Genomic DNA, 115,343 nt, shown 5'->3' with positions numbered 1-115,343 from the left:
TGATGCCACCTGTCGGGTGGATCGGGTTGTTCATGGCGCGCAACACCTTGCCATCCGGGTCCGGCGGCGCGATGTGTGCGAGATTCTCGGCCATGGTCTTGCCGGTGACCGTCAGGCAGTCGCCGTGCAGCAGGCCCGCGTCCAGGAGCGCGCGCATCACCACGGGCACGCCACCGATCTCGTCGACGTCCTTCATCACGTGACGGCCGAAGGGCTTCACGTCGGCCAGGTGCGGAACCTTGTGGCCGATGCGGGTGAAGTCATCCAGGGACAGCGGCACCTCTGCCTCACGGGCGATGGCCAGCAGGTGCAAAACCGCATTGGTGGACCCGCCGAACGCCATCACCACGGCGATGGCGTTCTCGAAGGCCTCCTTGGTGAGGATGTCGCGCGCGGTTATCCCGCGGCGCAACATCTCGACGACGGCCTCCCCGGACTTGCGTGCGTACTCCTCGCGACGCTTGTCGATGGCGACGGGAGAAGCACTGCCCGGCAACGACATGCCGAGTGCCTCGGCGGCGCTGGCCATGGTGTTGGCGGTGTACATACCGCCACAGGCTCCTTCGCCCGGACAGATGGCGCGTTCGATGATGTCGACGTCCTCACGCGACATCAGACCGCGTGCGCACGCACCGACCGCCTCGAAGGCGTCGATGATGGTGACTTCCTTTTCGGTGCCGTCGGTCAGCTTGGCCTTGCCGGGCATGATCGAACCGTTGTAGAAGAACACCGAGGCCAGGTCCAGACGCGCCGCGGCCATGAGCATCCCGGGGATGGACTTGTCGCATCCGGCCAGCAGCACGGAGCCGTCCAGCCGCTCCGCCTGCATCACGGTCTCGACACTGTCGGCGATGACCTCGCGGGACACCAGCGAGAAGTGCATGCCCTCGTGGCCCATCGAGATGCCGTCGGACACCGAGATGGTGCCGAACTCCAGCGGATAACCTCCGGCCGCGTGCACACCCTCCTTGACCGACTGGGCCAGGCGCTGCAGCGACATGTTGCACGGGGTGATCTCGTTCCACGACGAACCGACGCCAATCTGTGGCTTCACCCAGTCGTCGTCGCCCATGCCTACGGCGCGCAGCATCCCGCGGGCGGCAGTCTTCTCCAGACCATCGGTGACGTCGCGACTACGCGGCTTGATATCAGGTGCGTCGTGGGCTGACATGCGCCTAAGTATCCCCGGCGGCTACTTAGCCGGTCAAAGGGGATTCGCTCTTCGCGCCAGCAGCTCATCGCTGCGGATTCCGCCTCCGGAAGCCGAGCAAAGTGGCAGCATGACCGCCATGCCATTCATGCCGGTCAGCGACTCGATGTTTCTCATCGGGGAGACGCGGGAACATCCCTTCCACGTCGGCGGCCTACAGCTGTTCAAACCGCCCGTTGATGCAGGCCCGGATTATGCCGAGGTGTTCTACGAACAGCTGATGTCCACCACCGAGGTGTCGTCGGACTTCCGCAAACGACCCGGGCAGCCGCTGGCGGTGATGGGCAACCTCACCTGGATCATCGACGACGAGATCGACTGGGAGTACCACGTGCGCCGTTCGGCGCTGCCGCGCCCGGCACGGGTGCGTGAACTGCTGACCGTCACCTCACGGTGGCACAGCTCCCCGCTGGACCGGCACCGGCCGCTATGGGAAATGCATGTGGTGGAAGGGCTTTCGGACGGGCGTCTGGCTGTCTACACGAAGATGCACCACGCCGTCATCGACGGTGTCGGTGCCTTGCGCATGATGATGCGCTCGCTCTCCGATGATCCCGATGCGCGTGACTGCCAGGCCGTGTGGGCCCCGGCCAAGCGGCGCGCGAAGAGCAGCATCGTGAGCACCACCAACACCTCGGCGCTGGACCTCGTCAAGGGAGCCGCCGGCGCCGTGCGGCAGGTTGTGTCGATTCCGCCCGGTCTGCTCAAGTACGGACGCCACGCGCTGTCGGACCCACAGCTCGTCAGGCCGTTGTCGGCCCCGCACACCATGCTGAATGTCTCGATCGGAGGCGCCCGGCGCTTCGCGGCGCAAACCTGGTCGATGACACGGATCAAGGAGGCGGGCAAAGCCCTGGGGGGAACCGTCAACGATGTGGTGCTGGCCATGTGCGCCGGTGCGTTGCGCACGTATCTGGAGGAGCAGAACGCGCTACCCGACAAGCCGCTCATCGCGATGTGCCCGGTGTCGATCCGGGCCGAGGGGGACCAGAACGCGGGGAACTCGATCACCGCGCTGCTGGCCAACCTGGCGACCGACAAGCCCGATCCGCTGGAGCGGTTCAGTGCGATCCGCGACTCGGTGCAGGCCGCCAAGTCGGTGCTCTCGGAGATGACACCCATGCAGCGGATGCTGGTTGGCGCGCTCAATGGAGCTCCTGCGCTGAGCGGCGCCGTCCCGGGTTTGGTGGACCGGGCGGCTCCCGCATTCAACGTGATCATTTCTAATGTCCCGGGCCCCCGCACCGATATGTTCTGGAACGGGTTCGAGATGGACGGGTGCTACCCGGCGTCGATTCCGATCGACGGAGTGGCGTTGAACATCACGTGCACCAGCAGCGGGTCGGCGATGCACTTCGGATTGACCGGGTGCCGCACCAGCGTGCCGCATCTGCAGCGGATTTTGACCCATCTAGAGGAGGCGCTGACCCAGCTGGAGGAGTCCGTCGTTTAGCGCGTTGTACCCGCGAGGGGTATACCCTCTCGCGATCTCGTACCCTACGGGGGTATCTGAGCTACGATAGTGGCATGCGAAACCGAACTCGGACTGCGATCCTCGCCGGCGCTGCTGCTGCGGTGCTGATTCTGTCGGCGTGTAGCTCGGACAAAAAGGGTGATGAGACGAAGTCCGAGCATTCAGGTCATTCCGGCATGCCGGGCATGACGACGACGCTCGATACCAACCCCGCGACGGCTCCGTCCGATCACAACGACGCTGATGTGACGTTTGCCCAACAGATGATCATGCATCACCAGCAGGCCGTCGAGATGTCGAAGTTGACCGAGGGGCGCACCGCCAACCCGGCGGTACTGGAGCTCGCGAACAACATTCAGACGGCACAGCAGCCCGAGATCGACACCTTCACCGAGTGGCTCACCAGCTGGGGTCAGCCGCTCATGCCGGAGGGGCATGACCCCGCCGGACACATGCCTGGCATGGTGGACACGCCGGTATTGGACCGGATGAAGACCCTCAACGGCGAGGTTTTCGACCAGCTGTGGCTGCAGTCGATGATCGCTCACCATCAGGGTGCCGTCGCCATGTCGAATGCGGAACTCTCCGGAGGCCAGTACCCTTCGGCAAAGCAGTTGGCGCAAAAGATCATCGATAATCAGCAGCCTGAGATCGACACGATGCAAGGCCTCCTCAAGGGATAAATGGACATGAGCACCAAGACTTCGACTCCACACGGTTACTCGCTGAAAAAGGATGACTACGCCAAGCGGCTCCTGCGTATCGAGGGGCAGGTGCGTGGCATCGCCAAGATGATCGACGAGGACAAGTACTGCATCGACGTGCTGACCCAGATCAGCGCCGCGCAGAGCGCGCTGCGCTCGGTCGCGCTTGGGCTCCTCGACGAGCACCTCGGTCACTGCGTCTCCAATGCCGTTGCCTCTGGCGGCGCCGACGCCGACGAGAAACTGGCCGAGGCCTCCGCGGCGATTGCCCGGCTGGTTCGCAGCTAGGAGCCGAGCGCGGCAACCACCATCTGCCGCAGCACCGCTCGCGTCTGAGTGGGCGCTGATCGACCGGCGCTGTAGGGCGTGGAGTTCATCAGGCCGAATGCGGCATGCGCCTTGATGCGCGCATCCGACTCGTCGAGCTCGCCATCGATCTGGCAGAGCACCTGGACCCAGGCTTCCACGTACCGGCGCTGATATTGGCGCACCTGACGCCGCGCGTTTTCCGGTAGCGAGTCAAGATCGCGGTCCTGCACCCGGATCAGATCGCTCTCGTTGAGCGCGAAGTCGAGGTGGAAATCGATGAGACCCGAGAGTGCCTCTGACGCTCCGGCTGCCGCCTCGACGACGTCGGTTCCCCCGGCGAGAAGCCGGCGGCTCACGTCGGTGAGCAGGTCCACCAGCAGGGCTTCCTTGTTGGGGAAGTGCCGGTATATCGCCGGGCCGCTAATCCCCACGGCCGAGCCGAGATCTTCCAGGCGCACCCGCGCATATCCGCGCATGGCCACCAGCCGGGCCGCGGCCTGCAGCAGCTGATCCCGGCGATCGGCTTTGGCACGTTCGCGTTTGTTCGGGGTTTCCGACTCGGGTACCAGGTTGGTCATCACACCTCCTCGGCGGCGCGCTCTAGACAAATCAGTTAATGGAGATTATCTTAATTCAAGTTAATCCTCATTAACTGAAACTTCAGACTTCGGAGCTGGGTATGACTCTGGTTGGTGAGCAGAACAGGGCCGAGCATGCCCGACTGGTCGGCGAGCTGCGGGAGCGGCTCGCACGCGCCGCGCTCGGCGGCAGTGAACAGTCCCGGCAGCGGCATGTGGACCGCGGCAAGCTCCTGCCGCGCGACCGCGTCGAGGCGCTGCTCGACCCGGGCAGCCCGTTCCTGGAGCTATCACCACTGGCGGCGAACGGCATGTACGACGACGATGCGCCCGGAGCCAGCATGATCGCCGGCATCGGCCGCGTCTCGGGGCGCGAATGCGTGATTGCCGCCAACGATGCGACGGTCAAGGGCGGCACGTACTACCCGATGACGGTCAAGAAGCATCTGCGCGCCCAGGAAATCGCACTGCAGAACCGGCTCCCCTGTATCTACCTGGTGGACTCCGGTGGCGCCTTCCTGCCCAAGCAAGACGAGGTGTTCCCGGATCGCGAGCACTTCGGCAGGATCTTCTACAACCAGGCCACCATGAGCGCCAAGGGAGTTCCGCAGATCGCGGCGGTGCTGGGTAGTTGCACCGCCGGTGGCGCGTACGTGCCGGCGATGAGCGACGAAGCCGTCATCGTGCGCAAGCAGGGCACGATCTTCTTGGGTGGCCCGCCGCTGGTGAAGGCCGCCACGGGTGAGGTGGTGACCGCCGAGGAGCTCGGCGGCGGCGACCTGCATTCGCGTACCTCGGGTGTGACCGATCATCTGGCAGCCGATGACAAGGATGCATTGCGGATCGTGCGCCGCATCGTGTCGACGCTAGCGCCCAAGGTCGAGGCGCCCTGGCCGATCACCGAAACAATTGCCCCAGAGCGCGATCCGGGCACCCTGTACGACGTGGTGCCCACCGATCCGCGCATCCCCTACGACGTCCACGAGGTGATTGTGCGGCTCGTGGACGGCGGCACCTTCACCGAGTTCAAGGCGGAGTACGGAAAATCGCTCGTGACGGGAACCGCACGGCTGCACGGACACCCGGTCGGAATCATCGCGAACAACGGGGTGCTGTTCGCCGAAAGTGCCATGAAGGCTGCGCATTTCATCGAACTGTGCGATCAGCGACGCATACCGCTGGTGTTTCTGCAGAACATCTCCGGATTCATGGTGGGCCGCGATTACGAGGCCGCCGGCATCGCCAAGCACGGGGCGAAGATGGTCACCGCCGTCGCGTGTGCGCGCGTGCCCAAGCTGACGGTGGTCATCGGTGGCTCCTACGGGGCCGGCAACTACTCGATGTGCGGGCGCGCGTACTCGCCGCGGTTCCTGTGGATGTGGCCAAATGCACGCATCTCGGTGATGGGCGGTGAGCAGGCCGCCTCGGTGCTTGCGACGGTGCGCGCCGATCAAAGCGCGGCGTCGGGCAAGGAGTTCACCGAGGACGAGCAGGAAGCGTTCAAGGCGCCCATACGCGAACAGTATGAACGGCAAGGTAATCCGTACTACTCGACAGCGCGGCTGTGGGACGACGGCGTGATCGACCCTGCCGACACGCGCACAGTGCTCGGGCTGGCGCTCGGAATCTGCGCCAACGCACCACTTGAACCCGTTTCCTACGGCGTCTTCCGGATGTGACAGTGATGTGGGGGTACTCCCCCGCGAGCGGGAGGTGCCCCCACCCGCTTGCGGGAGCCGTTTACACGAAAAACAGAAGGTGCGGCCAGTGATTCGTTCAGTGCTTATCGCCAACCGCGGTGAGATCGCGGTACGCATCGCATCCACGTTGCGGACCATGGGGATTCGATCGATCGCCGTCTACACCGACGGGGACACCGATCATCTCGGTGCCTGCGACACCGCGGTGTACCTCGGCGCGGAATCCGCGGGCTACCTCGACATCGACGCGATCATCAGCGCCGCCAAACAGGCCGGCGCCGACGCTGTCCATCCCGGATACGGATTTGTCTCGGAGAACGCCGATTTTGTTCGCGCGTGTCAGTCGGCGGGCATCGTCTTCGTCGGGCCGCCCGCCGAAGCGATGGACGCCATGGGCGACAAGATCAGAGCCAAGGACACCGTTGCCGCGGCCGGCGAGCCGGTTGTGCCGGGCAGCGTCGGTGCACTCTCGGATGAAGAGCTGGTTGTCACCGCCGAGAAAATCGGGACCCCGCTGATCATCAAGCCGTCCGCTGGCGGCGGTGGCAAGGGCATGCGCGTGGTGCACGATCTGAAGCAGATGCCCGACGCGCTGATCGCATCCCGGCGCGAGGCCACCGCGATCTTCGGCGACAACACCTTGCTCGTCGAGCGTTATCTGGCCCGCCCCAGGCATATTGAGGTTCAGGTCTTCGGTGATACCCACGGCAATGTGGTGCACCTGGGCGAGCGTGAGTGCAGTCTGCAGCGGCGGCACCAGAAGGTGATCGAAGAAGCACCCTCACCACTGTTGACCGCGCAGCTGCGGGCTGCGATGGGCGAGACCGCATGCCAGATCGCGCGCAGCGTTGGATATTTCGGCGCCGGAACCGTCGAGTTCATTCTGGACAGCGATGCTCCCGAGTCCTACTACTTCATGGAGATGAACACGCGGCTTCAGGTGGAGCATCCGGTCACCGAGATGGTGACGGGGATCGACCTGGTGCAGTGGCAGATCCTGGTCGCGGCCGGTGAACGCCTCCCGTTGACGCAAGAACAGATCTCGCTCAGCGGCCATGCGATAGAAGCGCGGGTGTACGCCGAAGACCCGGCCCGTGAGTTCCTTCCGACCGGAGGAACGGTTGCGCTGGCGCGTTTTTCGAGTAGTGCGCGCACGGACACGGCATTGTCGACTGGTTCGGTGGTGGGTTCGCGGTTCGACCCGATGCTGGCCAAGGTCATTGTGCACGCGCACGACCGCGCCACCGCACTGGCCGACGCCGACCGGGCCCTTGCCCACACCCAGGTACTCGGTGTGGGTACCAATATCGACTTCTTGCGCGCGCTGGTCACGAATCCCGTCGTGATATCCGGAGACATCGACACGGCGCTGCTCGACAAGATCGCGTCCGAATATCGTCCGCCCGTCGTTCCGCATTGGGTGTGGGTGGCTGCGGCGGCCCTGCTGGACGGCGAGTCGGAATCCGGAACATTGTGGAACAGCAAGTCCGGGTGGCGTATTGGGGAACACGCGCCGCGTTCGTACCGGCTGCGCATCGGAGAGACCATCGAACTGGTCCAGCTCTGGGGTGACCCGGTGGCCGAGGTCAGCATCGGAGACGGCGAGCGCACTTCTGCCCGGGCGCATCGCGCCCCGGGGCAGGTGAGTGTCGAATTCGCCGGCCAGCTGTACCGCGCGAACGCCGCACAGGCCGGCAGCGCGGCGTGGATCGCCACCGAAGAAGGAACCTGGCACGCCGATATCGCGCCGGAACCCCGGTTGCGGCACCACGACGGTGAAGACGAGGACGGCGAGATCCGGAGCTCGATGCCCGGGCTCGTGCGGGTGGTGTCGGTGAACACGGGTGCCGTTGTCGAGCGCGACGCCCCGGTGGTGGTGGTCGAGGCCATGAAGATGGAACACACCCTGCGCGCCCCGATCACCGGAACCGTGACCGTCGCGGTGGCCGTCGGCGACCAAGTGGCCGTCGACCAACTCCTGGCTACCATCCACCCCGTTATCAACCCCGAGGAGGGGAAGGCATGACATTCAGCACCGCGGAACTGCCCGACGAGTACGAGTCGCTACGTAAAACCGTTGAAGAATTTGCGAATTCGGTGGTCGCGCCGGTGGCCGCCCATCATGACGCCACCAAGACCTTTCCTTATGCGGTGGTGGCGCAGATGGGTGAGATGGGGCTGTTCGGTCTGCCCTTCCCCGAGGAGTACGGCGGAATGGGTGGTGACTACTTCGCGCTGTGCCTGACGCTGGAAGAACTGGCCCGGGTGGACCAGAGCGTGGCCATCACCCTCGAGGCTGCCGTGTCCCTGGGTGCCATGCCTATCTACCGATTCGGGAACGAGGAGCAGAAGCAGCGCTGGCTTCCGGCGCTTGCCTCCGGAAAATCCTTGGCCGCCTTCGGCTTGACCGAACCCGGTGGTGGCACCGACATCCCCGGGTCGATTCGTACCCGGGCCGTCGAGGATGACGGCAGCTGGGTCATCAACGGCTCCAAGGCATTCATCACCAATTCCGGAACCGATATCACCGCGGTGGTGGGTGTTGCGGCAGTGACCGGACGTTCGGCGGACGGATCGCCAGAGATCTCGGTCATTCACGTACCTTCAGGTGCACCGGGATTCACCGTCGAGCCCGGGTACGACAAGGTCGGTTGGAATGCCTCGGACACTCATCCGCTGAGCTTCGACGATGTGCGGGTGCCCTACGAGAATCTGCTGGGTGAGCGTGGCCGCGGTTACGCCGGATTCTTGCGGATCCTCGATGAGGGGCGAATCGCCATCGCGGCATTGGCAACCGGTGCCGCACAGGGATGCGTCGACGAAAGCCTGCGGTACGCCAGCAGCCGTCCGGCCTTCGGTAGCGCGATCATCGACTATCAGTCGGTGTCGTTCAAGATCGCCCGGATGCAGGCGCGCGCGCACACGGCCCGGCTGGCCTACTACCACGCTGCCGCCCTGCTGCTGGCCGGAAAGCCGTTCAAGACCGAGGCTTCGATTGCCAAGCTGGTGGCCAGCGAGGCGGCGATGGACAACGCGCGGGATGCCACCCAGATCTTCGGGGGAGCGGGATTCATGAACGAGTCACCGGTCGCTCGTCAGTATCGCGACAGCAAGATCCTCGAGATCGGCGAGGGCACGAGCGAGGTGCAGCTGATGCTCATCGCCCGCGCGTTGAGCCGGTAGCCTGTCGGAGTACTTAGCTGGCTAGGTGAGCTGGGCTTCCGCGACGGTCGCCCAGCGCGCTGAGTCACATCAGGTACCCCCACGGGGTTATGAATGTGACCTTTTCTAATCAACGGCGATAAGGCCTGGTCAAGACGTATTTTCTTGAGCCGGTGAAACATCGTGTTGCCTGGTGGCGACGAACCCTATGACACACTGGATGTGTCGCGTCTACAGGAGTGAGCATGCTTGTCTTAACTCGTTGGTCCCGGCGCGCCCTCATCAGCGGTATCTGTGTTGCAGGACTGCTGGGTGCTGGCGTGGTTCCTGCCTTCGCAGAGCCGGGTGACCCCGGCGATCCGGGTATTCAAGAACCGCCCCGCCGCCGCCGTTCGAGCTGCCGCCGCCCCGCCGCTGCCGTGGGGAGCTGCCGCCGCCACCCCACCTGACGCGCCGCCTCCCGGCGAGATTCCGCCGGCTCCGGCGCCGACCACGCCGCCTCCCGGGGCGCCCCCGACGGGCGATGTGCCGCCGCTGCCGGTGGGCCTGTTGAAGAACTCGCCCAACAATGGCGATGTCGTTGGTGTGGCTCAGCCGGTGACGATTGTCTTCGCGGCTCCGGTGACGGACAAGAAGGCCGCTGAGGCCGCCGTGAAGATCACCACGTCCAAGCCCGCGCCGGGATATTTCTACTGGTACACCGATCAGCAGCTGCGCTGGAAGCCCACCCAGTTCTGGCCCGCGAACACCGATGTGAACGTGAATGCCGGCGGAACCAAGTGGAGCTTCAAGGTCGGTGACGCCTTCGTGTCGACAGTCGACGATGCCACCTTCACGATGACGGTGACCCGCAACGGGGTTGTGGAACGCACCATGCCCATGTCAATGGGTAAGCACGACAAGAAGCACGAGACGAAGAACGGCACCTATTACGTCAGCGAGAAGTTCCAGAAGATGGTGATGGACTCGTCAACGTACGGGGTGCCGACGACCTCGCCTGAGGGCTACAAGCTCGACGTGTTCTGGGCTACCCGGTTGTCCAACTCCGGCATCTTCGTCCATGCGGCCCCATGGTCGGTGGGCGATCAGGGTAAGCGCGATGTGAGCCACGGCTGCATCAACCTGAGCACCGACAACGCCACCTGGTACTTCAACCAGTCCCACCCTGGTGATCCGGTGATCGTGAAGAACTCGCCCGGTGGCCCGTACAAGGACTACGACGGCTACGACGACTGGCAGCGCTTCTAGATTTCCTAGCGCACGAGAAAGCCCCCGGCCACTGGCCGGGGGCTTTCTCGTCGGGGGAGCTCAGCTCCAGATGCGTACGCGCTGATCGGCTTCCAGGAACAGCTCGTCCTCGGTGTTCAGCTCGAAGGCTTCGTAGAACGCGTCGATGTTGCGCACCACACCGTTGCAGCGGAATTCAGGCGGCGAGTGCGGGTCTACCGATAGACGCCGAATGGCCTCAGCCTCGCGGGCCTTTGTGCGCCATACCTGCGCCCAGCCGAAGAAGACCCGCTGTGCTCCGGTGAGTCCGTCGATGACCGGAGCCGGGTTGCCGCGCAGCGAGATCTCGTAGGCCAGTAGCGCGATCGAGAGACCGCCCAGATCGCCGATGTTCTCGCCGACGGTAAACGCACCGTTCACGTGCTGATCGGAGAGCTCGCGGGGCACAAAATCGTCGTACTGCTTGATCAACGCCGTTGTGCGCACACCGAATTCGTCGCGGTCGGTATCGGTCCACCAGTTGACCAGGTTGCCGTCGCCGTCGTATTTGGAACCCTGGTCGTCGAATCCATGGCCTATCTCGTGGCCGATGACGGCACCGATGCCACCGTAGTTGGCGGCGTCATCGGCGTCCGCATCAAAGAAGGGCGGCTGCAGAATCGCTGCGGGAAAGACGATTTCGTTCATGCCCGGGTTGTAGTAGGCGTTCACGGTCTGCGGGGTCATGAACCACTCGTCACGATCGACGGGTCCGGCCAACTTGGCCAGGCCACGGTCGCATTCGGCGGCCGTCGCGCGGCGGACATTCCCCAGCAGGTCATCGCGCCGGATGGCGATGGTCGAATAGTCACGCCACGTGGCGGGGTAGCCGATCTTCGGGGTGAACTTGTCGAGCTTCTGCAGCGCGCGTTCACGGGTCTCCGGCGTCATCCACGCCAGGTCGGTGATGCTGACCCGATAGGCCTCGCGCAGGTTATCGACGAGAACCTCCATGCGCGCCTTGGCATTCGGCGGGAAGTGGCGCTCGACATAGAGCTGGCCCACGGCCTCGCCGAGTAATGACTCGACCACCGCGACGCCGCGCTTCCAGCGGTCGCGAATCTGCTCGGTGCCGGACAACGTGCGTCCGTAGAAGTCAAAGTTCTCTGCCACCAGCGGTTCGGTGAGGTATGCCGCGCGGGCACAGATGAGCCGCCAGCTTGCCCATTGCTTCCAATCACTCAACGGCTCCGAGGCCCAGAGGCCGGCGAAGGCGGTCAGGTAGTCGGGCTGTCGCACCACCAGTTCGGTGACTTGGCCGGTGGTGGCACCCAGCCCGGAGATCCATCCGTCCCAATCGAATCCGGGGGCGGTGTGTTCCAGGTCCGCGAACCGCACCAGGTTGTAGCTCAGCTCGGCATCGCGCCGCTTCACCACGTCCCAGTGCGCTGCGGCGATCTTGGTCTCCAGCGCGAGGATCCGGTCGGCGGTATCGGCGTGGTCACCCTCGCCGTACACGAGCGTGAACATGGTGGCGATATGGGCGCGATACGCCTCGCGCGTCGCCGCGTGCTGCTCCTCCCGGTAGTAGGACTCATCGGGCAGGCCCAGGCCGGACTGGCTGATGTGCAGGAGATAGCGGGAGGAATCCTTGGCGTCGGTGTCCACGTAGCAGCCCACCCCGCTGCCGGCCCCGGCCCGCTGCAACGTACCCATGACAGCGGCCAGCGCGGTGACATCGGCTGCCGAGGTGATCCCGTCCAGCTCCTGATGAAGCGGTGCCAGGCCGACAGCTGCCACGGTCTCGATGTCCATGAAGCTCGCGAACAGGTCGCCGATCTTCTGCGCCTCGGTACCTTCGGGTGCGCCCGAGTCGGCGGCCTCCGTGATGATCCCGCGCACCTGCTCTTCGGCGCGGTCGAACAGAGTTCGGAAGGCGCCGTCGACGGCACGGTCGGCCGGAATTGAGTACTCAGCGAGCCAGCGCCCATTGACGTGGCCGAACAGGTCATCCTGCGGGCGGATGGATTCGTCACGGTGGCTCAGGTCGATACCGGATTTTGGCAGCACGGATTCTGTCGTCACCCGTCCATGGTGGCACGGGTCGCTAGGGTGAGGCCCGTGAGCAAAGAGGCCCCGGCAACCAGCCAAGGCAGCGCAGACGGACCCGTCTTCTCCCGGTACGGCGTGCTGTCGGCCGTTCTCGGCGCGATCACGGTTGTTGCTGTGGTGCTTTCGGTCTTCGTCGTTGCCGGTCATCGCAGCCAAGCGGCCCGTGACCGCTACGACTCGCGCGTGCTTGATACCGCGGTGACCTGGGTCAACACCCTGATCAACATGAAGAAGAGCAATGTCGACTCCAGCGTGCAGATGCTGCAGGACGGTACCGCTGGGCAGCTCAGCGATCATCTGGGGGAGATGCTCGCGGGCGTCGTGAAGCTCGCGCGAACGGTCGATGCCGACGCGGCGGGAGAGATCGATGCGGTGGCCATTGACAGGGTCGGCGCGAGAATTCCCGATGAGGATATCGGCCTGCCTTCCGTGGAGCGGTTGGATCGCGTCATGGTGGTGGCCACGTCGGTGACGCGTGACGCCGATGCCGCCCCGAAGGTCAATCAATGGCACCTCCGGCTTGCGGTGTCCAAGGTTGGGGACCAGTTGCTGGTCACTGGTCTGGAGCTGTTGCGATGAGCCGTAATGCAGTGCGGGTCATCATCTTTGACCTACTGGCGCCTTTGGTCACGATGCTGGCGATTGTCGAACTCGGCGTGATACTGCGCTGGCCCACCTGGTGGGTGGTGGTGTGTACGGCATCGTGTCTGCTTATCGCTCAAGGTCTGGCCGTGAACGCCTATCTGGCCCGACGTGACTCGGTGACCGTCGGCACCGACGATGACGGGCCGGCGCTGCGTACCGGAATCGTCGCACTGACCACGATTTCGGTGTTGGCGGTCGCGGTCGTGGGGTACCGGCATTGGACGGTTCCCGACCGGGAGGGGAACGCGGACCGCGCGGCGGTGACCGACGTCGTCGCGACGGTGGCCGGGGCGGTGGTGAATTTTGCCCCGGGTAGCCCGGATTCCTACGTGGGCAAGGCCACCGAGCATATGACGGAAGGGCAGAGGCAGTCCTTCACACGTGACTTCGACAGGGCCACTGCCGAGCTCAAGGCCAAGGGAATCTCGCAGCAGGGTGAGATCATCTCGGTTGGCATCGAAGCCCTGGGACCCGAAGACGCCGTGACCGCCACCCTGGTGCGACGCACGAGCGTTGCCGCGAAAGCGCAACCCGAAGAGTCGGTGCTGGCACTGCGGATGACCCTCGCCAAGCGTGATGGCCGCTGGCTCGTGGACAACATCGCACCGATCGACCGGATCGGGGCGCAGCCGCCCAGGGGCTAACGCGAACTGATACGAGCGAATTCGATTTCGGTACAGCGGTCCATGACAACCCGCAGCCCCGCATCGGTGGCCTTGTTCGCGGCGTCGATGTCGACGAGATCGAGCTGGAACCAGAGTGTGCGTGCCCCGATGTCGATGGCCTCCTGGGTGATGCCCGCCAATTCCTCGCGGCGGCGGAACACATCGACCAGGTCGGGTGTCTCCGGCAGCGCCGCAAGGCTCGGGTAGACCGTCTGGCCGTCGAGCTCGGAGAGCGTCGGATTCACCAACAAGATTCGGTAGGGACTGTGCGTGGCCAGATAGCGGTAGACGCCGTGACTCGGCCGGTCCGGATTGGCCGAAATACCAACGATGGCAACGGTCTTAGTTTCGAGCAGTATCTCGGCGATTGCCGTGTCATCGGGGGCAGTCCACACCGCGGTTCCTTCCTGCTGGCCCGTGGCACGCCGAAAACTCAAGTGACAGGCCTTGGCATGGCACGGTAGACATGGGTATGTGTCTGAGCTGACCCTACGCACCATTCAAGACGAGGACGACTACCAGTCGTACGTGAGCTTCGCGTACTCCGTGTTCCTGCAGGATCCCCAGCAGGACGAGATAGCGGCCAGCCGCAAATTCACCGAGCTGGACCGCATGATCGGATTCCACAACGGGCGCAAGTGGGTGGCGACGGCGGGTGCATACAGCCGTCACGTGGTGCTACCGGGCGGAACGGTCGCACCTGTCGCCGCCATCACCGCCGTCACGGTGGCGCCAACGCATCGGCGTCGCGGTCTGTTGACCGCGATGATGCGCCGTCAACTGGAGGACGTCCGCTCGCGCGGTGAGGCCATCGCCATGCTGTTCGCCTCGGAAGCGTTGATCTACGGCCGATTTGGTTATGGAGTCGCGACGGAAGCCGCGGAATTATCTGGCCGGGTCAAGGAGCTGTCTTTCCGGCCGGATGTGGATCTGGGCGACGGCACCCTGGAGGAAGTCGACGCCGCCACCTTCCTGGCATCGGCCCCTGCTGTGTATGACGGCGCCATCGCCGAACTGCCCGGCCAAATGTCCCGTACGCCCGAATGGTGGGCGATCTGGACGCTGGATAACGAGGAACGCCAGAAGGAGTCCGGCAAGATCCGCTTCGTCCTGCACTACGAATCCGATGGAACAGTCAGCGGATTCGCCATCTATCGGCCGAAACCGGGGTGGGGCGACGCAGGCCCCGACGCGGAGCTGCATGTGCAAGAGGTGCTGGGTGCCAACCCACGCGCCTACGCGCGGACGTGGCGCTACCTGCTGGATATGGATCTGGTGCGCAAGATCAAATATCACGGCGCATCGGTACATGAGGAGCTGCGCTACCTGGTGGCGAACCACCCTGCACTGGAATGCGCTGTGAGCGACGCGATCCACGTGCGATTGGTCGATATTGCGAAGGCGCTGTCGCAGCGGCGCTACGCCACCGAGGTGGACGTGGTGCTGGAGGTCACCGACGAATTCCTGCCAGAGAATTCGGGACGTTACCGTCTGCGCGGCAGTCTGACCGGTGCCAGCTGCGAAATCACCACGGCGGACGCCGATATCGCGTTGACCGTGCGCGATCTCGGGTCCGTCTACATGGGTGGGGTCAGCCTGCGGGCACTGGCCAGGGCAGGATTGGTCAGAGAACTTCGAACAGGTGCGGTGCAACGGGCCGCGATTGCATTCGGCTGGCCCGTCGCACCTAGTGCACCCGATGACTTCTAACTAGTTGTCGCGACCGGGACGGCCCATCGGGCCCGGGCCGTTCCATCCGTCGTCATCCCAGGTGCGGTGCCAGCCGCCGTGGTGTCCCCAGCCGCCACCGCCGCCACCGTGCGTGTGCCACCAGATGGCGCATGCGATCCGGAAGGCGATGAACAGGAACAGCAGCACCAGGCCGGTCAGCAGGGCGATCTTGCCGAGGAGCTTGGCGCGATCCGAGGATTCCTGCGCGCGGTCGTACTGGCCGGTGAGCCAGTACTGGGTGACATTCAGTGCATTGGTAAATGCGCTGAACGCCAACGGCCAGAAGAAGACAATGGAGGCCACTGCCCAGCCGACATTGGTGGGGGGAGGCTTCGGAACTCCCGCGGAGGCCGTCGGTGCGGGCGGGGGCGCGGGCGTCGAAATGGCGCCGGTAGGTTCGTCAGTTTTCGTCTCGTCGGTCATGGCACGAGGTTAGGCCGATTTCAGGCGGGCTGCCATAACGATCGGACAGCTCTCAGGGAACTGACATTGGTTACGCAGGTACCCGGATGTAACGCGATGTGCCCGGTGGCTATCCGCGGGGACGGGTGCGCCCGAACCGCCGGGCTACCCGGCGCATCCGCACCAGCATCGCGACCGTGGGGCTGGTTGTGCCTGCCAGGTACGAGGAGAGTTCGCCGCTTGAAACACCTATGCGGGAAGCAAACTCGGCCTGGCGCAGACCGGATGCCTCGAACAGCAGGTTGATCTCGTTGGCTGCTTCTCGTTGCTCGGCTTCGGCAAGGTTGTCGCGCGCCCGGGTGAGGACTTCTTGCAGCACGGTCGAAATGCCGTAGAGCTCATCGGCGCCCACGACTTCCTCAACCTGGCGTGCGGTTCGTCCGAAGGGATCGCGCTTGAGCGCGTGGACTATCGCCTGCCAATCGGAAAGGTCACCACTTTGCAGGGCGTCGAGTATCTCGGAGGTGGTCCAGTGGGTGACCGGCTTGTCGCTGCGCGCCGGCTGCTCGGCGTGAGCGGAACCGGAGCCGATGTCGCCGGAACCCGAAGGCTCATCGGGCACTTCGGGGGAGACGGCTGGAGCGTCGCTCGTGACCGTCACCTCGCATCCTCCAACATCGCAACCGCCACGGACAGGCACTGCCTGCGTACCGCGGGGCATTCCATTGCACCGTCGCCGGGCTTCGGGTCAGCGAGCCGTCGCACCAGCTGACTGGAAACCCACCTCTGATTGGACTGTACACAGTAATGCTGATCGAGACCGGCGAGGACCTTTGCCGCAGTTTGCGGTTCCATCAGCGATGCGAGCCTGGCGAACTCGGTGTAATCGCGTTCGGCGTTGCGGCGCATCAACAACAGTCCTTGCATGCGCAGTGCTTCAGCGTCGGTGGGTACGACACACTTTTGTCCCGTCGGCAGCTTTACCTGGGTGATTTCGACCGGTGTCACTCGCGAGAGGGGACCTGGCATGGCGACAGTGTCGGCATCGGATCCGTTTTTGCCGGCCTGCAGTGCCTCCAGCGCCACAGTCAAGTTGTCACGCCAGCGGTCCACGAGCACCGACTGGGCATCGGGTGCGGCGACGGTGCCGCCATCGGCGAGCCGCTTGAGCCGGGCCGCCGAGACAGCGATGGCGTGGTAGTCGATGCGCGGTTCCTCGAGTCCGGATCCCTGAAGTCGCAGGGCGCTCTCGGTATGCGGGCCCGGAAGCTCGTCGACACACGGGGTTTCGAAATCCACGGTGGGCAGTACCCGATCCAGCCACCCCGGAAGCCACCAGTTGCGCTGGTTGAACATTGCCATCAGCGCCGGTACCAGCACCAAGCGCACCACCGTCGCATCGACGGCGATGGCCACGGCGCACGCGACGCCGAGCTGGGCGACCAACGGCATTCCGGCGAAGGCAAATCCGATGAACACCGCGATCATGATCAGCGCCGCGCTGGTGATGGTGCGCGCGCTCGTGCGTACGCCAAACGAAACCGCGTCGGCGCAATCACCGGTGCGCAGATAGCGCTCGCGCACGCGTGCCAGCAGGAAAATCTCGTAATCCATGGTGAGACCGAAGGTCAGTGCGAGCGCTAACGGCGGGATGCTGCTGTCGATGTTGGCCTTGTGGAAGCCCAGGAATTCCAGCCATCCCCATTGGAAGACAATCACCAGGCTGCCGTAAGCGGCGGCGACGGAGAGCACCGTCATCACCACGCCCTTGAGCGCCAGCACCGGCGAGCGCAGCGTGGCCAGCAGCATGACGAATGCCAGGACACAGACGAAAGCGAACACTCCCAGCAGTGCGTGTTCCACCCTGTTGTCGTAGTCGAACAGCAGCGCAGTAGGCCCGCCGACGCTGATATCGGCACCCGAATTCTTGAGCGCATCGGGCACATTTGCGCGCAGCCAGCTGACGGTGTCGCGGGCGGCGTTCGCCTCGGGGTCCACCGACAGTACTGCCGAGATCAGTGCGTCATGCCCGCCCGTGGAGAAGATCGGATCGGAGACCCGCGCGATATTGGGGGCCTGCGCGATTGTCTCCTTCGCGTTCTCGAGGGCTTGCCCATGCTGAGGATCTTGCGCGTTGCCGTCGAAAGTGAGCAGTATCTGTACCGGTCCGAGCGCGCCCGGTCCCATTGCGACGGCCGCAGCGTCGATGCCCCGTCGGATCTCATGGGACGAATCGAATTGGCGCAACATGCTATTGGAGACCTGCATGTGCAGACTCGGTGCGGCCAGTGCGAGCAAGAAAATCGAAGCGCCCAGCGCGGATAGCCAGGGCCGGCGCATAACCTCTTGGGTCCACTTGCGCCAGAATGGAATTGAATGTTTGCGTAGCGGTGAGAGGCGTAGGAATCGGGACTGGTTGGCTGCGGCCTTACCGAAGATGGCGAGCAGTGCGGGCATCAGTGTGGTGGAGCTGAGAACGGCGATCGCGACGACGATGATGGCGCCGGAGGCCATCGATGCCAACGCGGGGGTTCCGATCAAGTAGATGCCGGCGAGGGCGGCGATCACAGTCAGGCCGGAGAATGTGACGGTGAGCCCGGAGGTGGCCATCGCCGCCGCGATCGCCTCCTGCCGGTTCTTCCCCGAGTTCAGCTCCTCGCGGTATCGCATGAGGATGAAAAGGGAGTAGTCCACCGCGACGGCGAGGCCGATCATGGTCACCGTCGGCAGGGCGAATACCGAGATAGTGGTGATGTTGGACAGCGCGAGGACGATCGCGACGCTCAACGCGACCGTGCACAGGCCCAGGAGCAAGGGCAAGGAGGCCGCGGCCAGCGAGCCGAACGCGGCGATCAGCACGATCAGGATGACCGGGATGTTCCACTTCTCGGCCTGCTTGATATCCCCGGCGATCTGTTCGGTCATCGCGGCGCCCAGCGCACCTTGGCCGATGACATAGAGGGAGACGCGGCCACCGGCGATCTGCCCGGGCTCACCGCCGTGCACACCTATCTTCTTGCGAAGGTCCTTGGCAATGTCTGTCGCGCCGGTGTTATCGAAGCCGATCCGCAGGGTGACGACGAACGGGCGATCCGGTTGCGGCGTCAGCTGCGGGGGGATGGGCTCGACCGAGACCTGAGGGATCTGCGCCGCCACCTGCTTGAGGTAGTCGACGGCGGCAGTCATATCGGCGACGGTCGCATCGGGCCGGGGCGCGGCGACCAGCGCCAGCGGGGAGGCGCCGTGATTACGGAACCCGGTCTCCATCGCGTCATGAACCTTTAGCGACTGCGAACCGGCGACCTCGAAACCACCACCGGTGAGCTTTTCTCCATGACTGGCTACCAGGCCCGCCGCGGAGGCAATAAGAATCAGCCAGACAGCGACCGTCAACCACCTATACCTGCGAAGGTAGTCGCTGGTGCGCATCATGACTGACTGCACGATGGTTCCTGTCGTTCGGTGTGACGCACGCAGTCTCCTGTGGCGTGGTCGTGATGCTACAGCAACGCGACCAACCTCGCCCCCTGTCTATATATATCCCGGCAACCTGCGATGACACGCTTACTAACAGCCTGCCTTGGCGAAAAACCAGTGGTGGCTGGACATGCTTTTCGCGCTCCCTGGCAACGTTGCACTGAGCTGAAAATAGGATCTTGAAATTCAGAATCTGGCCGACGATAAAGAGTGGGTAACGCTCTGGTCACTACGCGCGTGCGTGTTTCGAAATGGCGCCGAATTTCGATACGTTGGCTGTAATCCCCCAACCAAGTAGGAGGAATGTCATGTCAGCCACAACCTCGCGGCGCACGGCCTACGGCTTGCTGAGCGCAGGTGTTCTCGCTGGCGGGCTCGCGATGAGCGCCCTGGCACCGATTGCCGCGGCCGAACCAATCCCCCCGGCCCCCGCCCCGGCTCCGGCGGCCCCCGTCGCACCGGCACCCGCCCCGAACGCCGCCGCACCTGCCGCGGCGACGGTGACTCCTGCCACACCCACGCCGGATGGATGCCAGGCCAGCAAGATGACCAAGACCGTCGGCAACGTGGTGCAGAACGCCGCGGGCTACCTGGAGCAGCATCCCGACGTCGATGCGGCTTTCACCGAGATCAAGGCGGCCCCGCAGGATCAGATCGCCGCGAAGACGCAGAGTTATCTGGTGTCGCGGCCCGATGTGGCCGGTTCGCTCGGTGGCATCGCCGCACCGCTCAATGACCTGCGCACCAAGTGCGGTCTGCCGCTGGACCTGGCCCAGGTGGTCAATGGTGGCGGACTGAACCCGGCCGCGATGGGCGTCAACCCCGCGCTGCTGACCGCGCTGTCGCAGAACCCGGCGGCGCAGCAGGTGGCGCAGAACCCGGCCGCGCAGGCTCTCGTGCAGAACCCGGCAGTGCAGTCCGCGATTCAGAACCAGGCACCGGCTGCCAACTTCCCGCAGGGCCCCGGTCCCGCGCCCGGACCGGCCCCGGCCCCGGCCGCTGTCGCTCCGGCTCCGGCCGGCCCGGTGGGCACAGGTCCCGCGCCCGGTCCGCGCGTCTAAGGGCGCATACGTCATTCGAGTGCGAGTCTCGCGCGGATTTCCCTGGAGATATCCGCGCGAGGCTCGCACTCGGTGTTTGAGGGGCTAGCGGGTCAAGGCTTCCGGGCCCGCCGCGGGGGCGATATCGTCATGACGATTGAGGTACCGCACAGAGAGCAGTACTGCGGCGTAACCGGCGAGGGGCACCAGCACGGCGGCGAAACCTTCCATGCAGCCAGCTTGCGGGTGCGCCGGCCGTGTATCCAAGCGCGTTGACGAGATCCTGACGGCGAGGTCTCAGCTTTTTGACGTGCGGTTCGCGATGACACGCCATCCCAGCAGAAGTAGGGCAGTCACCAGCGAGGCGACGATGACAAAGCTGAACGCCACGCCCTGGTTGCTCAGGCGGCGCAAGATCATCCCGAACAGCACCGTGCAGACCCACACCGCGATGCCGGTGTGGGCGACGGATGTCGGTCGCGACCAACCCCGGCTCAGCAGCCAACCGGCTCCGGCGCCCGACAAGAACGGCCACGCCGTCTCCCACACACCCACCAGCGTGATGCCTTCGGCGTGGCTGCGCCGGCCGATGGTGCAGAAGACCAAGACGCCGATGACATCCAGTACCAGGGAGAGCAGTACGGATGTCACCGGCGCTTGGGGTGACGAATTCTGTTGCACGCTGGGCATTCCCCGACCGTAGCGGGTGCCGTGCGGCGATCAGTTGGAGGGTGCCTCCGGGTGACCGGCTTCGATGTTGAAGGTCAGCGTGACCTTTTCACCGACCAGTCCGGCACCGCCGGTGACGCCGAAGTCGCCGCGGTTGATCTCGGTGCTGGCTTCGAAGCCGGCGACAGCGCCACCCTGCGCTCCGGGGCCGACGCCCTCCAGGGACAGGTTCAGCGAGACCGGCTGGGTGACGCCGTGCAGGGTCAGTTCACCATCGACGATGTAGTCGTCACCGTCGGCACGCACCGAGGTGGAGCGGTAGGTGGCGGTGGGGTGGTTGTCGGTGTCGAAGAAGTCGGCCGAACGCAGGTGGCCGTCGCGCTGGTCGTTGCGGGTGTCGACAGAGGCCACGTTGATGGTGGCCGATACCGAGGGAGTGCCGTCCTCGGCGACGGTGATGTCACCGCTGAAGTCGGTAAACGAGCCGCGAACCTTCGAAACGCCCAGGTGGCGTACGGAGAAGGTGATGTCTGAGTGAACCGAGTCGATGATCCAGGTTCCAGGGGCGAGAACTGGCGTGGTGGTGGTCATGAATGCTCCTCAAAGTTGGGGTAGGACATTCATGCCAACCGGACCACAGTCCGCTTTATTTCGGGGGATCGGAAGAATTTTTTGGCGGGTCGGCTGGACGAGCGTCAGGCGCGGGTTCGGGCTCCTTGGATGGGCTCGGCGTGGCGTCGGGGTCGATCTGGCTCTCGTTGCGGAAGAGGAAGAAGAAGATGACCCAGCCGATCGCGGAGATGAAAATCCAGCTGACTGCGCGGTAGATGAGCATGGCGGAGATCGCGTCGGGCAGCGTCATCCCGGAGGACACCAGACCGGGAACCAGGAAGGCCTCCACCACCAGGAGGCCACCGGGCATGAGTGGGAGCGAACCGGCGGCACGTGCCGCGGCATAGGCAACCATGACACCGACCAGGGAGGGGCGGCTGCCCACGGCGTAGGCCGCGAAGGCCAGGCACGCCACGTCGGCGATCCAGTTGAACAGCGACCAGCCGAACGCCTCGCCGAGGGCCCGCCGGGTCAGCGTCACCGCTTCCATCTGCTTGAGGATCTCGCGCCAGCGCGCCACCCCCATCATCGGCGGCTTACCGCGAACATCGTTGACCCAGCGAAGGACTCGCACCCCGATGCCGTCGAGCATCTCCGGTCGCGATGCGACCGCCTGCGCGAGGAGCAAGATGGCCAATAGTCCGCCGATGCTGAAGATCAGCGAGAACGGGTTGGTTTTGGCACCCAACAGGAATGCCCCGCCCAATCCCAGGATCGCCAAACCCACCGCCTGTAGCACCCCGGACATCACCAACTGCCAGGACGCCACGACCGGGGTCGCGCCCCAGAGTCGCTGCTGCCGATAGATAAAGGTGGCCGAGAGTACGGGTCCGCCGGGCAATGTGGTGCTCAACGCGTTGCCGGCGTAGAACGCGGCCTCAGAGCGCCATTGACGTATCTTCACGCCCGCCGAACGCAGCAGCGTGCGCTGGATCTGCGCGAAGCTGTGCATCGAGGCCATCGCCGCGAACGCTGCCGCCAGCACCCACCACGGGTTGGCGGTCTTGAGGCTGCGCCAGGCCGATGCCAGCTGATCGGAGACGAATCCGATTTCCACCGCGAGCACGATGGCGAGGACCACGAGGACCGCCCAGCGGATCCACCAGTACTTTCCCCGCTGCTTGATGACGGGTTGGGGTGCGGTATCCGCTTCGGGATCGTCCGGGCATGAAGCCGGACCGCTTCCTTCGGGCGGCGTACAGCCGCCGTCGAGTGGGTCACGGTCATCGGGCACGGGCACCACAGTAACGGCGCGGACTGGCCACTTCTTTCAGGTTCCCGCAGGCCACGCTAGGTGTGTCGCCCTGGTGCGGCCCCGGAGCAGCACAGAGTCGCCGTGATCCCAGTGTTTTTGTTCGTCGGGGTCGGCGAAATAGAGCGCATTTGTGGAGGCGAGTAGGCGGCTGGGCCGGTGTTTGGCCAGCTCAGTAAGGCGAGATGCCTCGTTCACCGGGTCGCCGATCACCGAGTACTCATAGCGTTCCGGCGCACCGACGTTCCCGGCGACCGCCAGCCCTGCCGATACCCCGATGGCGAACTCGAAGGGATGGGGGAAGTCCTCGTTGAGCCGGTCGCGCAGTTCTCGGGCCGCCGCCAGGCAGGCGGTAGTGGCATCGGGGCGGTGCAACGGGGCGCCGAAGACCGAGAGCGCTTCGTCGCCGACGAACTTGTTGACGAAGCCGCCGCGGCTGTCGACCACTTCCACCACGATGCGGAAGAAGTCGTTGAGGATGGTGAGCACTTCTTCGGGGTCGCGGTCGGAAGCCATCGACGTCGACCCGATCATGTCGACGAAGAACACTGCGACATAACGGTTCTCGCCGCCGAGGTTGGTGCCGAGCTGCAAGGCTTGGCTGGCCACGTCGGCACCCACGTGCTTACCGAATAGTTCACGCAGCTGACGACGTTCCTCACCCACCTGCATCATCCTGTTGAACCCGGCCTGCAAGACGCCCAGCTCGCTGCCGTCGTAGACGTCGACGCGCGCCTCGAAGTCGCCCTGCGCCACATCACTGATGGCGGTGCGCAGCTGGCGCACCGGGTCGGCCAGCTGTCCGGCGGTAAGCAGGGCGAGCCCGTAACTGCCGACCAGGGTGGTCGAGACGATGAGCAGGACGGTCAGGGCAAGGTCGCGCGTGGAGGTCAAGTCCTCGGGATTCCAGAGGGCCATGCCGCACAGCGCGATGATTCCGATGGCCGGCGCCAGTGTGCCGATCCACCAGCTCAGGCGGACTCGGACGAATACAGAGGGGGCGAATCGTCCGTGAAATTCGCTGGCGCTCAACGCTTTGGCCGCGATGGGGCGCAGGATGCGCTCACCGAGTAGGTAGGTGAGGCCGAAGCTGGCCGTCGCCGATTGCACACACCCGATGATGGTGGCCAGAGTCCACTTGGAGTCGTGCATGGCGCCCACCGCGATGAACACTCCCGCGCCGATGGCCCAACCACCGAGGTGCAGTAGCGACTGCTGAAGGGGGGCGGTCAACGCAGTGCGTAACTCCAGCGCGGTGGGCGGCCCGCCTCGGCAGTACCAGCGGGCGAGCCGGTGTTCCATGTGCAGTGCCCAGCCCACGCTGGTGACGATCATGACTCCGAACAGCAGCCAGAACAGTGGGGGACCGTTCTCGAAGACCCAGTCGTCGGCCGGCCGTTTGAACGGCATCCAATGGCGCAAAAAGTAGAACAGCAACAGCAGGGTGGCGGCATTGATGCCGACCATCGATGCCACGAACACCGTCCAGCGGGGGCCCAGCACATGCATGGCCCGAAACCATTCGCGCAGCCGTTCCATCACCTAGGTATTCCGATCGGTCTACTTCACTTGTACTCTTATTCGCCCGCTATGACGAAGCATGCCAGTTCTTGCAGGTCTTACGGATGCGTATGTGGAGGCCGCGCTCGCGCCACGGAACCTACTGCGCGGTAGGGTGCGGTTCATGACGCAGCGCAGCATGCCCGTCCTCGAGGGCGTGACCCACGAATATGTGCAAGCCGGGGACGTGAAGATCCACGTCGCCGTAGCCGGACCGCAGGATGGACGACCGGTCGTGTTGTTGCACGGCTGGCCCGAGAACTGGTGGATGTGGCACAAGGTGATTCCGTCCCTGGCCGATGCCGGGTACCGCGTGCACGCCGTCGATCTTCGTGGCGCCGGGTGGAGCGAGGTCGCTCCGGCGGGCTACGAGAAGGAGCAGTTCGCCTCCGATGTGCTGGCCGCAGCCGACGCGCTGGGGCTCGAATCCTTCGACCTGGTCGGACATGACTGGGGTGGTTGGACGGCGCAGCTGGTGGCCCTGAAGGCGCCGTCGCGGATCAAGCGGCTGGCCATCCTCAACATTCCACCGGTGTGGCAGGAGCCGGGCCGTGTCGCCAGGCATGCCCACAAGCTGGCCTACCAGCTCGTGGTGGGAGCCCCCGTCGTCGGACCGCTATCGCACCTGTCGCCGACCCTGTGGTGGTTCATCCGCCGTAGCGGCATGCCCAAGGAGTCGGTGGACTTCTTCCGTGGCTGTTTCCGTGACCGCGACCGCCGGGTGGCCGGATCCAAGATCTACCGGTCGATGGTCGGCAAGGAATTCGCCAGGTTGGCGCGCGGCCCATACGACGATCAGAAACTCGCGATGCCGGTGCGGGTGCTGTTCGGGCTCGACGATGTCGCCGTGCACCCGTCGCTGCTCGAGGGCTTCAAAGACCACGCCGACGATCTGAACATCACCGAGGTGCCCAACTGTGGCCACTTCATCGTCGATGAGCAGCCCGAGCTCGTCGTGAAGTGGCTGACCGAGGTACTTGCCGAGCCTGCGCCGAAGGGATAGTTGCTGAGCTAGGCTCGCCGCATGACGCACGCTGACGCAGCCGAGTCGGTTCATCCGTATGTGCGCAAGGGGGCGGCATGGGCTTGGCGCCTGCTGGTGCTGCTTGCCTTCGGGCTCACCTCGTTGTGGTTGTTCTGGCATCTCAAAACGATCACCATCCCGCTGCTGCTCGCCCTGATGGGTTCGGCACTGCTGGTTCCCACGGTCAACTACCTTCAGCGGCATAAGGTTCCGCGTTCGCTGGCAGTCGTCGTGGTCATGCTGACCGGTACCGCGGCGGTCGGCGGGATCCTGACTTTCGTGGTGGACCAGTTCATCAAGGGTCTGCCGGACCTGTCGACGCAGCTGACCAACAGCATCGAGTCGCTGAAGAACTGGGCGATCCACAGTCGGTTCCACGTCAGTGAGGATCAGATCGGCAAGGCCGGCGATGCTCTGGTCAACGCCATCAAGGACAACCAAGGGAGGGTCACCAGCGGGGCGCTGGCGACGGCGACCACGGTCACCGAGATCATCACCGGTGCGGTGTTGACCTTGTTCACCACCATCTTCTTCCTGTACGGCGGCAAGGAGATCTGGGAGTTCGTCACCCGAATCTTCCCGACCGCGGTGCGGCCGCGGGTGCGTCGCGCCGGCGTCCTCGGCTTTGGTTCGCTGATCGGCTACGTGCGCGCCACGGTCGCGGTGGCACTGGTCGATGCCATCGGTATCGGCGTGGGCCTCGCGGCTTTCAGTGTGCCGCTGGCGCTTCCGTTGGCCTCGCTGGTGTTTCTGGGTGCTTTCGTCCCCATCATCGGTGCGGCGATCTCCGGGTTTGTGGCGGTATTCATCGCACTTATCACCAAGGGAGCCTTTACCGCGTTGATGATCTTGGTCATCGTGATCGTGGTGATGCAGGTGGAAGGCCATGTGCTGCAACCACTCATCATGGGCCATGCGGTGCAGATCCACGCGCTGGCGGTGGTGCTGTCCATCGCTGCGGGCGGCGTGCTGGGCGGAATCATCGGCGCACTTCTGGCGGTGCCGACCGTTGCGGTGCTCAACACCGCGATCCGGGCACTCATCGAACCCGAGGGCTCCGCCGATCCGTATCTGGTTGAAGGAGAAGAGGAAGCGGAGATCCTCGATCCAGAGATGGTGCCCGACGGTGGCCCACCCGCAGTCGGCGCCGGTCCAAGCAACGGTGTGCCGGAATTGGGCCCGGCTCCGCCCAAGGACTGACGGACCGTTATGGCATCCGGACACGGAACCGTCCCACGCTGGGTGAGCGGTAACGATCCGACGGCATCGCTGTGGCGTGCCGCGCAGGTGTTCCGATTGGCAAGTTTCGGGTACGCGCTGCTGGCCTCACAGCTGACCTCCTACACCCATTACGACCGGCAAGCACTGAGCTGGGCACTGTACGCAGGCATGGCGATATGGACCGGATTCGCGGCAGTCGCACTGTCGCGCAACTGGCTCCGGCGCTGGCAGCTGGTGCTGTGCGATCAGGTGATAGTCATCGCGCTGATGCTTGCCGGCCGGCTGGTAGTCGATGTGCAGTGGTACAGCGGACATCAGACGCTGCCGACTACGCTATGGGTGGCCAATGCGGTGGTGTCCATGGGTCTGCTGCGCGGACAGCTCGCCGGCGTCATCTCGGGGTTCGTCCTGGCCGCCATCAGCATCGCTGCGCGCGGGCTGCCCGTGAGCGCGTTGTGGCTCGATTCCACCATGCCGGCCTTGGTGGTGGTGGGGCTCGCGATTGGTGCCGCATCGACCACCGCGAAGCGCACCTTCCATGAGCTGCGGCGCGCGGAGCGTGCGGCCGCAGCGGCCATCGAACGCGAGCGGCTCGCGCGGCAGGTACACGACGGGGTGCTCCAGGTGCTGTCCTATGTGAAGCGACGGGGCACCGAGATCGGTGGCCCGACAGCCGAACTGGCGGCCATCGCGGGCGAGCAGGAAGTGGCCCTCCGGGAGCTGATCTCGGGGGCTACCCAGACGATGTTGGCCGACGACGAATTGGTCGATCTGCGTCCACTGTTGCGCACACAGGCCAGTACCGCGGTCTCGGTCTCGGCGCCGGGCTCTCCGGTGCTCATCGGTCAGCACATGGCCAGCGAGCTGGCGGCCGTGGTGCGTAGCGCGCTGTCCAATGTGGCCTTGCATGCCGGGCCGCAGGCACACGCCTACGTGCTTATCGAAGATCTCGACGATTCGGTGGTCGTGACGGTGCGCGACGACGGCAGTGGTATCGCCGCAGGCAGGCTGGATCAGGCAGAACGTGAGGGACGGATGGGGGTGTCCCGATCGATTCTGGGCCGGGTAGCCGATCTGGGCGGGGCTGTCCTGCTGGAGACAGCGCCGGGCGCAGGCACCGAATGGGAGATCACGGTGCCCAAGTCGCAGGAGGTGGGGTTGTGACCGAAAATCCGGAAAGCATTGACAGTGAGCAGATTTCGGTGATGGTGGTCGATGACCATCCCATGTGGCGTGATGGGGTGTCTCGCGATTTGCAGGCGGCGGGGCTGCGGGTTGTGGCCACTGCAGACGGGGTTGCCTCCTCTGGACGGATTGCCGCGACGGTGAGACCCGATGTGGTGCTGATGGATATGCAGCTGACAGACGGTGATGGAGCCCAGGCAACTGCCGCGGTACTCGCGGCCTCTCCGGGAAGCCACATCTTGGTGCTGTCGGCTTCGGCTGAACGCGAGGACGTGCTGGAAGCGGTTAAGGCCGGAGCCACGGGGTATCTGGTCAAAAGTGCATCTGCCACCGAGCTCATCGATGCCGTGAAGGCGACGGCCAAGGGGCAGGCGGTATTCACTCCGGGCCTGGCTGGGCTGGTACTCGGGGAGTTTCGGCGGATGTCGAGCGCGCCGTCGACCGAGAGCGACGACACGCCACGGCTCTCCGAACGGGAAACCGAGGTACTGCGTCTGGTGGCGAAGGGTTTGAGCGCCAAGCAGATTGCCACACGGTTGTCGCTGAGTCACCGAACCGTCGAGAACCATGTGCAGTCAACCCTGCGCAAGCTGCAGCTGGGCAACCGCGTGGAACTCACGCGGTACGCCATCGAACACGGACTGGACGAATAGGGCTCTCCGGCTTTCCCGCTTCCACCGTTAGTGTCGGCGAGCGCAGTTTCAGCAAACATTGGCAGATCAACGCGAGTGTGACGTGCGGCTCCCGGACCCGCGTTTATGGCTCAGAACGCAATGATCGACACCGCACTCCGCGGGCGGCCAGCCAAGGATGGCGCCTTCGTCCAGCGAGACTGTGAGCGGGCACACGTTATGTCAAAAATGCTTTTCAACAATGTAATTCAGCCCGTTGAGCGCGTGCTTTCGACCGGCTCCGGCGGCACATCATCAGAAACTATGACCCACGGCACAGTACACCGATCGGTGTGATTTAGGATATTACCAACTGTTAAATTAACGCTTCATCATCTAGCGTCAACGCACATTGGCGCCGCAGCCCTTGGCGCCCAGCGAATACCGGGTCAACGAGGAGTCTGGAATGCGTGGTGCGACGATTCATGCGTCTGGTCCCACTGGTCTAGGGGTGGCGCTGCGCCAGTGTCGGCCGTGAGCGGGTCGGAAACCGGAGTCGCTACGGGAGACGGCGTCGCGGCAATCGAGGACTGGGCCACCGGGTACGTCAGGCGTCACCCGCTGGAATCCTTGAGCACGGTTGGTGAGCAGTTCATGCTGGGCGTGCGCACGATTCAATGGTTCTTTGTCGACCTGTTCACCGGGCAGTTCCAGTGGCAGGAGTTCGTTCGGCAGGGTGCATTCCAGGCTGCGACGGCCGTAACGCCGGTCATCTTGGTGACACTGCCCATCGGTGTCACGCTGTCGATCCAATTCGCGCTACTTGCAGGCCAAGTGGGTGCGACTTCATTGGCGGGCGCCGCCAGCGGCATCGCGATCATCCGCCAGGCAGCCTCCCTGGTTGCCGCGGTGCTGATGGCCTCGGCCGTGGGCTCGGCCATCACCGCCGACCTGGGCTCGCGCACCATGCGTGAGGAGACCGATGCCATGGAAGTCATGGGTGTATCGGTGATCCGGCGGCTGGTGGTGCCCCGATTCGCGGCCGCCATCATGATCGCCGTCGCGCTCACCGCGATCGTCTGCTTCGTCGGGTTTCTCGGCGCGTACCTGTTCAACGTCTACTGGCAGAACGGTGCGCCGGGCAGCTTCGTGTCCACGTTCGCCTCCTTCGCAACGCCTGGCGACATGATTCTGGCGGTCCTGAAGGCCATCATCTACGGCGCCATCGTGGCGGTGGTGGCGTGCCAGAAGGGTTTGTCCACCAAGGGCGGACCCATCGGTGTCGCCAACTCCGTCAACGCTGCGGTCGTGGAATCGATCCTGCTGTTGATGATCGTGAATGTCGCCATCAGCCAGCTGTACATCATGATGTTCCCGCGGACGGGGCTGTGACATGACGGTATCCAGCTATCTGTCGCCACGGTTTCGCCCGTTTGTCGTCGTTTACAACAAGATTCGCTCTCCTATGGCCCGTTTCGGTCATATGGTTGCCTTCTTCTTCAGGGCTCTTGCCGGTGTGCCCGTGGTGCTGCGGCAGTATCGCAAGGAGTTCCTGCGACACCTGTCCGATATCGCTTGGGGCAATGGCTCATTGGTGGTGGGTGGAGGAACGGCCGGGGTGGCATTGGTCCTCGGGATCACGGCCGGCGCACTGGTGGCCATCGAGTCGTACAACTTCCTGGATCTGCTGGGTCTGGGGCCGGCAACCGGCATCATCAGCTCGCTGGCCAGCACGCGAGAGCTGGCGCCGATCATGGCCTCGTTGGCGTTCGCGATGCAGGCGGGTTGCCGGTTCACCGCGCAGCTCGGCTCGATGCGGATCGCGGAGGAGATCGACGCGATGGATTCGGTTGCCATTAGACCGATTCCGTTCCTGGTGACCACTCGCCTCATGGCATCGATCATCGCCGTGATCCCGCTGTACGTCGCGTGCTTGGCCGTCAGCTATCTGTCCTGCCAGGTTATGGTGCAGATTCTCAGCGGGAGCTCGGTGGGCTCGTATCTGCACTACTTCGGCATCGGTGTCAGTGGTATCGATGTCGTGTACTCCGTCATCAAGACCGTCGTGTTCGTGTGGTTGGCCTCAACTATCCAGTGCTACTACGGCTTTTACGCAAGCGGCGGCCCTGAGGGCGTCGGCATCGCCGCCGGGCACGCCATGCGTGCGGCCATCACCATCGTGATCGTCGTCAACATGCTGCTCACCATGGCGCTCTGGAGTGTGGACGCCGGCGCGAGGCTGGGTGGCTAGATGCCAAACTCTTTCGAAGTGGACGGCCGGGGGCCGTCCGAGAGGCAGCTGCTCACCATGGCCGCCGTCACGCTCATCGCAATCGTGGCCCTCACCGCGACGATGTTGCTCAAGTCTGCGGGCCGCCTCGACGATTACCTGCGCGTGGTCGCCGACCTGACGAATGTCGGGGACGGGCTGCCGCAGAAGTCGGACGTGAAGTATCACGGCGTACTGGTCGGCGAGGTAGACGACGTCACCCCGGCCACCGGTAACAAGCCGAACTTCGTACACATCAACCTCAAACCGCAGTACGCCAAGGCAATCCCGGCGACAGCAACCGCCCGTGTGGTGCCGAGCAATGTGTTCGCGGTGTCTTCGGTGCAGCTTGTTGACCGCGGGCCGGGTGCGCCCATCCGTGCCGGAGCCCATATCGCCGAAGACCAAGAGTTGCCGACGGTGCTGTTCCAGACCACCGTGAGCAAGTTGCGTGATGTTCTCAATGCCACCGGCCGTGGTCGCGAGGACAATTCGGTGGGCATCCTCGCAGCGGTAGCCGCCGCTACCGACAGTCGCCGCGTCAAACTGCTCACCGGCGGCGCCCAGCTCAACCGGCTTATTACCCAATTGAACGAGGTCGTGGCGACTGACTCGGGCCCCTCAACGATCTCGGCACTTCTCGATGCCACTGAAGGCCTCAAGCAGACTGCACCCGATCTGCTGGATTCGCTACATCAGGCGGTGCGGCCGATGCAGGCACTCGCCGAAAATCGTGAGCAGCTCACAAGTCTGGTACACGCGGGGCTGACCACGGTGGGCACCACCAAGCAGGCTTTCGATAACCACACCGACCAGTTGATCGGTATCACCACACACATGACGCCCCCGATCGGTGTCTTCGCCACTAATGCCGACAAGTTCGTTCCGATCTTCCGGAACATGAACAAGCTGTCCCGCAACTGGTTTGAGCAGATGTGGGTAGCAGATCGGGACCTGCCGCATATGCCAATCGCGGTGACACTGGCTCCGAGCTACACCTATACGCGCGTGGACTGCCCGCGGTACGGGGACCTGAAGGGGCCGAGCTGTTTCACCGCCCCGGAACAGGTGGTGCGACCGGATCTGCCCGAGACGTTGCTTCCGCAGAACTACAAGGTGCCGCCGAATCTGCAACCGCCTCGCGGAACAGTCGTGGGCCCCAATGGAAATCTGGTTGCGGTGGGTCCGCCGTACGTGGTGCCGCCGGGCGGCCCGAACCTTACGGACCCCAACCCGCCTCTGCCGCCATGGCATCCATTTCCGGCGCCGCGTGTTCCGGGCACCCACGATCCCGATGATCTGGAGCCGCCTCCGCCGCCTCAGGCACCGCCGATCCCGCCCGCGCCGGTAGCTCCCGGCGCCCATGACAGTGGAGGCGTGCCCGTCGTGCCCGCATCGTTCGGCGGGAACGTCGGTCCAGTCGGTAGTCAGCATGAACGGGATCAGTTGGGCGTGATCACCGGTGGTCTGCGGACTCCTGCCACACAACTGCTGCTTGGCCCCGTGGCCCGCGGGACCGCGGTGTCGTTCGTGAAGGAAGGACCGCAATGAAATTCCGTGGCCCGCTGATCGGGCTTGCGGTCTTCATGACCGTGGCGCTGACACTCGGCTGGTTGGTGTACGCCACGCTTCGCCGCGATGTATCGGGAAGTACTACGGCATATTCGGCGGTGTTCACCGATGTCTACGGACTGCGTGACGGCGACGACGTGCGCATGGCGGGGGTCCGGGTAGGCCGCGTGCAGAAGATCGAGCTGGTCAACAACGACCAGGCCAGGGTCGACTTCGTGGTCCAGAACGACCAGAAGCTGTACGGCAACACAGTTGCCTCGGTGACCTATCAGAACATCGTGGGCCAGCGTTACCTCGGTCTGGCGCTGGGTAAGTCGGGCGACACCAATGTGCTGCCGGGCGGGTCGACTATCCCAGTGGAGCGCACGGACCCGTCGTTTGACGTGACCACGCTACTCAACGGTTACGAGCCGCTGTTCAGCACGCTGTCGCCCGAGCAGGCCGACAATCTGACCAAGGGCGTTATTCAGTCACTGCAAGGTGACAATGCCTCGATCGTCACGCTGGTTAGTCAAACATCAACTCTGACAAAGACATTTGCGGGGCGTGACCAGGCGTTGGGTAATGCCATCACCAGCCTGAACACCGTCACGGGCAATCTTGCGCAGCAGAACGACAACCTCGACAAGATGCTGACCCAGACACGGCAGACGGTGTCGGATCTGGATCGCAAGCGGCCCGAGCTGGTGTCCTCGGTGGGCTCGATGGCGCAGTCCATGAGGCGCCTGTCGAAGATCACCGACGAGGTATACCCCTCGCTCGACGAACTCATCACCCGCCAGCCCGGATTCGGAAAGCATGTGGTGAGTATTGAACCGCAGTACGCGTTCCTGGGCGCCAACCTGCCGCTCACTCTGAAGGGGCTATCTCGCTTTTACTCCGAGGGAGCGTTCATCAACGTCTACATGTGCGACCTGAACCTCGCCGGCTTCTTCCCCGGTCTCAATGACGTGATACCGATCATCGTCAACGCCGCTACGCCTGGAAACGTCGCCCAGCACACCCCGCGATGCCGGAACATGGCCAATGGCTGAGCAATCCAGATGGCAGAGGATCAAGAATCGGCCGGTCGAGACCTACAACAAGACCTGGCTCGGGTTCATCGCTATCGCGGCAATCGCTGCGCTGGTGGGTGGCATGCTGCTGGTCAAGGCCATGGGCTTGGGCTACACCACCTACACGGCGGAATTCGCGCAGGCTGCCTCGTTACGCGCGGGTCAGCCGATCACGGTGGCGGGTATACCCGTCGGAAACATCACCGGCATGAAACTGGTCGGTGACCATGTTGAAGCCGGGCTCAGCGTCCGAGACGACATCACGTTGGGCAAGGACACCAAAGCCTCGATCCGTGTCACCACCATCCTGGGATCCCGGTACTTGGACCTGCAGCCCAAGGGTGCGGGGGCATTGCCTGGCAAGACAATTGATCTCGCGCATACCGAGGTTCCTTACGATCTGCAGGCCGCGCTGGCTGGAGCGACGAACACCTTTGACCAAGTCGATTTCGACAAGGTGGCTCAGTCACTGAGCATCCTCGGCAAGCAGCTGCAGGGACTGCCCAACGTGGTGCCAGAGGCCATGGCGAACATCCAGTCGCTGTCCTCGGTGATCGCCGAGCGGCGCGATCAGTTGGGGACGCTGCTCAAGAGCACCGAAAAGGTGACTAACACCTTGCGTCGCCAGCAGTCCGGCATTGGCGTGCTGATCAACCAGGGACAAGATCTGCTTGGTGAACTCGTGGCCCGCCGCGCCACTTTTCACGCAATGCTGCAGTCATTCACGAACCTGGTTGAGCAGCTCAGTAAGGTCCTGATCAAGGACCGCCCGCAGCTCGACGAGATGCTCAAGACGGCGCGGGGGCTTTCCGACATGTTGGGTAAGCATGACGATCTGCTACGCAGTCTCTACCCGATTGCGCCGGTCTTGATACGCGGTATCGCCAACTCGACAGGTACCGGCAACGCCATCGACATCAACCTGTCGAATGGCCTGTTGGTCGATTCGTGGATGTGTGCGATCAGTGGGCGCGCCAAGCAATTCGGAATGATCCCGTACTTCAAGGACTGCAAATGATGACAATGGGCGCTAGGCGCAGCCGGCTGATCGCGATGGTCGGCACGGTAGTGGTGCTGGCCGCGGCCGTCATCGGCGCGGGGGCGTATTTCGTGAAATCGCAACTCGATCACATCACGCTGACCGCGCAGTTCGACAATGCTTCCGGTTTGTATGAGTCGAATGTCGTTGCGGTGCTCGGTATGCCGGTGGGGAAGATTACGAAGATCACGCCGCAATCCGGCTACGTCGAGGTGCAGTTCACGGTCGACAAAGATGTGAAAGTCCCCGCCGATGTTCAGGCAGTCACGTTGTCCACCTCGATCCTGACCGACCGCCAGGTCGAGCTGTCTCCGCCCTATCGCGGCGGGCCGACTCTCAAAGACGGTGACACCATCGGATTGGACCACACCAAGACCCCGGTGGAGTTCGACAGGGTGCTGGGCATGCTGGACCGGCTTTCGTTGTCCCTCAAGGGAGATGGCAAGGGTCAGGGGCCGGTGGCCGATATCGTCAACTCGGCTGTCGGGATCGCCGATAACAACGGGGAGAAGATCAAGTCCGGGCTTGGTGAGTTATCCAAGGCGCTGCGCCTGAGTTCCGAAGGTGGGGTGACCACCCGCGAGCAGTTGACCACCATCATCAAGAACGTTAGCTCGCTGTTTGACGCAGCGGCAGCCAACGATGGCAAGTTGCGTGAATTCGCCTCTACTGTTCACCAACTGAGCCAAATCCTCGATGATGAGGCATTGGGAACCGGGTCCACTGGGCACAAGTTCAACAATCTGGTGAAGCAAGCTGGAGACATTGTCGAGGCCAACCGCGACAACCTCAAACAAACCATCCTCAACTCCAACACCGCGCTCAAAGCGGTCGTGGACAACCAGCGTGAGATCTCCGAGTGGATCGACGTCCAGCCGTTGGCATGGGACAACATGTACAACGTCGTGGACCAGGACAACAAGCGGTTGCGTGTCCGGTTCATGACCGATCGGCTGCTATTCGAGAGCCAGATGGACAAGGAAATCTGCAACATGATGGGCCTACGTCAATTGGGCTGTGGCACCGGGACATTGCAGGATTATGGACCCGATTTTGGGCTGACCTACATGCTGGACGGACTCGCGGCGATGGGGCAGAAGTGATGGGCGCGCGCAAGATACTGGCGGCTTCGGCGGTCGCGGCCGCTGCTGTGTTGAGTGGTTGTGCCACTAACGGTCTCGGTGACCTGCCCCTGCCCGCGCCGGGTATCGGCAGTGGTGGATACCGCCTCACGGCGCTGTTCGCCAACGTCCTCAACCTGCCGGACAGTGCGAAGGTCAAACTCGCCGGTGCCGATGTGGGACAGGTCGACGAGATGCACGTGAGTAACTACACGGCGATCACTACGTTGCGCATCTCTGACGGGGTTCGGCTGCCCAAGGGCAGCACCGCCGAATTGCGTTCGGCCACACCACTCGGTGATGTTTTTGTCTCGATCCGTCCCCCTGCGGGGGCACTGTCGGATGGCCCGCTCCTGAAAGACGGTGACACCATCGGTCTGGACTCGACGACCGCCGCCGCCACAGTGGAATCGGTGCTCAGCTCGGCCGCGCTAGCCTCCAACGGGGGCGCCGTACGCAACCTGACCAATATTGTCAATGGTTTCGGAAAGGCGACCGGTGACCAGGGCCAGGCATTCGGCGATCTGATCAACGACTCCAATCAGTTACTGGGAAAGCTGAATTCACGCTCAGCGGAGATCTCTGATGCCCTTACCCAGACTTCGCAGCTGGCTGACCGGATCGACGCCAAGAACCAGGCTATTACCGATATCGTGACGGCGGCGGGGCCGGCCACGGAGACGCTGGCCGCCAATACAGCGCAGCTGTCCGAACTCTTGGTGATGGCGGGCGACACCACCAAGCAGCTGCAGAAGTTCCCATCGATTGCCGGTACGGACACCAGCGGCCGCAGCGTTATCAAGGACGCCAATACCGTTGCGAAGGCATGGAATGACGTGGCGCTGGATCCCGATACCAGCCTTGCTGCCTTCAACCGGATCATGCCCACCGCGATCAAAGCAACCGCCGGTAACTCGCTGTCCCTCACTGCGGGAATAGACCAGTTGGTTCTCGGCTCGATACCCGATGCGGGTTCTCACGCCGACACAGGTCTACACGGCCCTAAGCGATACAACTGGGCGCAACTGGTGGGGTCCGTTAAGTACACGCTATGGCGCTTGCAGGAACGCGTCGTCGGCCAGGGTGCGTACGGGCAGGAAGTTCCGGTGCGCCCCAGCCCCACCGAGCCCGGTGTTATCGAGACCATCCCGCCCGCTCCGGGAGGTGGGCGATGATCAACGCGCTTGCAAATACTCTGGTCGGCGCTGTCCGTGCGGGCCACCGCCAGAAGGCGGCGTTGTCGGGTATCGCTCTGGCACTGACCATGGTCGTGGCGGTGGTCTATCTGTTCGTTGGCGCGTTGCGCGTCAACCCATTTGCCTCGACGTATCGGGTGATGGTGCAGCTGCCGGAGTCCGGTGGGTTGTTACCTAATCAGGACGTGGCGTTGCGGGGGGTCAAGATTGGGACGGTGCAGTCGCTCGAGATTACCCAGCAGGGTGTGAATGTGACCGCCGAGATTCAATCCAGGTACCGGATTCCGACTGCGGCGAAAGTCCGCGTGACGGGTTTGTCGGCAGCCGGTGAGCAGTACATCAACTTCGAGGGCGGGCCCGGTCAGCAAGGCCCGTTCCTGCAGGACGGCGCCGTGATCTCTGAGGGTGCGCAGGTGCCGGTGACGTTGGCCAAGCTGTTGGCTGATGCCGATGGTCTGCTGGCGCAGGTGGATCCCAAGAAGCTGGAGCTCATTAAGAAGGAATTGAGCCTGAGCAAGGAAGGCCCGCGCAAGCTCACCGAGATCATCGACGGCGGCACCTTCTTGCTGAGCACCCTGGATTCGGTGCTGCCTGAGACCACCAGCCTGCTCAAGACCAGCCGGGTGGTGCTCACCTTGGCCGCCGACAAAAACTCGGGCATCCAAGCCACCGCCAACGAGCTGGGCCGCACCCTGCGCGGCATCGAGAAGATGCAAAACGGCTACCGCACCCTCGTCGATCAAACCCCCAAGACCCTGGGCGCCGTCGACGGTCTCTTCGCCGACAACTCCGACACCATGGTCGCGCTCCTGGCCAACCTCGCTTCGACAGCGCAGATGCTGTACGTGCGTACCCCAGCCATCAACGCGTTCTTCCCCAACTACCGGGGCTCGGTGTTCGGTGGCATCGCTGACACCATGCGCGACGGTGGCGTGTGGGCCACGGCAGATCTGTACCCGCGCTACGCCTGTGACTACGGCACTCCGCGAGTACCGCCCTCTTCGGCCGATTTCCCGGAACCGCCTATCTATACGTACTGCGCCAACGATGATCCGGCGGTTCTGATCCGCGGGGCCAAGAACGCTCCGCGCCCCGCGGGCGACGACACCGCGGGGCCGCCGGCCGGTGCCGATCTCGGGAAGACCACGGACCCTACTCCCAAGGGGAGATTCACCATCCCTACACCTCAGGGCGGGCCGACGCTCCCCATCGCGCCCCCGAGCTGATCCAGGACATGCGGTGGAGTGACACATGGATGACGAAAACAACGCAACCGCACCGAGAAAGCGCCTGCCCCGGGGGCAGGGTTGGCTGCTGCGACAGCAGATCATCGATACGGCAATGGATCTCATCCGTAGGTCGGGCGAGGCCCGGGCCCCGTCGGCCCGCGAATTGACGCGGGCGCTGGGCATCACGGCGCCGTCTTTCTACCGGCATTTTTCGAGCACCGACGAGTTGGCGGACGCGCTGTGCTCCAGGTACTTCGAGCAACTCGGTGAGGCACTGCAGCGGGCAACGTCCAACATCGCTGCCGGGGTGGAACGTCTACACACACTTGGCCTGGCCTATGTGCGCTTCGCCGCGCAGAACCCGTTGATGTACCGGTTCGCGACCACCCGACCACCACGGCGGGGTATCGAATCTGACGAGATACTCAACAGTTCAGCCTTTTTGCATCTTCGCGGCGTCGTTCAGGAACTCGTCGACGAGGAACTGTTCCCGCCGGGCAATACCCTGGAACCGGCCTTGCAGCTGTGGGCGACCACGCATGGGGTTGCCTCGCTGCTCGTCACCAGGCCGCAACTGCCGTGGGGCGAGCAGGAGTCCTTTGCCTCCCGGACCCTGTACACCGCGTATCTGGGTCACGTGGCCGCGGATGCGCCGGACCGGATGCGTGGTGCTGAGTAGCGCTACCTAACGGCGTGAGAAACCCCTACCCCTCGAGGTAGGTCTACGTGTTCACTACGGGACCCGTAGCCGCGACGCTCAGAGGCATGACAGATCCACAGCTGCAGCAGATGACCGCCGCGCTCGACGAGTTGGACGGGCGTGAGCGCGCGCTGCGCGCAGAGCTCGATGCGTTGCGGGGCCGAATGGTCGAATGGACTCAGGCCGAATATCTCAAGGCGCAGCGGTATTGGGATGACTACCGGCGTGCTCAGGGGGCGCCCCCACTGGCTGCACCGGTACCCGCGACACACCTTCCCGTGGCTGCTCCCGCACCGCCCGTTCAGGCCCTGGTGCCCACCACGCCCCTGCCGCGGAAGCCGTTTTGGGCACGTGAAGGATTCGCCAGCAAGGCAATGGCCCTCGCGGGCGCGGTGGTGACACTCGCGGGTGTGGTGATGCTCCTGGTCCTCGCCGCCAAGAGCGGGTACTTCGGTCCGATCCCTCGCATGGCGTCCGGTGCCGTCCTCGCCGCAGGTCTGGTTGGCCTGGGTGTCCGGGTGCAATCCAGGCCCGGCGGACGAGTCGGTGGTATTGCCACTGCGGCGACAGGATTCGCGGCCGCCTTCTTTGATGTGCTGGCACTCACGGTGATCTATCAACGGATTCCGGTGATGGCGGGACTGGCGCTCGGGCTGACCATCGCGGGCGCGGGCCTGGTGCTGGCGCGGCAGTGGAACTCTCAACCCTTTGCGGCGGGTGTGGTCGGCGCGATCACGCTGCTGGCCCCGTTCCTGACCGACGGGTTCACCGTCGAACTCGCCGCGTTCGCACTGGTGCTGCTGATCGCCAGCCTGCCCGCCCAGATTGGCCGCAATTGGCCAGTGCTTCATGCCTTCCGGACCGTGGGCGTCGCGCTGACACTATTGGCGGCCATCGGCCACGATGCGGCTGATAGGCACCCACATGCCCTGCTGGCTATGGCGGTACTGGCGCTGGGGGTCACCCTGGTGGGGTCGCTGTGGCTGCTGACCGGTGAGGACAATGACCCCACCTCGTCAATAATGATCGCGGTCGCCTGCGTGCCGGTGCTCTACAACGCTCTGTTGCTCCCGGTATGGCCGCTGGGAGTGCTCGTGCCGGTCGGGGTCGCCGCGGTGATGGGCGCGGTGCCGCTTCTTGTCGGTGGCCTTCCGATTCATGCACGCATCACAATGGCCGCGGTGGCGGGGCTGGCACTGCTGCAAGCAGCGGTCGACGGCACTCGGGAGGGTCTGCTCGTCGTGGTGCTACTGGCGATCGCACTGTCCTTCTGCACCATGGGATACCAAATCCGGGATCGTATTTCGCTGGTGCTGGGCCAGGTGTTCGGTGGGCTGGGCGGTATGGCCTACATCGCTTGCGTACCGCCGGAGATGTTGGCCAACTCGAACTATGCCGTGCATGCGGCAGGGCCGCTGCTGATCGTCGCGAGTGTGCTCGCCGCGGCGACAACCGGCATGATGATGGCGGCCATGCATCGGGTGGGCTGGGCGAGTGCACAGTCCGCTCCCGTGCGCGGTGTGCTGGCCGCGGTGTCGATGCTGTACTCGGGGACGGCGGCGATCGTGCTCTCGGGCACCGCGCTGCTGGGCAATAACGATGGATTCCTGCTGGGACACGGTCTGGCGACCGTATCCTGGATGGTCGTCTCCGTGACGTTGCTACTGGCAGGCCTACGACGCTACCGTGATCAGAGCTGGGTTACCAGAACGGGATTCGTGCTCGCAGCGATGGCCGTTGCCAAGCTGTTCCTCTTCGACCTGGCCGCTCTCGACGGCATCGCCCGTATTGGAGCGTTCATCGTCACCGGGCTGCTACTCCTGGGTGGCGGCACGCTGTACGCGCGCGAATACGCAACGCGCGATGAGCAATCCGCGTCGAAATCGAGTTCAGTCGGCGGCTAAACCAAAAGTGCGTTCGAAGGTCTGCGCCCGCTCAGCAGCCAACAATCGTGCATCGCGCCCGTATGCGTCGCTACCGATGCCAGGAGAACCCATCTCGAGCTCTGCGGCATCCGCGTACGCGGTATCGAAGAGATCATGGAAGACCTGCCACTGATCTCCAAGGTCTTGGACCTCGTAGATGCCCGTGACGAAGTCCTCTCCAGAGACCGAGCCTCGTGCATATGCAGACTGCAGATCATAGATCTTGCGCGCCAAATCGTTTTGTTTGGTGAGGTATTCAGCATCAGGCGTGTCAAGCTCGAGGAATCTTCCGCAACGCTCTTCGAGAGCAGGAACTCGCTCATCGATCAGGCGGCGGCGCATCTCCGCCTCGGAGATCGCATGTGGTTCGGACGGATCGGGGGGCTGGTATGCGGGCACATAGTCTTCGAGATCCGTGAACATTTCACGTACTGCTGGATCATCGACCACTGCATCCGTAATAAACCTCGATCTCAGGGACATGAAGTTCCGGGTGTATATCCGCGCAGTGATCGTTCCGCCCAGATATTGTCCGATCAGTCCTCCGAGGGCGGAAAGGAATGCGGCTGACTCGGAGTGATGAACGTCGTGCGTCATGTCACCAGAACGAATACGAGAGACGGCGCACGAACTGTCGCGCTAGATGCGGCGCCCCTCGCGACGTAGCAGATCCTGCGCGCTGACACTGCCACCACGGCTGCGGCGAGTGGCCTCGTCCGCTTCCTGTTGCTGTTGCGGCGTGCGCTTCTGGTCGGACGCAGGCAATGCTTCCGTCGCGTCGGCGGACGGCGGCGCGGTCTGCTGGGCCCGTGACGGACGGGGTGCCCGCGGCGGTCCCTGTCGAGTGGCGTCGGGATTGGCGACAGGCATTGCCGTTGTCGCATCCTCACCCGAGGTGCCATTGGCAGGGTTGGGCTTCGCGACGGGAATCGCGGTGGTCGCGTCGCCCGCCTCGGCCGGGCCAGAGCCGGGCTGCTTGGGGCCGCGCAGCTCACCGAGCCACGATTCGATCTCCCGATCGGCGTTCCGGGGGGCGGGGCGCTGAGCGCCGGGGACGCTGCTGCGGGTCGTCGGAGCGTCCGGGCCCGTCGGATTGCCGCCAGGTACGCGCGTGGTGGGCGCGTCGGTAGGTGCAATGTTCTTGCCGGGCACCGACATCCGCGTTGTCGCGGGGGCGTCCCCACTGTCGTCGCTCGCGATGTTGACCGGAGTGGTCGGAGGAGCGGGAGGCGGCGGAGTGGGCCGCGCCGGTGCGGACGGATCATGTTGGCGCGGTGTGGGTGTCGAGGGCAACCGGGTGCGCTCGGAGGCGATCTGCAGTTTGGTAGTGCGTGCGTTGGACCCGACCGGAGAACTGGCAGCCGCGATGGCCTGCTCGCGTCCGGTCGGGCGCTTGCGCTCGTCGGCCAGGGTGACCTCGCCGAGGCCGAGCTTCACCTGGATGCGCTTCATCCAGGCCGGTGCCCACCAGCAGTCGTCGCCGAGCAGCTTCATGACCGCCGGGATGAGCAGCATGCGGACGACGGTGGCGTCCAGGATCAAGGCGGCGATGAGACCGAAGGCCAGATACTTCATCATCACCAGATCGGAGAAGGCGAAGCCGCCGGCCACCACGATCAGGATCAACGCGGCCGCGGTGATGATCCGCCCGGTGTTGGCAGTACCCACGCGCACAGCCTCGGTGGTGGACAGGCCCTGATGCCGCGCCTCGATCATGCGGGACATGAGGAACACTTCGTAGTCGCTGGACAGGCCGTAGATGACGACGATGATCAGCACGATCACCGGCGCGGTCAGCGGTGTCGGAGTGAAATTCAGCCACTTGGAGAAGTGTCCGTCGACGAATATCCAGGTCAAGATGCCCATCGTCGAACCCAGGCCCAAGGCACTCATGACGGCTGCCTTGATGGGCAAGACCAGTGAGCCGAATGCCAGGAACATCAGGATTGTGGTGACGCTGATCAGGATCACGATCACCAGCGGGAGCTTGTCGAACACGGTGTCGATCGAGTCCTGCTCGAGGGCGGGAGTACCACCGACATACATCGTGACGCCCTTGGGAACGGACATCGCGCGGAGCTCTTTGACCTTGGCCCCGGCGGTATCACGGTTGATCAGGGCGTTCTGGATGACCTTGACGCTGGCGTCGCCGTCGGTCTTGACGGACTGGCGGCGCTGCCACATCTGGCTCTTGTCTCCGCCGGGTTCGACGAACCCGGGAACCTTCATGGCGTCGGCCCGGATCTGGTTGAGCTGCGAATCCGTGGCGCCCTTGGTCACGATGGTGATGGTCTCGGTACGGAACCCGGGGAACAGCTTGTCGAAGTCCTCTTGAGCTACGCGAACCGAATTCGTTGGCGGCAAGTACTTTTCACTGAATCCGCCGAGCTTGAGGTTGCCCAGCGGGATGATCAGCAGCAGCATCACGATGACGATCGGGACGGCGAAGACCAGCGGCCGCTGCATCACGAAGACGACAGTGCGTCCCCAGAAGCCGTTCTCCAGCTCCTCGCGCGACTTGGTGCGGCTGAACCGCTTGATGCTCAGGGCATCGACATGGCGCCCGAGAACACCCAGGCACGCTGGCAGCACGGTGACCGCCAGAATCGCGGCGAGTAGCACCGAGGCGATACCGGCGTATGTCAGCGACCTCAGGAACTGCTGCGGCACGATCAGCATCGGCATCAGGGCGGCCGCGATCAGCGTGGCCGAGAACATGACGGTGCGGCCGGAGGTGATGACGGTGCGCCGGACCGCGGTTTCGGTGTCGTAACCCTCGGCGATTTCTTCGCGGAAGCGGCTGACGATGAACAGCGAGTAGTCGATGGCGATACCCAGGCCGATGAGCGTGACCACCGGCTGAGCGAAGAAGTGCACGGGGGCGAACAGCGTGATCAACCGCATGATGCCGAGTGCGCCCGCGATGGTCAGACCGCCGACCATCAGCGGCAGACCCGCGGCGATCACACCACCGAAGACGAAGAACAGCACGACCGCCATGATCGGGAGCGACAGCACCTCCATGCGCTGCTGGTCGGTACCGATGGTTCCGGTCAGCTCGCTGGCCACGGGCTGCAGGCCGGCCAGCTGGATGTCGACGCCGTTGAGCAGGAACTTGTTCTTGGCGGGGTCGTGGTCCTTATCCGGATCAGACAAGGCTTTGTAGTTGTTGAGGATGGTGTCGTCGTCGTCGCCCTTGAGGCTGACCGAGACGAAGGTGTGTTTACGGTCGTCGGTGACCATCCGTTTGACGGTGGGGTCTGTGGTGGTGGGGGCGCGTAACCAGCCGGCCCAGCCGTAGACCTCGTTGGGGTTGTCCTTCTGAAGCTGGTCGAAGTGGTCGATGACCTTCTTCTGGAAAGCGGGATCGTCGACCGTCTTGCCCTCGGGGGCTGCGATGACGGCGACGACGTGGGTGGTCCGGTCGCGTCCGAGCGCGTCGTCGGCCATCACGGAGGCCTTCACCGACTCGCTGTTGTCCGCGAAGAAGCCACTCTGCGTCACGTGGTCGCCGAGCGTTATCCCGAAAAGCCCGGAACCCAGGCAGACCGTGACGAACGCGGCAACGACGATGAACCGATACCGGTACACCATTCGGCCCCACCAGGCGAACACAGAATCTCCTAACTAGCGTCTCTCACGCGCCGGTTTTCATGTCCTGGACGTCAGCAACGCCGACAAGGGTCGGAATGGCTGCAACCAGGCGCCTTCGTCGGGGAGCGAATCTAGACCCACCCGCGGTAAGGCTCGGGGGAAAACTCCGGGTATGTCCTCGAGATCGACGAACTCCAGAGTATCCGAGGTTAGCGCCCAACTCGCATGTTCGCGAAATCCCAGCACACTGACGGGCACCCCGTCACCGGCGATTTTCTCCATCGGTTCTCGGAAAGCCTGACCATCCGCCGAGGCCACAAGCACCCCGGCCAGGCCTTCGTCGGACCGTAGCTCGATGTGAGCAAGCATGTCGACGTCGACGTCGCTGTCTTCGTCGATCTTGGGTTTGGCAAATACCGCAAACCCAACATTGCGCAGCGCCTCGACCCATGGGCGCACCACGTCGGCACTTCCCGGCGCGATATTGGTAAACACTGTGGCCTCGGGTTCGACGAGGCAATCGGGGTGATCCGCCGAATAGGCGGCCGTGCGTTCCAGCAGCCAGCGGCCCAGGGCGTCGAACCGGGGCCGGTTCTCCGCGGAGGGGCGGCCGCCGATGATGGCGCCCAGGCCCATGTCAAGGTTGGGTGCGTCCCACACCAGCAGTACTCGCAGCACCCGGCGTCGGTGGGCCGTCTCGTCCACGGTGTTGGGGCGCTCCAAGTCCTCGGCGAGGCTCACAATCGCTCCCAGACGAAGTCGTTGATCGCACTGCCGACCGTGTGCGCTTTCCCCTCGAACTTAGTGGTGGGCCGGTTCACGGAGACGGGAATGCGCGGATCGTCGAGCTCAAGGCGTCGCAGCGTGGACTCGTTATCGCCCACCTCGGCGATGTGCTGGGCGTAGTTCGCGTGATCGGTGGCCACATGCAGGGTGCCGCCCGGCCGGAGGCGGTCCGACAGCAGCGCCACTGTGCCCGGCTGGAGCAGCCGCCGCTTGTGGTGGCGGGCCTTGGGCCAGGGGTCCGGGAAGAAAACCCGCGCCGCGGTCAGCGATCCCGACGGCAGCAGGTACTCCAGCACGTCCAGGGCGTCGCCGCGGATCAGCCGGATGTTCTCGATGCCCTCACGATCAATCGCCGAGAGCAACTGCGCCAGGCCCTTGCGGTATACCTCCACCGCAAGCACATCGAATTGTGGTTCTTCTATCGCCATCGCGGCAGTGGATGTTCCTGTGCCACAGCCGATTTCAAGAATCAAGGGCGCAGTGCGGCCGAACCAGGCCGCAGGTTCCAGCGGTGGGCAGGTGCCGTCGGCTTCCCGGGCGACGCGCCCATAGGTCGGCCAGGATTTGTCCCAGGCCTTCTGCTGGCCGTCGGACAGCGATGACCCTCGTGAACGGAAGCTGGATACGCGGCGGGGGTGGCGGTCGCGGCCGTCCGTACCGGCAGTGGATTCGACCCCGCCGGTCCCAGGGAGCTCGTCGGTGGCTGTTTCAGATGCCACACAGCCCCGCTCCTGGCCGTCACAACGCATCTTCCCATGGTCACTCATGGGCGGCAGATCCCATAATCCCAGCGCATATTGATACTCAACAGTTGCCTACCAGGGTGGAACCCTCCATCGGATCAGGTGACAATGTGAGCATTTCCGTAAGCGCGATGAGATTGGGTCTGCAAAGCAATGACGCGGGGGTTTGAGGTCTTCCGGGGAGCGCTCGACCGGTTCGTCACGCGTCCTGAGGTTCGCCAGGTGCACGGCGGCCAGCGGATTCACGATCTGGCGGTGCGGTTGGGAGACCCTCTTCGGGTTACCGTCCGGGGCCGGGCCGGTGTGGGCGTCACCAGCGTGATCGGCGCGTTGGGACGCACCCTGCCGGCAGCGGACGGGCCGGGGCATGCGCTTATCGAGGTGCCAATCCCGTCGGAACCGATCACGGCTGACGTCGACGTGGTGGTGTTCGCGGAGGCGCTCAAGCCCGAGGACCGCGCCGTACTGGAGGCATCCAACGCACCCAAGGTGCTGATTCTCAACAAGGCAGATCTGACGGATCCCGGCGCCGCTCGCGGCCCCTGGACCGCTGCTGTGGAGCGGTGCGCCCAGTACCGCCTGGAGACGCGGGTGCCGACGCTGCCGTTATCGGCGCACGTTCCGCTGGCGGATATCGATGAAGCCATGGTCGAGGCCCTCAAACTGATGGTCGGGGACCCTGCGGACACCAGTTCCGTCGATGCCTTCGTCACCGGCACACACCAGGTGCCGGTTTCGATGAGGCAGCGGTTGCTCCATGAACTGGACCTGTACCCGATGGGGTGCGCGATCGGGGCGCTTCGGCAGGTTCCCACCCTGGCGGCCCCGGGACTCGCCGCACTGCTGCGCGACCTGTCGGGCATCGATGCGGTGGTGAACGCGATTCGCGCGGCCATTGCCCAGGGCTGGTACCGCCGAATGCGCGCGGTGCTCGCCGAACTCCGCAGGATTGGCGTGACGGGTGTTCTGCCGGTGCAGATTGACGCCTTCTTGACCAGTGACGATGTGGTGGTCGCGGCGATGCAGTGTGCGGTGGATGCCGCGACGGCGGCGGGCCTGACGGTGGAGCTGAGCGATCATCCAGAAGATCACCGCTACCGCGCCGAACACTGGCAGCGATTCGCCGCCGGACCGGTGAACGCCACATACGCGGCAATGGGCACGGACATCGTGCGGGGATCGCTGCGCTTGTGGCGGCTGGCGGGGGGCCGGGCGTGACAACTCCTACCGACAAGCGGGTCGACGAGCTGGTGCTGGCGGTGGACCCCACACTCGGTCCGCTCGGCGTGCATGTGCACGACGCCGTGATGGTGACCGGCAGCTGGCTGGCCGGCGCGAGCACCCTGGCCACCGAGCTGTCCTCACGCATATCGGGTGTGCGCATCGTCGAGCCTGAGGAGCTGCAGCACGGGCAGGCGCCCTCGGCGGTGGTTTTCGTGTGCAGCGGAACCGCACCGCTCACACCGTCGGACTGCGGTCTGATTCAGCTGGCCGCCGCCAACACCGATGCGCTTGTCGCGGTGGTTTCCAAGATCGATGTGCACCAGTCCTGGCGTGAGGTCATGAACCGGAATCGGGAGATCCTGGCCGAGCATGACTCGCGGTTCAGCGGTGTCACCTGGCTGGGGGTCTCGACGCGTGGCACGGCGGCTGGACTCGACGAATTGGTGCGGGCAGTGCGCCAGGTTCGTGAGGAACCTGCCCTGGCTGAGCGAAACCGGCTGCGTGCCTGGGCGACTCGTCTGCAGGGAATGCTGAATGTGCCGCCGGAGGCCGGGGAGGGTGCACGCGCGGACGAGCTGCGCAATCAGCGGCAGGCGGCGGTACGGCGGACGCGTTCGAGTAAGTCCGAACGGACCTTGGCGTTGCGCAACCGCATCGCGCAGGCACGCATGACGCTGCTGTACTTCGCGCGCAAGCGAGTGGGCTCGGTGGCCGGCGAGCTGCGCGAGGACATCGCCGAACTGAAGCGCCGCGATGTGCCCGGCTTCGGTGATCGGGTGCGGGGCCGGGCGGCCGAGGTGGTGGCCGAAGTGGAACAGGGCACCGAGGAACACCTGGCCGAGATCTCGGCCGAGGTAACCCAACGCTGGGCGGCGCCGCGCCCCAGCGCGAATCGGCCGCTGCCGCCCGAAGCACCAGATCCTTCGGTGCGATCACGTCGGCTGGAGACCCGGATGATGGCGCTGTTCGGGGTGTTCTTCGGGCTGGGCGCGGCGTTGACGGTGTCCCGGTTGGTGGCGTATGCGCGTCCCGGCCTGGCGCCGGCGGGCTTGGCGGTGGGCCTCATTGCCGGTGCCTGCATCGCGGTGTGGCTGGTCGCGGTGCGGGGGCTCCTGCACGATCGGACGGTGCTGGACCGGTGGTTGGGAGACACCACGGGGGAGCTGCGAGCCTACTTGGAGCAGTGGGTCGCCGCGCGGGTGCTGGAGGTGGAGACCAGGCTCAACGCCGATCTGGTCGAGATCGACGAACGTGAGAACGACAAGCTGGCCGCCCGGGTCGGGCAAATCGATTCCGAGCTGCGTGAGGCCGCTATGAACACCGCGCGCGCAACGGCGCTGCGCAACCGCGACCTGCCCTCCGTACACAAAGCGTTAACGGCGGTCACCGAACGGCTGGACGCGATCGCGGGGACAGCCGAGAATAGATCGATAGGCCGCGCGCGCGAGGGTTAGGCAGAGACATGATCGACGGTTTTGACCAGGGTTTCCATGTGGGCCTTGGGGGGCCAGGTGAAGGGGTGCACGAACCAGGCCATGCGCTCAGCCCCGATCTGCACGTCGATCACCACATGTACCTGCCCACCGATGGCGGTCTGGTGGACCTCGGAACAGACCTCATCGACACCGACCATGACGGCATCGGCGACACCGTCACGCTGCATGAACCTGACGGGTTATCGGTGGTGTCCGACATCGACGAGGACGGTATCGCCGACAAGGTGACCACGTTCGGGGCGGACGGCACGTATGAGACCTGGGCCCGCGGTGCGGGTGCGCACTGGGAGCTCATCGAGCACGGTCGCATCGGCGGTAAGTAAATGGGCTGGGGTTGTACCGCGGGAAGTACTGGCCGAAGCTCGCTTGTTATTGATGGATACGTACCAACCCCGTTTCACGCTGAATAGCGCCAGCGCTAACCTCATATATCTAGGTTCCGACCAGCGCCGGTGCGGCAACTGCGTACCTCACCCGGCTCAACGAGGAGATGCTCTCGATGACAGCAGCGACCATTCCCGGTCTTGACAACGCTCCGACGAAACACGCCGGATTGCTCGCTTGGGTCCGCGAGGTCGCTGAGCTGACACAACCTGATCGGGTCGTGTTCGCTGATGGTTCCGATGAAGAGTTCGAGCGCGTTTCTCAGCAACTAGTGGACGCGGGCACCTTCCAGCGGCTCAACTCCGAGAAGCACCCCAACTCGTTCCTGGCGCTGTCGGACCCGTCGGACGTCGCCCGGGTGGAATCGCGGACGTACATCTGCTCGGAGCGTGAAGAGGACGCCGGTCCCACCAACAACTGGGTGGACCCCACCGAGATGCGCGCGACCATGACCGAGCTGTTCCGGGGCAGCATGCGCGGACGCACCATGTGGGTGGTGCCGTTCTGCATGGGCCCGCTCGGTGCCGAGGACCCCAAGCTGGGTGTGGAGCTCACCGATTCGGAGTACGTCGTCGCCTCGATGCGCGTGATGACCCGAATGGGTGCCGCCGCCCTGGAGAAACTGGGCGATGACGGATTCTTCGTCAAGGCGCTGCACTCGATCGGTGCGCCCCTGGAGCCCGGCCAGGAAGACGTGCCATGGCCGTGCAATGACACCAAGTACATCACCCACTTCCCCGAATCTCGTGAAATCTGGTCCTATGGTTCGGGTTACGGTGGCAACGCGCTGCTGGGCAAGAAGTGCTACTCGTTGCGCATCGCCTCGGCGATGGCCCACGACGAGGGCTGGCTTGCCGAGCACATGCTGATCCTCAAGCTCATCTCGCCGGAGAACAAGGCCTACTACGTGGCCGCGGCGTTCCCGTCGGCCTGCGGCAAGACCAACCTCGCGATGATTCAGCCGACCATTCCCGGATGGCGCGCAGAGACGTTGGGTGATGACATCGCCTGGATGCGCTTCGGCAAGGATGGTCGCCTGTACGCCGTCAATCCGGAGTTTGGCTTCTTCGGTGTGGCACCGGGCACCAACTGGAGCTCCAACCCCAACGCCATGAAGACCATCGAAGCCGGCAACACCGTCTTTACCAACGTCGCGCGCACCGACGACAACGACGTCTGGTGGGAAGGCCTGGAGGGCGAGCCGGAGCACCTGATCGACTGGAAGGGTCAGGACTGGGTCCTGCGGGAGACCGAGACCAAAGCCGCGCACCCGAATTCGCGCTACTGCACCCCGATGTCGCAGTGCCCCATCTTGGCCCCCGAATGGGATGACCCGCAGGGTGTGCCGATCTCGGCGATCCTGTTCGGTGGCCGTCGCAAGACGACTGTGCCGCTGGTGACCGAGGCCCGGGACTGGCAGCACGGTGTGTTCATTGGCGGCACACTGGGTTCGGAGCAGACCGCGGCCGCCGAGGGCAAGGTTGGCACCGTGCGCCGCGACCCGATGGCGATGCTGCCCTTCATGGGTTACCACGTGGGCGACTACCTGAACCACTGGATCAACGTGGGCAAGCAGGCCGACGAGTCCAAGCTGCCCAAGGTGTTCTTCGTGAACTGGTTCCGCCGTGGCGATGACGGACGCTTCCTGTGGCCCGGATTCGGCGAGAACAGCCGGGTGCTCAAGTGGATCGTCGACCGGATCGAGCACCGCGCCAACGGTGTGTCGACCCCGATCGGCACCGTTCCGGGCGTCGAGGACCTGGACCTGGCCGGTCTGGACGTCGAGGAGGCCGATGTGGCCGAGGCGCTCGCGGTGAACAACGATGAGTGGCTCGCGGAGTTGCCGCTCATCGAAGAGTGGTTCGAGTTCATCGGCGACAAGCTGCCTAGCGGCGTCAAGGACGAGTTCGACGCGCTCAAGCAGCGGCTGGGGTAGTTCGTATCTGGTCGACACTCCAGGTGGATCCTGCATAGGGTTGTGCAATGCGCTTCGCATTCAAGACATCTCCGCAGAACACCACCTGGGACGACATGCTGGCCATCTGGAAGGTGGCCGACGGGATCGACGTCTTCGAGTCCGGCTGGACCTTTGATCACTTTTATCCGATCTTCTCGGACTCCACCGGGCCATGCCTGGAGGGCTGGATAACCCTCACCGCGCTCGCGCAGGCCACCCGGCGGCTGCGCGTCGGGGTGCTGGTGACCGGTATCCACTATCGGCATCCGGCCGTGCTGGCCAATATGGCCTCGGCGTTGGACATCGTGTCCGGTGGTCGCCTCGAGCTCGGTATCGGCGCCGGCTGGAACGAGGAAGAATCCGGCGCCTACGGCATTGAACTGGGCAGCATCAAGGAGCGATTCGACCGGTTCGAAGAGGCCTGCGAGGTGCTCACCGGTCTGCTGAGCCAGGAGACGACGAGCTTTGACGGCACGTTCTATCAGCTCAAAGACGCTCGCAACGAGCCCAAGGGGCCGCAAAAACCACACCCGCCGATCTGCATAGGCGGCAGCGGCGAGAAGCGCACGTTGCGGATCACCGCCAAGTACGCACAGCACTGGAATTTCGTGGGCGGACCGCCCGAGGAGTTCGCGCGCAAGCGCGATGTGCTGGCCGCGCACTGCGCCGACATCGGCCGGGATCCGGCTGAGATCACGCTCTCGGCCCACATCCGGCTCGGCGAGGATCGCGATTACGCGAAGGTTGTCGATGAGGCAGCCGCGCTAGGGGCCGAGGGGCTCGACGTGGCGATCATCTACTTGCCTCCGCCGTACGACACAGCGGTGCTGGAGCCGTTGGCGGAGGCGCTGCGAGGCTGACGACGAGAAGGCATCTACGTAGCGGCTGGCGTTCGTAGATGCCTTCTCGGCCAACGGTTTAACCGGTCTTGCTCTCCAAAGCCGCCAGCGCGGCAGCAAGCGCGATGTACTTGTTGGTGCCCAGCTCGCGCACGGTCGAGATGTTCAGGGCTTCCTTGAGTGCGGCGTCGTGCTTCTCGGTGAGGCCAGCGAGAGCAGACGGGGGAGCGTCGAGGACGTCCTTGAGGTCCTTGTTCTCGTAGGCCTTGTCGAGTGCCTTCTCGAGATTGACGGATACAGCCATCGTTCCTCCTCTGGTTTGCCCCGCCCGTGGCGCACCCTAGCTACCAAAGCTGTGAACCAACGCCGTTTGGCTAGCGGCGATCGGAACTGCCGATGAACGCCTGGTTCGGCACTCGGATGGCCAGTTCATTCAAATATGCGCATAATGCAATCAATGAACGACGTGAGGTTGCTCAGCGGGCTGACCACAATCCCCGCCGAACCGCCGACAGTGTGGTCACTGTTCGCCTGGAACCCGCCCGCCATTCCGGTGCTTCCTGTTGTAGCGGCGCTGCTGGCCGGGTGGTACCTGCTGAGCGTGCTCCGGCTGCGCCGGATGGGCCGCCGCTGGCCGTGGTGGTCAACCGCGTGCTTCCTGTCCGGGTGCCTGATTATGGGCGCGGTCATGGGATTGTCGATAGACCGCTACGGATTTCGGTTGTTCAGCGCGTTCATGTTCCAGCAGCTGACGTTGTCGATCTTGGTGCCGCCGTTGTTGGTGCTGGGCTCACCGGGGCGGCTGTTGTTGCGCTCGACGCCGCACCACGGGCCCGGCAGATGGGTACTGGTGGCCGCGCTGACCGGATTGCGCAGCCGCGCGGCCGCGATGCTGTTGCATCCCGCCGTCACCATTCCGCTGTTCCTGTTCAGCTATTACGGCCTGTATTTATCCCAGCTGTTCGACACCATTGCCGTTACCTGGTTGGGGCATAACGGGTTAGAGATCTTTTTCTTGGCCAGCGGCCTGCTGTTCGTCATCCCCATCCTGTCCACCGACCCGCTGCCGGTCCGGCAGACCAATCTCGGCAGGATGTTCGACATCTTCGTGGAAATGCCGTTGCACGTGTTCATCGGCGTCATCCTCATGATGGCGCCTAGGCCGCTGATTGGCATCTTCGCCAATCCGCCCGCCGCGTGGGCCGTCGACCCGGTGAAGGACCAGGCGGTGGCTGGCGCGCTGGCCTGGTCCTACGGTGAGCCGATCGCGCTCGCGACTACCTTGATCTTCGCCATCAGGTGGCGGCGTGAGGAACAGGCCGAAACGGAGGAACGCGAGGCCGATGACGCCCTGCAAGAAGACGAATTAGCCTCGTACAACCGGTTTTTACAGCAACTACGGGAAGAACGGCCGGGTCACGGCGCGTAACCGCGCGCCGAGCCGTCGGGCGTCGCGTACTTGACGATCAGCGAGCAGTCCTTGGCGCCTAGGCCCTCGTCGATGAGCTGCTGGAACTGCTCGGTCACCATGGTCGCGGCGGGTAGCTTCACACCGGTGGCCTCACCTGCGGCCAGCGCCAGGCGTGCATCCTTGTGCGCCAGGTCGACCGTGAAAGTGGCATCGAAGTTCCGGTTGGCGGCGGCGGATTCGATGATGTCCGGCACCGGGTACCAGGTCTGCTGCGCCCAGGATCGCGCCGAGGACACCGAACAGATCTCCCAGAAAACCTTGGGATCCAGGCCGAGCCGCTCGGCCAGCTGTGAACCTTCCGAATTGGCCATCATGTCGATGAACAGCATCATGTTGTTGCAGATCTTCGCGGCCACGCCGGCGCCACCGTCACCGGCGTGGATCACCCGACCGGCCATCGGTTTGATGTAATCGGTTGCCGCGCCGGAATTTTCCAAATCTCCACCCAGCATGAAGCACAGCGTGCCGGCCTGCGCGCCGCTGATCCCGCCGGACACCGGGGCGTCGACGAACCGGAACCCCCGGCGCGCCGATTCGGCGTGACAGTACCGCGAGGTTTCGATGTCGACGGTTGAACTGTCCACCAGAAGCGTTGATGGCGAGGCGTTTTCCCAGATGCCGTAGGGGCCTTCGAATACCGAGCGGACATGCTCACCCTTGGGCAGCATGGTGAACACCACTTCGGCGCCCGCCAGCACCTCGGCGATCTCGTCCACCGCGGTCACACCTGTGGCCGCTGCGGCGGCCAGTGCGTCACCCGAGAGGTCGAAACCGCGCACCGTGTGCCCGGCCGCCACCAGATTCGCGGCCATCGGGCCGCCCATGTTCCCCAAACCGATCCAGCCATAGGTCGCCATGGGTCCAACCTAGCGTCAGGCGCGCGCCCTGTCGGCAGCATCCAGTGCATGCAGCGAGCTGCCCTTGGTCTCCGGCAGTGCCCAGACGGCAATGAGCGTGATGGGGGCAACGGCGGCCAGATAGATGGCCACCGGCACCCAGCTGTGGTACTTGCTCAGCAGTGCGGTGCCGATGACCGGGGCCAGTGATCCGGCGAAGATCGAGGTCACCTGGTAGCCCACCGACACCCCGGAGTAGCGCATACGGGTCGGGAACATCTCCGCCATGATGGCCGGCTGCCCCGCGAACATCAGCGAGTGCACCAGTAGACCGATCACGATGGCCGCCAGGATCACCCATTCGTCCCGGGTGTTGAACATCGGGAACGCCATGAAGCCCCATCCCGCCGCCAGCAGGGCCCCCAATGCGTAGGGCGCACGTCGCCCCACGATATCGGTGTACCGGCCGACGATCGGCAGGGCGATCGCCTGAACCGCGTGAGCGATTAAGAGCAGCAAAAGGATTCGTCTGGTATCCATGTGCAGCTCGACCTTGAGATAGGTGATCGAGAAGGTGACCACCATGTAGTAGAGGATGTTCTCGGCCACCCGCAGCCCCATGGCGGTGAACACCCCGCGAGGGTAGCGGCGGAACACTTCGACGACGCCGTACGAACTGGCTTTGTTCTGCTCGATCTCCTTGCGCGCCTCCTGGAAGATCGGCGCATCGGATATCCGGGTGCGGATGTAGTACCCGATGGCCACGATCACGACCGACAGCCAGAATCCGACGCGCCAGCCCCAGGCCAGGAAGGCGGCATCGGAGAGGGTCCACGACAACGTGAGCAGCACCAGGGTGGCCAGCAGATTGCCCAGCGGTACCGCCGCCTGCGGCCAGCTCGACCAGAACCCGCGTTGCGCGTCGGGGGAGTGTTCGGCCACCAGCAGCACAGCGCCGCCCCATTCCCCGCCGACCGCGAAACCCTGCAGGAATCGCAGCGCCACCAGCAGGATCGGGGCCCCATAGCCGATCTGTGCGAAGGTCGGTAGGCAGCCCATTAGGAAGGTGGACACGCCGACCAGCACGATCGCGATCTGCAGGAGGTGTTTGCGTCCGTAGCGATCCCCGAAGTGCCCGAATACGATTCCGCCGATGGGCCGGGCGACGAACCCTACCGCGTAGGTGAGGAACGCCTTGATGATGTTGTCGAGGTCATTGCCTCCGGCCTGCACCGCGGGGAAGAAGACCTTGTTGAAGACGAGGGTGGCGGCGGTGGCGTAGAGGAAGAATTCGTACCACTCGACGACGGTGCCCGCCATTGATGCGGCGACCACCTTGCGCAGACCGGTTGGAGCAGCGTCGGCCTCGGCGATGGTGGACACCGTCGAACCCTAGCGTCGAGCGCGAGCCTCACGCGGTTTTCGGGCAAGATTTCCGCGCGAGGCTCGCACGCGAGGCTAGATCGAGTCGAGGGTGTAACCCATCGGCAGCAGCACGCTCTTGAGCTCGCAGTACTCCTCGATGCCCTCGGGCCCGTTCTCCCGGCCGATGCCGGACTGCTTGTAGCCGCCGAATGGGCAACTGGGGTCGAAGGCGTACCAGTTGATGCCGTAGGTGCCGGTACGGATCTGCGCCGCCACCTCCAGGCCCTTGGGCACATCGGTGGTCCACACGCTGCCGGCGAGGCCGTAGTTGGAGTCGTTTGCGATCTTGATGGCCTCGTCGACGGAGTCGTAAGCGATGATCGACAGCACCGGACCGAAGATCTCCTCCTGCGCGATGGTCATCGAGTTGTCGACATCGGCGAAAATCGTTGGCTGCACGAAGTATCCGCCGTCCAGACCTTCAGGACGCTTGCCGCCGTAAGCAAGCCGGGCGCCCTCCTCGATGCCCTTGGCGATATAGCCCTCGACACGGGCGCGCTGCTTCTCGGTGATCAGCGGGCCCACCTGTGTGGCGGGATCGTCGGGCAGGCCCACGCCCATCAGCGAGACCATCCCCACAATGCCGTCGACAACCTCGTCGTACCGCGACCGCGGTGCCAGCACCCGGGTCTGGTTGACGCAGCCCTGGCCGGCGTTCATCAAGCCGGAGAACACCAGCATCGGCAGCGCTGCCGCCAGGTCGGCATCCTCCAGCACGATGGCCGCGGACTTACCGCCCAACTCCAGCGTGACCTTCTTGAGGTTCTTGGCGGCGATCTCGGCGATCTCCTTACCGACGGCGGTGCTGCCGGTGAAACTGAACACGTCGACGCCGGGGTTGTTGGTCAGTGCCCGGCCGGTTTCGGCCCCACCGGGTACCACCGACAGCACGCCCTCGGGAACACCCGCGTCGGCGAACACCTCAGCGAGGATGAAGCTTGACAGCGGAGTCTCGGCAGCGGGCTTGAGCACCACCGTGCACCCGGCGAGGAACGCCGGGCCGATCTTGTTGAGCGCCAGGAACAGTGGCACATTCCAGGCCGCGATGGCGGCCACCACGCCGGCGGGCTCCCGGGTTACCACCGTTTGGCCGTAGGCGCCGTTGCGCAGTTCCTTCCACTTCACCGCGTCTGCCGCATTGGCGTAGTACTGGATGGCACCGAAGCCGCCCAACCATTGCAATGTTTCGATAACCATAGGGGGAGCGCCGGTCTCGTCGGCGATGGCCTTGCAGATCTCGTCCTTGCGGGCCTCCAGCCCGGCAACTGCCTTCTGCAATATCGCCTGGCGCTCGTGCGGAGTCAGCTTGGGCCACGGGCCGTCATCAAAGGCGCGGCGGGCAGCGCTTACCGCGGCTTCGACGTCGGCGGGGGACGCCAGCGGACACTGGCCTACCTTCTGTCCGGTGGCGGGCGAGATGACCTCGATCACCTGGTCAGTGGCCGGCTCGGTCCATACGCCGCCGATGAAGAGCTTGTCGTAATTCGTCATGAATCGCTGTCTCTTTCCTGATGTGTGTCAACGAATCCGGTGAAGCCGGAGGGTTTATGTGGGCCTATGGGCCCGAACTCGAACAGTCCACTGCCGTGGTTCTCCACGCCGTTCTCGACCAGGCGGAACGTCGCGAGATTGTCGACGGGGCAGAGCAGTTTGAGCGTGGCGTCCAGTTCCGCGGTCTTGTACCGCTTGCCCTGCACGACGAGGTCGCCCTGCCACATGCCGTGGCGCCAGTCCGGATCCAGGCCGTACCCGGTACCGAAGCCGAAGTAGTGCGGCAGCACTATCTCGGCGGTGACGGTGATGTCACCCAACGTGATCACCGCAGAACTCGCCTCGCGAGTGCCGGGAACCAAGGTGATGTCGTGCGTGATGGGGCCGAGTTCCTCGATCCCCTTCGCCGGATCGCGCCACACCCGGCGTGCACCGCTGACCACCTTGGTGCCGTGCTCGTCCTCCTGGTTGATGAACACAATCGAGTATTCGGGGAACGAGATCACGTTGTAGAGCCAGAAGAAGCCGCCCGCCAGGGTGGCACGCCGCCCGGCGGGCTCGCCCTCGCCGACTGGCCGGATGCCCCAAGAGCGATCCCGGTTGCCCGACCAGTTGACGCCATCGAGTTCGTGGGTGGTGCCGTCGACCGTCAATTGGCCTGCCCAGGTGCCGGTTTGGGCAAATCGCGAGGTATCGAACATGACACGGCCGAGCTGGCGCTGGTAATGACCCGGCTCCAGGGAGGCCGGTATCTCGCCGGTGTAGGTGATATCGAAGGCGAGGTCGTAGTCGTCGCCGGGTTCCAGGATCACCCGCACCTTCTTCAGACCTTCGACAACCTCGATGCGATACGGCCCGACCTTCAGATCAGCGCGATCGTCTCCGAGCGCGCGCGACGCGCGGAACACCACGATGTCCTCGCCATTGCGTACCGATGCGAATGCGTCGGTGACACCCAGGTTCGGGTAGACGCCCAGCCCGGTGATCAGGTACGGCAGGTCGGCGCGGCCTCCGTGACAACCGAAGTAGTAGCGGTCGTAGAAGTTTCGGTCCGACGTGCCGACATGGCGGACCACATCGGCGATCTGATGGATCGGATAATCGTCGAAGGGAGACAGGCTCACGCGGAAACCTCGCTCCAGTACTTTCCGTCCAGCATTTTCTCCAGGGTGACCCTGTGCAGGATCAGGTCATCGGGGTCATTCGGCATCTCCGCCATGCCAAAGGCCATGGCGCGCATTTGAATTCGGACCATGATCACGGCATGTTGCAACGCCGCATAGGTGGTGTAGAAGTCCAGATCGCTCGCGTGGTGCCCGGTGAGGGCGGCGTACTCGGCGGCGATGTCCTCGCGCCGGCAGAATCCGGGCAGCCCAGCCAGGCCGGCGATCTCGGCCAGGTCCTGGAAGAACCTGTGCAGGAAGATGATCCATCCCAAATCGAGCTCGCGCGGTCCGATGGTGGCCATCTCCCAGTCGAGCAGGGCAACCGGCTCGAAGTCTTGATAGATGACGTTTCCCGGGCGCGAATCTCCCCAGCTGACCGTGTCGGCCGCGCGCAGAGATTCGGTCGGCCAATTCGCCCGCAGCCACTCGAATCCGCGATCGATAAGCGGGATGGCGGGGCCGTCGCCGCGCACCCACTCATACAGGTCCCGGGTCCGGCGTACATGGGCATCCAGGCCCGTCTCGCCCTCGCGGGCGTCGTTGAGGAACGCGAACTCTTCGACGGGGGCGGAGTGAACCCGGGCGATCTGGTCGATGGTGAGCCGCTGCATCTTGCGGCGGTCGGCGTCGGAGGCCTCGGTCACCCAGGATCCGAACGTGTAGGGCATGCGGTCGGGCGGGACCTCCCCGTCGACGCGCTTCATGACGAAGAACTCTCCGCCGAGCACTGAGGGGTCGTCGCAGTACCAGAGCACCGGGGGCACTACGGCGCTGGTGTACTGGCCGAGCTTGTCCATCACGTCGAACTGGCGGCGCATGTCATAAGTGGGGAATACGGGGCTCGAATCGGGCTGCGGCGCCGTTCTGATCACCAGGCGATGGGCGGCCCGCTCACCGTTCTCGGTCCACTGCGCATCGGCCAGAATCGTCTCGCTGGACATGCCGTTGGCGCTGGGCAGCTCCGCGTGATCGACGCTCAGTGCGGCATCGGATGGCAATTGGCCCGAAATCCAATCGGCCAGTGCTCCGCGCAAGGTCTCCGGGTCCCGCTGTGATTCGGCGGGGCGTGCAACGTCCTCATGCGTCGCTGTCTGCTCAGTCAAGGTGTCGTGACTTCCGTTTCATGTCCGCCTCGTTGCGTGACGTACGCAACACTACCGGGCAGTCAGGGGAAGTGGAACCTGTTGCAATTTCCGATTCAGTGGGGGCGCAGCACAAGCACCAAATTGCTCACCAGAACCTCCCGCACAGCGGGAACTTTGGTGATCCACCATGCCCATTTTGGGTGGTAGCGGGGAAAAGCGGCGACCAGCGCGCCCGTCCCATGGGCCCATTCCAGACCATCGCGCACCGATACCGGAAAAAGTGACGACCCGTAGTTGTTCTTGGGCGGATGGCCGTGCTTGCGGGTGTACCACCGGGCGGCGCGGGCGCCGCCGAAGTAATGCGTCAATCCCATTTCGTGACCACCGAACGGACCGAGCCAGACGGTGTAGGACAAGACGGCCAGCCCCCCCGGCCGGGTGACTCGCAGCATTTCCGCGCCGAGCCGCCAGGGCTCCGGTACATGCTCGGCGACGTTCGAGGACAGGCAGATGTCGACGCTGTCGTCGGCTATCGGCAGGGCCATGCCGGACGCGCGCAGATAGGCCGCTCGTGGGTCGTGGATGCCCGGGGTTCCCTCGGGGGCCGCATGCATCTCACGGGGGTCTGGTTCGACGCCGACGTACCGCGCTCCGGCGTCGGCGAAGGCCGAGGCAAAGTAGCCCGGTCCGCCCCCGACATCGAGCACCGTGCGGCCCCGCAGCCCGATGTTCATCTCCTGTCGCCACAAGTCGGCGACCAGGTGAACTGTGTCCTGTGCCACCGTGCCGTAAAACTTCTCCGGCGCACTCTGCTCAAAGCGGAAAGAGGACAATAAGCTGGCGGAACGCCGCAGAGTGGCCCTTTGGGCAAATAGGTCGGTGATTTCCGGCACGGGTTCTCGTTCTGCTTGGTCTCCTTATTAAGGGAGACGGAATTTCTGGAGGCCCACCCTAACGGCCTAGGGTGCATAGCGGTGTTCAGCGAAGTGTCAGATCAGCAGGGCCTCCCGCGGGAGGTCCTCATGTTGTGTTGGCGCGATACCGGCCATCCGCAGGGTGGCGGCAGCGAAACCTACCTACAGCGCATCGGTGCCGAACTGGCTGCATCCGGCGTGAAGGTGACGCTGCGATGCGCCGCCTACCCGGGCGCCCCCCGTCGCGAGGTGGCCAACGGAGTGCACATCTCGCGCGGTGGCGGGCGCTTCACCGTATATCCGCGCGCACTGCTGTCGCTGCTGGCCAGCCGCATAGGCCTGGGGGCATTGCGCGATGTGAGGCCCGATGTCGTCATCGACACCCAGAATGGCATCCCCTTTTTCGCAAGCACTGTGGTCAGTGCACCCGTTGTGGTACTCGTGCATCATTGCCACCGTGAGCAGTGGCCCGTCGCCGGGCAGCTCATCGGCAGGCTGGGCTGGTGGCTGGAATCGCGGTTGTCTCCGCGGATGCATCGGCGCAACCAATACTTGACGGTCTCGCAACCGTCCGCATCGGACCTGGTGTCGCTGGGTGTAGCGCCTGGGCGGATTGCGGTGGTACGCAACGGTATCGATGAGATTCCGGGCTTGCCGGCAATCGGCGCGCTGGACGGCGTCCGCAGTGAAACGCCACGGGTCGTGGTGCTCTCGCGTCTGGTGCCGCATAAGCAGATCGAGCATGCGCTGACCACACTTGCGCTGCTGCGCGATCACGTGTCCGATGTGCACCTCGATGTCGTCGGGGATGGCTGGTGGATGGATCCGTTGGTGGAACATGCCGCCCGGCTAGGGATTTCCGAGTCGGTGACATTCCACGGCTACCTCGGCGAGGCGGCCAAGCATCGGGTACTGCAACGCGCCTGGGTGCACCTGATGCCGTCACGCAAGGAGGGCTGGGGCCTGGCGGTCACCGAGGCCGCGCAGCACGGCGTGCCGACGATCGGCTACCGCTCCTCCGGTGGGCTCACCGATTCGGTTACCGACGGCATCACCGGCCTGCTGGCGCGCGATCAGGATGAGTTTGTCCGGCATACCGCCACTCTGTTGGCGGATAACAAGCTTCGCTACCGAATGGGCGAGGCAGCGCGAGCTCGCTGCGCCGATCTGTCGTGGCAGCGCAGCGCATCCGGTGTGTGGACGGTGCTCAAGGCGGCGATTCTCGGCGTGCCGGTCTCGGGGATCATCGGTGACGAGCCGATAGTGACTCCGCAGGTCGAAATCCCCGCTTGATCACGGCGCGTGCCGTCGCCCACGCAGCCAACTGATCGCGGGGGCGCAGCCTGCCGCCAGGAGCGCTATCCACATCAGGTGCGCCGCGATAACGGTGACGCGCCGGCCCGGCGAAGCTCCGATGGGTGCCCACGGCCCGGGTACGCGATAAAGCGCGATGTCGCCATCGCGGTAGACGGGCTCGAGCTGCATCAGTGTTGCTAACGAAACCCCTTGTTCACCAGGGGTTTTCGACTGCACTACCACCCAGCCGATGCCCTCCGCCGCGAGCTCGCGCGGTGCGGCTCCCGTGCGTAGCAGCTCGGCGACATGGCGTCCCCGGGTGCCGTCCCCGCGTACGTCGCGCCCATCGACGCGTAGATCCCCACTGCTCACCGTGTCACCGCGGATCCAGCGCGGGAATGGATCCAGTACCGGGATCGATGAGGGGCTCCAGGGGAACTGCCGCACGGTTTCCGCGGGCAGCACCGCCACCGGATGCGGTTCGGCGTTGATGCTGGCCGCGACGGCAGCCCATCCGGCCGGATAGGTCACCGATTCGACGCGGCCACCCACCCCCCACGCCAGGTCGGGAAGTGTGAATATCAGTGCTGCGCAAGCTAGCCCGGAAGCCACAAGTTGTGAGGAACGTTCACGCAGCACGGTGACGGCCGCTGCGCCGGCCACCGCGTACCCCGGCACCGCCAATGCCACCCATTTCTGGCCGTCACGCAGAATGCCCAGCCCCGGTACTTCGGTGATGAGCCAGGTGGTCAGCGTCAACCCCGGGCCCGTTGCCAGTAGTGCCGGAATGACCACGGCCGCAACGGCTATGCCGAGCAACCCGAGCGCTGCCCGGGCGCGCCACAGCACCACTGCGCCCACGGCCACCACGGCCAGGAGCACCGCCGAGAAGGCCAACGCGAACAGTGTCGTGCGTGAGGCAGGCACCGCGGACGCGTTCCACATACCGCCCAGTGAGGCCAGGCTTCCGAGCGTGCCCAACCCGGGCTCGGCGCGCGCCGCGAAGGCATGGACCCCCGCCTCGTCCCCGGCAGGTATGGCGGTTCCCAGCCCCGAGGCCACCAGCCACGGCATCGCGGCCAGTAGCGAGATCGTCAATACGCCTAGCCGTGACCGTAGGCCCGGCACCGCCGCAAGCCCGACGATCAGCGCGAGCACCGTTCCGGTGGGCGTCAATCCGGCCAAGGCGATCCAGAATGCCAGCGTGCACCAGGTGTCGATACCGGATGCCGTTCGCAGCCGGATTGCCGTCAGCGCAACCCACGGCAGGCACCCATAGCCGACCAGCAGGCTCCAGTGTCCTTGCAGAAGTCGTTCGGCCACATAGGGATTCCAGATTGCGATGGTGACCGCTACCAGCTCGCCGGGACTCCCAGCAGTGGGAACCAGGTGGCCGACCAGGCGCGCCGCCCCCCAGCCGGCAAGCCATAAACCCACTGCGAGAAGCATCTTGACGAGAATTCCGCCGTCGACAAGCGTTGTCACGAGGGCGATGAAGAAGTCCTGCGGGACGGCGCGCGGAGCTGCTTCACCGACCCCCAGGGCTGCGTCGGTCAGGTACGAGCGCGGGGTCGAGACGGCGTCGCGGATCAGCAGATAGCCGGGCGCGGCAAGTGGCGCGATAATCGCCGCCGCCAAGCCAAATGCGTACAGCGGCGCAATAAGGCCTGTGCGGCGCAAGACGTCCTGGCTAGAGGTGGTTTCGAGGCGACGGGAACTTGTCGGTATCGGCCTCGCTGGCGGAGGGTTTCTCCGGGCTCCGGCGGCCGAAGAAGCCGTGATCCACCGTGTCCAGACCGGGATCGATCAGTGCGGACTCGGCCCGCAGGCTGAACGAGCCCAGCAGGCCGCCGCCGACGAGGGCCACGACACCCAGGGCCGCAAACGTGATGGGCAGGATGTTCGACCAGATGGAAAGGCTGTCGCGGGTATCGCGGGCCGCCTTCACCTGCTTCTCGACGGTTTCGTCGTTCGACTGCACGGTGTAGTCGACCATCGGAACCTCGGGCTTGAGCGCGTCACGCGAGTAGTAGTGCAGCGCATGCTCTTTGCTCTTGACGATGATGCCGCTGACCGGGTCGACCCAGAACTCGCGCTGTGCCGCGTAGTAACGGGTCATGGTGATCTCTTCGTCCTCGCGCTCGGCCTCCACACCCCACTGCACGGCGCGCGCCGTCACCTTCGAGTCCTCGTCCTTGTCGTACAGCGAGGGGTAAGAGACGGGCTCCACCAGCTTGCCGTTGGCGTCGTAGCCGACATTCTGGGTGAAGTGGTAGGCGGTGAGCCCGTTGACATCTTCTTCGCCGGTGTAGTTGGCATCGAAGGCGCGCTGGGCGACCACGTCGAAGTACTGGTAGGTCTTCTTCTCGGTGTCGAAGGGGAACCGGTAGCTCAACCCTTCGTGCTTGAGAGCGATCGTCGTCGGGGGCGTCTCGTCCTCGATGGCGCGCGGCTTCTGCACGCTGCCGCCGGGGTTGTCATCGCTGGAGATGGCCTCGGCGGAGTGACGATCGACGGTGACGGTGTCGACGGTGGCCAGAATCAATCCGGCGTCGCCCTGCTTGTCGGTCCGTCGCAGGGTGATGCCCGCCTGCAGGCCGACCTTGGTGGCATCGGCGGGGCTGACCGTGCTGATCTGCTCCTGCAGTACTAGCGGCTTGTCTGGGTCGGCGATGAACTTCTGTCCGGACAGCGACGCCGGGTCCAGGGCGCGGCCCTTGCCCTCACTCACCAAAGTGGCGTCCCAGTCGAGCGGAATCTTCGCAAGCCGGTTGCTGGTGTACGTGCTGAGCAACAGCGCGGCGATGATAAGAGCCGAGCCGAGCCCCAGCAGTCCGCACGCTGCGATACGCATCATGACCCCGCGGTTCACAGTCGCCGAACCCTCCTTAACGTGCGGTAACCCTGGTCCCGGCGGTGGCCGGATGACACTGCATGCCCAGGGCAAATCTGTCTGACCCTAACAGCCGCTGCCATCAGGTGGTCATTCGGCGATGTTACGGATTCACCGGTCTCGTTCTGGTCAAACGCCGCCGGATCGACTTAGAACCGTACCCTCGGCGGAGTGAAAGCAGCGCACGTATCGGCTCCGGCCGTCCATGCCCGGGGCTTCGTCCCGGCATTGGAGGGCATGCGCGCCTGTGCCGCGATGGGGGTCGTCGTCACACACACCGCATTTCAAACCGGCCACAATGGCGGCGTCGACGGACGCATTCTGGGCCGCTTTGACCTGGCAGTGGCAGTCTTCTTCGCGCTATCGGGATTTCTGCTGTGGCGGCCACACGCGCTGGCGGCACACGATGGGCCCGCACCACAGTCGACCGGGCGGTACTTCGCGTCGCGGTTCGTCCGTATCGTCCCGGCCTACCTGGCCGCCGTCTTCGTCATCCTGTTGCTGCTGCCGGACGCTGCGGGGGCCAACTGGGTGGTCTGGGCCGCCAATCTGACGCTCACACAGCTGTACGTTCCGCTAACACTCACGGCGGGTCTGACACAGATGTGGAGCCTGGCCGTGGAGGTCGCGTTCTACATCGCGCTGCCCGCCATCGCGCTCATCATGCGGCGGGTACCGCTGCGCTGGCGTGCACCGGTACTGGTGATGGCCGGAGCCGCCAGTTTCGGGTGGGCGTTCATCCCCTTTCACACCGGTGTCGGCATCAATCCGTTGACATGGCCACCGGCCTTCTTCTCATGGTTCGTGGCGGGCATGCTGCTGGCGGAGTGGAGCGCCGCCCCACCCGGCTGGACGCTGCGCCTGGCGCGCCAACGGGTGCTGCTTGCCCTGGTGGCCCTCGTCGCGTTCGCGGTGGCCGCGTCCCCCTTGGCCGGCCCGGAGGGCCTGACGCAGGCACCACCGCATCAGTACGCCGTCAAGATCGCGATGGGGGCGACGCTGGCCTGGGCGCTGCTGCTGCCGTTGACACTGGACACCCCGGGCACGCCGCACCGGGTACTGGGCAGCCCCCTGATGGTGACACTCGGGCGGTGGTCCTATGGCCTGTTCATCTGGCATCTGGCGGCGCTGAACATGGTTTTCACCGTGATCGGTCGTTTTCCGTTCAGCGGTCACTTCCCACTGGTGCTGATTCTGACGTTGATCTTTGGCTTCGCGATGGCCGCCGTCAGTTACGCGCTGGTGGAATCACCGTCACGTGAAGCATTACGACGCTTCCAGAACCGGCGCGCTGGTTTTCGGGCAGGGAGCCGCACCGCGGCGAAGGCCACGGTGGCCACCGAGATCAGCGCCAATAACTGAATCCACCACGAGTGGCCGGTGTAGCCGCCCACCGATCGCCACGGATGTCGTGAGAGAGCCGCCCCGGCCAGCAGAAGCGAGCCGCCCGATATATATGCGCCTGCTGCCGTGAGCGCGCGGAGCGGCCAGCGTGTTCCTACCTTGAACGCCAGTGCGGCCAGGCCCACCACGGCTCCGGTGATGCCACTGATGGCGGTGAGGGCGGCCAGCACCGCGACACCGGTGACCGGGCCGGAGCCCCAGGGGATCACCTGGGGCAGTGTGGTTCTTCGCCGCACCGGGATGAGGGCAAGCAGCGCAAGGACGGGAAGCAGCGCCAGTCCGCCGAAGAGTCCCGTTCGGTACCAGGTGTCGAGGCCGAAGGTCAGCGTGATGGTGCCGCCGACGCCGGCCGGAAGCATCCAGCCCTGCTGCCACCCGTTCACCCGTATCGGCTTGAGCGCGTGTCCTTGCCCGTCGCGGGCAGTCCACCCGGGGTTGATGCTTTCGGGGACCACGAGCACCCGGTCCTGCGGGGCCGGATCCGCGGAGACCTCGCGTTGTGCCGCGTCCCATCTGCCCTTGACTGCCGCTGTCACGGTGGCGGCGGACGGTGTTGTGCCCGGTGCGGTGAGCTGGACACCGTCGACGATGAACTGCTGGCGTGGGTTGACGGTGACGTCCTGAGGCCCCGCGCCCGTTTCGATGGGTGTCGTATCGCACGGTGTGGCCTGGATGGCACTGCCGTCCAATAGTTTCCGCACTGTGGTGGTGATGGACATGGGGATGAAGCGCCCGGCAAGAGCCAGCACCGGCCCATCAGCGCATCCGATTTTGATCACACGGTTGTCGTTGGTGTTTGCGTCGGCCGGTGCGACCGGCCGGCCGCTGGTGTCCAGTGCGACGAGCTCGGCAATACCGGGTGGCTTGTTCTGATCGGTTCCGAGCGCGGTCCGGTCGATGATGTCGGTCCAGTTCATCACCGTGACGGTGATGGTGTCGGTGACGCGCGGATGCAGAGACAGCGTGGAGGTGTCGGCCTTGGGATCGACGGAACGCACCTGCGGACCATCCCCGAGATCGATCGCTACCTGCTTGGGGTGTGCGGGGACCTCGGTGCTACTGGGGCGCAATCGAATACCACCGACGGCGACGGGTTTGGGAAGTTTGATCACCAGAGAGGGGAGGTGCTCGCGAAGTACCGAGTTCTGTGGTGCCGTCCAGGCGGTGCCCGGATCGCCGTCGGTGGCCGCATAGGACGAGCCCCGCAGGTCAATCAGGTCGGCACTGCCGGAGGCCGTGGTGGTTCCGGGCTGCGTGATCAAATCGCGCAGCTGCGGCCCGGAGCGGGCCCGTACCCAGAGCGAAGGCGTAAGCGAAACAGGCTGGGGCACAGTCAGTGTCCGGATGAAGGTGCCCGGCTCCTCGGGAGAGAGCGAGAGCGTCCCCGCGCAGCGCAGTCTTTCCGGTGACGGCATGCAGCCGGGCCGCCCCTCCAGCGGTGATCCCAGGTCCCAGCCAAGCACCGCGGCTCCCGCGGGCGGCGCGGGAATGATTGCGCTGTGGCGTAAATCGACGGAATGGGCGTATCCGGCGGCATCGTATTGAGTGAGGGACAGCTCGGTGATCCCGAACTGCACACCCGAGGTGCCGTCTTCGGTACCGGTGGCCGTCACCTTGATCCAGTTGGTTTCCCCCGGCCGCAGCGCGATGTCCAGGGGTTTACCCGGCTCATCGAACCGCACCGATGTGGTCCCGTTGTCGGTCTCGACCTCCAGCCGCCGCACCTGCGCTCCCAATGCGGTGGCGCTCGGTGTGACGGTCAGGATCGCGTTGGTGATCGGCCGATCCAGATCTACTCGGATCCATTGTCCAAGAGCGGCTTCCAGTGAGCTGCTGACCCAGCTCGTCGCGTTGTCGCGGTCGATGACGGCCGCAGTGCTGGTGCCGGGTGCCACATTGGGCAGCGCCGTGGAATCCGAGGCGGAACTGGACGCGGTGATGGTTCCGCCGGTCCAGCTTCCGTTGACGAGGGGAACCCCGGTGGCGGGGTAGTCGGGCACCCGGTTGAAGGTGCGGCGTTTGTCCCCGGGTGCGCGGATGGCCGAGGAATGGTCGTCCACACGCCCGTAGTCGGTCTCGCGAGCCAGCGGAGTGTCGGTGACCATCGCGGGCCCGGGACGCAAACCCGCCTGCGCGGCGTCGGTGGCCAACAGGGACGGGCCCAGCGGTGGCTGGTTCAGCTGGCGGCGCCGCTCGCCCAGACGCAGCAGTGCCTCGGGTCCGCCCGCTACCCGGGGCATGCTGTCGATGCCCGTGAAATACGGTTCTCCGTAGGCTTTTTGCCGACCCACCGCATAGATCTCGACCGCCGGATACTTTGGGCGTAGATCACTGTCGGCGACAAAGCCCTCCACCGTCCCGGCCCCGACAGGGTCCCCGAACTGGGCGACCTTGGTCAGTCCGGGGGATCCTTCAATGGTGTGGTGCACCAGGATCGGGCGGGCGGAACGGGACGTATCGGGATCGAGGTCGTTGCGCACCACCAGGTGCGAGATGCCCTGCTGCTCCAACGTGTCGGCCAGCCCATCCGAGGGCCGGCCGGCGGCGAACAGCTGCTGCACGGAGTCGATGGCGCGAATAGTTTCCGGTGGTGTCAACGGGATGGAATCGCGTACACCCCAAGGGGTCTGGCCCAGAGCCTGCAGGGGTTCGTCGCGGGTGAGGCCCCAGGTCTGGATTGCGAACGGGGCTCCCGGCACCACGAGTGCCCGCCCGCCGTCATCATGATCCGCCAGCCAGTGCGCCGTGTCCTGCCAGTAGCCGGGGATGGCATCGAAGCCGCCGCGGGGCACCAGCCGGCCCGTCCAGGCAAGCGAAGTGCTCGCGGCGAGTGCCACGAACACGGCGATCCCCAACGCAACGGCCCGATTGCGCTCCGGGCGTGCCAGCGCGGCGAGCCACTCCCGTACGGGCACGCTCGCGGGTAGCGGTATCCGCGATAACGCGTGCGCCAGGCCAAGGATCAGTGGTAGACGAATCAGCGGCTCGAGCTTGTGCACATTGCGCAGCGGCGTGCCGCTGTCGTCCAAGAAGAATTGGATCTGCTGGCCCACAGGCGATCCGAGTGCTCCGGTGTATCCGGCCGTCAGCAGCACCAGGCCCACCAGAAGTATCGCGACCAGCCGTCCGCGAGCTGGCATACCCCGCATGGCCAACCCCGCCATGCCGGCGGCGGCGATCATCGCGGTGGCTATGACCATGGCCGACTGGGTGACCAGTGAGGACCCCGCCGTCGCGGTCGGGGCCACGAACGGGGTCCAGCTGTCGGTTCCGCGCAGCACCTCGGTGAGCGAGGTCCACTGCGTGGTGACACCGGAGGATTCGATGAAGTCCAGGAACCGCGGGCTGATCTTGCCGAAGATGAGCAGGGCAGCGATCCACCACGTGGTGGCCAGCGCCAGGCAGGGAATCCACCATGCCGTGAATCGCCACCACGTGCGGTTCGGCCTGTGGGCCAGCCACCAGATGAAGGCCACCCCGCAGGCCAGGGCGGTGGCGACGGCGTTGACCGCACCCATCAATGCGACCGCGACTGCCGACAATGCCGCGGCCCGGCGTGGAGGCATCCGGCCCTGGAAGACCAGGATGACCGGCAACAGCACCCACGGGGCCAGCATCATGGGCAGCGTTTCCGACGAGATGGCGCCCAGGGTCGTCAGTACCCGAGGGGACAGGGCAAAGGCGGTCGCCGCGATGAGCCGGGAGCCTCGGGTACCGATACCCAGCGCTTCGGCGACCCGGATGACACCCCAGAACCCGGCCACGATGAGCAGCGCCCACCACAGCCGTTGCGTCACCCAGGCCGGCACCCCGAGCAGGTGTCCCATCGAGAAGAAAGCGCCGTGGGGGAAGAGGTATCCGTAGGCCTGGTTCTGTGCCTGCCCGAACGGCAGATCGCTGCTCCACAGGTTCAGGGCCCGCGCGGCGAACCGCAGCGGATTGATCGCCAGATCCAGCTTGGTATCCGGTGATATCTGTCCGGGTGATTGGGCGAAGGTCAGCAGTAGGGCGAGTACCGATGCGACGGCGAGCCACCGCCGGCTCAGCGGGGAAGAGTCAAGGCGGTGCGTCACGGTTCAGGAAATGCGGCGCGGCGCTGCCGGGAGCCGCGCGATGTCAGCTCCGGTTGCCGTAATCGGGACGGTTGAGGATTGCCGTCGACGGATCGATACCGGTCACAACGGGCTTCTTGTCCTGTTCAACCGACAGCGTCAGGCCGAAGACGGCCGCAGCGCCCAGCAGCAGACCGATCAGCACGCTCGCGGCGGCTGGCACCACAAATCTGGTCATCGGAGCTCCTCTGGGTCATGCAGATACCAGCGGCCAAACTAGCACGTCCGAAGATGGTCGCGATTCTCCGGCGGGCCTGCGGATACTTGGTGGGGGCGAGTACGGAACATGGAGAACCGTGAAGAGACCGGCATGGCGGGTGGCTACCTGTGGTCCCCGACGGCGCTTCGTGCGGAATAATGGCCGCCCATGACCGGTCCATACAACTACGGACCGGCGCCGGACTACGACGCGGAGTTCGCCGCCGCGCACAACCCGGCGCTACCTCAGGATCAACTGCTGCGGCTGTGGCACACACGCCCCGATCTGCGTGAGGCCCTGGCGCAGTTGCCCGCGTGCCCGCCCGCGCTGGCCGCGCAGGTGCAGTTCTCCGATCCCTGGCGTGACCCCAATGCGCGATCGCATCGCGGGATCATCATGGCCTTCGCGATGCTTGCTGGTCTGCTCGTGATCGTCGGCCTCGGCTACGTCGGATACATGGCGGTGCGTGGGGACGGATCCGCCCAGCAGCCGACGCATGGAATGCTGCCGCCGAATGACCCGAAGGTGACGAGCAGTGCCGCGGCGACCGCCACCACGGCGCCACCTGCGGCGCCCTCGAGTGCCGTTAAGCCGGTGGATGTGTCCACTAATTGCGTTCAGGCCGAGGACGGCACCGACAGCAACGGGGTGAAATACGTCTACGACCCCGCCAAGGCGTTCGACAACGACCCACTCACCGCGTGGCGGTGCCAGTGGAAGGAACAAGACGGGCAGTCGATCACGGCCAAGTTCGATCATCCAACACTCATCACCTCGGTGGGATTGATCCCTGGATACGCCAAGACCGATATCGACGGATCGGACCGCTTCGCTCAGAACCGCAAGATCACCCGGGTGCGTTGGGAATTCAGCGACGGCAGCTCGGTCAAGCAGCAGGTTCCGGTGAGTCGTGCGCTGGCGAGTATCAAGGTGAATGTGGTGACTGATTCGGTGACCATGGTCATCGAGGCCACCGAACCCGGGGTGTCGATCGTGAACAAGAGCGGCCAACGGCAGGACGCGTTCAACGGCCTGGTCTCGGTGAGCGAGATCGAGATCATGGGCACCCAGCCTCCCGCTGCCCCCGTCCCGGCACCTGCACCTGCTCCTGCACCGGCGCCCCTTGCGCCACCGCATAGCTCGAATGCTGTTCCCGGCGCCCCCGTGACTACGGCTCCGGCGGGCCCGCCGCCGTCTGCGCCGGCCGCTCCCGCACAGCCGTAGCGCGTCGTACCCAAAACTGGCCGGGTTCTTCAGCGTTCATTGCCAGGAATTGCGGTTACGTTGGATCCATGGCCGAGCTCAACCGCAGGACCGTGCTTACCACCGGGGCAGTCGCGGCGGGTGCCGCCGCCGTAGGTTTCGGGGGATATGAACTGCTCCGCAAGCCGGGGCGCACTGATTCGACGGCGGCGGGTGGCAACAAGCCGAATATCCTGGTGATCATCGTTGATCAGATGCGGGCCCCGCAGTGGTTCCCCGATATCCAAAAACTCACCAACCTCCTGCCGAGCCTTAGCCGATTGCAAAGGGAAAGCGTTACTTTCGCATCGCACTACACCGCGTCGAACATGTGCACCCCATCGCGAGGAGCCATGACGACGGGGCTGTACTCGCACCAGACCGGCTGCCTGTTCACCGGCGAAGGGCCCAGCGAATCGAGCCTGGCTCCACAGTTCCCCACCTGGGGCACCATGCTGCGCCAGCAGGGTTACCGCACCTGGTGGTGGGGTAAGTGGCACCTCGGCGACTGGAGCGACACCAATCCTGAAGGTCTTGACGCACACGGTTTCTCGGGTGGAACCTTCCCCTCGCCCAATGGGGCTCCCAACCAGGGGTTGCAGAAGGACCCGGGGATAGTCGATCAGTTCGCAGGGTGGTTCGACGCCGAAGCGGGCAAGGGGCCCTGGTGCACCACGGTGTCACTGGTCAATCCGCACGACATCTGCTGGTGGCCGAGAAACCCTCTTCCGGAAGATGTTCCGCACTGGTTCGATAACGTCCCCGCCAATTTCCAGACGCCCGATGAGCTGCGTCAGCATCGCAAGCCGCAGCTGCAAATCGACTACGCCAATTTCATGTCGCCGATCATGACCGGCGCGGTGTCCTATTCGGGTCCGGGCATGGCCCGCCAATGGGCCCGCTGCCTGGACATGTACCTGTGGTTGCAACAGCAGGTGGACGCCCAGATCGGCCGGGCTCTCGAGAAGCTGGCATCGCGTCCGGACGTCGACCGCAACACGGTGGTCGTCTTCACCTCCGATCACGGCGAATACGGGGGCTCACACGGGTTGCGCGGCAAGGGGGCCACCGCCTACGAGGAGTCGATCCGGGTTCCCCTGTACATCCGCGATCCGCACGGGGTGCTCACCCCGAAGGCGGGGGATACGCGCACGCAGCTGACCTCCAGCGTCGACCTGGCTCCGCTGCTGCTGACCATCGGGTCCGGCGGCAACGGGTGGCGTACCGATCCGCGTTTCTCGTACCTGGCTGCCCGCGCCGATATCGCAAATATCGCCAAAAACAATGTGGGGGGACGCAAGTGGATTGCACACGTCACCGATGACATGTCGGTGGAGGAGATGACCACGCTCATGAAATCTCCACACACGCAGAAGTTGATGGGTGAGATCGCGCCACCCAGCGAGATTCCCACCTCGGCGCCCAGCCACATCGTGGCGGTCCGCACCGCGGAAGCCAAGCTGGCCAACTACTCGTATTGGAAACCCGGCGGCATGCAGGTCGATAGCACGCGGCCGTCGGATCGCGAATTCTACGATTATTCAACGCTTTCCGGGCAGCAAGAAATCGAGAACCAAGCAGGCCGCGGCGGTAAGGAGGCCGAGCTGCAAGGCCTCATCGACAACGAGGTACTACCCGAAGTGCAGGCCCCATTGCCGACGTTCCTTGGGCAGGCACAGGAGCAGGGCCTGGCGGATATGCAGAAGCTGATGGTGCTGCGCGGCGGATAGTGGCCGCTGCGGGCTATTTGGGTGGTAGCGAGCCGGCGTAGAGCAGGGCGCGCTTCACCCACGGCTCCAGCTGCCGCTTGGTGCGCACGCCCTCGGCGTCGATGCTCAGCCAGCCGTCCATCTCGCGCCCACCCATCACCATCCGGCTGACATGAGTCTTGGTCACCAGAGCCTCGGTCTCCGTGGGATCGCAACGCGCCAATAGGCCGCCTTCGCGTTTCGCGGCGACGGTCATGTGCCCGTCGACCAGAAACGCCAGGCCGCCGAACATCCGTTTCTCGGTGACGCCCTTGGTTGTGGCGATCACTTCACGGATGCGCTCTACCAGGTCTTCGTCGTAGGCCATGGGGCAATTGTGGCGCGCTGTCGATTTCCGCGCGGCTCGTTCGCTTGTATCAACTTCTCCCAAAGGGGTTTTGATTGAAGCGTTCGTAATGGGCGTCCTCGTCATCGAGCGCTGCGTAGCGCTGTGGAGGTTGTTGCGTTGGGTAAACGACAGGCGACTTTGCGGGAGGGCAATGGCTTGGTGATGGGGAAGAGTGCGGGGCCGGCAGGTGGCTGCTGAACATCTGACGGGCCTCAGGATGGATTGCCTCTGCTGCCTGTTGAAGTTCAGCGCGTGTCGCGAGAAGGCCCTCGAAAAATTGATGGGCAGCATCAGAGGCCCGATACGCCGCGGCCTGGGCGGTCTCGGCGATCAGCGTCCCAAGTCGCCCACGATCCATGCGCGCTGTCGCTTGGTGAAGCTGGATGCCGAGGACCATTCCGTTTGCGTTCACTCGGACACGGACCATCCGATCCATGGATTCGGCCTCGGCTTCTATCGCGTCGATCCTGCTCATCTGCGATTCCAGCTCCGCCACCTGGGCGCGCACACGCTCTGCGATTTCTTTGAGGTGATCGGGCTCGTCAGTCATTGGGTAGTCGTTCCATAGCGCGTCGGGCTGCCTTTCGAACCAGCGTATCCGGGTCGTGGACAAGAGGTTCGATGAGATGGCGAATGCCGGGCGCCTTCGCTTGAACGAGTGCTTTGATTGCGAATTCGCGTGCCGGCCCGTTGAGATATCTGATTAGCAATTGATGAGAGTCGCGTGTTTTCACTTTTCCTAGATATTGAATGATCGGAATGATTGGCGTACCCGCAGGCAGGTCGGGAATAAGCGCAACGATCTTTGAGAAATCTTTTGGTCCGCAGGCTAGTTTGAGGCCACCGAGTGCCCAATCTATCTGCCGCAATGGTAGGGGTGGCTGATGTTGGACCTGGCTGATGAGTAGGTCAATTACCTGCTGATTTCCGCGTGCTGCTGGGTCGATGAGGTTGCGAATTAAACCGGAACGGATAATTGAGCGGTGACCATGGTCTGGTTCCGGCCCGGGTATACGTTCTTCCAAATGAGATAGCCAGTCTATGAAGACAGGAATGGCCTCGGGAATCGTTGCGGGACCGTTCGCGAGCGCATCTAGCGTGTAAGCGCGCACGCCAACCTCTGCAAGGTCGTGCATGATGCGTTTATCAAACCCACGCTCTCCGTGAACATACTGGGGGGGAATATTGTCCATCCAGTCGTCGCCCTGCGGAATGCCGATGTAATTAGAAGTATGCATCATCAAGTTCCTTCCTGACGACTTGAATCTGCCCGTTGTTCACCATTTCTTGGATCTTCGGGTCATTGATCGCGGTGCGATGGTCAACGACAAGGGTCATCGTGTAGCCGTTCTGTCGCGCCCACTCAGCTTCCGCGAGAATCTGTACGCGATCAGGCCTAATCTCGTTGGTGTTCTTAACCTCTATGACCTGCCGGTTTACGTCATCAATCCGATCAGGTACAACCTCGCGTGCCACGGGCCCGGAGCCCGTGTCGACGATGACTCGCACCTCTCTCTTGGGGCCTCTGGGATCGATTCCTGCTCGCCGCTCCCCTTCGTCACCAGCGGCCTCATTTTCTTCTTTCGTGCGATTGCGAATGGGGTCCGTTTGCCTGGGAATTCTGTCGAGGAGATTTGACAGAAATTTGGCGTCCGTTGTCGCAAGATTGTTGATGCCCTCGTTAGATTCGGCGGCCTGGTCTACTTTTTGGTTGATCGACTCCATGAGTTTGTCATTGGCTTTGGCGTATTCTCTTTTATTGAATTCAATTAGTCGATCGATACCTTTTCGTATCCGATCGCCAAAAGGAAGTCTCCGCGCCAGTACCTTGTCCACTTCGTAAGACAGGATAATGTAATGAAGTATCGTAAGGGATTGCTGACCTAATTTCTTCATCTCGGCGGCTTTTGAACCTACGGCCTCGCAGGCGACGCCCAGATCGGAAGCAACCTCCCCTTTGAGGGCACCACATACGTTGGCGATTTCGGTGACCATCTCATTGATCTCTGGATAGCCTTTTTGTCGATCATCAGTGAAGATCGCCGTGCAGGCATTCCAGAGATCGGTTGCTTGCTTCTGGCTGTCGGTGCCGAAGGAACTGAAGGCAGACCCCGCCGCACGAATCCGACTCTCGTCGCAATCAGCCCATTCCTTCTTTACATAGTCGGCAATGAGAGACCAATGGTCTGGTTTGGAGTTGTTTCCGCCGACGGACAGCTGGCTGGGGTGCATGGCGTGGTTGATCTTGCTCCCCGAGGGCGGCGGCGGAGTACGTTCTTGAGGGCCCGTTGGACTCGACTCGTTCTCTGCTCTGGCCTCGTTGAGCCCTGCTTCGTGTACTAACTTTGCGAGGACCGTGGCTGCCATCACCCCAAGGGAGCCGACTTCGAACACGTCGGACGCGGACTGGTCATAGCTGGAGCTCCAGCGTGGTCCACCGGTTGCGTAGCCGCCCGCGGATCGAGAGACATTCAGCTTTTGGTCAAGTGCGGTGAAGCGGGCTTCGAAGGATGTGGCCGCCTCTGCAAGTTTGGTGGCGACGGAGTAGAACCATTCTGGATCGGCCTTTGTCATGATTACGCCCCCGGGAACATTTCGCGGTTCTTCGTTCTCGCATCGAGGTAGTTGCCGTGAGTGATCTTGATTCTGTCGCGCAGTGCCCCAAGTGATTCAAGGTGTTGTGCGAATTTGGTTCGCCACTCAGCGCTTGCTTCCATGAACTTTTCTGCGCCTTGTCCCTCGTACTGGGACAGGACGCCCTCCGCCGTACGCTCGACATTTTTCGCCTGATCAGTGAGCGATTCTATTTGCTTGGTCAGGAAGTCGATGTGTTCTTGCATCGCGTCTAAGTCATACGAACGTTCAGCCATATCAACCTCGCTAGCTATCCGTTGAGGCGATGGCCTGCGTGGTCAGCTGTTCCTGATCAGAGTGCAGCTTCGCGGTTTTCAACAACAACTCAGCATGCTCAGACAGCGTGTCCAGGTGGGATGTGAATGTCTTGCGAAGATCGTCCCATGCCGTTGCCGCATCGTTTGCAGCCGAGCCAGTCCATACGCCCTGAAGTGTTTGAGCCCGCCGATGGATTTCGGCAACAGCCGTCTCGATCGTGCGATGATGCTGGCGCAGCTCGCGTGACCCTTGTTCGAGCGCGGTTGTCGACACACGCAGTCGTTGGTCTGCCATGAATCCCCTCCCTGCCCAACCCGCCAACAGCTCAAAGGATGTCCAATGGAATGGAGATCGACAGCATCGCCGCAAGCACAAGACGATGTGGACAAGCTGTTTGGCGATGCTATCAAGTTCGTCGCGGTAGAGCTTGCGCATGCCGATGACTTCGCACCGTTCATGATGGTCATTGGACTGGCTGGTGATGTATCGGTACGACGGTCGGCGATAGCTGCAATGCCGCAGGATGAGTCGGGGATCATTGATGGCCTGGAACTGCCCAGCGACAGGCAGCAGCTGCGAGCGCGGGCGGCTGTGCTAGACGTGACTGCCTCGGTTCCTGTGGCAGGAGATGCCATCAAGATCAAACTTGAGCATTCCGAGGGAATCGCTATCGACATGCTTGTGCCTTATCGAATCGATTCGGAGGGTGCGACGATTGACGTGCAAGCTGCGAATGCGGCGCGCGCCGAACTGTTGTTGTGGGCCCCGGATGTTCGTGGGGACGGCTAGTGCACAAATCATCTATGGGCTGATCTGGAAACCCTGGAACATGACGTCGATGTCGGCGCTGAATAAAGGTACGTCGCTAAGCTTCATCTGATTGCGCAGCTGTACGGGGTAATAGTTATCGCCGAAGTGATAGGTCACGTTGAGGTAGTCATACTGTTGACCTCGTTCTTCAACTGTGCCGATCAGCCGGGTGGCCTTTGTGCCGCAGATCTCGAGGGTCTCATCGTGAGTGATCTTTACCGGCCCGACGATATTGGTGAAGCTATTCAGCTGCTCCTGTGCCTGCTCGTAGCTAGGGGCAGGGTCCAGGGACATCAGCATGGTGAGGCTCCTGCTGATTCCGATCGTTCTAACCACCGCAAGCTTGTTATCTGTGCGTGCTGTCGCGGCCGGTTCCCAACCTGGGAGCTTGGGGATGGAAACGGTGAACGGTTCCTTGGGCGTACTTGTCCGCGTATAGGTCTCGCCCGTCACCGCCTGTGCTTGGCATGAATAGGACGTCGGATGTTCCGCGGTGGGTGTGCCGGACTCTGGCTGCGAACACCCGGCGAGTATGAGCGCACCAGAAGACATGATACGGAGGATGTTCCGACGGACGTCGTTGTGCATGCGCCGACTCTACGGTCCGATCTGCAGGTTTCGGAAAATCACCTCAACATCGGTACCGAATAGAGGAACATCGCCTGCGCCCATCTGATTGCGGAGTTGGATTGGATAGAAGACTCCGTTGGCCGGGTACGCGAGGTTCAGATAGTCGAACCGCAGGCCTCGATTTTCGGCAATGCCGGCGAGTCGTGATGCCTCTAGGCTACAAACATTCACCGTTTCTTCTTGAACGATCGACACTGACGGGTCGAACCTAGTCAACTTGCTCAGTTGCGCGGAAGCTTTGTCGCGATCCGGCTCCGGCCGCAGAATTGACAGCGCAACGTAACTCTGGGTTGTCCCGATCGTTTTCGTAAGGGCGAGTTGGTTTTCCCTCAATGCAGTCGGAGCTGACCGCCAGCCTGGGAGTTCGGGGATAGAGACGGATAACGGCTGACCATTTGGGCGGAATTGGATGTAGGCCCGCCCCGTTACGGATCGTGACTGGCAGGAATACGTGGCGGTGGCTGCTGAGGTTGGTATGCCTGCAACCTGATCCGTGCATGCTGCGAGCGCAAGTGCACCAGCGACGCTCGCATACGTCGCATATCGCCGCATACTGCCTCTCACAAATCGACTGTACGGGCGCGCGCTGTCGATTTCCGCGCGGCTCGTTCGTGGTGTCTGTAGGACACCCGACACCGGAGAGGCACCATTGACCTGTGGCGCACGACGAGATCGGCCGCATCTTCCGCGAGGAGTACGGCCGCACCGTGGCAACCTTGATTCGCTACTTTGGCAGCATCGACCTCGCCGAGGACGCCGTACAGGAGGCGTTCGAGGTGGCCATCGCGAAATGGCCAGGAGACGGTATTCCGCCCAATCCGGGTGCGTGGATCACCACCACGGCCCGCAACCGCAGCGTCGACAAATTGCGGCGAGACCAGCGACGCGACGAGTTATCCAGAGAGGCAACCGCTCTGCAGGAGGAGCGGCCGGAACCGCAGGAGGTGGGGCCGGTGCGGGATGATCGCCTGCGGCTCATCTTCACGTGCTGTCACCCGGCCTTGTCTCAGGAGGCGCAGGTCGCGCTCACGTTGCGCCTGCTCGGCGGACTCACCACCCCTGAAATCGCCAATGCATATCTGGTATCCGAATCGACCATGGCCGCGCGCATCACGCGCGCCAAGAAGAAGATCGCGTCGGCAGGTATCCCGTACCGGGTGCCGGGGGACCACGATCTACCGGACCGGTTGTCGTCGGTGCTGGCCGCGCTCTACCTCGTCTACAACGAGGGCTACGCGGCGTCCTCGGGTGCGACGCTCACCCGTACGGACCTATCCGCCGAGGCGATCAGACTGGCGCGGGTGCTGGCCGATCTCATGCCGGACGAGCCCGAGGTGCTGGGGCTCCTGGCATTGGTGTTGCTCACCGAGGCGCGCCGTTGCGCCCGTACCGATGTCAGTGGGGCGCTGGTGTTGCTCGCCGATCAGGACCGCACCCGATGGGACCGCGAGATGATCGACGAGGGGCACCAGCTGGTGCGGCGTTGCCTGAGACGCAACGCCCCCGGGCCGTATCAGATCCAGGCCGCCATCAATGCCGTGCATGACGATGCGCCCACGGCAGCACAAACCGACTGGAGCCAGATCGTGGCGCTATACGACCAGCTGACGGCGTTCACCCCCACTACCGTGGTCGCGCTCAATCGCGCGGTGGCCGTTGGTGAGCGCGACGGCCCACAGGCTGGACTGGATGCCATCGAGCCGTTGCGGGAGGAGCTCAACGCGTATTACCCGTTGCACGCCGCGCGCGCCGATCTGCTCACCCGACTCGGCCGGAATCGGGAAGCCGCTGAGGCCTACCGAAAAGCGTTGGTATCCACGGACAATGAGGTGTTCCGTGGGTACCTCGGCGACCGGCTGGCCCGGCTGGACACCGGCGCATGACACGATGGCCTCATGAGAATGCGTGCAGGGGCAGTACTGACCGGTCTCGTTGTGGTGGCGCTGTCCGCCTGCGGCGGCAATACCTCGGAGCCGTCCAAGGAACCCTCGCCGTCGTCCTCGGGAAAGGCCCCCGCCACCGCGGCGCCCGCCGCTGACCTGGCCTGCCTGAGTACCCGTGACAGGCTGGCGCAGCTGCTCATGGTGGGCGTCAAGGACGCCGACGACGCCCGTGCGCTGGTGCGTGACCATCATGTTGGCGGCATTTTCGTCGGCAGCTGGACCAAGAAGGAGATGCTGACTGACGGCTCCCTGCACGACGTCGTCACCGCCGGACCGATCCCGGCAGCGGTGAGCGTCGATGAGGAGGGCGGGCGGGTGTCTCGCCTCAAGGACCTCATCGGTCCGTCCCCGTCCGCGCGGGAACTGGCCGCCACGCAGACTCCCGAACAGGTGCAGGCGCTCAGCCAGGAGCGCGGTCAGAAGATGAAGGACCTCGGCATCACCATCGACTTCGCACCCGATGCCGACGTGACCGACGGCGACCCGGACGGCGCCATCGGGGACCGCTCGTACAGCGGCGACCCGCAGAAGGTCGCCGAGTACGCCGAGGCAGCGGTGCGGGGATATCAGGCCAGTGGTGTGCGCGCTGTGGTGAAGCACTTTCCGGGCCATGGCCACGCGTCGGGTGACTCGCACACCAACGGCGTGGTAACCCCGCCGCTGGAGCAGCTGAAGGACAACGATTTGGTGCCGTATCGCTCGCTGGTGACCAGCGGTGCCGCCGTGATGATCGGCCACATGCAGGTGCCCGGACTGACCGGCGACGACCCATCCAGTCTGAGTCCGGCCGCAGTCGACCTGCTGCGCAAGGGAACCGGCTACGGGGCGCCTGCCTACGACGGAGTGATCTTCACCGATGACCTGTCCTCGATGGCCGCCATCACCGACCGTTTCCCGATCGAGGAGGCGGTGCTCAAGTCGATCAAGGCCGGTGTCGACTGGGCGCTCTGGGTGAGCACCGAAAAGGTTGGCTCAGTCCTGGATCGCCTCGAATCGGCCTACAACGCAGGCGAACTGAACGGCGACGCGATCAACGCCTCGGTGCGCCGGGTGCTGGCTTTCAAGGGCGTCGCCGCCTGCGGCTAACGTCCCAGCGTCACGGGTAGGCTGCGCAGCCCGTGAATACCCATCCCGTCGAAGTACTCCGGCTCACCGGCCAGTGCTAACCCTGGGAAGCGTTCGAACAGCGATTGCAGCGCGGTATGCAGCTCGACGCGTGCCAGCACCTGGCCCAGACACACGTGAATTCCGGTGCCCAGCGTGATGTTTTCGCGCGCGTTGGGCCGGGTGATGTCGAAGACGTCGGGTTTCTCGAACACGGCAGGGTCGCGGTTGGCTCCGCCGAGAAGTAGCAGCGCCGACTGGCCGGCCTCGATGGTGTGTCCTTCGATTTCGACGGTTTCGGTGGCGACGCGGGCCGACCACTGGTTGGAGGTGTCGTAGCGCATGAGCTCCTCGACGGCGTTGGGCCACAGGCTCGGATCGGCACGCAGCGCCGCCAGCTGCTCGGGGTGGCGAAGCAGCGCGAGGATAGCCTTGCCCATCAGATGTGTGGTGGTGACGAATCCCGCGCCCAGGAACACTGCGAAGAACATCTTGAGCTCGAAGTGACTCAGATCGCTGTCGAGAAGTCCTGTGGCCAGCTCACTTTCGGTGCCTTCACGGCGCAGACGGGCGACGTGTTTCTCAAGGTATTCGTCTATTTCCCGTAAAGCCGCTGTGCCGTCTTGATATTGGCGCCATGACGGGGCGGTGGTCGCGATCAGCTGGATCGCGCGATTCATCGCGGTATAGAGCAGTGAGTAATCCTGCGGCGGCACGGCGATCATCTCGCCGATCACGGCGATGGGGATCTTCGCGGTGAAATCGGGGATCAGGTCCGGGTGTGGATGCTGTTCCAGCGCGTCCAGGTGGCCGTTCGTCACGTCCTGGATGCGTCCGCGCAGGGCTTCGATGGCGCGTGGGGTGAACGGCGCGGCGACTAGGCGTCGCAGCCGCCCGTGGTCGGGTGGATCGGTGATCAGAATGGACGGCGGTTCGGCGGGATTGAGCAGCTGCGGGTCGCTCCACGCCGCCAAGCGCTGAATGATCGGTGAGGACGACCGGTGTTCGGGTTTGAACGTGACGAACCGGTTGTCGCGGAAGATCGTTCGGACGATCTGCGCATCCGCGGTGATCCAGCCATCGCCTGCCTGCGACATCCTCCCGCGGCCACGGATCTTGTCGATGATTGCGTAGATGCTTGCGGCCTGGGCCGTGTCGATTCCCAGCTGCGCGACGGGTTCACCGCGTCGGGCAAGCACTTTGAGGTACGCACGGGCCATCCCGTGCGTCACCGCCCAATGGGTGCGCTGTTTGATCCGGTCGTGCATCCGTCCGATCCCCGTGTCGGCTCGCTCGATGCCGAACGGACATCGCGCAGCCTCGAGATTAACTGCTGGCTCGTACCCGGGCACGGCCGAGGTTCACGGGCAGGCTTCCGAAGCCGTGCAGATTGACATGCTTGCCCGGGGTGGGATCGGCTGCCAGCGCCAGCTCGGGGAAGCGTTCGAACAGCGACTGCAGCGCCACCACACCCTCCATCCGCGCCAGACTCGCGCCCAGGCAGACATGGACACCACTGCCGAATGCCACGTGTTCGCGGGCGTTGGCGCGGCTCACGTCGAAGACGTCGGGCTCATCGAAAACAGCGGGATCGCGGTTGGCCCCGCCGAGGAGTAGCACCGCCATCGAGCCGGCAGGCAGTGTGTGGCCGTCGAATTCGACGGTTTCGGTGGCCACCCGGCCGGTGACCTGCACCGGGGAGTCGTAACGCAGGATCTCCTCGACGGCGTTCGGCCAGCCTTCCGGATTCTCCTGCAGGTACGCCAGCTGCTCGGAGTGACGCAGCAGGGCCACGATGCCATTCCCGATGAGGTTGACCGTCGTTTCGAATCCGGCACCGAGCAGCAGCGCCATGGTGGCCTTGAGTTCGCGGTCGTCCAGATCGCCGTCGCGCACGATGCTCGCCAAGATGCCGTCGATGGTGGGGTCTTGTGCAAGCTCGCGGCGCAGCCGGACCAGGTGAGCGTCGAAGTAGCGGTCGATCTCGATGAGCGCCTGGGTGGCATCGCGATACGCAGACCAGGTCATGCCGATATCCAGCAGCGCCGCACCGTGATTGCCCCATTCCAGGAGGAACGGAGCGTCTTCGCGTGGAACACCGAGCATCTCGGCGATGATCGCCACCGGCAATTGCGAGGCGTAGTCGTCGAGCAGGTCGGCTCGCTCCTTGCGTTCCAGGTTGTCGAGCAGCTCGAGTGTCACCTCACGGACGCGGTCCTCCAGCTTGCTTACCGCGCGTGGTGTGAACGCCCTCGACACCAGCTTGCGGAACCGGGTGTGTTCGGGTGGGTCGACGGCCAGCATGGCGGGAGGCTCTACCGGGTTGGGCAGACCGGGCTCGGTCCTGTTGAAGATCCACCGGCTGAGCCCCTGGGGGAGCACCGGGGAGGGAATGTTGTTGGGCGCCATGGTGATGAATCGGTGGTCCCGCAGGATCTCGCGTGTCTGCGCCAGACCGGTGAAGACCAGGCCAGTGGCCCGGGCCGGAGCAATGGGGCCCACGGACCGGATCTGTTCGATGTACCGGTAATGGTTGTTGGCGCGATCCGGGCTGAGGAACAACGCCGCCAAGGGCATTGTGCGCACCTGGGTGAGTAGTCCGACGCGGCTGATGCCGTGCATGGTCACCCACCGCGACCAGTACTTGATCAGATCCCTGGATCGCATATTCGCCTCCGACGCTGGATGCTATTTGTCACGAGTCTAATAGTGACCGGCCGGGAAGGGAATGCCCGAAAAGGGTCGGGTACCAGCGCAGGTTCGGCCCGGCGCGGTCGCACCCGTCACATCGCTACTCGGGGGTGTCAAAGCACACAGTGAACAATGTCCCTCCAGGCCTTTTTAGACGCGGCGTCTTATTGGGACTTCGAGTACCGTTTGCTACTGGTACGTCACGTACCATCTACGTTCGGTCGGGACCGTAGCAAAGCGTGATGGCTATTCGTTGCTGCTTGTTGTTGTCCGGCTGTCGTAGTTACGGCTACGCGGAGGTTGCGATGAGTGCGCTGGTGTCAGGGTTACGTGTCGAGGAGTACCTGGACGAGACGGGCGCGATCTCCTTACCGGATGGCTACACCGTCAACCATTATTTGGAGTGCGCCGTCGATGGCGAGCACGACACTTTTGCCTACCGCTATGTCGATTTCAGCAGCGACCCGGAGGGCGCTCCGTCCGATCTGAACTGGCCCCAACTGCGGGCGCGTTCGCGTGCGGTCGCGGCGAGGCTTCAGCAGGTGACCACGCCCGGGGATCGGGTCGCGATCTTGGCGCCGCAGGGCCTCGATTACGTCATCGGCTTCTTCGCCGCCATCGAGGCCGGCACCATCGCGGTGCCCCTTTTCGCTCCGGAACTGCCGGGTCATGCCGAGCGGCTCGATGCGGTGCTGACCGATGCCCAACCGACGGTGGTGCTCACCAACGAGGCGGCCGCCGAATCCGTCAGCGGTTTCGTCCGGAGGCTGCCGCGCGAGCGTCGGCCTCGAGTCCTGGCCGTCGACGGCGTGCCCGACTCGGTGGGTGCGACGTATGTGAGGGTGACGCCGGATACCGATGACATCGCCTATTTGCAGTACACATCGGGATCGACGCGAGTGCCCGCCGGTGTCGAGATCACCCATCGTGCGGTGATGACCAACGTGCTGCAGATGGTCATTTCCGTTGGTCTGGATGTGGATGTCCGCGGGGCGAGCTGGCTGCCGCTCTACCACGATATGGGCCTGCTCATGCTCATGTTCCCGCTGTGTGGGGGCCGGATGACGCTCATGTCACCGATGTCGTTCGTGCGGCGGCCCGGCCGCTGGATCAAGGAACTCGCGGACGCGTCTCACGTGGGCCGCACCTTTGGCGCCGCCCCCAACTTCGCCTTCGAGCTGGCCGCCGAGCGAGGCCTGCCGAAGGATGGCGAAGCCCTGGATCTGAGCAAGGTGGCGGGGCTGATCAATGGTTCCGAGCCGGTCAGCATCGCGTCGATCCGCAAGTTCAATGAGGCCTTCGGTCCCCACGGATTACCGGCCAACGCCATCAAGCCGTCTTACGGTATGGCCGAGGCGACGCTGTTCGTCTCCTCGATCGCGCCCGAAGCGGAGCCGTCCGTCATCTATGTGGATCGCGAACAGCTGGGTGCCGGATATGCGGTACGGGTGGACGCCGCCCATGAGAAGGCGGTGCCGCAGGTGTCCTGTGGTCAGATCGCCCGCAGTCAGTGGGCGGTGATTGTCGACCCGACTGCCGGGGCGGAGCTGCCCGACGGACAGGTGGGCGAGATCTGGTTGCACGGCAACAACATTGGGCGTGGATACTGGGGCCGTCCGGAGGAGACGGACTTCTCTTTCCGCAACACGCTGCGGGCGCGGCTGGGTGAGGGCAGCCATGCCACCGGCGCCGAACCGGCCGCTGCCTGGTTCCGCACGGGCGATCTCGGCGTCTATCTCGAGGGTGAGCTGTACATCACCGGCCGGGTCAAGGATTTGGTGATCGTCGACGGCCGCAACCACTACCCGCACGACATCGAGGCCACCGTCGAGGACGCCTCTCCGGTGGTGCGGCGTGGATTCGTGGCGGCCTTCTCGGTGCCCACCAACGAACTGCCCATGGGCGTCGAGGCGGGTGAAGGTGCCGGAGAGAGATTGGTCATCGTCGCCGAACGTGCCGCGGGAGCCGGGCGGGCGGAACCGGGTCCCATCGTCGAGGCGATCCGGGCCGCTGTCTCTCGTCGGCACGCCCTGCCCATCGCCGATGTGCAGCTGGTTCAGGCCGGCGCGATCCCGCGCACGAGCAGTGGAAAGATCGCGCGCCGAGCCTGCCGCCAGGAGTACCTGGACAACAAGCTCGGGACGCACGGCTCGTAGTTCGGCTGCCCGCAGTGAGATCCTCCGCAATTTCTTTCTGACTTACGCGATGAGGTGTCGATTTCGGGCAGGTCTATTCGTAGTGAGGTTGAAGGGAAGCCGACCGGGCGTCCCCATCGCCAGAAGCGGATAGAAAGGACGACCATGAAGCAGTACTTACTCTCGGTCCACAGTTACGCGGAGAACGCGGCCGACTGGAGTGATGAGGATGTGCAGCGGCTGTACGCCCAGACCGGCGCGCTCAACGAGAGAATGAAAGAGGCTGGCGTCTGGGTGTTCGCGAACGGTCTGACCGAACCATCGGATGCGACCGTCGTCCGCAGTGTGGACGGAAAGGTCACCACCACGGACGGCCCTTACCTGGAGACCAAGGAACACCTCGGTGGTTTCTGGATCATCAACGCGCCTGACCTCGATGCGGCGTTGAAGTGGGCCGCCGAGGGGTCGGCGGCATGTGAGGAGCCCGTCGAGGTGCGCCCCTTCCAGGACGAGGAGGCCTGACATGAGCCGCTATCTGCTCTCGATTGTTTATCCACCTGATGCGGTGCAGCCCGACGATGCCGCCTTGGAAACCATCGGTGCCGATGTACAGGCTGTTACCCGCCGCATGCAGGAGGCGGGGGTGTGGCTCTTCGCGGCTGGTCTGCAGCCGGCCGCTACCGCGACCATGGTGAGTGCCAACGCCTCTGGGCATACCACGACCGACGGGCCGTACACCGAGACCAAGGAACAACTCGGCGGCTTCAGCATCATCGAGGTGCCGACCCTGGCCGACGCCCAGCAGTGGGCCGCCGAGGTATCCCGTGCGGTGTGGTGCCCCATCGAGGTTCGCGGCCTGGACCGGGGTTGCGGCGAGGTCGACTGAGACTAGGCCGATGAGGCCGGGCGGTTGCGTTCCAGCACGGCCTCGGCCTCGTCGGCCTGTTGCAACAGGATCGGGTCGACGGTGTCATCGAGGGCCCGCGCCAACAGTCGCGATGCCAGCGTGACAGTCAATTGTTTTGCCTTCGAAGCATTTTCGGCGATCTTGCCCCAGTCCTCGGACGCATAACCGGACTCGACGAAGGGCTGCCAGACGTCGGCCACGTAGGCGCCCAGCAACAGCTGCGCGATCTGATGTTGCAGCCGGTCCACTTCGCGCAGGGTCTCGGTGATGCGGGACATCGACATGCCCGCGGCAATCAGCAGTTCGATTGCATCGAGGGTTTCGCCGTCGCGTACCGAGATCGTTTTCGCATCGACATCGGACACCAGCCCCAGCTCGGCCAGTGCCACATCGGCGCCGGTGCCGACGCGTCTGGTGAGCTCGGCGCGCGGCATCACCAGCGGCTCTCCGGTGGCGAATGGGCTGAGGGCTTCGATCACCATCTTGCGGACGCTGTCCTCGGAGCCACCGCCTGAGTCGATGACCCGGCGAATGACATCCAGCGGAAACCCCTGGGATTTCAAGTTCTTGACGTGATTGATGATCGCGACATGGTCGTCGGAGTAGATGCCGACGCGTCCTCGCTTCTCGGGCGGGGGTACCAGCCCGAGTGTCTGCCACTCGCGGATGTTGCGCGCCGTCATGGCCACGCGCTGCGCCAGCTGATCGATAGTCAGGTCCATCAGGCCTAAAGATTACCCCATTGTCCGTTACGGACATTTCCGTTACGTTTATACGCGGAACGTCAACGGAGAGGATTCACTTGAAATGACCCTGAAGCACGACGCACGTCTCGTCTACACCACCACCAAACCCGTTGTTCGGTCACTGATCACCAACGCGGCCACCGAAATGCGGGCCAAGGTGTCCGGTCGCCGGTTTCCGGGAGTGCAGGAGACTGTTTTCGATCCGATGGATCCGGAGACAGCCGCCAATCCATACCCGGGATATCGCACACTGCTGGCGGGTACGCGGGTGCATTACAACCGAAAACGCAACGCCTTCATCCTGTGTCGCTATGAGGATGTGCGCGCGGCGGCGCGCAACGACGCACTGTTGTCCAACCGCGACGGTGTCGTACGGGCACGGTTCGAAGTTCCGGTGCTGCTGAACATGGACCGGCCGCGGCACACCGAACTTCGCCGTAAGGCGCTGCCCGGGTTCACCCGTGGAGCTCTGGAGGGATGGGCGCCGACGGTAGACCGAATGGCCGCCGAGTTGGTGACGGGCCTGCTGGACGACCCCGGCTCGGATGTCGTTGAGCACCTGGCAGTTCCATTACCCATGAGGATGATCGCGCACATTCTCGGCATTCCGCCCGAAGATGAGGCGTTTTTCCGGCACTGGTCCAACGAATCGGTGCGAGTGGCCAATGTCGAGTTCAGCCCCAAGGGCTTGCGGCAGGTTCCGGGAACTCTCAACGGTGTTCGGCATCTGCATGACTACTTCATGACCCAACTCGGTAAGGGAAACCTGTTGGGAGCGGACACCGTGCTGGGCAAGCTCGTCGCGGATGCCGGTGAGGGGCAGATCAGCCACGACGAGCTTTTCTACTTCGCGCTGTTGCTCTTGCTGGCAGGCAACGAGACCACGACCAACCTGCTGAGCACCATGTTCTTGACGATGTCGGAAAACCCGGACCAGTTCGAGCTCATCAGGTCCGATCCGCGGCTGCTTGCCGGCGCGGTCGAGGAGCAGCTGCGCTATTCCTCGCCGATTCAGAACTTCTATCGCACTGCGGCGCAGGATTACCCCGTCGGGGACGCGGTGATCCCGGCAGGTGCCCGGGTGGCGTTGTTGTGGGGTGCGGCCAACCGTGATCCGCGCGAGTTCGATGACCCGGATCGCTTTCTCGCGACTCGGCCAGTGACCCAGCACGTGGCGTTCGGGTCGGGTGTACATCTGTGTCTGGGAGCAGGGCTGGCCCGCATGGAAGGGAAAGCGGTGCTGCGAGAACTAGTCAACCGAGTGCAATGCGTCGAAATCGAGGGCACGCCGAGGTGGACTACCAACAGCTCATTACGTGGCCTGGAGGAGCTGCGGGTTCGGCTCGTGGCACGTTAGCCGAGTCCGGCCGGGGCATCGCCGCCCCCGCCTGCCACGGGCTTTCGGGATAGTCCTACCGAACCTGCGTCCGGACTCGCCGAGGTGGCCGCGGCGATCGCCACGGACTCGTCCACATCGGGATAGCTGGGACGTAGGGCAACGGGCCGCTGAGTCATGTTGTCCTGCTTCGCCTTACGTGCGGCGGCCATCAGGTTGAGGGCCTCGACCAGGATGGCGAACGCCATCGGACCGTAGATCATCGCCTTGTCGATCTTTATGCCGAATCCGTCGGCGATGAGGAACACCCCGATGAGCAGCAGGAAGGACAGTGCGAGCATCTTGACGGTGGGATGGCGGTTGACGAAGGCGAAGACGAACCGCGATGCGAAGAGCATGATCGCGAAGGACAGCACCACCACGGTGACGATGATGATCATGTTGCTGGTCATGCCCACCGCGGTGATCACCGAGTCGAGTGAGAACACCAGGTCCAGTAGCAGGATCTGCACCAGCACGGACTTGAATGTCGCTGCACTCGTGGATGTTCCACTCTCTTCGCCGGTGCCTTCGAGTTTGAGATGTATTTCGTGGACAGCCTTGTAGACCAGGAATAGCCCACCGGCGATGAGGATGAAGTCCTTGATCGAGAAACCCTGTCCGAACAGTTCGAGAACGTCCTCTTTGAGAGTGATGATCCAGCCGGCCAGGAACACCAACCCCACGCGCATCACCATTGCCAGGGTCAGCCCCAGATTGCGGGCCCGGGCCTGCTGGCCGCTGGGCAGCTTGCTGGCCAGGATGGAGATGAAGATGACGTTGTCGATGCCCAGGACCACCTCCAGCACGAACAGGGTCAGGAAGACGGCCACCAGGTCGGGGGTCAGCGCAAGGGTGAAGTCCACGCCGCGCATGGTACGGGGTGGGGGTATCGGGTGGGTGACGTTTGCGCGCCGCCCCCGAGTCGGGCAGATAAACTCTCTTTGGACCCGCAGTTGTGGGGTGTGTGCAATAGTCGAACCGCTCAGTAGCTTACTCTGGAGTAAGTTCGCGTTGACGACCCAACCTCGGAGGCATCCATGGCCGGTGGTACCAAGCGGCTGCCCCGTGCGGTTCGGGAGCAGCAGATGCTGGATGCCGCCGTGCAGGAGTTCGCGCTCAACGGCTTCCGGGACACCTCGATGGATGCCATCGCCGCAGCGGCCAAGATTTCCAAGCCGATGCTCTATTTGTACTACGGCTCCAAGGAAGACCTCTTTGTCGCCTGCCTACGGCGCGAACTCGGCAGGTTCGTGGAGGCGGTGCGTGGCGATATCGACCTCACGAAATCGCCACGAGACGTGTTGAGCACCACCGTCGTATCGTTTCTCAACTACGTCGACACGCACCGGGCCTCGTGGATCGTGATCTACGGACAGGCCACCAGTACGCAGCTGTTCGCCAAGCAAGTACGCGAGGGGCGCGACCGCATCATCGAACTGGTGGCGCGGCTGATCAAGGCCGCTTCACCGGAAATTGATCCCGATACCGACTACGACGCGATGGCCGTGGCCCTCGTCGGCGGTGGTGAGGCTGTCGCCTCCCGGGTGGCGACCGGCGATATCAAGGTCGAAAGCGCTAAGGACACGCTGCTCAACCTCGGTTGGCGCGGCCTGCGTGGTCGTCCGCGCGATGAGCCCGTGGCCAAGCGCGCCTAAGTTTTCAGACCAGGTAGTAGAGCTTTTCCTGGTGTGCCGCCGGGGCCGAAGGTGTTTCGGCCAACCGGGTCTGCGCGTATCGCACGGCCTTCAGCGTCGCCGAGAATTCGCGGTCTTCCTCCGGGAACACCTGCTCGGCGGGGAGCCAATCGGTGAAGCCCACGTTCTGCAGCAGCGCGAGCGAATCCGGCCGCACTCCGGCGAGCAACACGGTGACGCCCAGCTCTTGGTGCTCCCGGATGAAGTGCTCCAGGCGCTCGATGCAGACCACGTCGGGATGGCGTACCCGCTTCAACCTTAGGATCACGACCTTCAGATTTTCGTCGCGGATCCGTGCGTGTAGCGCCTCAAGATAGCGGTCGAGTTCGGGTGCCGCGCCGAAGAACAGCTCGCCCTCCAGGTCGTAGATGACGGGGGACGACGCGCGAACCGAGCTGGCGGCGTCGGCGGGGTTGTCCTGGGGGGTCCGCTCACGGATCACACCCTCGTCAGTGACGATGAGTTCGGCAGCCTTGAGCTTGGCCGCGCGCGGTACGAACAGCAGGATCGAAAGCACCACACCAATCAGCACCGCGGTGTCCAGGTTCACGGCCACACCGACCAGCGCCGTGATGATGACCAGCCCGGCGTCGTACCGCGAGGCCTTGAGCGCGTACGAGAGGCGCCGGAAGTCGACCAGCCGCACCGCGGTGACCAACAACAGGCCGGCCAGCGCCGCCTGCGGGATATACCGGAGCAGCGGAGCGAACAGCAGTAGCGCGATGGTCACCGTTGCGGCGCTGACAATTCCGGAGAACCTGGTCGCCGCACCGGATTGGTAGTTGATGGCCGATCGGGACAACGAACCCGACCCGGGCAGGCTCTGGAAGAAGCCACCGGTGAGGTTGGCCAGCCCCTCGGCGAGGATCTGACGGTTGTAATCGATCTGCTGTCCGGTGTGGTGTGCGATGGCCTTGGCAATCGACAACGCTTCGATCAGACCGATGAACGCAATGGCCAATGCGCCATGCGAAAGCTCACCGAGGGTGCTCACCTGAACCTCGGGGATGTGGAATTCCGGAAGGCTGGCGGGGATCTTGCCGGAGATCTTCACATCGGTATGTCCAGTGCCGTCCGGCACCGACCAGCCATAGGCGTACGCGATGACCGCCGTCACGATGAGCACCAGCAGCATGTCAATCTGCGGCAGGCCATAGCGTTGAACCAGACGGCGCAGGAGTATCGCCAACACCACCGCCGAGACGCTCAGGACCAACGCGCGGTAGTTCACGGCATCGCCGTGGAACAGGGTGAGCCAGGCGCGCTGCAGCACCTGCATGTGCCCATCTCCCTTGTCCCGCACACCAATAGCATTGGCCAGCTGGCCAATGGCCAGCAGCAGGGCAGCACTTGCCATGAATCCGATGACGACGGACTCGGAGATGTATCGGGTGAGGTCGCCGAGCTTGAAGACGGCGATGAGGATCTGGATGGCGCCGACCAGCACACCCAGGAGGAACAGGGCTTCGAACAGCCCGGTGCGGTTCTCCGGATCCAGGAATGCCAGCGAGCTGAACACCAGCAGTGAGATGGCGCTTGTGGGTCCGTTGATCAGATGTGACGAGGACCCGAAGATCGATGCGATGGCCGTGACCACGATCGCGGAGTAGACACCGTACTTCGGGTCGACCCCGGCGATCAGCGCATAGGCCATGGCTTGGGGAAGGGATATCGCAGCCACCGTCAGACCGGCGACGATGTCGCGACGGGCCTTGAGCGCGTCGTAGTTCTCGAATACTCCCAGTGCCGAGGGCATCTAGCGTCCTTGTCTGTCGGAGGCGAAGGTGGTGGTGCCCCGGTCGGTGGTGCGCGGGATGGTCTCGTAGATCCCGTTGTCCGAGAAGAACTTCTGTCGTGCGTCATCCCAGCTGGTCGCGATGGCCGTGATGGGGAACAGGTTTATCGCGGGCAGCGTATTGCTGTGGCGAGCAAGGATTTCAGGCTTGATCGGACGGTAACCGCGCTGGGCGGCGACCTCCTGCGCCTCGTCGGTGAACAGGTATTCCAGATACGCCTTGGCGATCGCGGCACGCTTGGTGTCGTGCAAGTTGGCGTCCACCCAGGCGACCGCAGGCTCCGCGCGGATGCTCACCGGCGGATAGACGATCTCGAGTTCGCCCTTGTTGGCGTTCACCTCGCTGATCGCCTCGTTCTCCCACGTCAGGTGCACGTCGCCGAGCCGTTGAACCGAGAATGTGTTGGTGGCTCCGCGCGCTCCGCTGTCGAGCGCGGCCACGTTGCGGAACAGCGCCGTGAGATAGGAACGTGCGTCCGTCTCGGTGCCCCCGCGCGTCACCACCGAGCCCCATGCCGCGAGCACGGAGAGCTGCCCGTTCCCGGAGGTGCGGGGGTTCGGCGTGATGACGGCGACGTTTTCCTTGGCGAGGTCGGGCCAGTCGTGGATATCGCGTGGGTTGCCCTTGCGCACGACGAACACGATGGTCGAGGTGTAGGGGACGGAGTTGTTAGGCAGCCGTTGCCGCCAGTTGGGCGCGATCAGCCGGCGCAGGCTCAATGTGTCCACGTCACTCACAGATGCCAGCGACACCACGTCGGCGCGCTGACTGCCATCCAGGACGCTGCGGGCTTGGCGCCCCGATCCACCGTTGGTGCGCTTGATCTCGATCGTCTTGCCGGTCTTGTCCTTGTACTGCTTGGTGAAGGTGCCGTCGAGGACGTTGTAGAGCTCACGCGTCGGGTCGTAGGACACGTTGAGTAGCTGGTCGGTGCTGTGGTCGGGCAGATTCTTGACCACCACCAGGGTGGCCGCGACGAGGACGGCGACCACGCCGAGGATGTTCAACAAAGGGAGCTGTCGCAGCAGTGCGCGCCAGTCGACGGATGGCGCTTCCTGGTGATCCTCGTCCGCTGGCACGACGTACTCCTCGAATTTGCTGCAGGAAATGACGAGCGATCGTAACGAGCGGTTCGCCGAAGTGCAGCCGTCGAGATCAGCGTGAGTATTACCGGAGGGGCCTGGCAACACTTCTTCGCCGAGTGTCGAGTTGTTGGGCCGACTTCTCGCGATTTCGCGCGGAAAGTCGACACTCGGCGAACGCAGAAAGCCCGCGACCGGATTGCCGGTCACGGGCCTTCAACGAGGTGCGATCAGAGCGGGGTGATGGTTCCGTTCAGGTGCGGATCACCCTTCTTGGGATTGCGAACGGCGATGTCCCAGCCCTTGGCGTCCTTCTCGATCCACACGCCCACCGAGGCGGGCAGCAGAATCGGCTTGCCGAACTTGACGTCGTAACGCACAGCGTCGGGAATCTCACCCTGGATGTTCCCCAGAACTGCTGCAGCGGTGAACATTCCGTGAGCGATTGCCTTCGGGAAGCCCAGCGCCTTCGCGCCGATCGACGAGGTGTGGATCGGATTGTGGTCCCCACCCACCGATGCGTACCGGCGGATCTGTCCACCGCTGATCCGCAGTGTCGAGTTCGGCGGCGGCAGTTTGACGGCCTTGGGCGGTTCCGACTTGGGCCCGTCGGACAGGCTGGTGCGCTGCTGACGCAGGAACGTCATGGTCTGCTGCCACACGGTGTCCGTGCCGATCGTGATGTCGGTCAGGACGTCCACCAGCAGGCCCTTGCGATGCTCGCGCAGGTTCTCGGTGCGCACCTCGATATCGACGGTGTCGGTCGCGGTGATGGCGCGGTGCTGGGTGATGTGGTTCTCCAGGTGCACGGTGCCGATGGCCGGGAACGGGAAGTCCAGTCCCGTCACCAATGCCATGACCGAGGGGAACTGCAGCGCGAACGGATACGTCACCGGCACCTTGTCGGTGAAGCTCAAGCCGGTCACCTTGGCGTAGGCGGCGACGTGTGCGGGGTCGATTTGTACACCGTGGGTCCGAACAACCCTGCTGGGCAGGGTGGACGGACGGGGGATGAACGGCAGTGCACCCACTGCCGCCATCACCATGTTCTGGAGCCCGGACGGCTGAGCCATGGCTATGCCCCCAGCCAGGACTGGCCGCAGACGCGAACCACGTTGCCGGTCACCGCGTTCGAGGCGGGGCTGGCGAAGTAGGCGATGGTCTCGGCGACATCCACCGGCTCTCCACCCTGGTTCAGGGAGTTGATGCGGCGGCCGACCTCGCGGTTGGCCAGCGGGATGGCGGCGGTCATCTTGGTCTCGATGAAGCCCGGTGCGACGGCGTTGATGGTGATGCCCTTCTCGGCCAGCGACGGGGCCAGCGCCTGGGTGATGCCGATCATGCCGGCCTTGGTGGCGCCGTAGTTGGTCTGGCCGCGGTTACCGGCGATACCGGCGATGGAGGCCAGGCCGATGATGCGTCCGCCCTCTCCGATGGTGCCGTTGTCGATGAGGCCTTCGGTAAGACGCTGCGGGGCAAGCAGGTTCACGGCGATGACCGAGTCCCAGCGGGCGTCGTCCATGTTGGCCAGTAGCTTGTCGCGGGTGATGCCGGCGTTGTTGACCAGGATGTCGGCCTTGCCGCCGTGGTGCTCCTTGAGGTGCGCGGTGATCTGATCGACGGCGTCGGCCGCGGTGACGTCCAGGGCCAGCGAGGTGCCGCCGACCTTCTGGGCGACGGCGGTCAGGTCGTCGGACGGCATGTCGATCGCGACCACGGCGGCGCCGTCACGGGCGAACACCTCGGCGATGGTCTCGCCGATACCACGGGCGGCGCCGGTGACGATGGCGACCTTCCCGGCCAGCGGCTTGTCCCAGTCGGCAGGAGGGGTGGAGTCGTCGGCGCCCACGTAGAACACCTGACCGTCCACGTAGGTCGACTTGGCCGACAGGATGAAGCGGACGGTCGACTCCAGGCCGGTGGCGGCGGTCTTGGCGTCGGGGTGCACGTAGACCAGCTGCACGGTGGCGCCGTTGCCGAACTCCTTGGCCAGCGAGCGGGTGAAGCCTTCCAGGGCGCGCTGGGCGATGCGCTCGTCGGTGGTGGCGGCCTTGTCCGGGGTGGTGCCGATGACAAGCAGGCGGCCGGACTTGCCGACATTGCGCAGCAGCGGGGTGAAGAACTCGTGCAGTCCCTTGAGCTCGACCGGTGTGGTGATACCGGTGGCGTCGAAGACCAGGGCGCCGAACTTGTCGGCCCAGCGGCCGCCGAGGTTGTTGGACACCAGGTCGTAGTCCTCGGCCAGTGCGGCGCGCAGCGGCTCGGCGAGGCGGCCCTCGCCGCCGATCAGCACGGGCCCGGCCAGTGCGGGCTGGCCTTTCTTGTAGCGGCGCAGGTTCTCGGGCTGCGGGATACCCAGGCGGCCGGCGAGCAGGTTGCCGGGCCCGGAGTTGACCAGCAGCGCGTACAGGTCGTCAGTGAGCTTGGGGGACATGTGCCGTTCCTTAGTGGTTGTCCGTAATTGGTCTAGGGTGAATTCGACAAAGAACTTACTCCAGAGTAAGAATGCTCGGTAATACTGCCCCCTCAACAGTGGAGAGACAAGTGGCAACTAGCTCGGCACGCAAGTCAGACGCTTCGCAAGGTCGCCGCCGCGTCGTGGTTCTCGGTGGTAACCGCATCCCCTTCGCGCGTTCGGACGGCGCCTATGCGAACGCCTCCAACCAGGACATGTTGACCGCCGCCATCACCGGCGCGTCCGATCGCTTCAACCTCAAGGGCGAGCGCCTGGGCGCCGTCATCGCCGGTGCGGTGCTCAAGCTGAGCCGTGATTTCAATCTCACCCGCGAATCGGTGCTGGGCAGCCCGCTGTCCCCGTACTCGCAGGCGTTCGACCTGCAGCAGGCATGTGGCACGGGTCTGCAGGCGGCCATCGTGGGTGCCGACGGCATCGCGCTGGGCCGTTACGAGTCGGTGCTGGCCGGCGGTGTGGACACCACTTCCGATGCGCCCATCAACTTCGGTGATGATCTTCGCCACACCCTGCTGGCGATCCGTCGCGCCAAGGACAACGTCACCCGGCTCAAGCTGCTGGGCAAGCTGCCCGCCGCGCTCGGCGTCGACATTCCGCAGAACGGCGAGCCGCGTACCGGGCTGTCCATGGGCGAGCACGCCGCCATCACCGCCAAGCAGATGGGCGTCAAGCGCACCGAGCAGGACGCGCTGGCCGCCGCCAGCCACCAGAAGATGGCCGCTGCCTACGACCGTGGCTTCTTCGACGACCTGATCAGCCCGTTCCTGGGGCTGTACCGCGACGACAACCTGCGCCCGAACTCGAGCGTGGAGAAGCTGGCGACGTTGAAGCCGGTGTTCGGTGTGAAGCACGGCGACGCCACCATGACCGCGGGTAACTCCACCCCGTTGACCGATGGCGCTTCGGTGGCGCTGCTGTCCAGTGAGGAGTGGGCCGCAGAGCGCGGCATCCCCGTGCTGGCCTACTTCGTCGACGGCGAGACCGCGGCGGTGGATTACATCAACGGCCCCGATGGTCTGCTGATGGCGCCGACCTACGCGGTGCCGCGTCTGCTGGCCCGCAACGGCCTGACCTTGCAGGACTTCGACTTCTACGAGATCCACGAGGCGTTCGCCTCGGTGGTGCTCGCGACACTGCAGGCGTGGGAGTCGGCGGATTACTGCAAGGAGCGCCTCGGTCTCGACAAGCCGTTGGGCGCCATCGACCGATCCAAGCTCAACGTCAACGGCTCGTCGCTGGCGGCCGGGCACCCGTTCGCGGCCACCGGCGGCCGCATCGTGGCCCAGCTGGCCAAGCAGCTCGCCGAGAAGAAGAAGGAGAACGGCGGGACCGGCACGTACCGCGGACTTATCTCGGTCTGCGCCGCGGGCGGCCAGGGCGTGACCGCAATCCTGGAAGCCTGAGCGACCTAAGCACCTCATCGAGACCCCCGGTCATCGGCACTACGCCTGTGACCGGGGGTTTTGTCATTCCTGGAATCTGGTCAAAAAAAGTTTCAAGATTTTTCGGAGAGGCTGTAACGCTCTGGAAGTAGGTGTCGATACATGGGTAGCCTCGCGCCACCGTCCGACCCCCCGACCCGACGGCGGCGCGGGGCTACCTAATTTTTTGGGCAGCCCGCCGGTACGGCTACGAAGTCAGCAGACCGTATGCCATTCGTTTGAGGCCCACTCGCAGTTGTTGGAGATCGATCGGACTCCGGTCGGTCTGGAAGAACATCAGCGTGGTGGTGATTGCCGAGTTGATGAAGAGCCACGCGATCGTCTCCGCTTCCAGATCGGCGTGGTACTGATCGCGATACTGCTGAACATGCAGGGTCATCATCGTCTGCATCAGTACCGGCATATTCGAGCTGGCCTCGACCTCGCGTGCGAACTCGGGATTCTCGTTGAGATAGCGCAGGGTAGGGGCGTTGTCGGTGGTGAACGCGATCAACATGTCGATGGCGGAGTCCATCATCTGCTGCGGTGGCGCCAGTGCGTTGGCCGCCAGCGCTGACCGGACACCCGGCAGCTGTCGGTTAGCGGCGTCCCGGATCGCGGCCATGATGATGTCGTCTTTGGTGCTGAAGTACTGATAGATCGAGCCCTTGCCGATACCCGTGATGGCGGCAATGCGGTTGGTGGTGATCGCCTCCGGGCCTTCGGTGCGCAGCAGCTGCCCGGTCGCCGTCACGATTTTTGCGACCAGTTCCCGCGATCTCTGCTGCTGTGGCGCCTTGCGCAGCCGTGAACTGCGATTTTCCGATGCCATGACGGCCCCCAGACGAGACTTATATGCGACCTGGTGTTCACGTTAGCTTCTCGGGTAACGACACAAGGAGGTTTCGTTGTGACTGCACTGGTGGAGTCCCCGGCAACGCAGGACCCGGTTTCGCGAGATTGGGCGCAGCCGGTGCCGGAGCTGTTCGATCCCCTCGGTGTGACCGCGTCCCTGGGTGGGCAATGGCTGTATCTGCCCGCTGTCGGTGCGGCGTTCATCATGCAGGGCATGCATCCGGTGATCGGGGATGTGACCGATCGGTACTCGGTGGCAGATCGAGACCCGGCGGGCCGGGCCATTCGTTCCTTTGACGCGGTGCAGCAGTGGATCTTCGGGGGTAAGGCCGCGATCGAGCAGGGTTACTGGTTACGCACGATGCACAAGCCGCTGCAGATGCAGGGTGAGAGCGGCGGGAGGCAGGGTAAGCACATCAGCGCCCTGGATCCGGAGGCGTATGCCTGGGTGATCGCGACGGCGTATGTGGCGGGGCGCCGGGTGACGCCGCGATTCCTGGGACGGGACCTGACCGACGAGGAAGACGAGCAGCTCTTTCAGGACAATCGTCTACTGGCCCGGATCACTCAGGTGCCCGAGCGTGGGTATCCCAGAACCCGCGCGGAGTTCTGGGAGTACTACGACCGCATGGTCGGGCAGGTTCTGATCAATCATCCTGCGGTCGCAGAGAATCTGGGGAAACTGGTCGATCCTTTGAGCGGCATCGAGGACTCACCGCTGCTGCGCCGGCTCCCGCGGTGGGTTCCCTCGAGTCTCGTGGTCGCAGCGTTAAAGCCCGTGCTGGCACCGATTTCCCGCGTTTTCTTCGTCCTGACTTTCGGGGCCATGGATCAGCGGGTGCGGGACATTCTCGGCGTCGCATGGACCCAGCGGGATGAGCGTCTGCTACGCAGGGTTTTCACCGCCTATCGTGCCGCCGCTCGGGTGCTGCCCGAGCGTGTCACCTATTCGCCGCTTGCCTACCATGCCCGCGAACATCAGCGAGTGATCAACCGGATGCGCGGCCGTGAACTGGCCAATTTCGCGGCGCACGACAAGGGCGAACCATCTGCCGTCCGGCGTGCCCAGCGGGCGAGTGCATGACGTCCTATCGTCGTTCTCACGCTTCGGTGATACGCAGCGTGCCAGGGGAATTCGAGCCCTGCGTGGTAGAGGTCGAAGATCCGCGACCCGGCGAGATCATGGTCCGGATGGCCGCGGTCGGTCTGTGTCACTCCGACGATCACATCGCTACCGGAGACTTCCCGGTGGAGATGCTGCCGATGTGTGGGGGTCACGAGGGCGCCGGCGTTGTGGAGAAGGTTGGCGATGGCACAACACAATTCGCCGTCGGAGACCATGTGGTGCTGACGTTTCTGCCCGCCTGCGGCCGCTGCCTGTGGTGTTCGCGCGGCATGCAGCAGCTCTGCGATGCCGGTGCCTATGCGCTCACCGGATCCAGATTCGACGACCCCACCAGCTACCGGCTGCGTCTCGACGGGCAGCCGTGTGGGCAGCAGCTGGGGCTCTCGGCGTTCAGCGAGTACACCACCGTATCGGTTCAGTCCGCGTACAAGGTTCCCAAAGAGCTTCCGTTGAATCGGTTGTGTCTGTTGGGATGTGCGATGGGCACCGGATGGGGTACCGCCGTCAACGCCGCCGCGGTCAAGCCCGGGCAGACGGTGATCGTCATGGGCCTGGGTGGAGTCGGTGCCGCCGCGGTCCAGGGGGCCGCGCGTTCAGGAGCGGCGAATGTTCTGCTGGTCGACCCGGTGGCGTACAAGCGTGAGGCGGCAAAAACATTCGGCGCGACTGAGGTGTTCGCCTCGATGGAGGAAGCCGCCGATCGGGCCCGCTCCTACACCAACGGACAGGGCGCGGACGCCACCATGATCACGGTGGGCCGGATGGAGCCGGGCGATCTCACGGCCGCTGTGGACTCCATCCGTAAGGGCGGCACGGTGGCGATGACCAGCATGGGCGCCTTCCGTCCCGAGGATGTGTCACTGGATCTGAGCATGGTCACGTTGATGCAGAAGACGATCAAGGGCGTTATCTACGGGAACTGGAGCCCGTTTGAGGCAGTGCCCACCATGCTGGCGCTCTATGCCAGCGGTGAACTCAAGACGGACGAGATGGTGACCCGCACCTATGCCCTTGACGAGATCGCTCAGGGATATCGGGACATGAAGCAGGGTAAGAATATTCGCAGCATTGTGGAGTTCGGCTAGTCAGGCCGCCACCGTGACAAGCCGTTTCGGATATCCCGTCGCCCCATCGGGTACGGGGGACGCGATCTGATCGGTCTGCACCGCTCCGGTGCCGTCGGTGGCGCGTGCGGTGATGATGTGTTCACCCGGCGTCGCCTGCCAACCGAACCACCATTGCCGCCATGTGTCGACCGAGTACTCGGGAGCAAGCGTTGCGGGCTGCCAGGGGCCGTCGTCGATCTGTACTTCCACCTTGGTGATGCCCCGATGCTGGGCCCACGCCGTGCCCGCCACGATCTGAGCACCTGTGCCCAGGCGGCCGCCCGTTCGGGGCGTGTCGATGCGACATCCCGTCTTGATGGGGCCTCGCGCCGACCAGCCGCGAACGGTCCAGTACGCCCGTGCGGTGTCGAATCGGGTGATCTCCCAGTCGACAACCCACTTGGTCGCGGACACGTAGCCGTACAGCCCGGGCACCACCTGCCGGACCGGGTATCCGTGCTCGACGGGAAGTGGTGTCCCGTTCATCGCAACGGCCAAGATGGCGTCACGGCCATCGGTGAGTACATCCAGTGGGGTGCCGGCCGTCCAGCCGTCGGCGCTCTTCGACAACAGCATGTCTGCATCACCGTGGACTCCAACGGATTCCAAGATCGCCTTGATGGGAAAGCCGGTCCACATCGCGTTGCCGATCAAATCTCCGCCGATCTCGTTGGAGACGCAGGTCAAGGTGACGGCGCGTTCCGTTGCCGCCATGGCGTGCAGATCTGACCACGTCAGGATGCGCGGGCGGTCGACCATGCCGTGAATATTGAGCTGCCACTCGGCGGTGGTCAGCTGGGGCACTCGCAGCGCCGTGTCGATGCGGTAGAAGTCCGCATTACCGGTGATGTAGGGGGCCGCACCTTTGACGTTGATGCCGTCGGGCAGCGGCGGAGCGGGCGCGACGGGTGCGGGCAGTACCGCGTCGCGGCGTTCCTCGGCGACGACGGCACCCTTGCTCCAGCGGTTGCCGAGCCAATAGGCGCCCGCTGATCCGAGGGCGAAAACCGCTGCTGCTCCGAAGAATTTGCGTCGGTCGGGCGCGTCCTGGCCATCGGCGCGGCCCACCAGGGCTCGCAGCACGAGCACTCCGGCCACGGCCGCGATCACTGATGGCCAGATCCAGGTGAACGCCCCGGTCGGCCGGGTTACCGCAGCCAATGCGCCGACGACACCGAGCACCGCGATAAGCGCCGAGCCATACCGTCGTTCTCGCTCCACGAGACCGGCGGTTGCCGCGAGTAGGGCGATGATCGCGGACAGGCACGCGAACAACACGGCTTTGTCGGAGGTACCGAAGACCCCGATCACCCATTCGCGTATGGCCGCCGGGGCGTGGTCGACGACCATGTTCCCGACCGCGAAAAAGGGTGCGGAATCCGGTGCGACGGCCGCGGCGGTCAGTTGTCCGGCCGCCAGCGCGGCGCCCGCAGCGATAAGGCCCGCGATGATCCGTCGTGCTGCCTGCTCCATCGTCACCTCCGTTTGGGGTCCACTCTTCTCCTGCTTTCAACGAGCCGCCACCGCATATGGTTCAGATGTGGCGCGGGTGTTGGTGACGGGCATGTCGGGAACAGGGAAGAGCACGCTGCTCGCGGAGCTGGCGCGTCGCGGATTTCGGACCGTCGACACCGACTACGACGGCTGGACACTGTCTGACGGCGGCTGGGACGCTGTCAGGATGGCGGCGCTGCTGAGCCGGTATCCGGATGTCGTTGTGTCCGGAACCGTGGACAACCAGGTGGACTTCTACGACAGCTTCGGCCACGTGGTGCTGCTCAGCGTGCCGTTGGAGGTTGCCATCGCACGGGTGAGCTCTCGTACCGACAACCCCTACGGTCGAACCGAAATCGAGCGTGCCGAGATCGCCCGGTACACCGACGAGGTGGAGCCGCTGCTGCGCCAGAGCGCCACCGTGGAATTGGATGGGCGCCTTTCCGTGGCCGAGCTGGCCGAACGCGTCGGGGCATTGGCGCGGTGATGTGTGAGACGGGGCCGAAGGGCTGTCAGACGGGCACCTTTGCAGCATTTGTTGGCAACCGGACCTTTTCGGAATTCTCGTCGGGAGCCGATAGCGACCACACGGTCAGGTAGGCCAGCCCGAAGAACGCGGCGACCGCCACGGCCACACCGGTGTGGGCCACAAACGCGAACGGAGAGCTGACCCATTCCAAGGTGCTCGCGGCGACCGCGCCGGGACGGTGAATCAGGTCCCAGGAGTTCCAGCGCTGGAAGCGGCCGATCACGACTCCTATCGCGCACAGCCCGACCGAGACGACGACGACTATCCACCCGGTGACAATGCCGAAATCACGCTGAATTCGCCGGTGCACCAAACGCAGTGAGACCACGCCGAGGATGATCCCGGTCCAGGCCGCGACGCCGTACTGCAGCACATGACGCCAGAATGCGATGCCGTCGATGAGGTGCACCAGATCGGTGACCAGATACGGTGCGTTGGGCAAGAATGCGAGCCACACCAAGCCAATCGGTATCAGCCAGATCTTGCGCCGGACGGCAGAGAATGCCAGTGCCGCGAAGACGGGCAGCCACGCCAGGAACAGATTCCAGATGAGGAACCGGGTGGGGTAGAACAGGGGAGCCGCCGGATCGGTGACCCCGAGCAGGAAGGTCAACAGACTGGTTGCGACCAGCGAGAGAACCAGCACGGCACGTCGGGCTTCGGTCATGCGTCAAGTTTGCCCGAAGATCGACTGAAGTGGTCAGCCTGCGACGGCGCGGATGAATCCGACCGCCGCATCCTCCAGTTGCTTCAGTCCAGGATCCTCCAGCGGATAGTGCCCGGCCTGTTCTAGCGGCACCACGGTCACCGGAACCTTGGTGATGGGGTCCAGTACCGGCCGACTGAATTCGTAAGGGGTCCATCGGTCTTCGTCGGGCTGGGTGAGGAGGATGGGACAGACATCGAAATCGGCGGGTTCGACGGCGGGTGCGTAGCTCATGTACTCGGCCAGGAACTTCACGCTGACCCAGTTGGCGGCGGACGTGCGGTCCTTCATGAAGATCTTCATCGCTGCTCGGCTGTTCGCCAGTGTGCTCATCTTCGCGGCCAGCCACATGGGGTAGCGCACCCGCCGGGCCGGTGTCTTGGCGGCGAGCCGCAGAAAAGGTACCCCGACGCGTGCGGTGAGCAGGTCGTGGGCGGTGCCGTCGGCCACCTCACGAACTCGCTGGTCCAGGAACGTCATGCCGATGACTCCGCGCACCGTGTCACGCGGCGCCTTGGCCGCGACGTGGTAGGCGAGCATCCCGCCGGCGCTCAGCCCGTACAGCACGATGGGTCGCACGTCGCGGCGGCGTTCGTACTCCAGATAGTCGACAACCAGGTCCACCCAGTCGCCGTATCCCGGTACCGAACCCGGTGCCACATCAGTGAGCCCGTAGCCGAGATTGTCGATCGCGATGGTCTCGAAGCCCCTGCCCGCTAACGGCGCACCGAGGATCAGCGACATCTGACGGCCGTTGGTGCCGACGCCGTGCAGCAGCACCACCTTCACCGGTGCCGCGGGATTGGGGTACCGGTCCAGGTGCACCTGGTTGCCACGCCAGTCCCAGAACTCCTCGTGCGGTGCCGTCGACTCGTCCAGGCGCAGCCGCTCGGGAAGGAGCATCTGGAGGTCTTTCCACGCGTGCTGGTCGCGGTAGTAACGAGGCATACGGCAACCTTAGGCGGGGTCTGATCACGGCGGTACCCCGGAATGCGGGAAGCCCTGCTTCCGGCGCTTCCTGAGCCGACGGCAATGCGAGGACCTGATTTTCTGAGGAGCTAATCCGCGCGGCGCCGACGGATACGATCTTGCGTGTGCTTACCGCGCTATCCCGCGTGATCATCAGAGCGCCCAAGCGGGTGCTACTCGGCGTTGTCTTGTTGACCGTGCTCGCCGCGGGGTTCGGCGCCAACGTTGCCGAACATCTGGGTACCGCCGGCTTCCAAGACCCGCATTCTTCCTCTGCGCGCGGAATGAGGCTTCTCACCGAAAAGTTCGGTCAAGGCGATATGGATCTGATGCTCGTGGTCCGTGTCCCCGGTGATGTCCGGGACCCGGCGGTCGCAGCGGCGGGTGCGAACCTGGTGCGCACCGTGCGAGATTCCCCGCATATCGCCGCGGTCTCATCTCCCTGGGACACCTCGCCGCAGGCCGAGAGCTTGATCAGTAGGGACCGAAAGACGGCGCTGGTAGTCGCGCAGGTCCTTGGCGGGGAGAACAGCGCGCCAAAGTATGCAGATGCGGTGGCCCACGAGGTTGTCGGTGAGCGCGACGGTCTTACGGTGTTGGCCGGCGGCACGGCGATGGTGGCCTCGGAGATCAACGAACAGTCAGAGAAGGACCTGGTCACGGCCGAGGCCATTGCCTTGCCATTGTCGTTCCTCGCACTCATCTGGGTGTTCGGTGGTTTGTTCGCCGCGCTGCTACCGCTCGTTGTGGGTGTCATGGCAATCCTAAGCACCTTTGGATTGCTCAGGGGTATAACGATTTTCGCTGATGTATCCGTCTTTGCGCTCGAACTCACCACGGCCATGGGTTTGGCCCTCGCGATCGACTACACGTTGCTGCTCGTGAGCCGGTATCGGGAGGAACACATCCGGCTCGGGGATCGCGATGAAGCCTTACGCAACGCGGTGGTCACGGCCGGGCGCACGATCCTGTTCTCGGCCTGCACGGTTTTCCTCGCGGTGGGCGCGTTGGCGGTCTTCCCGATGTACTTCCTGCGCTCGATGGCGTATGCGGGCTGCGGTGTGGTTGCCCTTGCCGGCCTCTACGCCGTTGTCGTGGCACCGACGTTGATCAAGCTCCTCGGTGACCGAATTGAATCGCTGAATATACGTAAACTCGTGCGGCACAAGGTAGAAACTAAGGAAGTCAAGCAAAGTCTCCTGTATTCGACTGCCTCTTTCGCGATGCGTCATGCGATTCCGTGCGCTCTGGTGGTCGTGGTGGTGTTGCTTGTTCTCGGGGCGCCGTTCGTTCGCGCGCGTTTCGGGCTGCCCGACGATCGGGTGCTTCCGACGAGTGCTCAGTCGCGACAGGTTGGTGATCTACTGCGCACAGAGTTCCCTCGCAACGACGCGATGGCCACGTCGGTTGTGATCCCGGACGCGCGGACCCTTGCCGCTGACGAGATCGCCGGTTATGCCGCCGAGCTATCGAAAGTATCTGGTGTCGTTGCGGTCTCGGCTCCCGGTGGCTCATACGTCCAGGGGCATGCTGCCGGTCCGCCGCAGTCCCCGACCGGGTTCAAGGACGGCAGCGTATGGCTTTCGGTGGTGATCGAAGATCCGTCGTCCGACTCGAAGTCCCGACAGGAACTCGACCGGCTGAGGACGGTTCCCGTACCGCGTGGTGCCGAGGCCCTGTTCACGGGTCCTCAACAGCTGAACCAGGATTCGGTGGACGAGATTGTCCGTCTCTTGCCGGTGGTGCTGATCCTCGTTGCGGCAACGACTTTCCTACTGATCTTCCTGCTCACAGGCAGTCTGCTGCTTCCGCTGAAGGCTCTGGTGCTCAATACGTTGTCGTTGTCGGCCACGCTCGGTGCGTTGGTGTGGGTGTTCCAGGAAGGGCATCTTGGGGGACTCGGAACCACGGCGACCGGCACGCTGGTAGCGGATGTGTTGGTGTTCTTGTTCGCGACAGCATTCGGTTTGTCCATGGACTACGAGGTGTTCCTGTTGTCTCGTATCCGCGAACACTGGCTCGCGTCGCCGCAGCGCACTGAGGACAACGCCGAGGCAGTAGCCCTGGGCATAGCGGGCGCTGGACGAGTGATCACCGCGGCCGCCACCCTGATGGTGATTGTCTTCGTGGGGCTGAGTAGCGGTCAAGTGTCCTTCATGCGAATGATTGGAGTGGGCTTGGCAGTGGCGGTTGTCGTAGACGCGACGCTCGTCCGCATGGTGTTAGTGCCGGCGGTTATGAAGTTGGCAGGCAGATGGAATTGGTGGGCTCCTGCGTCGCTGGTGAGACTCCATGCCAAGGTGGGCCTTAGAGAGGGTTGAGACGCGGCTAGAGGTGAGACGGATCTAGTCGAGAAGCGGCTCTATTCGGCGGTGAGGCTGATCTCGCCGCGCAGTTCGTGGTCAAGTAGGAACGCACCAGACTCGCGCATTGTCGGCGGGTGGAACGAGTAGGCCGAGATACACGAGGCGAGGTAGGCGATCTCGGGATCGGTGGCGAAGGCGACGCCGCCCATCCTCGAGACGATGCGGGCCACACTCGGCTGAAGGTGGTCGCGCAGACCCAGGCGGATCCACAACAGGTCAGCGAACAACGCGTCGCTTCGGTCTCCGGCGTCGTAGCGTTCACCAACCATGCGCAGTGCGCGCCAGACTCCTTCGATCGGCGAGAACAGCTCGACGAAATCGGCCTCGGTGAAGTCGCTGCGGTCGGCGAGTTTGAGCGCAAGGCGCGTCGCGGCCCCGATATAGCCCGCGGTGATGATGAGACCGAACAGGACGTAGCCCGACTTCTCGTTGCGGCCGTCCGGATCTTCCACATCGCTGACCATCATCAGTTCGTCGGGGACGAAGACGTCCTCGAAGATCACCGCGTGAGTTTGTGCTGCCGATAGCGGCGAGCTCGTCCACAGTGGTGCGACGCTGAGCCCAGGGCTGCCGTTCCAAATGAGCGTGATCGCCCGCTGCCCGGTGTCATTAAGAAGCACGCTTGCCATGATGCAATCCATGCTGTCGGCTAGGCTGCACGGCTTCTTCTGTCCGGTGACGGCGTAGCCGCCGTCGGCCGGTGCGGCTTCCATTGTCGGACGGAACACGCTGCCCGCGATAGTGCCTTCCGAGAAACCGGAGGCGAACACGGTCCGGTTCTCGATTAGCGACTTGATTAGACCCACGGTCGCCTCATCGGTTGTCGTGGCGAAGTCGGCCAGGCCGGCGACGGAGAGATAGTGCATGGTGGTCGCGGCGGCGAGCGACGGGCTGAGGTAACCGATACCTCGTTGCAGCTCAAGTGTTTCCACACAGGTCGCACCGAGGCCGCCGAGGTCCTTGGGGGCGGTCAACCGAGGTCCGTCGTGTGTCTTCCAGATCTCGACGACGTTCGTTCCTGGCTCTTCGGCGGTCATGAGACCAAGCGACTCCAGCTTGTCCGCCAGTTCCGGGAGATGCCTGCGGACGGCAGTGACATGAGACAGTCGCGATTCGAGTGCAGTGCGGTCCATGCTGACATCCTCTTGGTTGATTGGGTGTGAATTACTTTGTAGGCGAACGAGATACAGAGATATACCGGTTCAGTGCCTCGGCGGAGGTCATGGTAGGTCGCCAGTCCGTGGTCGATTGCAATAGGCAGGAGTCGAGTAACGGGTCGCCCAGCGTCACCCAGTGACCGGAGAACGGAGCAAGACGCAACCGGAACATCAGGTCTGCGCCAATCTTCAAGAGAGGCAATGGGCCAGAGATCAGCCGCGCCCTGCTCATGGAACAGATCTCTGTGACACTCGTGCAGTCCGCTGGGGCGACGTTGTATATGCCCGTCAATCCGTGTTTGAGGATGGTGGCGTAGGCGTCCACTAGATCTGTATCCCAAAGGAATTGGTAGAAGGAGCGTGCCGGCTCTGGGTAGAGCACCAGGTTAGCGAGGAGTGTCTTGAGGCCCGAGTTGGCGAAGTGCTCGCCTACTACGTAAGAGGGCCGGACGACGGCTAGCCTTGTGTCTCCGTCGCTGGCGTTCGCCCAGTGCCAGTTCGCCAGGTGCTCCATGAGTGCTTTATGAAAAAAGTAGTAATGCTGGGGGTCGCTGTCTCCGGATGGATAGCTCTGCTCTGGGAGCTGTGTGCCGGTGCCGCAGGCCGTGACGCCCAGCGCATTGGCGCTTGAGGTCAGGATGAGTTGGCCGATGCCTACTCGATTCGCTTGGGCGAGCAGTGTCCGGGTGCCCGTCACATTCACCTGATAGGCCGTGCGCTTGTCCCGAGGCTCTTCGACGCAATATGCGAGGTGGACGAGTGCGTCGTAGCCGGCGATCGGATCGAGGACAATCTGGCCGCTCAGATCCAGATGCATCTCGCGCAGCTTTGGGTGTTTCAGGCCCGTCTGTCGTCGGCCCAAGGCCGTCACCTCAGCGATGTCTTCGTTGCGCAGTGCCCAGGTGAGGATGGCCCTGCCGAAATCTCCCGTTGCGCCTGTGATGGCGAGGCGGAAGTCTGCGCTCATGCAGCAGCCAAAGCCCACGAGAGCTCTTTGGTAAGCACCTCTGCACACCAGATGACTTCTTCTTCGCTCAGCTCCGAGGTCATACACACGCGCAGAATCGGTTTACCAAGTGGCACTGCAGGATAGATGGCCGGGGTGACGAATACTCCCGCGTCTCTCAGCTTGTTCCAACTCAGGGCGGTCCGCAGCTCGTCGAACAATCGGATGGGAATGATAGGCGACCAGTCGGGGCTGAGTTCGTCTGGGCGGTGCAAGACGACATTGAGGGGTTCGAGCGACCGACGCATGAGCCGGGCGTTGCGCTCGAGCCTTCCACGACGTTCCCTCCCCTCTTCCCCGCGGATGACCTCGATCGCCGCGGTCGCGGCTGCCATGGACGCCGGCGTGCCGGAGGTGCTGAACCAGAAGGATCGTGCGCTGAGCCGGATCTCGTCGACAATGTCCTGCGAGCTTGCGATAAATCCGCCAAGCCCGCCAATGGCCTTCGATAACGAACCCATCAGGATGTCGACGTCTTGTGCGACGCCGTTGCGTTCCGCCAGGCCCGCACCTGTGGGGCCGAACACGCCGATCCCGTGCGCCTCGTCCACCATGAGCAAAGCACCGGCCGCCTTGCAGACCGCAACGATCTGTTCCAGCGGGGCGGTGGAGCCCTCCATGGAGTACAGCGAGTCAACAAGCACCAGTTTGCGCCGGAATGGTGTCTCGGCGTGACTGTGCAGGGCGGCAGCCAGGGATGCGACGTCGTTGTGGGCGAATTTGGCCTCTACCGCCTGGCTGAGCCGCACCCCATCACGGATCGAAGCGTGTGCGTAGGAATCCACAACGGCGAGACAATCGGGGCCGAGAAGTCCTTGAATCGCACCGACATTGGTTTGATAGCCGGTGGTGAACACCACCGCGTCCTCGTGGCCGAGCCACATCGCGAGCTGTTGTTCGAGAGCGACATGCACGGGATAGGTGCCGTTGAGTAATCGGCTGCCGGTGGTTCCGGTGCCGAAGTTCTGTGTCGCAGTGACAGCTGCGGCGATCACGCTGGGGTGGCTCGAGAGGCCAATGTAGGAGTTCGAGCCCAGTAGCACGCACTCGTGGCCCCGAACGTCGACCCTCGGTGGAACGCCGGGGTCAATCTGCTGAAAGAAAGGAAGCTGTCCGGTGGATGCGAAATGGCGGACCATGGCTATCCGCTGCCCAACGTCTTTTGCGATGTCGCCGGTTTCGGCATACTCCGTCGCGCTTTCGCTCTGAACCATCTCCGTCCAATCCTGGCCTGTAGCCATGAATGCTCGGCGCCGTTGCAGGCACACCTCTACTAACGATTCGTAGCTGTGCGTGGTTCAGATGGATGGGCCAAAGAATCTGTATTGGCCAATCAGTGAGAGCTCAGGCCGTAACTCTCGGCATCTCGAGATGCGCGAAGCCCCCGTCTCCAAGGGGAAACGGGGGCTTCGGCTGAGTGGGATCAGAAGGCGGCTTCGTCGAGCTCCATGATGTCGTTGTCGACGTTCTCCAGGATGGCCCGGGTCGAGGTCAGCTGCGGCAGCATGTTCTTGGCGAAGAACGAGGCAACCGCGATCTTGCCCTCGTAGAAGGACTTCTCGGCGCCGGTGGCGCCCGCGTCCAGAGCCTCGATCGCCACGGCGGCCTGACGCTGCAGCAGCCAGCCGATCAGCAGGTCGCCGACGCTCATCAGGAAGCGCACGGAGGCCGTTCCGACCTTGTAGACCTGGGTGATCTCCTGCTGGGCTGCCATCAGGTTGGCGGTCATGGTCGCTGCCATGCCCTGCACGTCTTCCAAAGCCGTTGCAAGCAGCGCACGCTCGGCCTTCAGGCGGCCGTTGCCGGTCTCGCTCTTGACGAACTCTTCGATCTGACCGGAGACGAAGGCCAGCGACTTGCCCTGGTCCTTGACGATCTTGCGGAAGAAGAAGTCCTGGGCCTGGATCGCCGTGGTGCCCTCGTAGAGCGAGTCGATCTTGGCGTCACGGATGTACTGCTCGATCGGGTAGTCCTGCAGGAAGCCGGATCCACCGAAGGTCTGCAGGCTTTCGGTGAGCTTCTCGTAGGCACGCTCGGAGCCCACACCCTTGATGATCGGCAGCAGCAGGTCGTTGAGCCGTACCGCTTCCTCGGCCTCCACGCCGTTGATGGCCTTGGCGGTCACGGCGTCCTGGAAGGTAGTGGCGTAGAGGTACAGCGCGCGCAGGCCCTCGGCGTAAGCCTTCTGAGTCATCAGCGAGCGACGCACATCCGGGTGGTGCGTGATGGTGACGCGGGGAGCGGTCTTGTCGGTCAGCTGCGTCATGTCCGCACCCTGCACGCGGGTCTTGGCGTACTCGAGCGCGTTCAGGTAACCGGTCGACAGAGTCGCGATGGCCTTGGTGCCCACCATCATGCGGGCCTGCTCGATGACGTCGAACATCTGGGCGATGCCGTTGTGCACCTCGCCGACCAGCCAGCCCTTGGCAGGAACGCCGTGCTGGCCCAGGCTCAGCTCACAGGTGGCCGAAACCTTCAGGCCCATCTTGTGCTCGACGTTGGTGACGAAGACGCCGTTGCGCTCGCCCGGCTCGCCGGTCTCGAAGTTGGGGATGAACTTGGGCACGAAGAACAGCGACAGACCCTTGGTGCCGGGGCCGGCGCCCTCGGGGCGGGCCAGCACCAGATGCATGATGTTCTCGAACATGTCATCGGAGTCAGCCGAGGTGATGAAGCGCTTCACACCGTCGATGTGCCAGGAACCGTCCTCCTGCTTGACGGCCTTGGTGCGACCGGCGCCCACGTCCGAACCGGCGTCGGGCTCGGTGAGCACCATGGTGGCGCCCCAGCCGCGCTCGGCGACGAATTCGGCCCACTTCTTCTGCTCATCGGTGGCGACGTTGTAGAAGATCTGCGCGAAACCGGCACCGCCGCTGTACATCCAGACTGCGGGGTTGGCGCCGAGGATCATCTCCTGAATGGCCCACATCAGCGAGCGCGGAACCGGGCTGCCGCCGAGTTCTTCGATCAGGCCGAGACGATCCCACCCGGCGTCGGTGACTGCCTTGACGGACTTCTTGAAAGCCTCGGGGATGGCCACCGAGTGGGTCTCCGGATCGAAGACCGGCGGGTTGCGGTCGCCTTCAGCGAAGGAATCGGCCAGTGGCCCCTCGGCGAGGGTGCGCATTTCGGAAAGGAACGTGCGAGCGGTCTCTTCGTCCAGCTCGGGGAATTCCTCACCACCGAAAACCTGCTGGATGTTGAAGAGCTCGAAGAGGTTGAACTCCAGGTCGCGGACGTTCGACTTGTAGTGGCCCATGTGCGTCATTGCTTTCTCTTGGGTCTGACCGTGGTCTCGTGGGGCTGTGCTGATATTCGGTTGGGTTCTTACTTCCGATTAAGTTACCCACCGGTAACAACTGAACTATACCGCTGAGTAGCGTATGACAAAAGTCCTGGACTTGTGGTTGTTGTCACAATTCGATATCGCAGGTCAGAAGGCATTTTCGCGGTTTCGGGGAGTGATGTCAGACCGGTGGTGTTGGCTTATGCGTGCCAGCTCACAGCCCCGAGAGGAACCCCCGTATGCCTGCCATGCCTCCGCCCGTTTCCACCGAGTTGGACGGCCTGATCGAGTACATCGCCGCGCAGCAAGATGCTTTTCGGATCGTGGCCTTCGGCCTGACCGACGATCAGGCTCGTCTCACCCCGACGGCGGGCACCTTGTCGGTCGGTGGGCTCATCAAGCACGTCACCAATATGCAGGCGGGCTGGACAGACAAGATTGTCGCCGCGCCCGATCCGGGGCCTGACCGCCACCGAGCCGATGACGAATTCATCTTGCGTGCGGACGAGACGCTCGCCGGGGTGCTGGCGGCGTACTCCGCGCAGTGCGAAGCAACACTTGCCGCGATCAAGGACAAGGGGCTGGAGACTCCGGTGCCCGTTCCGTCGGCGCCGTGGTTTCCCAAGGACGTCGACGCATGGAGTGTGCGATGGGTGGCCCTGCACCTCATCGAGGAGTTGGCCCGGCATGCCGGCCACGCCGACATCATCCGTGAGTCCGTCGATGGCGCAACGATGTACGAGCTGCTGGCGGCCGCCGAGGGCTGGGAGCCCACGGATTGGCTCACCCCCTGGTCTCCCAAGAACTAGCGGCCGTAACGCAGGATCTTCATGGCGGTCGCGAAGTTCAGGGCGGTTGCGCTGAGAGAGCCTGCCGCGTCGTTTCGGTTGGACGCACCGCTGGCCAGGATGTACACGAGCAGGCCGCGAACCACATTGAATGACACGTGCTGCCGAATGCTGTTCGCTCCGGATGGAAACATGAAGCACGATTCCGTTGCGGTGAGCTCTTTTTGGCCATTCTGGACCGGAGCAGGCTCATCGAACTCGAACGAGCATCGCCACGTGGTACTCGCGCCGGGGATCGTGTACGCGACCGCGTCGCACCTCTTCAATGCGTCGGAGGCACCGTCCGGGGAGAGGGCATCGGATGCCGGGACAACCCGGATCAGGATCTCCCTCTCGGGCTTCTTGCGATCACGCAGGTACAACGTCGGTGCCTCACGGCCCTGGGCGCGCAGCGCCCACACGGGATCAATGGTGTTGCAGCCCACTGGGGTCCCACCAATGATGGTGGCCGCACCGGGCGCCACGGCCGGGTTGAACTCGCCCGACCTGAATGTGGGCGAGGGGTTTTTCTCCCATCCGTCTGGATAGTCGAACTGGCCGGGCAGCAAGGTTTCTAGGACGGTGTTGGGCTGTCCGGCAAGCGATTCACCCGGCTTCACCGCCGAGGCGGTCGCGCCAGACGAGGGAGCGGGTTTACCCACACCATGGCGGGGCCAGATCACGACGGCGACCACCGTCGATGCGGCCAGCAGGGCGATGGCGCCGACAATCGCCACGATGCGCCTGTGCTTGACCAATGTTCGCGCGGAGTCTGTCGGTGTGGCGAGGTTCTGTACGAGATGGGGTGTGGGCTGCGGCCTCACGGTGGATACGGGTTGGGTCACAGTCTGCCGGTGCTGATGCGGGTCGGCCAGAATCTGTTGCGCGGCCTGGGCAAACTCCCCGGCACTTTGATACCGATCGGCGGGATTCTTGGCCATTGCCTTGGCGATCAATGCGTCCATTGACTCGGGCACAGAGGCGAACTGGGAGATGCGGGGCGGCGGCGCCGAAAGGTGTGCATTGATAACCGCGGGTAGCGAGCCCCCGGAGCCAAATGGTGGTTGACCCGTGAGCATCCGAAAGAGCGTGCAGCCCAAGGCATACACATCGGCGCGGCCGTCGACCACGGCGCCGGACAGCACCTCCGGTGCCGCGTACCCGATCGTGGCGGTCACGTTCCCCGCGGAGGTAACCGAGTTGCTGTCGTCGAGCGCGCGAGTGACACCGAAGTCGCCTAACATGATTCGTCGATCGCCTTCGGACAGCAGGATGTTGGCCGGCTTCACATCGCGGTGTACCAGACCGCGGGCATGCAGATAGTCGAGCGCCTTGGCTACCTCGCTGATGATGTGAATGGCGCGGGTGAGCGACATGCGCCCGTTCCTCGACTCCGAGTGCGCATCGCTGCCCTGGACGTATTGCATGGCAATCCACAGATCGCCCTCGGGCGTTTCGCCTCGGTTGTGCACCGTGACGATGTTGGGGTGATCCAGAGACGCGGCCAGCGAGGCCTCGCGCATGAATCGTGCCCGGAAGTCAGGGTCGCGTGAGGCCTGGGCGTTGAGGATCTTCAGAGCCTCAGGACGTTGCAAATTCGGATTGGCGGCCAGGTACACGGTGCCCATGCCGCCGCGACCGAGGACGCGCTCGACCTGGTATCCGGATATGGCCGTCCCCGGCGGTAGGTCTCCAGGTTGCTGGCTATCTGGACCCGACGGCGGCATCTCCGATGACGTCATTTCCCCTGTGCGTCCCTCTCGCCCGGCCGTGTGGTCATCGTACTTGTGATATTTCCTCATGGCGGTCAAGACGGTCGCCCCCGCGAGACCGGACGGGGGTCCATGGGGGGGCATGGTTGAGCTACCCGTCGTAGACCTTTCCGGCGACCCGGATCGGTTGCGTGCGGTGCTGCGCGAGGTCACCCATGAGGTGGGGTTCTTCTATCTCACCGGCCACGGTGTCTCGCCGCGGCTGGTCGACGAGGTGTTGTCGGCCGCTCGCAGGCTTTTCGCGCTGCCCGCGGAGGACAAGGATGCCATTGCCATGGTGCGCAGCCCCCATTTTCGTGGGTTTACCCGGCTGGGCGGAGAGCTGACCGGCGGGCTCACCGATTGGCGTGAGCAGATCGATGTCGGGCCGGAACGTCGGGCGATTGCGCACGGAAAGGATCTCGATTACCTGTGGTTGCAGGGGCCCAACCAGTGGCCGACGGCGGTGCCCGAGCTAAGAGCAGCCCTCGCGAGCTGGGACGCGGCGCTGGCTGCGGTGGGGCGAAAGCTACTGCGGGAGTGGGCCATTGCTCTTGGGTCTGCGGACGGAGTGTTCGACGAGGCTTTTGGCTCTGAACCCGCGACCCTGATCAAGGTCATCCGGTACCCGGCCCGCGGCACTACAGACCAGGGAGTGGGTGCGCATCGCGACTCTGGTGTGCTCACCTTGCTGCTGGCTGAACCGGACGTGGGCGGACTGCAGGTCGAGGTGGACGGCACCTGGGTGGAGGCACCGGGGCGTGCGGGTGCATTCATCGTGAACATCGGTGAGCTACTCGAGCGGGCGAGCGGCGGGTATCTGCGTGCGACGCGCCATCGCGTCACGCTGACGGGCACGCCTCGGATTTCGATCGCCTACTTCTTCAATCCCAGGCTCGACGCGCGTATCCCGACGCTGGATCTCCCGCCGGAACTTCGGGCGCGGGCTCGAGGTGCGGCGACAGACCCGGATGATCCGATCCATGCGACCTACGGCGAGAACGCCTGGAAAAGCCGGCTACGGGCGCATCCCGATGTGGCGGCCGCGCACGGGCATCTGCGCTAGCGATCTTCTGATTTCTCTCCGCGAACATTTGGTTCTCGAAATACTCGAGTTGTGGCAAACTATTGCCAGATACCGAGGAGGAGGAGCT

Annotated in this window: 101 protein-coding genes and 1 pseudogene (1 of these 102 running past the window's edge); 50 read left to right on the top strand and 52 right to left on the bottom strand. The window is 64.1% G+C overall.

Going from position 1 to position 115,343, the window contains the following annotated elements:
* Nucleotides 1–1,171: the 5' portion of a dihydroxy-acid dehydratase gene (gene ilvD, locus HBA99_RS22970; RefSeq protein ID WP_070927807.1), read on the bottom strand. The gene continues 533 nt to the left of window position 1, outside the view; 1,171 of the gene's 1,704 nt are visible here — the first part of the coding sequence; it begins with the start codon at nucleotides 1,169–1,171; the stop codon falls past the left edge of the window.
* A gap of 109 nt (nucleotides 1,172–1,280) precedes the next feature.
* On the opposite strand from ilvD, the gene HBA99_RS22965 reads away from it, so the two are divergent.
* From HBA99_RS22965 to ricR, 3 genes are all read left to right on the top strand, one after another.
* Complete coding sequence (locus HBA99_RS22965) at nucleotides 1,281–2,663, top strand: WS/DGAT/MGAT family O-acyltransferase (RefSeq protein WP_078284797.1); 1,383 nt, start codon at nucleotides 1,281–1,283, stop codon at nucleotides 2,661–2,663.
* A gap of 74 nt (nucleotides 2,664–2,737) precedes the next feature.
* Nucleotides 2,738–3,367, top strand: coding sequence for a DUF305 domain-containing protein (locus HBA99_RS22960; protein ID WP_030097376.1), 630 nt, complete (start codon nucleotides 2,738–2,740; stop codon nucleotides 3,365–3,367).
* A 6-nt stretch (nucleotides 3,368–3,373) separates the two neighbouring features.
* Nucleotides 3,374–3,676 carry a copper-sensing transcriptional repressor RicR gene (gene ricR, locus HBA99_RS22955; protein ID WP_030097375.1) on the top strand — a complete coding sequence of 101 codons (303 nt, stop codon included), beginning with the start codon at nucleotides 3,374–3,376 and terminating at the stop codon, nucleotides 3,674–3,676.
* Here the strand turns inward: ricR and HBA99_RS22950 are convergent.
* Nucleotides 3,673–4,275, bottom strand: a complete 603-nt coding sequence (locus HBA99_RS22950; RefSeq protein WP_057965514.1) for an SACE_7040 family transcriptional regulator — start codon at nucleotides 4,273–4,275, stop codon at nucleotides 3,673–3,675. The genes ricR and HBA99_RS22950 overlap by 4 nt on opposite strands.
* 101 nt (nucleotides 4,276–4,376) lie before the next feature.
* Between HBA99_RS22950 and HBA99_RS22945 the strand changes: the two genes are divergently transcribed.
* The 4 genes from HBA99_RS22945 to HBA99_RS22930 all read left to right on the top strand — a co-directional run bounded on the left by HBA99_RS22945 (nucleotide 4,377) and on the right by HBA99_RS22930 (nucleotide 10,385).
* Nucleotides 4,377–5,954, top strand: coding sequence for a carboxyl transferase domain-containing protein (locus tag HBA99_RS22945; RefSeq protein ID WP_057967258.1), 1,578 nt, complete (start codon nucleotides 4,377–4,379; stop codon nucleotides 5,952–5,954).
* An 88-nt stretch (nucleotides 5,955–6,042) separates the two neighbouring features.
* Complete coding sequence (locus HBA99_RS22940) at nucleotides 6,043–8,001, top strand: acetyl/propionyl/methylcrotonyl-CoA carboxylase subunit alpha (protein WP_064409896.1); 1,959 nt, start codon at nucleotides 6,043–6,045, stop codon at nucleotides 7,999–8,001.
* Nucleotides 7,998–9,158 carry an acyl-CoA dehydrogenase family protein gene (locus HBA99_RS22935; protein WP_070921197.1) on the top strand — a complete coding sequence of 387 codons (1,161 nt, stop codon included), beginning with the start codon at nucleotides 7,998–8,000 and terminating at the stop codon, nucleotides 9,156–9,158. The genes HBA99_RS22940 and HBA99_RS22935 overlap by 4 nt, the downstream gene beginning before the upstream one ends.
* 447 nt (nucleotides 9,159–9,605) lie before the next feature.
* A complete protein-coding gene (locus tag HBA99_RS22930; RefSeq protein WP_202692842.1) occupies nucleotides 9,606–10,385 on the top strand; it encodes a L,D-transpeptidase in 780 nt (259 codons plus the stop codon).
* Nucleotides 10,386–10,445: 60 nt separating this feature from the next.
* Here HBA99_RS22930 and HBA99_RS22925 read toward each other — a convergent pair whose 3' ends face one another.
* The gene (locus HBA99_RS22925; protein WP_070951888.1) at nucleotides 10,446–12,428 is read right to left on the bottom strand and encodes a M13 family metallopeptidase; all 1,983 of its coding nucleotides are present in this window, start codon (nucleotides 12,426–12,428) and stop codon (nucleotides 10,446–10,448) included.
* Nucleotides 12,429–12,554: 126 nt separating this feature from the next.
* On the opposite strand from HBA99_RS22925, the gene HBA99_RS22920 reads away from it, so the two are divergent.
* Both HBA99_RS22920 and HBA99_RS22915 read left to right on the top strand, forming a co-directional pair.
* Nucleotides 12,555–13,034, top strand: a complete 480-nt coding sequence (locus HBA99_RS22920; RefSeq protein WP_070952404.1) for a hypothetical protein — start codon at nucleotides 12,555–12,557, stop codon at nucleotides 13,032–13,034.
* Complete coding sequence (locus tag HBA99_RS22915) at nucleotides 13,031–13,744, top strand: hypothetical protein (RefSeq protein WP_070951889.1); 714 nt, start codon at nucleotides 13,031–13,033, stop codon at nucleotides 13,742–13,744. Before HBA99_RS22920 ends, HBA99_RS22915 begins: the two co-directional genes overlap by 4 nt.
* Here HBA99_RS22915 and HBA99_RS22910 read toward each other — a convergent pair.
* Nucleotides 13,741–14,160 (bottom strand): CoA-binding protein, encoded by a 420-nt coding sequence (locus HBA99_RS22910; RefSeq protein WP_070932200.1) that lies wholly within the window; start codon nucleotides 14,158–14,160, stop codon nucleotides 13,741–13,743. The two genes, HBA99_RS22915 and HBA99_RS22910, sit on opposite strands and share 4 nt — an antisense overlap.
* A gap of 79 nt (nucleotides 14,161–14,239) precedes the next feature.
* On the opposite strand from HBA99_RS22910, the gene HBA99_RS22905 reads away from it, so the two are divergent.
* Nucleotides 14,240–15,475, top strand: a complete 1,236-nt coding sequence (locus HBA99_RS22905) for a GNAT family N-acetyltransferase (RefSeq protein WP_070951890.1) — start codon at nucleotides 14,240–14,242, stop codon at nucleotides 15,473–15,475.
* Here HBA99_RS22905 and HBA99_RS22900 read toward each other — a convergent pair whose 3' ends face one another.
* The 3 genes from HBA99_RS22900 to HBA99_RS22890 all read right to left on the bottom strand — a co-directional run bounded on the left by HBA99_RS22900 (nucleotide 15,476) and on the right by HBA99_RS22890 (nucleotide 19,330).
* A complete protein-coding gene (locus HBA99_RS22900) occupies nucleotides 15,476–15,919 on the bottom strand; it encodes a CD225/dispanin family protein (protein ID WP_030097364.1) in 444 nt (147 codons plus the stop codon).
* Nucleotides 15,920–16,028: 109 nt separating this feature from the next.
* Entirely contained in the window at nucleotides 16,029–16,559 is a 531-nt protein-coding gene (locus HBA99_RS22895) for a helix-turn-helix domain-containing protein (protein WP_030097363.1), read from the bottom strand.
* Nucleotides 16,556–19,330, bottom strand: a complete 2,775-nt coding sequence (locus tag HBA99_RS22890) for an MMPL family transporter (protein ID WP_070951891.1) — start codon at nucleotides 19,328–19,330, stop codon at nucleotides 16,556–16,558. The genes HBA99_RS22895 and HBA99_RS22890 overlap by 4 nt, the downstream gene beginning before the upstream one ends.
* A 353-nt stretch (nucleotides 19,331–19,683) precedes the next feature.
* Between HBA99_RS22890 and HBA99_RS22885 the strand changes: the two genes are divergently transcribed.
* On the top strand, nucleotides 19,684–20,436 hold the full coding sequence (locus HBA99_RS22885; protein ID WP_070951892.1) for a hemophore-related protein: 753 nt from the start codon (nucleotides 19,684–19,686) through the stop codon (nucleotides 20,434–20,436).
* A gap of 84 nt (nucleotides 20,437–20,520) precedes the next feature.
* Here the strand turns inward: HBA99_RS22885 and HBA99_RS24965 are convergent, their stop codons facing one another.
* The 5 genes from HBA99_RS24965 to HBA99_RS22865 form a co-directional block, all read right to left on the bottom strand.
* Nucleotides 20,521–20,646, bottom strand: coding sequence for a hypothetical protein (locus HBA99_RS24965; protein WP_070911797.1), 126 nt, complete (start codon nucleotides 20,644–20,646; stop codon nucleotides 20,521–20,523).
* A 66-nt stretch (nucleotides 20,647–20,712) separates the two neighbouring features.
* Nucleotides 20,713–21,105: a DUF3054 domain-containing protein gene (locus HBA99_RS22880; protein ID WP_057967248.1), complete on the bottom strand. Its 393-nt coding sequence runs from the start codon at nucleotides 21,103–21,105 to the stop codon at nucleotides 20,713–20,715.
* 30 nt (nucleotides 21,106–21,135) lie between these two features.
* Nucleotides 21,136–21,675, bottom strand: a complete 540-nt coding sequence (locus tag HBA99_RS22875) for a YceI family protein (RefSeq protein ID WP_070951893.1) — start codon at nucleotides 21,673–21,675, stop codon at nucleotides 21,136–21,138.
* A gap of 55 nt (nucleotides 21,676–21,730) precedes the next feature.
* Nucleotides 21,731–22,939, bottom strand: a complete 1,209-nt coding sequence (locus HBA99_RS22870; protein WP_057965505.1) for a lysylphosphatidylglycerol synthase transmembrane domain-containing protein — start codon at nucleotides 22,937–22,939, stop codon at nucleotides 21,731–21,733.
* A gap of 27 nt (nucleotides 22,940–22,966) precedes the next feature.
* Nucleotides 22,967–24,490: an adenylate/guanylate cyclase domain-containing protein gene (locus HBA99_RS22865; RefSeq protein WP_081343246.1), complete on the bottom strand. Its 1,524-nt coding sequence runs from the start codon at nucleotides 24,488–24,490 to the stop codon at nucleotides 22,967–22,969.
* Nucleotides 24,491–24,632: 142 nt separating this feature from the next.
* Here HBA99_RS22865 and HBA99_RS22860 point away from each other — a divergent pair, with 142 nt between their 5' ends.
* The 14 genes from HBA99_RS22860 (at nucleotide 24,633) to HBA99_RS22795 (ending at nucleotide 40,634) form a co-directional block, all read left to right on the top strand.
* On the top strand, nucleotides 24,633–25,511 hold the full coding sequence (locus HBA99_RS22860; RefSeq protein ID WP_070932481.1) for an alpha/beta fold hydrolase: 879 nt from the start codon (nucleotides 24,633–24,635) through the stop codon (nucleotides 25,509–25,511).
* Between the two features lie 21 nt (nucleotides 25,512–25,532).
* On the top strand, nucleotides 25,533–26,732 hold the full coding sequence (locus HBA99_RS22855) for an AI-2E family transporter (RefSeq protein ID WP_057967246.1): 1,200 nt from the start codon (nucleotides 25,533–25,535) through the stop codon (nucleotides 26,730–26,732).
* A 9-nt stretch (nucleotides 26,733–26,741) separates the two neighbouring features.
* A complete protein-coding gene (gene macS / locus HBA99_RS22850) occupies nucleotides 26,742–27,917 on the top strand; it encodes a MacS family sensor histidine kinase (protein WP_030097354.1) in 1,176 nt (391 codons plus the stop codon).
* Between the two features lie 41 nt (nucleotides 27,918–27,958).
* Nucleotides 27,959–28,591 (top strand): response regulator, encoded by a 633-nt coding sequence (locus HBA99_RS22845; protein WP_064410484.1) that lies wholly within the window; start codon nucleotides 27,959–27,961, stop codon nucleotides 28,589–28,591.
* Between the two features lie 492 nt (nucleotides 28,592–29,083).
* The gene (locus HBA99_RS22840) at nucleotides 29,084–29,941 is read left to right on the top strand and encodes an MlaE family ABC transporter permease (protein WP_030097352.1); all 858 of its coding nucleotides are present in this window, start codon (nucleotides 29,084–29,086) and stop codon (nucleotides 29,939–29,941) included.
* Between the two features lies 1 nt (nucleotide 29,942).
* On the top strand, nucleotides 29,943–30,800 hold the full coding sequence (locus HBA99_RS22835) for an MlaE family ABC transporter permease (protein WP_030097351.1): 858 nt from the start codon (nucleotides 29,943–29,945) through the stop codon (nucleotides 30,798–30,800).
* Nucleotides 30,801–32,369 carry an MlaD family protein gene (locus tag HBA99_RS22830; RefSeq protein ID WP_070951894.1) on the top strand — a complete coding sequence of 523 codons (1,569 nt, stop codon included), beginning with the start codon at nucleotides 30,801–30,803 and terminating at the stop codon, nucleotides 32,367–32,369.
* The gene (locus HBA99_RS22825; RefSeq protein ID WP_070951895.1) at nucleotides 32,366–33,424 is read left to right on the top strand and encodes an MlaD family protein; all 1,059 of its coding nucleotides are present in this window, start codon (nucleotides 32,366–32,368) and stop codon (nucleotides 33,422–33,424) included. Before HBA99_RS22830 ends, HBA99_RS22825 begins: the two co-directional genes overlap by 4 nt.
* Nucleotides 33,417–34,463, top strand: a complete 1,047-nt coding sequence (locus tag HBA99_RS22820; protein WP_030097348.1) for an MCE family protein — start codon at nucleotides 33,417–33,419, stop codon at nucleotides 34,461–34,463. Before HBA99_RS22825 ends, HBA99_RS22820 begins: the two co-directional genes overlap by 8 nt.
* Nucleotides 34,460–35,587: an MlaD family protein gene (locus tag HBA99_RS22815; RefSeq protein ID WP_070951896.1), complete on the top strand. Its 1,128-nt coding sequence runs from the start codon at nucleotides 34,460–34,462 to the stop codon at nucleotides 35,585–35,587. The genes HBA99_RS22820 and HBA99_RS22815 overlap by 4 nt, the downstream gene beginning before the upstream one ends.
* Nucleotides 35,587–36,780: an MlaD family protein gene (locus HBA99_RS22810; protein WP_030097346.1), complete on the top strand. Its 1,194-nt coding sequence runs from the start codon at nucleotides 35,587–35,589 to the stop codon at nucleotides 36,778–36,780. The genes HBA99_RS22815 and HBA99_RS22810 overlap by 1 nt, the downstream gene beginning before the upstream one ends.
* Nucleotides 36,777–38,027: an MlaD family protein gene (locus HBA99_RS22805; RefSeq protein ID WP_070951897.1), complete on the top strand. Its 1,251-nt coding sequence runs from the start codon at nucleotides 36,777–36,779 to the stop codon at nucleotides 38,025–38,027. The genes HBA99_RS22810 and HBA99_RS22805 overlap by 4 nt, the downstream gene beginning before the upstream one ends.
* Nucleotides 38,028–38,052: 25 nt before the next feature.
* Nucleotides 38,053–38,709, top strand: a complete 657-nt coding sequence (locus HBA99_RS22800) for a TetR/AcrR family transcriptional regulator (RefSeq protein ID WP_030097344.1) — start codon at nucleotides 38,053–38,055, stop codon at nucleotides 38,707–38,709.
* Between the two features lie 86 nt (nucleotides 38,710–38,795).
* Nucleotides 38,796–40,634: a DUF2339 domain-containing protein gene (locus HBA99_RS22795; protein WP_420063458.1), complete on the top strand. Its 1,839-nt coding sequence runs from the start codon at nucleotides 38,796–38,798 to the stop codon at nucleotides 40,632–40,634.
* Here HBA99_RS22795 and HBA99_RS22790 read toward each other — a convergent pair.
* Genes HBA99_RS22790 through trmB form a run of 4 tightly spaced genes read right to left on the bottom strand, consistent with a single transcriptional unit; the run spans nucleotide 40,620 to nucleotide 45,802 of the window.
* Nucleotides 40,620–41,252, bottom strand: coding sequence for a hypothetical protein (locus HBA99_RS22790; protein ID WP_070932221.1), 633 nt, complete (start codon nucleotides 41,250–41,252; stop codon nucleotides 40,620–40,622). The two genes, HBA99_RS22795 and HBA99_RS22790, sit on opposite strands and share 15 nt — an antisense overlap.
* Before the next feature lie 42 nt (nucleotides 41,253–41,294).
* Nucleotides 41,295–44,270: a trehalose monomycolate exporter MmpL3 gene (mmpL3, locus tag HBA99_RS22785; protein WP_070932223.1), complete on the bottom strand. Its 2,976-nt coding sequence runs from the start codon at nucleotides 44,268–44,270 to the stop codon at nucleotides 41,295–41,297.
* Between the two features lie 36 nt (nucleotides 44,271–44,306).
* The gene (locus HBA99_RS22780) at nucleotides 44,307–44,972 is read right to left on the bottom strand and encodes an NYN domain-containing protein (protein ID WP_044105533.1); all 666 of its coding nucleotides are present in this window, start codon (nucleotides 44,970–44,972) and stop codon (nucleotides 44,307–44,309) included.
* A gap of 14 nt (nucleotides 44,973–44,986) precedes the next feature.
* On the bottom strand, nucleotides 44,987–45,802 hold the full coding sequence (gene trmB / locus HBA99_RS22775; RefSeq protein ID WP_196326483.1) for a tRNA (guanosine(46)-N7)-methyltransferase TrmB: 816 nt from the start codon (nucleotides 45,800–45,802) through the stop codon (nucleotides 44,987–44,989).
* Nucleotides 45,803–45,931: 129 nt separating this feature from the next.
* On the opposite strand from trmB, the gene HBA99_RS22770 reads away from it, so the two are divergent.
* The 5 genes from HBA99_RS22770 (at nucleotide 45,932) to HBA99_RS22750 (ending at nucleotide 51,699) form a co-directional block, all read left to right on the top strand.
* Complete coding sequence (locus HBA99_RS22770) at nucleotides 45,932–46,996, top strand: hypothetical protein (RefSeq protein WP_070951899.1); 1,065 nt, start codon at nucleotides 45,932–45,934, stop codon at nucleotides 46,994–46,996.
* Nucleotides 46,993–48,456 carry a hypothetical protein gene (locus tag HBA99_RS22765; protein WP_070952405.1) on the top strand — a complete coding sequence of 488 codons (1,464 nt, stop codon included), beginning with the start codon at nucleotides 46,993–46,995 and terminating at the stop codon, nucleotides 48,454–48,456. The genes HBA99_RS22770 and HBA99_RS22765 overlap by 4 nt, the downstream gene beginning before the upstream one ends.
* Before the next feature lie 8 nt (nucleotides 48,457–48,464).
* Nucleotides 48,465–48,821: a DUF6802 family protein gene (locus HBA99_RS22760; protein ID WP_030097336.1), complete on the top strand. Its 357-nt coding sequence runs from the start codon at nucleotides 48,465–48,467 to the stop codon at nucleotides 48,819–48,821.
* 176 nt (nucleotides 48,822–48,997) lie between these two features.
* Nucleotides 48,998–50,818, top strand: a complete 1,821-nt coding sequence (locus HBA99_RS22755; RefSeq protein ID WP_057969260.1) for a phosphoenolpyruvate carboxykinase (GTP) — start codon at nucleotides 48,998–49,000, stop codon at nucleotides 50,816–50,818.
* A 47-nt stretch (nucleotides 50,819–50,865) separates the two neighbouring features.
* Nucleotides 50,866–51,699: an LLM class F420-dependent oxidoreductase gene (locus tag HBA99_RS22750; protein WP_070951900.1), complete on the top strand. Its 834-nt coding sequence runs from the start codon at nucleotides 50,866–50,868 to the stop codon at nucleotides 51,697–51,699.
* Between the two features lie 58 nt (nucleotides 51,700–51,757).
* On the opposite strand, the gene HBA99_RS22745 is transcribed toward HBA99_RS22750, so the two are convergent.
* Nucleotides 51,758–51,982 (bottom strand): hypothetical protein, encoded by a 225-nt coding sequence (locus HBA99_RS22745; protein WP_064409876.1) that lies wholly within the window; start codon nucleotides 51,980–51,982, stop codon nucleotides 51,758–51,760.
* Nucleotides 51,983–52,135: 153 nt separating this feature from the next.
* Between HBA99_RS22745 and HBA99_RS22740 the strand changes: the two genes are divergently transcribed.
* On the top strand, nucleotides 52,136–53,107 hold the full coding sequence (locus HBA99_RS22740) for a cytochrome c oxidase assembly protein (RefSeq protein WP_070951901.1): 972 nt from the start codon (nucleotides 52,136–52,138) through the stop codon (nucleotides 53,105–53,107).
* Here the strand turns inward: HBA99_RS22740 and mmsB are convergent.
* The 6 genes from mmsB to HBA99_RS22710 form a co-directional block, all read right to left on the bottom strand.
* The gene (gene mmsB / locus HBA99_RS22735) at nucleotides 53,095–54,006 is read right to left on the bottom strand and encodes a 3-hydroxyisobutyrate dehydrogenase (protein ID WP_070916074.1); all 912 of its coding nucleotides are present in this window, start codon (nucleotides 54,004–54,006) and stop codon (nucleotides 53,095–53,097) included. The two genes, HBA99_RS22740 and mmsB, sit on opposite strands and share 13 nt — an antisense overlap.
* 15 nt (nucleotides 54,007–54,021) lie before the next feature.
* A complete protein-coding gene (locus HBA99_RS22730; protein ID WP_070951902.1) occupies nucleotides 54,022–55,368 on the bottom strand; it encodes an MFS transporter in 1,347 nt (448 codons plus the stop codon).
* 75 nt (nucleotides 55,369–55,443) lie between these two features.
* A complete protein-coding gene (locus HBA99_RS22725; RefSeq protein ID WP_070932226.1) occupies nucleotides 55,444–56,901 on the bottom strand; it encodes an aldehyde dehydrogenase in 1,458 nt (485 codons plus the stop codon).
* Nucleotides 56,898–58,025 carry an Rv3169 family protein gene (locus HBA99_RS22720; RefSeq protein WP_070916075.1) on the bottom strand — a complete coding sequence of 376 codons (1,128 nt, stop codon included), beginning with the start codon at nucleotides 58,023–58,025 and terminating at the stop codon, nucleotides 56,898–56,900. Before HBA99_RS22720 ends, HBA99_RS22725 begins: the two co-directional genes overlap by 4 nt.
* The gene (locus HBA99_RS22715) at nucleotides 58,022–59,170 is read right to left on the bottom strand and encodes a phosphotransferase family protein (protein WP_070950494.1); all 1,149 of its coding nucleotides are present in this window, start codon (nucleotides 59,168–59,170) and stop codon (nucleotides 58,022–58,024) included. The genes HBA99_RS22720 and HBA99_RS22715 overlap by 4 nt, the downstream gene beginning before the upstream one ends.
* 95 nt (nucleotides 59,171–59,265) lie before the next feature.
* The gene (locus tag HBA99_RS22710; RefSeq protein WP_057965490.1) at nucleotides 59,266–60,045 is read right to left on the bottom strand and encodes a class I SAM-dependent methyltransferase; all 780 of its coding nucleotides are present in this window, start codon (nucleotides 60,043–60,045) and stop codon (nucleotides 59,266–59,268) included.
* A gap of 81 nt (nucleotides 60,046–60,126) precedes the next feature.
* On the opposite strand from HBA99_RS22710, the gene HBA99_RS22705 reads away from it, so the two are divergent.
* The gene (locus HBA99_RS22705) at nucleotides 60,127–61,359 is read left to right on the top strand and encodes a glycosyltransferase family 4 protein (protein ID WP_109494227.1); all 1,233 of its coding nucleotides are present in this window, start codon (nucleotides 60,127–60,129) and stop codon (nucleotides 61,357–61,359) included.
* Here HBA99_RS22705 and HBA99_RS22700 read toward each other — a convergent pair whose 3' ends face one another.
* Both HBA99_RS22700 and pgfA read right to left on the bottom strand, forming a co-directional pair.
* The gene (locus tag HBA99_RS22700; RefSeq protein ID WP_109494229.1) at nucleotides 61,360–63,042 is read right to left on the bottom strand and encodes an MmpA family trehalose lipid delivery protein; all 1,683 of its coding nucleotides are present in this window, start codon (nucleotides 63,040–63,042) and stop codon (nucleotides 61,360–61,362) included.
* 10 nt (nucleotides 63,043–63,052) lie between these two features.
* Nucleotides 63,053–64,234 (bottom strand): cell envelope lipid trafficking protein PgfA, encoded by a 1,182-nt coding sequence (pgfA, locus tag HBA99_RS22695; protein ID WP_070951904.1) that lies wholly within the window; start codon nucleotides 64,232–64,234, stop codon nucleotides 63,053–63,055.
* 192 nt (nucleotides 64,235–64,426) lie between these two features.
* On the opposite strand from pgfA, the gene HBA99_RS22690 reads away from it, so the two are divergent.
* Nucleotides 64,427–65,617, top strand: coding sequence for an acyltransferase family protein (locus HBA99_RS22690; RefSeq protein ID WP_337251451.1), 1,191 nt, complete (start codon nucleotides 64,427–64,429; stop codon nucleotides 65,615–65,617).
* 854 nt (nucleotides 65,618–66,471) lie between these two features.
* Here the strand turns inward: HBA99_RS22690 and HBA99_RS25150 are convergent.
* Both HBA99_RS25150 and HBA99_RS22680 read right to left on the bottom strand, forming a co-directional pair.
* Nucleotides 66,472–69,732 (bottom strand): annotated as a pseudogene (locus tag HBA99_RS25150) (alpha-(1->3)-arabinofuranosyltransferase domain-containing protein); the annotation flags it as partial.
* A gap of 43 nt (nucleotides 69,733–69,775) precedes the next feature.
* Complete coding sequence (locus HBA99_RS22680) at nucleotides 69,776–69,949, bottom strand: DUF2613 domain-containing protein (protein WP_005063958.1); 174 nt, start codon at nucleotides 69,947–69,949, stop codon at nucleotides 69,776–69,778.
* Between the two features lie 189 nt (nucleotides 69,950–70,138).
* Here HBA99_RS22680 and HBA99_RS22675 point away from each other — a divergent pair, with 189 nt between their 5' ends.
* Nucleotides 70,139–71,194 (top strand): NADase-type glycan-binding domain-containing protein, encoded by a 1,056-nt coding sequence (locus HBA99_RS22675; RefSeq protein WP_070951906.1) that lies wholly within the window; start codon nucleotides 70,139–70,141, stop codon nucleotides 71,192–71,194.
* 68 nt (nucleotides 71,195–71,262) lie between these two features.
* Nucleotides 71,263–72,942 (top strand): sulfatase-like hydrolase/transferase, encoded by a 1,680-nt coding sequence (locus HBA99_RS22670; RefSeq protein WP_070951907.1) that lies wholly within the window; start codon nucleotides 71,263–71,265, stop codon nucleotides 72,940–72,942.
* Nucleotides 72,943–72,955: 13 nt separating this feature from the next.
* Here the strand turns inward: HBA99_RS22670 and HBA99_RS22665 are convergent, their stop codons facing one another.
* Genes HBA99_RS22665 through HBA99_RS22640 form a run of 6 tightly spaced genes read right to left on the bottom strand, consistent with a single transcriptional unit; the run spans nucleotide 72,956 to nucleotide 76,495 of the window.
* Complete coding sequence (locus HBA99_RS22665) at nucleotides 72,956–73,288, bottom strand: TfoX/Sxy family protein (protein WP_064409866.1); 333 nt, start codon at nucleotides 73,286–73,288, stop codon at nucleotides 72,956–72,958.
* Between the two features lie 49 nt (nucleotides 73,289–73,337).
* The gene (locus HBA99_RS22660; RefSeq protein WP_070951908.1) at nucleotides 73,338–73,859 is read right to left on the bottom strand and encodes a YbaB/EbfC family nucleoid-associated protein; all 522 of its coding nucleotides are present in this window, start codon (nucleotides 73,857–73,859) and stop codon (nucleotides 73,338–73,340) included.
* Entirely contained in the window at nucleotides 73,852–74,502 is a 651-nt protein-coding gene (locus HBA99_RS22655) for a HEAT repeat domain-containing protein (protein WP_081347736.1), read from the bottom strand. The genes HBA99_RS22660 and HBA99_RS22655 overlap by 8 nt, the downstream gene beginning before the upstream one ends.
* 31 nt (nucleotides 74,503–74,533) lie before the next feature.
* Nucleotides 74,534–75,883: a putative toxin gene (locus tag HBA99_RS22650; RefSeq protein ID WP_070951909.1), complete on the bottom strand. Its 1,350-nt coding sequence runs from the start codon at nucleotides 75,881–75,883 to the stop codon at nucleotides 74,534–74,536.
* Between the two features lie 2 nt (nucleotides 75,884–75,885).
* Entirely contained in the window at nucleotides 75,886–76,179 is a 294-nt protein-coding gene (locus tag HBA99_RS22645) for a WXG100 family type VII secretion target (RefSeq protein WP_046255111.1), read from the bottom strand.
* A 10-nt stretch (nucleotides 76,180–76,189) separates the two neighbouring features.
* A complete protein-coding gene (locus HBA99_RS22640; RefSeq protein WP_070951910.1) occupies nucleotides 76,190–76,495 on the bottom strand; it encodes a WXG100 family type VII secretion target in 306 nt (101 codons plus the stop codon).
* Between the two features lie 45 nt (nucleotides 76,496–76,540).
* Between HBA99_RS22640 and HBA99_RS22635 the strand changes: the two genes are divergently transcribed.
* Nucleotides 76,541–76,990: a hypothetical protein gene (locus HBA99_RS22635; RefSeq protein WP_070951911.1), complete on the top strand. Its 450-nt coding sequence runs from the start codon at nucleotides 76,541–76,543 to the stop codon at nucleotides 76,988–76,990.
* Nucleotides 76,991–77,002: 12 nt separating this feature from the next.
* On the opposite strand, the gene HBA99_RS24895 is transcribed toward HBA99_RS22635, so the two are convergent.
* Both HBA99_RS24895 and HBA99_RS22625 read right to left on the bottom strand, forming a co-directional pair.
* Nucleotides 77,003–77,599, bottom strand: a complete 597-nt coding sequence (locus HBA99_RS24895; protein ID WP_234798070.1) for a hypothetical protein — start codon at nucleotides 77,597–77,599, stop codon at nucleotides 77,003–77,005.
* Between the two features lie 9 nt (nucleotides 77,600–77,608).
* Nucleotides 77,609–77,836 (bottom strand): hypothetical protein, encoded by a 228-nt coding sequence (locus tag HBA99_RS22625; RefSeq protein ID WP_234798071.1) that lies wholly within the window; start codon nucleotides 77,834–77,836, stop codon nucleotides 77,609–77,611.
* Between the two features lie 461 nt (nucleotides 77,837–78,297).
* On the opposite strand from HBA99_RS22625, the gene HBA99_RS22620 reads away from it, so the two are divergent.
* A complete protein-coding gene (locus tag HBA99_RS22620) occupies nucleotides 78,298–79,524 on the top strand; it encodes an RNA polymerase sigma factor (RefSeq protein WP_070951912.1) in 1,227 nt (408 codons plus the stop codon).
* Nucleotides 79,525–79,542: 18 nt separating this feature from the next.
* Nucleotides 79,543–80,670: a glycoside hydrolase family 3 N-terminal domain-containing protein gene (locus HBA99_RS22615; protein ID WP_064409864.1), complete on the top strand. Its 1,128-nt coding sequence runs from the start codon at nucleotides 79,543–79,545 to the stop codon at nucleotides 80,668–80,670.
* On the opposite strand, the gene HBA99_RS22610 is transcribed toward HBA99_RS22615, so the two are convergent.
* Nucleotides 80,667–81,956: a cytochrome P450 gene (locus tag HBA99_RS22610; RefSeq protein WP_070951913.1), complete on the bottom strand. Its 1,290-nt coding sequence runs from the start codon at nucleotides 81,954–81,956 to the stop codon at nucleotides 80,667–80,669. The genes HBA99_RS22615 and HBA99_RS22610 overlap by 4 nt on opposite strands.
* Before the next feature lie 58 nt (nucleotides 81,957–82,014).
* Nucleotides 82,015–83,355 carry a cytochrome P450 gene (locus HBA99_RS22605; RefSeq protein ID WP_070951914.1) on the bottom strand — a complete coding sequence of 447 codons (1,341 nt, stop codon included), beginning with the start codon at nucleotides 83,353–83,355 and terminating at the stop codon, nucleotides 82,015–82,017.
* Between the two features lie 329 nt (nucleotides 83,356–83,684).
* Between HBA99_RS22605 and HBA99_RS22600 the strand changes: the two genes are divergently transcribed.
* The 3 genes from HBA99_RS22600 to HBA99_RS22590 all read left to right on the top strand — a co-directional run bounded on the left by HBA99_RS22600 (nucleotide 83,685) and on the right by HBA99_RS22590 (nucleotide 86,400).
* On the top strand, nucleotides 83,685–85,535 hold the full coding sequence (locus tag HBA99_RS22600) for a fatty acyl-AMP ligase (RefSeq protein WP_070951915.1): 1,851 nt from the start codon (nucleotides 83,685–83,687) through the stop codon (nucleotides 85,533–85,535).
* A gap of 144 nt (nucleotides 85,536–85,679) precedes the next feature.
* Entirely contained in the window at nucleotides 85,680–86,036 is a 357-nt protein-coding gene (locus HBA99_RS22595; protein ID WP_046255103.1) for a YciI family protein, read from the top strand.
* A gap of 1 nt (nucleotide 86,037) precedes the next feature.
* Entirely contained in the window at nucleotides 86,038–86,400 is a 363-nt protein-coding gene (locus tag HBA99_RS22590) for a YciI family protein (RefSeq protein ID WP_070951916.1), read from the top strand.
* 2 nt (nucleotides 86,401–86,402) lie between these two features.
* Here the strand turns inward: HBA99_RS22590 and HBA99_RS22585 are convergent, their stop codons facing one another.
* Nucleotides 86,403–87,143 carry a MerR family transcriptional regulator gene (locus HBA99_RS22585; RefSeq protein ID WP_070951917.1) on the bottom strand — a complete coding sequence of 247 codons (741 nt, stop codon included), beginning with the start codon at nucleotides 87,141–87,143 and terminating at the stop codon, nucleotides 86,403–86,405.
* An 85-nt stretch (nucleotides 87,144–87,228) separates the two neighbouring features.
* On the opposite strand from HBA99_RS22585, the gene HBA99_RS22580 reads away from it, so the two are divergent.
* Nucleotides 87,229–88,524, top strand: a complete 1,296-nt coding sequence (locus HBA99_RS22580; protein ID WP_070951918.1) for a cytochrome P450 — start codon at nucleotides 87,229–87,231, stop codon at nucleotides 88,522–88,524.
* Here HBA99_RS22580 and HBA99_RS22575 read toward each other — a convergent pair.
* On the bottom strand, nucleotides 88,521–89,408 hold the full coding sequence (locus tag HBA99_RS22575) for a TerC family protein (protein ID WP_070952409.1): 888 nt from the start codon (nucleotides 89,406–89,408) through the stop codon (nucleotides 88,521–88,523). The genes HBA99_RS22580 and HBA99_RS22575 overlap by 4 nt on opposite strands.
* 174 nt (nucleotides 89,409–89,582) lie before the next feature.
* Here HBA99_RS22575 and HBA99_RS22570 point away from each other — a divergent pair, with 174 nt between their 5' ends.
* Nucleotides 89,583–90,200, top strand: coding sequence for a TetR/AcrR family transcriptional regulator (locus HBA99_RS22570; RefSeq protein ID WP_030097306.1), 618 nt, complete (start codon nucleotides 89,583–89,585; stop codon nucleotides 90,198–90,200).
* A gap of 4 nt (nucleotides 90,201–90,204) precedes the next feature.
* Here the strand turns inward: HBA99_RS22570 and HBA99_RS22565 are convergent, their stop codons facing one another.
* The 4 genes from HBA99_RS22565 to HBA99_RS22550 form a co-directional block, all read right to left on the bottom strand.
* Nucleotides 90,205–91,995: a SulP family inorganic anion transporter gene (locus HBA99_RS22565; RefSeq protein ID WP_070951919.1), complete on the bottom strand. Its 1,791-nt coding sequence runs from the start codon at nucleotides 91,993–91,995 to the stop codon at nucleotides 90,205–90,207.
* Nucleotides 91,996–93,114, bottom strand: coding sequence for a sulfate ABC transporter substrate-binding protein (locus tag HBA99_RS22560; protein WP_070952410.1), 1,119 nt, complete (start codon nucleotides 93,112–93,114; stop codon nucleotides 91,996–91,998). It lies immediately after the preceding gene.
* A gap of 233 nt (nucleotides 93,115–93,347) precedes the next feature.
* Nucleotides 93,348–94,190 (bottom strand): MaoC/PaaZ C-terminal domain-containing protein, encoded by an 843-nt coding sequence (locus HBA99_RS22555; RefSeq protein WP_070951920.1) that lies wholly within the window; start codon nucleotides 94,188–94,190, stop codon nucleotides 93,348–93,350.
* Nucleotides 94,191–94,192: 2 nt separating this feature from the next.
* Nucleotides 94,193–95,551: a 3-oxoacyl-ACP reductase gene (locus HBA99_RS22550; protein WP_070951921.1), complete on the bottom strand. Its 1,359-nt coding sequence runs from the start codon at nucleotides 95,549–95,551 to the stop codon at nucleotides 94,193–94,195.
* Between the two features lie 110 nt (nucleotides 95,552–95,661).
* Between HBA99_RS22550 and HBA99_RS22545 the strand changes: the two genes are divergently transcribed.
* Nucleotides 95,662–96,993: an acetyl-CoA C-acetyltransferase gene (locus tag HBA99_RS22545; RefSeq protein ID WP_070951922.1), complete on the top strand. Its 1,332-nt coding sequence runs from the start codon at nucleotides 95,662–95,664 to the stop codon at nucleotides 96,991–96,993.
* 226 nt (nucleotides 96,994–97,219) lie between these two features.
* Here the strand turns inward: HBA99_RS22545 and HBA99_RS22540 are convergent, their stop codons facing one another.
* Nucleotides 97,220–97,843 carry a TetR/AcrR family transcriptional regulator gene (locus tag HBA99_RS22540; protein WP_081347668.1) on the bottom strand — a complete coding sequence of 208 codons (624 nt, stop codon included), beginning with the start codon at nucleotides 97,841–97,843 and terminating at the stop codon, nucleotides 97,220–97,222.
* A 78-nt stretch (nucleotides 97,844–97,921) separates the two neighbouring features.
* On the opposite strand from HBA99_RS22540, the gene HBA99_RS22535 reads away from it, so the two are divergent.
* Both HBA99_RS22535 and HBA99_RS22530 read left to right on the top strand, forming a co-directional pair.
* Nucleotides 97,922–98,950 (top strand): oxygenase MpaB family protein, encoded by a 1,029-nt coding sequence (locus tag HBA99_RS22535; RefSeq protein ID WP_081347669.1) that lies wholly within the window; start codon nucleotides 97,922–97,924, stop codon nucleotides 98,948–98,950.
* On the top strand, nucleotides 98,947–100,077 hold the full coding sequence (locus HBA99_RS22530; RefSeq protein ID WP_070951923.1) for an NDMA-dependent alcohol dehydrogenase: 1,131 nt from the start codon (nucleotides 98,947–98,949) through the stop codon (nucleotides 100,075–100,077). Before HBA99_RS22535 ends, HBA99_RS22530 begins: the two co-directional genes overlap by 4 nt.
* Here HBA99_RS22530 and HBA99_RS22525 read toward each other — a convergent pair whose 3' ends face one another.
* Entirely contained in the window at nucleotides 100,078–101,571 is a 1,494-nt protein-coding gene (locus HBA99_RS22525) for a molybdopterin-dependent oxidoreductase (RefSeq protein ID WP_070952413.1), read from the bottom strand.
* 67 nt (nucleotides 101,572–101,638) lie between these two features.
* Here HBA99_RS22525 and HBA99_RS22520 point away from each other — a divergent pair, with 67 nt between their 5' ends.
* Nucleotides 101,639–102,079, top strand: a complete 441-nt coding sequence (locus HBA99_RS22520) for an AAA family ATPase (RefSeq protein WP_030097296.1) — start codon at nucleotides 101,639–101,641, stop codon at nucleotides 102,077–102,079.
* A 25-nt stretch (nucleotides 102,080–102,104) separates the two neighbouring features.
* Here the strand turns inward: HBA99_RS22520 and HBA99_RS22515 are convergent, their stop codons facing one another.
* Nucleotides 102,105–102,788 (bottom strand): DUF1361 domain-containing protein, encoded by a 684-nt coding sequence (locus HBA99_RS22515; RefSeq protein ID WP_070951924.1) that lies wholly within the window; start codon nucleotides 102,786–102,788, stop codon nucleotides 102,105–102,107.
* A 33-nt stretch (nucleotides 102,789–102,821) separates the two neighbouring features.
* A complete protein-coding gene (locus tag HBA99_RS22510) occupies nucleotides 102,822–103,775 on the bottom strand; it encodes an alpha/beta hydrolase (RefSeq protein WP_070951925.1) in 954 nt (317 codons plus the stop codon).
* 146 nt (nucleotides 103,776–103,921) lie between these two features.
* On the opposite strand from HBA99_RS22510, the gene HBA99_RS22505 reads away from it, so the two are divergent.
* Nucleotides 103,922–106,117, top strand: a complete 2,196-nt coding sequence (locus tag HBA99_RS22505; RefSeq protein ID WP_070951926.1) for an MMPL family transporter — start codon at nucleotides 103,922–103,924, stop codon at nucleotides 106,115–106,117.
* A 41-nt stretch (nucleotides 106,118–106,158) separates the two neighbouring features.
* On the opposite strand, the gene HBA99_RS22500 is transcribed toward HBA99_RS22505, so the two are convergent.
* The 4 genes from HBA99_RS22500 to HBA99_RS22485 all read right to left on the bottom strand — a co-directional run bounded on the left by HBA99_RS22500 (nucleotide 106,159) and on the right by HBA99_RS22485 (nucleotide 111,584).
* A complete protein-coding gene (locus tag HBA99_RS22500; protein ID WP_070951927.1) occupies nucleotides 106,159–107,295 on the bottom strand; it encodes an acyl-CoA dehydrogenase family protein in 1,137 nt (378 codons plus the stop codon).
* A gap of 31 nt (nucleotides 107,296–107,326) precedes the next feature.
* Complete coding sequence (locus tag HBA99_RS22495; protein WP_235732346.1) at nucleotides 107,327–108,304, bottom strand: NAD-dependent epimerase/dehydratase family protein; 978 nt, start codon at nucleotides 108,302–108,304, stop codon at nucleotides 107,327–107,329.
* Nucleotides 108,283–109,566: an aminotransferase class I/II-fold pyridoxal phosphate-dependent enzyme gene (locus HBA99_RS22490; RefSeq protein ID WP_235732345.1), complete on the bottom strand. Its 1,284-nt coding sequence runs from the start codon at nucleotides 109,564–109,566 to the stop codon at nucleotides 108,283–108,285. Before HBA99_RS22490 ends, HBA99_RS22495 begins: the two co-directional genes overlap by 22 nt.
* 182 nt (nucleotides 109,567–109,748) lie before the next feature.
* The gene (locus HBA99_RS22485) at nucleotides 109,749–111,584 is read right to left on the bottom strand and encodes an acyl-CoA dehydrogenase (protein ID WP_070951930.1); all 1,836 of its coding nucleotides are present in this window, start codon (nucleotides 111,582–111,584) and stop codon (nucleotides 109,749–109,751) included.
* 266 nt (nucleotides 111,585–111,850) lie between these two features.
* On the opposite strand from HBA99_RS22485, the gene HBA99_RS22480 reads away from it, so the two are divergent.
* Nucleotides 111,851–112,420: a DinB family protein gene (locus HBA99_RS22480; protein ID WP_057968436.1), complete on the top strand. Its 570-nt coding sequence runs from the start codon at nucleotides 111,851–111,853 to the stop codon at nucleotides 112,418–112,420.
* Here HBA99_RS22480 and HBA99_RS22475 read toward each other — a convergent pair.
* Nucleotides 112,417–114,180 carry a serine/threonine-protein kinase gene (locus HBA99_RS22475; protein ID WP_070951931.1) on the bottom strand — a complete coding sequence of 588 codons (1,764 nt, stop codon included), beginning with the start codon at nucleotides 114,178–114,180 and terminating at the stop codon, nucleotides 112,417–112,419. The two genes, HBA99_RS22480 and HBA99_RS22475, sit on opposite strands and share 4 nt — an antisense overlap.
* A 112-nt stretch (nucleotides 114,181–114,292) precedes the next feature.
* Here HBA99_RS22475 and HBA99_RS22470 point away from each other — a divergent pair, with 112 nt between their 5' ends.
* Complete coding sequence (locus HBA99_RS22470; protein WP_070952414.1) at nucleotides 114,293–115,255, top strand: isopenicillin N synthase family dioxygenase; 963 nt, start codon at nucleotides 114,293–114,295, stop codon at nucleotides 115,253–115,255.
* Nucleotides 115,256–115,343: the final 88 nt, after the last annotated feature.

The sequence above is a fragment of the Mycobacteroides chelonae genome (genome assembly GCF_016767715.1).
Classification (GTDB): Bacteria; Actinomycetota; Actinomycetes; order Mycobacteriales; family Mycobacteriaceae; genus Mycobacterium; species Mycobacterium gwanakae.
Note: the sequence above shows the minus strand (reverse complement) of the source record. Positions and strands in the feature narration are given on the sequence as shown.

Excerpts from the sequence above, each read along its gene's own strand:
- HBA99_RS22600 (WP_070951915.1), top strand. The coding sequence starts at position 83,685 with ATGAGTGCGCTGGTGTCAGGGTTACGTGTCGAGGAGTACCTGGACGAG.
- HBA99_RS22645 (WP_046255111.1), bottom strand. The coding sequence starts at position 76,179 with ATGGCTGAACGTTCGTATGACTTAGACGCGATGCAAGAACACATCGAC.
- HBA99_RS22565 (WP_070951919.1), bottom strand. The coding sequence starts at position 91,995 with ATGCCCTCGGCACTGGGAGTATTCGAGAACTACGACGCGCTCAAGGCC.
- HBA99_RS22815 (WP_070951896.1), top strand. The coding sequence starts at position 34,460 with ATGATGACAATGGGCGCTAGGCGCAGCCGGCTGATCGCGATGGTCGGC.
- HBA99_RS22665 (WP_064409866.1), bottom strand. The coding sequence starts at position 73,288 with ATGGCCTACGACGAAGACCTGGTAGAGCGCATCCGTGAAGTGATCGCC.
- HBA99_RS22580 (WP_070951918.1), top strand. The coding sequence starts at position 87,229 with ATGACCCTGAAGCACGACGCACGTCTCGTCTACACCACCACCAAACCC.
- HBA99_RS22795 (WP_420063458.1), top strand. The coding sequence starts at position 38,796 with ATGACAGATCCACAGCTGCAGCAGATGACCGCCGCGCTCGACGAGTTG.
- HBA99_RS22755 (WP_057969260.1), top strand. The coding sequence starts at position 48,998 with ATGACAGCAGCGACCATTCCCGGTCTTGACAACGCTCCGACGAAACAC.
- ricR (WP_030097375.1), top strand. The coding sequence starts at position 3,374 with ATGAGCACCAAGACTTCGACTCCACACGGTTACTCGCTGAAAAAGGAT.
- HBA99_RS22805 (WP_070951897.1), top strand. The coding sequence starts at position 36,777 with ATGATCAACGCGCTTGCAAATACTCTGGTCGGCGCTGTCCGTGCGGGC.
- HBA99_RS22570 (WP_030097306.1), top strand. The coding sequence starts at position 89,583 with ATGGCCGGTGGTACCAAGCGGCTGCCCCGTGCGGTTCGGGAGCAGCAG.
- macS (WP_030097354.1), top strand. The coding sequence starts at position 26,742 with ATGGCATCCGGACACGGAACCGTCCCACGCTGGGTGAGCGGTAACGAT.
- HBA99_RS22745 (WP_064409876.1), bottom strand. The coding sequence starts at position 51,982 with ATGGCTGTATCCGTCAATCTCGAGAAGGCACTCGACAAGGCCTACGAG.
- HBA99_RS22660 (WP_070951908.1), bottom strand. The coding sequence starts at position 73,859 with ATGACTGACGAGCCCGATCACCTCAAAGAAATCGCAGAGCGTGTGCGC.
- HBA99_RS22800 (WP_030097344.1), top strand. The coding sequence starts at position 38,053 with ATGGATGACGAAAACAACGCAACCGCACCGAGAAAGCGCCTGCCCCGG.
- HBA99_RS22750 (WP_070951900.1), top strand. The coding sequence starts at position 50,866 with ATGCGCTTCGCATTCAAGACATCTCCGCAGAACACCACCTGGGACGAC.
- HBA99_RS22470 (WP_070952414.1), top strand. The coding sequence starts at position 114,293 with ATGGTTGAGCTACCCGTCGTAGACCTTTCCGGCGACCCGGATCGGTTG.
- HBA99_RS22670 (WP_070951907.1), top strand. The coding sequence starts at position 71,263 with ATGGCCGAGCTCAACCGCAGGACCGTGCTTACCACCGGGGCAGTCGCG.
- HBA99_RS24965 (WP_070911797.1), bottom strand. The coding sequence starts at position 20,646 with ATGGAAGGTTTCGCCGCCGTGCTGGTGCCCCTCGCCGGTTACGCCGCA.
- HBA99_RS22740 (WP_070951901.1), top strand. The coding sequence starts at position 52,136 with ATGAACGACGTGAGGTTGCTCAGCGGGCTGACCACAATCCCCGCCGAA.
- HBA99_RS22550 (WP_070951921.1), bottom strand. The coding sequence starts at position 95,551 with ATGTCCCCCAAGCTCACTGACGACCTGTACGCGCTGCTGGTCAACTCC.
- HBA99_RS22585 (WP_070951917.1), bottom strand. The coding sequence starts at position 87,143 with ATGGACCTGACTATCGATCAGCTGGCGCAGCGCGTGGCCATGACGGCG.
- HBA99_RS22760 (WP_030097336.1), top strand. The coding sequence starts at position 48,465 with ATGATCGACGGTTTTGACCAGGGTTTCCATGTGGGCCTTGGGGGGCCA.
- HBA99_RS22655 (WP_081347736.1), bottom strand. The coding sequence starts at position 74,502 with ATGGACAATATTCCCCCCCAGTATGTTCACGGAGAGCGTGGGTTTGAT.
- HBA99_RS22615 (WP_064409864.1), top strand. The coding sequence starts at position 79,543 with ATGCGTGCAGGGGCAGTACTGACCGGTCTCGTTGTGGTGGCGCTGTCC.
- HBA99_RS22880 (WP_057967248.1), bottom strand. The coding sequence starts at position 21,105 with ATGCCCAGCGTGCAACAGAATTCGTCACCCCAAGCGCCGGTGACATCC.
- HBA99_RS22825 (WP_070951895.1), top strand. The coding sequence starts at position 32,366 with ATGAAATTCCGTGGCCCGCTGATCGGGCTTGCGGTCTTCATGACCGTG.
- HBA99_RS22725 (WP_070932226.1), bottom strand. The coding sequence starts at position 56,901 with ATGACGAATTACGACAAGCTCTTCATCGGCGGCGTATGGACCGAGCCG.
- HBA99_RS22640 (WP_070951910.1), bottom strand. The coding sequence starts at position 76,495 with ATGGCAGACCAACGACTGCGTGTGTCGACAACCGCGCTCGAACAAGGG.
- HBA99_RS22835 (WP_030097351.1), top strand. The coding sequence starts at position 29,943 with ATGACGGTATCCAGCTATCTGTCGCCACGGTTTCGCCCGTTTGTCGTC.
- HBA99_RS22935 (WP_070921197.1), top strand. The coding sequence starts at position 7,998 with ATGACATTCAGCACCGCGGAACTGCCCGACGAGTACGAGTCGCTACGT.
- HBA99_RS22475 (WP_070951931.1), bottom strand. The coding sequence starts at position 114,180 with ATGACGTCATCGGAGATGCCGCCGTCGGGTCCAGATAGCCAGCAACCT.
- HBA99_RS22530 (WP_070951923.1), top strand. The coding sequence starts at position 98,947 with ATGACGTCCTATCGTCGTTCTCACGCTTCGGTGATACGCAGCGTGCCA.
- HBA99_RS22555 (WP_070951920.1), bottom strand. The coding sequence starts at position 94,190 with ATGGCTCAGCCGTCCGGGCTCCAGAACATGGTGATGGCGGCAGTGGGT.
- HBA99_RS22675 (WP_070951906.1), top strand. The coding sequence starts at position 70,139 with ATGACCGGTCCATACAACTACGGACCGGCGCCGGACTACGACGCGGAG.
- HBA99_RS22860 (WP_070932481.1), top strand. The coding sequence starts at position 24,633 with ATGACGCAGCGCAGCATGCCCGTCCTCGAGGGCGTGACCCACGAATAT.
- HBA99_RS22965 (WP_078284797.1), top strand. The coding sequence starts at position 1,281 with ATGACCGCCATGCCATTCATGCCGGTCAGCGACTCGATGTTTCTCATC.
- HBA99_RS22485 (WP_070951930.1), bottom strand. The coding sequence starts at position 111,584 with ATGGGCCACTACAAGTCGAACGTCCGCGACCTGGAGTTCAACCTCTTC.
- HBA99_RS22960 (WP_030097376.1), top strand. The coding sequence starts at position 2,738 with ATGCGAAACCGAACTCGGACTGCGATCCTCGCCGGCGCTGCTGCTGCG.
- HBA99_RS22515 (WP_070951924.1), bottom strand. The coding sequence starts at position 102,788 with ATGACCGAAGCCCGACGTGCCGTGCTGGTTCTCTCGCTGGTCGCAACC.
- HBA99_RS22510 (WP_070951925.1), bottom strand. The coding sequence starts at position 103,775 with ATGCCTCGTTACTACCGCGACCAGCACGCGTGGAAAGACCTCCAGATG.
- HBA99_RS24895 (WP_234798070.1), bottom strand. The coding sequence starts at position 77,599 with ATGCACAACGACGTCCGTCGGAACATCCTCCGTATCATGTCTTCTGGT.
- HBA99_RS22610 (WP_070951913.1), bottom strand. The coding sequence starts at position 81,956 with ATGCACGACCGGATCAAACAGCGCACCCATTGGGCGGTGACGCACGGG.
- HBA99_RS22890 (WP_070951891.1), bottom strand. The coding sequence starts at position 19,330 with ATGATGCGCACCAGCGACTACCTTCGCAGGTATAGGTGGTTGACGGTC.
- HBA99_RS22590 (WP_070951916.1), top strand. The coding sequence starts at position 86,038 with ATGAGCCGCTATCTGCTCTCGATTGTTTATCCACCTGATGCGGTGCAG.
- mmsB (WP_070916074.1), bottom strand. The coding sequence starts at position 54,006 with ATGGCGACCTATGGCTGGATCGGTTTGGGGAACATGGGCGGCCCGATG.
- HBA99_RS22950 (WP_057965514.1), bottom strand. The coding sequence starts at position 4,275 with ATGACCAACCTGGTACCCGAGTCGGAAACCCCGAACAAACGCGAACGT.
- HBA99_RS22875 (WP_070951893.1), bottom strand. The coding sequence starts at position 21,675 with ATGACCACCACCACGCCAGTTCTCGCCCCTGGAACCTGGATCATCGAC.
- trmB (WP_196326483.1), bottom strand. The coding sequence starts at position 45,802 with ATGAGTGACCATGGGAAGATGCGTTGTGACGGCCAGGAGCGGGGCTGT.
- HBA99_RS22480 (WP_057968436.1), top strand. The coding sequence starts at position 111,851 with ATGCCTGCCATGCCTCCGCCCGTTTCCACCGAGTTGGACGGCCTGATC.
- HBA99_RS22810 (WP_030097346.1), top strand. The coding sequence starts at position 35,587 with ATGGGCGCGCGCAAGATACTGGCGGCTTCGGCGGTCGCGGCCGCTGCT.
- HBA99_RS22885 (WP_070951892.1), top strand. The coding sequence starts at position 19,684 with ATGTCAGCCACAACCTCGCGGCGCACGGCCTACGGCTTGCTGAGCGCA.
- HBA99_RS22500 (WP_070951927.1), bottom strand. The coding sequence starts at position 107,295 with ATGGACCGCACTGCACTCGAATCGCGACTGTCTCATGTCACTGCCGTC.
- HBA99_RS22820 (WP_030097348.1), top strand. The coding sequence starts at position 33,417 with ATGGCTGAGCAATCCAGATGGCAGAGGATCAAGAATCGGCCGGTCGAG.
- HBA99_RS22790 (WP_070932221.1), bottom strand. The coding sequence starts at position 41,252 with ATGACGCACGACGTTCATCACTCCGAGTCAGCCGCATTCCTTTCCGCC.
- HBA99_RS22595 (WP_046255103.1), top strand. The coding sequence starts at position 85,680 with ATGAAGCAGTACTTACTCTCGGTCCACAGTTACGCGGAGAACGCGGCC.
- HBA99_RS22680 (WP_005063958.1), bottom strand. The coding sequence starts at position 69,949 with ATGACCAGATTTGTGGTGCCAGCCGCCGCGAGCGTGCTGATCGGTCTG.
- HBA99_RS22605 (WP_070951914.1), bottom strand. The coding sequence starts at position 83,355 with ATGCGATCCAGGGATCTGATCAAGTACTGGTCGCGGTGGGTGACCATG.
- HBA99_RS22900 (WP_030097364.1), bottom strand. The coding sequence starts at position 15,919 with ATGACCGACGAGACGAAAACTGACGAACCTACCGGCGCCATTTCGACG.
- HBA99_RS22915 (WP_070951889.1), top strand. The coding sequence starts at position 13,031 with ATGAGCCGTAATGCAGTGCGGGTCATCATCTTTGACCTACTGGCGCCT.
- HBA99_RS22540 (WP_081347668.1), bottom strand. The coding sequence starts at position 97,843 with ATGGCATCGGAAAATCGCAGTTCACGGCTGCGCAAGGCGCCACAGCAG.
- HBA99_RS22650 (WP_070951909.1), bottom strand. The coding sequence starts at position 75,883 with ATGACAAAGGCCGATCCAGAATGGTTCTACTCCGTCGCCACCAAACTT.
- HBA99_RS22855 (WP_057967246.1), top strand. The coding sequence starts at position 25,533 with ATGACGCACGCTGACGCAGCCGAGTCGGTTCATCCGTATGTGCGCAAG.
- HBA99_RS22770 (WP_070951899.1), top strand. The coding sequence starts at position 45,932 with ATGACGCGGGGGTTTGAGGTCTTCCGGGGAGCGCTCGACCGGTTCGTC.
- HBA99_RS22635 (WP_070951911.1), top strand. The coding sequence starts at position 76,541 with ATGGAATGGAGATCGACAGCATCGCCGCAAGCACAAGACGATGTGGAC.
- HBA99_RS22490 (WP_235732345.1), bottom strand. The coding sequence starts at position 109,566 with ATGGCTACAGGCCAGGATTGGACGGAGATGGTTCAGAGCGAAAGCGCG.
- HBA99_RS22845 (WP_064410484.1), top strand. The coding sequence starts at position 27,959 with ATGGTGGTCGATGACCATCCCATGTGGCGTGATGGGGTGTCTCGCGAT.
- HBA99_RS22830 (WP_070951894.1), top strand. The coding sequence starts at position 30,801 with ATGCCAAACTCTTTCGAAGTGGACGGCCGGGGGCCGTCCGAGAGGCAG.
- HBA99_RS22945 (WP_057967258.1), top strand. The coding sequence starts at position 4,377 with ATGACTCTGGTTGGTGAGCAGAACAGGGCCGAGCATGCCCGACTGGTC.
- HBA99_RS22525 (WP_070952413.1), bottom strand. The coding sequence starts at position 101,571 with ATGGAGCAGGCAGCACGACGGATCATCGCGGGCCTTATCGCTGCGGGC.